Raw genomic sequence first — 115,343 nt, forward strand, 5'->3', positions numbered from 1 at the left:
GGACGATACGGCTTGTCGTCCAGGACGACTTGGTCCAGCGATGGTTCCAGGTGGCGCATGGCCGCGGCCACCCGGTCGATGACCTCAGCGGTGACGAGTGCGTGGTCTTCGGCCTGGACCTCAATCAGCACCACCTCCTCACGCAGCCGGCACCGGACGACATCGATGCCCGTCAACCTGCGCACTAGGTCTTCGCCGATTTCGATCGAGCGAAGCCGCGATGGCGTCACCGCGGTGCCCGTGTACAGGCGGCTGGCCAGGCATGGCGATGCGGGCAGCTCCGCAAAATCCAGTCCCAACTCGCGGGCGATGGACCGGATGTCTTCCTTGCCGAGACCTGCTTCGACGTACGGGTGCCGGACCTCGTTTTCCTCGGCTGCGATCAAGCCGGGCCGGTACTCGCCGAGATCGTCGACGTTGGCGCCGCTCAACATGGTTGCATCGTCGCGGGTCGGGAGTTCGCGGATCGCGGCATACAGGTTGCTCTTGCAGAAATAGCAGCGGTTACGCGGGATGGCAAGATAGCGCTCATCGTCGAACTCCTTGGAACGGACCAACTGCAGCGCCCAGTTCTCCGTCTCGGCGCTCGCGATTACCCGCGCCGTGGCCGCCGCGGGAACGGCTGGCGTGACGGCGTGGGCCACGACTGTGCTGTGCGGCGCCGCTCGGTGAGCGACGGTAGCGAGCAGCATGCTGTCCACACCGCCGCTGCACGCCACGATGCGGGTGGGCATCGCTTCGAGGACTTCGTGCAGTCGAGTCAACGTCATTGACCGGAGCTTCCGAAATACATTGCTTTCCTCAACAGTTGCGAAATCGCCGCGGCTTGAGCGCTGACCGCTGGTACAGCTGCCCGTGAACGGCGAACTGGCTCGCGTTCAGCGTCGATGCCGCCGCGGCGGGAACTACAGGGGTGGTCGGGACGACGGCGGCCGCATCTGAAATGTGCTTTTCAAATGTCTGCGGGAATCCGAGCACGTTACTCGACATCGATAGTATGCAGGAACACTATTGCTATAAGCAACTATTGCTTATATTTTCATTCGCTCCCTGCCGGCGCAATGAAACGGACGCGCTTCACCGCGACCGCTTATTGCGCATCGTTGGCCTCCCGTCACGCTGGCTCGCTTCTCCCGACGGCCTTCCAGTTACTGACACCGGACAGGCCGCAAAGTGGGCGCGAAATGCTCGGCAACTCGTTCGACCCGGAACGCACTGCGGAGAAACATGCAATGGGATTGGCGGAAACCGCCGCGGCACCGACATCTAGCGCTACTCTGTCGGCTTGTCACTATCTGTGACAGTTGTCAAGACAGCTGTCACAGACAACCGGCGGCATGGACGGGGACGTCTTTGCACCTGAGATAGGGGTTCGCGATGTCGTACTTGGTGGTCGGGCCTGACTTGATTGCTGCGGCAGGGCGGGATTTGGCGGGCATTGGTTCTGCGGTGAGTGCGGCAAACGCGGCGGCGGTATCAGCGACGACGGTAATGGCACCGGCGGCCGCCGACGAGGTGTCGGCGGCAATTACCGCGTTGTTCTCCGAGCACGGCCAGCAGTATCAGGCGATTAGCGCGCAAGCGGCAAATTTTCATCGGCACTTCGTGCACGTCCTGAATGCCGGCGCGGGCTCCTATCTGGCCGCCGAGGCGGCTAATGCCGAATCGAATCTGCTCGGGGCGATCAATGCGCCGGCTGTGGCTTTGTTTGGTCGTCCGATTATCGGTGACGGCGCCAACGCCACCACGCCAGGTGGGGCCGGTGGGGATGGTGGCCTCCTGATTGGAAATGGCGGCAACGGTGCCGCCGGGGCGGCGGGTCAGGCTGGCGGGGCCGGCGGTTCTGCGGGGTTGTGGGGCCGCGGCGGCGTCGGCGGCAGCGGGGGGGTCGGTGGCGGCACGGGCGGGGCCGGCGGGGCTGGTGGGCTGTTGTTCGGCAAAGGTGGCAATGGCGGGGCCGGCGGGGCCGGGGTGACTGGCGCGGTGGGCGGGACTGGCGGGGTTGGTGGGGCCGGTGGCTGGGTTTGGGGCGGCGGCGGTGACGGCGGCGCCGGCGGCTTCGGAGGCGGCACGGGCGGGGCCGGTGGTCGTGCAGAGCTGCTGTTCGGAGTGGGTGGGGCTGGCGGTGCTGGCGGAGTCGGTCATGGGGGCAGCATCGGCGGGCCCGGCGGTGATGGCGGGACTGGCGGGGCTGGCGGATTGTTGGCCGGAGGTGGGGCTGGTGGCGTCGGCGGCGCTGGTGGGGCCGGCAGCGCTGGAGCGCTCGGCGCTGGTGGCGGAGCCGGTGGTACCGGCGGCAATGGCGGCGCCGGAGGAGCGGCCGCGCTGCTACTGGGTGCCGGCGGCCACGGCGGCTTCGGCGGGGCAGGCGGGATCGGTGGCGCCGGTGGCAACGGTGCCGATGGCGCCATCGCAGGTCTCGGTGGGGCCGGCGGCTCCGGTGGAGACGGTGGCATCGGCGGGAGCGGCGGCCACGGCGGCGCCGGCGGCGCCGGACAACTGCTGAGTTCTGGAGGTGCCGGCGGTGCCGGAGGTCAAGGTGGCAACGGCGGGACTGCCGGTGAAGGCGGGGCCGGGGCAGCCGGCACGGCCGCGAACCCAGATGGCGGGGCCGGCGGCAACGGCGGTAATCCCGGCGCGGGCGGCACCGGCGGTCTGGGTGGGTCGGGTTCACGTGCGGGGGCGACCGGCGCTGATGGCAGCGCTGCCACCACGGGCGGTAACGGTGGCAATGGTGGGGACGGGTTTAGTCCTACCGCCACCGGTGCGAATGGGGGTAACGGTGGGGCGGGTGGCAATGGCGGGCGTTACGGCGATGGCGGTGCCGGCGGGAGTGGTGGCGCTGGCGCCGCCGGTGCGACCGGCATTGATGGTGTCAGTCCGGGTGAGTCCGGGGGCGACGGTACCGCCGGCGGGGCGGGTGGGGCCGGTGGCAATGGTGGCCTGGGTGGCTCCGTCGCTGGCAATGGCGGTAATGCCGGGGCTGGTGGTGCTGGTGGGGCTGGTGGTCATGGTGGCGATGGCATGGCTGGGGCTGGTGGTGTTGGTGGGGTTAATGCTGGTGCTGGTGGGGCCGGTGGCAGTGGCGGCTCCGCTGGTGATGGTGGGGCTGGCGGTAAGGGCGGTGTTGGCGGTAGCGCCGCTCACGGTATTGCGGGTGCCAACGGTGACGGGGGTGCCGGTGGGGCTGGTGGTGACGCCGGCCTTGCCGGCGACGGTGGCGCCGGAGCGGCCGGCACGGCCGCGAATCCTGATGGTGGGGCCGGCGGGGACGGCGGTGACCCGGGCGCGCGCGGCGGTACCGGTGGCAGTGGCGGGGCGGCCGGTGGCAGCGGCGCAAGTGCCGGCAAGACCGGTGCTGACGGTGCCACCGTCACCACGGGCGGCAATGGTGGAAACGGTGGCGACGGGTTTAGTCCCACCGCCACGGGTGCGAATGGGGGTAACGGTGGGGCGGGTGGCAATGGCGGGCGTTACGGCGATGGCGGTGCCGGCGGGAGTGGCGGCGCTGGTGCCGCCGGTGTGACCGGCGCTGATGGTGTCAATCCGGGTGAGTCCGGGGGCGACGGCACTGCCGGTGGGGCCGGTGGTGCTGGTGGCAATGGCGGCCTGGGCGGGTCCATCGCTGGCAATGGCGGTAATGCCGGGGCTGGTGGTGCTGGTGGTGCTGGTGGCGATGGCGGTGATGGTGTAGCTGGGGCTGGTGGTGTTGGTGGGGTTAATGCCGGAGCTGGCGGGGCCGGTGGCAGTGGCGGCTCCGCCGGTGATGGCGGGGCTGGCGGTAAGGGCGGTGTTGGCGGTAGCGCCGCTCACGGTATTGCGGGTGCCAACGGTGACGGTGGAGCGGGCGGGGCCGGCGGTGACGCCGGCAGCGCCGGTGACGGTGGGGCGGGAGCGGCCGGGACGGCCGCTAACCCTGATGGTGGGGCCGGCGGCAACGGCGGTGACCCAGGTACCCGCGGTGTCGGTGGTGATGGCGGGGCGGCCGGTGGTAGCGGCGCCAGTGCTGGGCAGGCCGGGACTGACGGCGCGGCCGTCGCCACGGGCGGCAACGGTGGGAATGGTGGGGATGGGTTTAGTCCCACGACCGCCGGTGGGAATGGGGGCAACGGCGGGGCCGGTGGGAACGGCGGGAGTTACGGCAACGGCGGTGCCGGCGGAGCTGGCGGCACTGGCGCCGCTGGCGCTAGCGGCGCTGACGGTGTCAATCCGGGTGAGTCCGGGGGCGACGGTACCGCCGGCGGGGCCGGTGGCGCGGGTGGCAATGGCGGCAAGGGTGGTTCGGTCGCTGGCAATGGCGGCCGGGCCGGTGCTGGTGGCGCTGGAGCGGATGGTGGCGATGGCGGCGACGGTGTGGCTGGGGCTAAGGGTCTTGGTGGGGTTAATGCCGGTGCTGGTGGGGCCGGCGGTAATGGCGGCAATGCTGGCAACGCTGGTGCTGGCGGTAAAGGCGGTGTTGGGGGTAGCGCCGCCCATGGGATTGCGGGCGCCAACGGCAACGGGGGTGCGGGCGGGGATGGCGGTAACGCCGGCGCCCCCGGTAGCGGCGGTGCAGGGGCGGCGGGCACGGCTGCCAACCCCGATGGTGGGGCTGGCGGCAACGGCGGTAACCCGGGCACTCGCGGCATCTTCGGCAAAGGCGGGGCGGCCGGTGGCAGCGGCGCCAGTGCGGGCAAGACCGGTGCTAACGGTAGCTCTGTCGTCGCCGGCGGCAACGGCGGAAACGGTGGGGCCGGGTTTGACGCCACCACCGCCGGCGCGAACGGGGGCAACGGCGGGGCTGGCGGTAATGGCGGCGCCGTTGGCCACGGCGGTGCCGGCGGGGCTGGCGGCGACGGGGCCGCCGGTGCGACCGGCGCTGATGGTGTGAATCCGGGTGAGTCCGGGGGCGACGGTAAAGCCGGTGGCGCCGGTGGTGCGGGTGGCAATGGCGGCAAGAGCGGCTCGCTCGGTGGTAGGGGCGGCAACGCCGGAGCCGGTGGTGTTGGTGGCGCTGGTGGTGATGGGGGAGACGGCGCGACGGGGGCTGGTGGTGTTGGTGGGGTTAATGCCGGCACTGGTGGGGCCGGTGGTAACGGCGGCTCCGCCGGTAACGGTGGCGCTGGCGGTAAGGGCGGCATCGGCGGTAGCGGCATCCTCAGTGCCGGCGTCAACGGTAACGGCGGAGCAGGCGGGACCGGAGGTGATGCAGGCGCCGCCGGTGACGGCGGGGCTGGGGCGGCCGGTGACGCAGCCAACCCGGATGGTGGGGCCGGCGGCAATGGCGGTGACCCGGGAACTCACGGTATTGGTGGCAGTGGCGGGGCGGCGGGCGGCAGCGGCGCCAAAGCTGGCCAGACCGGTGCTGACGGCACCGCCGTCACCAGCGGCGGCAACGGTGGAAACGGTGGAGCAGGGTTTAGCGCTACCAGCACCGGCGCCAACGGGGGCAACGGGGGAGCGGGTGGAAATGGCGGCAATTACGGCAACGGCGGCATCGGCGGGGCCGGCGGCAATGGCGCCGCCGGGGCCGCCGGTACCCCCGGCACCCCCGGCAGCCACGACGTCAGTGCCACCGCTGGCGGCAACGGCAAGATGGGCGGTGCCGGCGGTGCTGGCGGCCAGGGTGGCCTAGGCGGCTCAGCCGCCGGCAACGGCGGCGGCGGGGGGGCCGGCGGCACCGGCGGCGCTGGGGGCGTCGGCGGGGCAGGCGGGGACGGCTTCGATGCGCAGACACCTGGCGAGAACGGCACTCCAGGCGCAAGGGGTGGTGACGGCGGGCAGGGCGGCGCCGGCGGTGCCGGCGGCGCCGGCGGCGTCGCTCTGGCGGCGTCGGGCACCAATGGCACCGCAGGCATCGGCGGTACGGGTGGAGTTGGTGGTGCCGGCGGTGATGGGGGTGTCGGTGGCAAGGGTCTCGGCACGGGGAATGGTGCTGACGGTGGCGTCGGCGGTAACGGCGGCCACGGTGGGGCCGGCTACGACGCGAACTCCGGCGCGATCCATGGAGTCGGCGGCGGCGATGGCGGCGCTGGCGGTGCCGGGGGCAATGGCGGCGCCGGCGGTTCGTCTAGCGGGACAGGCAAAGGTGGCAGCGGGGGGCTTGCCGGCAGCGGCGGGGCGGGCGGCACTGGCGGTAACGGCGCCGACGGCGTGACGGCGCCCACGGCCGGTGGCGTCGGCGGAAACGGAGGCGCCGGAGGGGTCGGCGGTAACGGCGGCGGCGGCGGTGACTCCGCCGGGGGCATCAACGGAAGCGGCGGTAACGGCGGCGCCGGTGGTGACGCCGGGACGCCCGGCAATGGCGGCGCCGGCGGCGAAGGGAATGCCAGCGCCCCTAACGGCGCGGCCGGCGGCCATGGTGGCAATCCTGGCGCGGTCGGCATCGGCGGCGCCGGCGGCGCCGTAGGCAGCGGGGGCAGCGGTGGTAGCGCCGGCACTGATGGCGCGGACGGCATCAGGGTGACCAGCGGTGGCAACGGAGGCAATGGCGGGGCTGGCTTCAGCGTGAGCGGCCCGAGTGACCCGCAGACGCCGGGCAACGGTGGTGCCGGCGGTGCGGGCGGGTCGGTCGGCAACGGCGGTAACGGCGGTAACGGCGGGGCCGGCGGTTTCGGCCTCAACGGCGGCAACGGCGGGAATGGTGGCGACGCCGGGGCATCCGGCGACGGTGGCTCCGGCGGCAATGGAGGCGCGGGTGGCGCTGGCCTGGGCGGTACCACCGGTAGCGACCGCAACGGGACGGCCGGCGGGGCCGGCGGGGCAGGCGGCCGCGGTGGTGACGGCGGGGCCGGCGGCACAACATCCGGCAACGGTGGCAACGGCGGATTTGCTGGCACTGGCGGCCAGGGTGGCCAGGGCGGCGCTGGCGCGGACGGTCAACAACCCGGTAGCAACGGTGGCAACGGCGGTACCGGCGGCAATGGCGGTGCCGGAGGTGCCGGCGGCGCGGGCGGCACGGCCGCTCACGGCACTGCTGGCATAGACCGCGACGGTGGGTCCGGTGGCGCGGGAGGGGCTGGCGGCACTGCCGGCAACGGCGGTGCCGGCGCAGCGGGTACCTTCTCCGACTTCAACGGCGGACGCGGCGGCAACGGCGGCATCGGCGGCAGCGGCGGCAACGGCGGAGCCGGCGGTGCGGCCGTCGGGTCGGGCAACGGCGGGCAAGGCGGAGCCGGCGGCGTCGCGGGCAGCGGCGGGTCCGGCGGGGCCGGCGGTGTCCCCCTTAGCGGCATCGCGAAGCCCCCCACTGCAGCCTTTGGCGGGGCCGGCGGCAACGGCGGTGCGGGCGGCAGCGGCGGCAGTGGCGGCGCCGGCGGCGCGGCCCTGGGGTCAGGAAACGGTGGCCAGGGCGGAGCCGGCGGCCTCGCCGGCGACGGCGGCACTGGCGGCGACGGTGCCACCGGTGCCCAAGGCTTCGCCACCCTAAGCGTCAATGTCGCAGGTGGCACCGGTGGCAGCGGAGGCAACGGCGGCGCCGGAGGGACTGCCGGTGCAGGTGGGGGCGGCGGGGAAGCCAGCGGTTCGGGCAACGGCGGCATCGGCGGGGCCTCCGGCGACGGAGGTAACGGCGGGGCCGCCGGCGCTGGCGGCAATGGAGGCGACGGAGGCAACTCCGGATCTGGCCTCGGGAGCCCTGGCGGCATCGCCGGTAACGGCGGAACCGGCGGTGCCGGCGGCGGCGCCGGCATCGGCGGCACGGGCGGCGCAGCCTTGGGCTCAGGCACCGGTGGCGGTGGTGGCGCCGCCGGCGACGGCGGGGCCGGCGGCCGCGGCGGCGACGGCGGGTCCAGCGGCGTAGGCACAATAACGCCCAATGGCGGGAGCGGCGGAACCGGGGGCAAGGGCGGAGCGGCCGGGAGCGGCGGAGCCGGCGGTTCGGCCTTGACTTCGGGCGGCGGCGGGGACGGCGGTGACGCCGGGGCGGCCGGCAACGGTGGCGCTGGCGGTAACGGCGGAAGCGCCGGCAGTGGTTTCATCGTTACAGTCGGCGGCAACGGCGGCAGCGGCGGCATCGGCGGCGACGGTGGGGTCGCCGGCGCCGGAGGTGTCGGGGGCGAGGCACTGGGCTCAGGCACCGGCGGCAACGGCGGTGACGCCGGGGTCGCCGGCAGCGGCGGGGCAGGCGGTAACGGCGGCAATGGCGGTGGTGGCGAAACCGCCCTTGCCCCCGGCAAGGGCGGCGCTGGCGGCGCCGGCGGCAAGGGAGCCAACGGCGCCACCGGGGCCAGCGGTGGCAACTCCGCCGCCGGCAGCGGCGGCGACGGCGGCGACGGCGGTGACGGCGGCAGCGGCGGCGACGGCGGCACCGGTGGCAACGGCGGCACGGGCCACCACCCCGACGTCGGCGGGGATGGCGGCACCGGCGGCGGCGGTGGCGCCGCGGGTAGCCTGGGCGCCGGCGGCAGTGCCGGCGCCGGTCCCGGCGGCTTGGGCGTGGGCGGCGTTTCTGGAATTGGCGGGAACACTGGCCAGACCGGCGCTGACGGCAAATCCGGGCGCACCGCCTAGGATCGGCCGTACTGCGTGCCTATCTGTCTAAAGAGGGCCTGCTCCTTGTGTTTTCGATAAAGAGCGAGCTCGTCTTGGTCCCCTTGTGTCGGCGGCGGCTGACCAGATGCCAGATGCATTGCCGTTAGAGCTGTGCGGGAGCTATTGGCGCGCTAGAGCGATGCGGACCGCGTCCTCGGGCGTGACCATGTGCCCTTCGGCATCTGCTGCCTCGGCGATAGCCAGCTGCACGCCTTTGACCCGACCGTTGAACGCGTTCTTTCCCGGCAAGTAGTCGGGTGAGACGCACGAGCCCGAGTCCACACCGACATCGCAGCCGTCGTCGGCGGAGAAGACGATGGCAAGCGTGGCTGCCACATGTCCTGCGCCGACCTGCTGCCCGTCGACATACAGGGTCACCTCGCCGCCCTTGCCCAAACCGCCACCAGCGTAAGCGAATTCCATGCGCACCTGATGCGCGCCGGCTGGCACTGGCCCGGTGGACTCAACGTAGAAGTGCTCGATCCCACCCAGGTTATAGCAGTACTTGAGCTTGCCGTTCTTGACGTACAGACTCCAGCCGCCGATGTTGGCGCCTTGTGCGACGATCACGCCCTCGGCGCCGGTGTCGGGCACCTCGATCTCAGCGGTCACGGAGTGCGACTTGTTCTTGATGTTGAGCACACAGTTCTCCGACAACCGCCCCATGCCACCGAACAGCACCTGGGTGTTGCCCTGGATCAGGACCGGCCTGCCCGCCAGGTCAGAGTTGATGCGGCTGGCGGTGTCGTCGTCCAGCGGCAGCACGTTGTAGCGCGTCGCCTCGATCAGCCAAAGCCGCTGCAGCTCATGAAGTTTCTCCGGCATCTCCTTGGACAGGTCCCTGGCCTGGCTCCAGTCCGTGGTGGTGTCGTAGAGCTCCCACACGTCGTCGTCGAACGCCGGCGGCTGCTCGCCCACAAGGATCCACGGCGTCTTGTGTTTGGTCACCGCGGTCCAGCCCTTGTGGTAGATGCCGCGGTTTCCGAACATCTCGAAATACTGCGTCTCATGCCGGTCCGGCGCCTGCCCGTCGCCGAACGAATACAGCATGCTGACCCCTTCGATGGGGTGCTGCTGCACACCGTTGACGAACAACGGTTCCGGCAGCCCCGCTGCTTCCAGGATCGTCGGCGCCACGTCGATGACGTGGTGGAACTGCCAGCGCATCTCACCCTTCGCCGCAATTCCGTTGGGCCAGTGCACAATCGTGCCGTTGCGCGTGCCACCCCAGTGCGATGCCACCTGCTTTGTCCACTGGTAGGGCGTGTCCATCGCATGCGCCCAGCCGACCGAGTAATGGTTGTAGGACTCCGGCCCGCCGAACTTGTCGAGGCGCTCCATCATGAACTCCGGTGTCTCGATCGTCGCCATGCCGTTGAAATTCAACATCTCGTTGAACGTGCCGTTGATCGTGCCCTCGGCGGAGGCGCCGTTGTCCCCGATGATGTAGAACACCAGCGTGTCGTCGAGCAGGCCCAGCCTGTCCACGGCGTCGATGAGCCTGCCCACGTGGTGGTCGGTGTATTCCAGGAATCCCGCGTAAACCTCCATCTGCCTGCGCAGCACCGGCTTGAGGTCCTCCGGCATGTCATCCCACGCCGGGATCTCGGCGTGACGCGCGGTCAGCTGGCAGTCCGCCGGGATCACCCCGAGTTTCTTTTGCCGGGCAAAGGTTTGCTCCCGCAGTGCATCCCAGCCCGCGTCGAACTTGCCCTGGTACTTGTCGGCCCACTCCTGCGGCACGTGGTGCGGTGCGTGGGTCGCACCAGGGGCGAAGTACACAAAGAACGGCGTGTCGGGGGCCAGTGCCTTCTGCTGCCCGATCCAGCCGATGGCCTTGTCCGTCATGTCCTCCATGAAGTGGTAGCCCTCTTCAGGGGTACGGTCCACCTCGACCGGCGCAGTGCCCTCATACAGGCTCGGATACCACTGGTTGGCCTCGCCGCCGATGAAGCCGTAGAAGTATTCGAAACCACCACCGCCGGCGGGCCACGCGTCGAACGGCCCAACCGGGCTGGTCTGCCAGACCGGGACCTCGTGGCACTTGCCGAACTGGGCAGTGTTGTACCCATTGAGCTTCAGCGTCCGCGCGATCGGCGACATCGTGTTGGGCAGCACCGAACTGTATCCCGGTGCCCCGGTGGCGATTTCGGTAATCCCGCCCATGCCGGCAGAGTGGTGGTTGCGTCCGGTCAGTAACGCTTGTCGCGTCGGCGAGCACAACGCGGTGGTGTGAAACCGGTTGTACCGCAACCCGCCGCCGGCGAGCCGTTCCGCGGCTGGCGTCTGACACGGGCCGCCGAACGCGCTCGCCGCACCGAACCCGACATCGTCAAGCAGGATCAGCAACACATTCGGGGCACCCGCGGGTGGGCGTAGCTGCTCGATCGGCGGGTACGCGCTGTCCGGATCCTTCGCGTCATACGTGATCAGTCCCGTGCGGGGAGCACTGGGAATTGGCAGATGTGTTCTTGACCGGTGCATTCTTCCTCCCTCGACGTGCGTGCCAATAGACGCTACAGCCGCAGCGTTTCCTTCCTCGGTTGTCCTCACCAAAGAGGCAGGGAGCTGACGGTCGCCGCAGTCCACGTTCCAAGCGACTATGTCGTCAACTGTTGGGCCGAGAATGCGACCGCAGTCGACGGCCCGAACCAGGTGGTGAGTGCGTCGGCGAGCCCAAGGTGATGTCCGTTCCCCACCCAGGCAACATATCCGTCGGGCCGGATCAACACGGCGGTGGGCGCCGCGACCACGCCAAGCACCGGAAGTTCCCAGTCGCCAACATATTTCGCGTCGACGAGTTGAACCCGATCCGCCCAACCAGTGATGTCGATGTCGACGCCCCCCGGCTCACCAAGGTTGAGCAGCACTGGCCTGGCATGGTGCAGCAGGGTAAATACCCGCAGCGGGCCGTTGGCGGTGACCAGGTCGAGATCGGGCATGCGGCGCCCGAGCAGCGGATGTCCCTCGCCCAAATCGTAATGGATGTCCAGACCGGACATCATCCCGGCGAATCGCTTGCGTGGCTCGTCCATGCTCAGCAGCTCAGACACGGTGTCGCGCAACGCGTCGATACGCGCACCTGAGCTAAGGAGTGCGGTTTGCGCCATCGTGGTGTGCAGCACGCGGGCGGCGACGGGATGGCGCTCGGCGTGGTAGGTATCCAGCAGGCTGTCCGACGATGTCCGATTGACTACCTGGGCCAGCTTCCAGCCCAGATTCACCGCATCCTGCACACCGGTGTTGAGGCCCTGCCCCCCGGTCGGGAAATGCACGTGCGCGGCATCGCCGGCCAGCAGTACCCGTCTGTCGCGATAGGCCGCGGCCTGCCGCGCCATATCGGTAAACCTGGAAATCCAAGTGGGACTGTGGATCCCGAAATCCGTCCGGTATACGGCGATGAGCGCCTCGCTCAGATCGGACAAGGTGGGTTCGCTGGGGGCTCCGAGGTGCTGCTCGGTAACCATGACCCCCACCCGCTCCCCGACCTCCAACCTGCTCAGGGCGTGGATACCGAGGGCGTCGCGGCGCAGTCCCCATTCCGGCGCTTCGCCCCTCTCACCGGCCAGCTCGACCTCGGCTATCAGGCAGCTCGTCGTCGGATCCCACCCCGGAAAGTCGATGCCGGCCGCTTTCCGGACCAGACTGCGTCCCCCGTCGCACCCGACGAGATACTCGGCCCGCAGCGACTCGCCGTCGGACAGCTCGACGTCGACGCCGGCGTCGTCTTGGGCGATACCCGTCACCTCACGTCCGCGATAGATCGGCACCGCCAGCTCGCCGACCCAGCCCGCAAGAATGCGTTCGATGTGGTTCTGCCGCAGCGCGAGCCCATAGGGATGCCGGGTGGGAAAGTCACTGATATCCAACCGAATCCACGCGAACCCCGCGACTTGCGCTACCTGCCCCTGGGACAGGAATCGATCGACAATTCCGCGCTGATCGAGAACCTCGATGGTGCGTGAATGCAGACCACCCGCGCGCATGCCAATGAGGTCCTGGCTGGCGCGCCGCTCGACAATGGCAACGTCGACCTTCGCCAACGCCAACTCGCCAGCCAGCATCAGCCCTGTCGGACCGCCGCCGACAATGACCACCGCATGCTCGGATGTCGGTTCGACATCCCCGCTTGACCCATCCGGTGTCGATGATCGACGCAATTCGTAGCCCCCCATCCAATGAGCTGTGGTTCCGCCAGCACGCCGAGGGCGTTGAAACAAACGATACGGTTCTACATTTTCAGTATGAGTGTTCCGGGGCCACTCAATCGCATGCCCAGTCCGTGGGAGCCCAACCTGGTTCAGTCGCGGCAATGGCTCACTCGGCGCGATTTCTATCAGCGCCTGGCCAACCGGTACGGCCCGGTGTTCCGGATGAGATTCCTTTACTGCGGCGATATCGCGGTGTTCACAACGAGCAGCGCTGCGAAACAGATCCTTACGCCACCAAGAGCCGTCCCACGTAGCGGCATGGAGGCAATGCGCGAGGGCATGGGACCGCACGCCGTGATGTTGCTGAATGAAGACGAGCACCGGCATATGCGCCAACCGCTAAGCGGTGGGAGGCGTTCATCGAGCGCCTCACCCTGGCAGAGATCTCCCGGTATTTTGCCGGCAAGGATGCGCTGATCGAGGCCGTCGCGCTGCGGGAATTGCGCAATTTCCTGACCGACCTGGACCGTCTCATCGAGCCGCTGGAAGATCCGGAGGAAATGATCGTGGAGGGCTTCGTGTTCACCCAGCACGCCGCCCGGTCGCACCGGTTGCTACAGCGGATGATCGAGAGTGAGCCCGAATTGGCGCTGCCGTGGTTCACGGTGCAAGGCGCCCCGATCATCACCGAGGCCACCGAATTCCTCGCCGCCCGTGTGGCCCTCGATGCGGACGAAAGCCGCAGCACCCCAGAACTTCTGGCTACCGCCGAGATCGTGGTACGGCTCATCGTGTCGTTCTCGCTCACCTCGAAGGTAATCATCGATCTCGACGACGACGAGAGTACGCGCACCTTTGCACGGCGCTACTTCGTCCCAATGTTGGTCGTCCCCGAGAGCGCGGACACGCCAATGAAGGCGCGACATCCATTGCCGACATGACCGGCATGACGACGCCGACCAACCTGCACGCGCCACTAGAGCTGCCGTGCGGGGTCGTGTTGCCGAATCGCGTGGCCAAGGTGGCGATGAGCGAACAACTTGCCGACCGCCACGGCCGCCCACTGCCGGAGCTCGTGTCGCTGTACCGGCGTTGGGCCGCAAGCGGTGCCGGCTTGCTCATCACGGGCAATGTTGCGGTCCAACCAACGCAATTGGTCGAGCCATACAACGTGGTCGTCACCGCCAATGACGACCCAACCTCGCTAGGGGAGTGGGTCGATGCCGCCAAATGCCATGGCGCCCAACTGTTCATGCAGCTGAATCACCCTGGACGGCAAGCGCTTCGCGCTGTCGCGGGGCGGTCACTTGCACCGTCGGCGGTGTCGCCGCGTAAGCGGATGCTCCGTTCGGCACTCCCGCGGCCCATCGAGATGACGGTCGCCGATATCGGCCGCACCATCAAGGCATTCGCGGCAAGCACAGCCGTCGCCGAGCCAGCGGGCTTCGACGGTGTCGAGGTTCATGCTGCCCAGGCTACCTGCTGAGCCAGTTCCTCTCGCCGCTGACGAATCATCGGCACGACAGTTGGGGCGGCTCAATCGAACGGCGATCCCGGATCCTGATTGAGGTCGTGCGGGCGATACGCGGACGGGTTGGCCGGCGGTTTGCTGTCGCAGTCAAACTCAACGCAAGTGACTTCGAAGACGGAGGCTTCAGCGTGGGCGACGCGGTGCGCGTCGCAACCGCATTGCAAGCCGAAGGCATTGACCTGCTTGAGGTTTCGGGCGGATCGGGCAGCTACTGGCTCCACCTGCTCGGGGGAGCCACGCCGACCGCCGGCTATTTCACTACAAGCGTCGAACATGTCCGGCACGCGGTCGACGTGCCGGTGATGCTCACCGGTGGCCTGCGTGATGGAACGGTCGTCCGAGAGTTGGTCGAGCGCGGCGCGGTCGACGTGATCGGGCTGGCACGTCCTTTCGCAGTCGATCCCCACGCAGCCAGACAGTTGCTGGCCGGCGGAACACTCGATGACATTGCGAAGCCACGGCGGTCGGCGGTGCGGGCTGTCGGTGCAGCTCTCAGCAGCCCGTGGCATCAGCAACAGCTCCGCCGACTCGGCAGGGGCCTTGAGCCCGATCCCGGCCGGGGGAGGGTGCGTACGGCGGCCCGGTTGGCGGAGATGCAATTGCGGTGGCGCACCGGCGGAAACCCCGCGCTTTGAGGGTTGGCCAGTCAATCGTCCTGGGCGCTAGTTGTTTTCGGTCGTATCCCGCCCGCCGCTCGCCACGGCGCCGCCCGGCCTTGACAGGCAAGTGACAACTTGCATAACGTGATGGAGCGTGGGTGACGTCTTCAAGGCCTTGGCCGATCCCACGCGCCGCACCGTCCTCGACGAACTGACCAATCGGAACGGGCAGACGCTCTTTGAGATCTGCGCACGACTGGCGACCAAGCATCGGCTTGGCTCATCGCGACAAGCGATCTCACAGCACCTCGACGTTCTCGAGGCTGCGGGTTTGATCGAGACCCGCCGCGAGGGTCGCTACAAGTTCCACTACATCAACACAACCCCGCTCGAGTCGATCGTCGAGCGATGGCTCAAGAAGGCCGTGAACAACGCCGGCGGCCGTCGTGGCACCGGCTCCCATACCGGCAGAAGGGTTCACTATGAGAATCAACCTCAGCAGCGTGCTCGTTGACGACCAGGACAAGGCACTGCGGTTCTATACCAACGTCCTCGGGTTCCAGAAGAAGACCGATGTTCCGATGGGTGAGCATCGATGGATCACCCTGGTGTCCCCAGAAGATCCGGACGGCACCGAACTCGTCCTCGAACCCGATAGCCACCCAGCGGTTAAGCCGTTCAAGGCGGCGCTGATCGCCGACGGCATCCCATTTACCTCATTCGCCGTCAACGACGTACGGGCGGAGTTCGAGCGACTGTGTGGACTCGGCGTGCAGTTCACTCAGGAGCCGATGGATATGGGGCCGGTGACCACGGCGGTTCTCGACGACACATGCGGCAATCTCATCCAGATCGCCCACCAGGCCGATTAGAAGCCACTCACAACCGCCGGGGTGCACACGAAGAAGGAGGCCGTGAACCTGGCGATGCGCGATTACGTGGAGCGCTTCCGCCGCATCGAGGTGCGAGCGCTGTCCCGCGAGCGGGCTAAAGGCTGGGACTACGACGGCTGGCTCGCCGCACGCGCCGACGAGAAGGCGGTCGGGACTTGATCCACTTCCTGGTGGAATCCTCCGCTGTCTGGCGGATCCAACGACAACCGGAACTCAACGAAGCCTGGAAATCGTCGCTTCTCAGCGGGTCCGTCGGATCATGCGAACCACAACGAGCCGAATTCCGTAAAGCGGCGCGTAATGCTGAGGGGTCCGATCAAATGAGCCGGATGTTTCGTGACGTGTACCCCGATGTGCCGGTCCCGAAAATCCGTGTGGCGGTGGATTGGCGGTGGATTGATTCGGCGCAGCACCGCCTCGCGAGCGCGGGTGCTGCGCGTGCCCTGTCGGTCGTCGACCTGCTTATCTGTGGGACCGCGGCGGCTAAGAGCCTAGTAATCCTCCACGACGACGCCGACTATGAACTCGCAGGGCGCCACCTTCCCCACATCCGGGTGCGGCGAATCGTCCGCGCCGACCGGTAAAGGGTTGTGTCCCAAACTCTTTGGATTCAGACCGCGCAGCACACCACTTGAGGTGTTCGGGTCGGTCAGCGCGCGGCGGCTAGGCGGCGAGACGGTGGGCGCAGCGCCCACGAGGTACAGGTGAGGGCGAGGAAAAAGAGCGGGGCCACCACCATACGCACATGATCGTCGACCGCCAGGTGAGACACGATCGCGCCGGTGTAGACGAAGGTGGCACCGGCATACGCCCACTCCTTGAGCCGTGGGAAGCCCGGGGCGAGCAGCGCTATCCCGCCTAGCGTGTACCACACGCCGAGCAGCACAGGGAAGTAGTCCGGGTAACCCAGGTGCTGCATCATGTCGCGGGCATACGGAATCCGCAGGATCCCCCAAGTGCCTCCCAACAGCATTTCGGCGGCCAGCAGAACGGTGGTGACCCAGTACCCGATGATCCGACGGCGGGACGCGGCGGCGGCTCTCGCGTCAATCAGAGTTGCCATGTTGATGTCCTTGTCACATTGGTGGGACTTGGATTCGTCATCTATATGACGGATGGCGACCGGAGGATGTGACCATGGACGACACCGAGTGGTTGGCGGAGCGATTCGAGGAGCGGCGAGCACACCTACGCGGAGTCGCCTACAAGATGCTGGGGTCGCTGTCGGAGGCCGACGACGCCGTGCAGGAGACCTGGCTGCGTTTGAGCCGCGACCGCGTCAGCGGGGTAGACAACTTGACCGGATGGCTGACGACGGTAGTCGGGCGGGTGTGCCTGGATCTGCTTCGCTCGCGGAAAGTGCGGCGCGAGGAGCCGCTGGACACGCGGCTGCCCGATCCAATAGTTGGCCGCGCCGATGGTTCCGATCCCGAGGACGAGGCGCTGCTGGCGGACTCAATCGGTCTGGCCCTGCTGGTGGTGTTGGATACCCTTTCTCCCGCCGAGCGGGTCGCGTTCGTGCTGCACGACATGTTCGCAGTCCCGTTCGAGGAGATCGCCCAAATCGTGGACCGCTCACCTAGCGCCGCACGTCAGCTCGCCAGCCGGGCCCGCCGCCGGGTACGCGGAGCCCCGGTGCCCGACGCGGATCTGAAACTTCAGCGCGAGGTCGTCGACGCATTCCTCGCGGCGGCACGCGAAGGCGATTTCGAAGCACTCGTCGCGACGCTTGATCCGGATGTCGTTGTGCGCGCCGACGGTGGTGCGCTGGCTCCGGGACTCCCAAGGGAGGTCCGTGGCGCACGCGCCGCCGCCCAGCAGGCGCTGCTCTTCTCCCACCGCGCCGGGTTCGCCCGCCCCGCGTTGGTCAACGGCGCCGCCGGTGTTGTCGCGGTATCGCGCGGGCGACCGCTGTCTGTCATGGGATTCACGATCGTCGGCGGCAAGATCGTCGAGATCGACATCCTTGCCTCCGCCGCCCGTCTTCGCCGACTCGACCTGGCGGCCCTCGAAGACTGACGAGCAACAAGTCGCCATAGCGTGCGTTCGCCCGCAAGGGCTAGCCACCTGATGGTGTCCTTGCGCGACATTTCCGAGGCCTACCAGCCGGTCTTGCCGATGGTGCGGCTGATGATGAGTCCGCGAATCCGAGCTATCAGATTCACTTCAATTCGAACACCGCATCGTCCGAAACCTCCCAACCTCCACGTTGAGGCGCCTCGGTGCCGATTTCAACCCGTGTAACGTATCGGGCAGCTCGGTCATCGTGATACTTCGAAATTCCTTTGCTCGGCTCGGTGGGCGCTTAGCAGGAATCCGGGAAGCTTCATGTGCCCTTCGTCATCGCGTTCGACATTTGCGAACGGCATTGGGCCCTCGCTCATCTGAATCTCGTTGGCGTAGAGCGTGGCCGGCCGAATGTCATCGACGGCCCAGAACTGTGAGACGGTTTCGCGCAGTTCGGATTCGGTGAAGCCGTTGGGCCCTTGTGACTCTGCTGCGAATGCATGGGTGGCAAAGGCGAGAATGAACAGCCGTGCGCCGGGCGCGGCTGCGCGATGAATTGACTTCAGATAGTCGTGGCGCCGCTCTACGGGCAAGGAGTGGAATAGGCCACTGTCGAAGATGGTGGAGAAGCGACAGTCGTAACCGCTGAAGGACGTTACATCGGCGACCGCGAAACTGGCGGTTTTCAGTTCCTGTTTGGCGGCGGCAGCGGTAGCTGCGCTGATCGCAGCCGGGCTGGCGTCCAGACCGACGACCGCGTATCCGCGGGTCGCCAAGGCCAGCGACAGGGCTGCATGGCCACAGCCAGCGTCCAGGACGTCGCTACGCACCTTGCCTTGATCTATGAGGGCGGCCAGCTCGGGCTGGGGCGCACCGATGCTCCATGGCGGCGGCGCGTCCTGTCGATAGACCGCGTCCCAATCCATCCGATCCGGCCGTGTCACTTGTCGCACTCCTTGTCGTCACCGTTGAGATCGTCAGTGATCACCCTGCTGCGGATGATCACACATCTGCACGACGCCGACGTTGACCATGGCTGCGATCACTGATAGATCCACAGTCGCGCTGCGTGGTTGGGCTCGCAACTTCGATCCTCGCTCCTGAGTCGCTGCGGCTAGCGAGGTCCGTTTGTGTGGAGGTACACCGCGGGCCCGTCGGGTAGTCGGCCGGTGGCGGCGAGATCGAGGAGTGCTGCCATCGCTTTGGCGGTGTAGACAGGATCGAGGTCGAGGTGCTCGGTTTCGCGTGCGCGTTGCAAGGCGCTTGTGCCCTGGCGCGTCGGGTGGCCATAGCCCGTGCCGAGCCAGTCGCGCAGAAGAATCAGGCGGTCTGCCGGCAGCTGGGTCGGCGGCAAATGTGCGCCGCGGCTTTGGAGTAGGCGTGCTGCCCGGCGTGCCAGGGATGTGATCGATCGGTGATCCAGGCGCAGCGTGTCGTTGACGACGATGCCTATCACCTGGGTGTCGGTGAGACCGGCAAGCGCGAGGCCGAGGTGCAGGCCGGCGATCGTGCCGCCCGATCCGACCGCTGCGACGATGGATGATGGTCTCGGCATGACGCCGGCCTGTATCTGTGCGGCCAGTTCGAGCGCTGCCTCGACGTACCCGAGCGCTCCTAGTGGTGAAGACCCGCCAGCCGGCAGCAGGTAGGGCCGTCGGTAGCGCAGGTATAGGTAAGGTGCGGCCGCGATCGTGCGCGATTTGTTGCGAGTGCGATAAATGTCGGCGCCGGCTGCACGGAGGCGTCCGAGCTGGGCTGTCACGTGCTCGTCTACCGGCTGGTCGATGAGTGCGAGGGCGGTGTGGATGCCGAATTGGCGGGCGTACAGAGTCACCGCGAGGCCCCAGTTGGTGCCGAGTCCGCCGAAGGTCAGGATTGTGCTTCGGCGTTGCCCTTTGATCTCGGGCAGGAGCCATTCCAGCTTTCGGACTTTGTTGCCGCCCCAGCCGCCGTTGCCGTAGGCGCCGTCGTCTTTGATCCAGAAAGACGGCCGGGCGGTCATCAGGCGGGAGAGTGGACGCACCGGCGTCGGCGCGTTGCCGAGGGTGAAGTGTCCGAGTGTGTCGCACAACTCGGGGAAGCGCTGGTGCAGATAGGCGGTCATGTGGGTGCCGGGCCCAGAACGCGTGCGACGTACTTGTTGGTGAACAGTCCAGTCGGGTCGAGGCGGGATCGGTCTGCGGCGAAGGCGGCGAGACTTAGGGAGGCGTCGCCCGATGCGACGAATCGCACCTCGAGAGGGGTTGGTGCCTCCGAACCCGCGGCGACGTCGCGGACGAGGCGTACGGCGGTGCGTGCGTTTTCGCTGGGGATGGCGTACTCCATCTCGGCTCTCTTCGGTGCGAACTCCTCGCGAACCAATGCGAACCATACCGGCGAACCATTGAGCACAGACTGCTCGAGGTGATCGTCGTGCCTGACGTGCCCGCGCGTGTGGAATGCAGCCGGGCGGTTCGTCAATGTCCGTTGCCAATCCAATTGAGGCAGTTTCGCCGCCCTGACTTACAGTCAGTTCGTCAATCTGTCTGAGGCAAGCCCATCGGTTTGCTGTAGCCAGGGCGCGTCACGAGCGGCGGCGTGATGCAAGATGATGTCGGGTGAGGGCATCTGCTGTGGATGCTTCGCCCACGCCGGGTTTCGATGGACCACAGCACCACACCGACGATGCACCGATGGCGATCAATGCGAAAGCCGACAGGCTCGAACCATCGGGCTCCCACGAGGAGAACCCCGCTGCCTGCGATCGCCACTGCTGCAAGCGCTGGCATGAACAGACAGCGGGCTTAAGCGCAATACCGTTCAGTTAAGGCGGAGAGTCGTGACGTCTGGTGGGCGTTGGGGTTGGGGCCAGTGAGCGTGAGTTGCGCGTTTGACGTGCCATTTGGACATTTTGCGTTTGATCACCCGTGGTGCGGATCGTCGGCGCCTGGCGGGGTTGAGTCGGTCGAGCAGGCGGCGCAGGAAGGCCCACCAGTGCTGATCGGCGGCTTGGGGGTCCTCAGGGGGGAAATGCGCCCTGTTGGGCGACGGATTGGCGGGTGATGCGCAGCGCGGCGGTGAAACTGACCCGGTCGGGGTCCTCGCCGGCGTGTTCGGCGGCCTGGGCCATCAGGGTACGAATGGCGTAGTGACAGCACAGATGTCCCCAAATCTCTTGTAGGACAAGATCAGGGGACTTCGAGCGCAGTACCACCTGGGGTCCGCGTTGATGGGTTTTGAGTTCGTCGAAGGTGTTTTCGATTTCCCAGCGCTGGGCGTAGGCGGCGGCCAACTCGACGGCGGGGGCCTGTTCGGGATCGGTCAGCGTGGTGAATAGCCGGTAGCTGGTGGAGTTTTCGCGTCCGTCGTCGATGGTGTAGTCGATGACTCGTGCCAGCATCGGCTCGCTGCGACGGTCAGCGCTGGACTGCAGATGCGCTAGCCACGAGCCGTCAGCAAGATCCTGCACATGCACCGGTTGTGGCGCGTAGGCGTCGGTGCGTACTCGCCACAACAGGTCGGCTCCGGTCGCAAGGGCTTTGCGCCACAAGGCATACGAGAAGAACCCGCGATCAGCCAGCAGCAGCATGTCCGGCGTGAGAGCATCCAGCAGCTTTTCGGCGAGTTTGGCCTCCGAGTCACGGTAACCACCGATCGTTGCGGCGAAGACCGCATGCGTGGCACACTCGGCCAGCCCCAGGATCCGGGCCTGCGGAAATGCGGCCTTCTCACCCCTGCCGCCGGCCCCCGGACGACTGAAGTACTCGTCGTTGGCTGGGGTGTCGGCCACATCCAGACAGCTGCCGTCGATGGCCACCAGCCGCCGCTCGGCCAGCCAAGCCCCTGGGGTTTGCGGTCCGGCTAACGGGCGGGCTACCCGGGAAAACAAGCTGGCCAACGGGGCCGATCCCAGCCGCTCACGAGCCTGAAAGATCGCCGACTTACCCGGCAGTCGATACTCTTCACGCCACCCCGACGCCCACGCCAAACCATCAGTGAGCTGGGCCAACACATCCTCATACGAGCCCTCTGAATACAGGCCCATCGCGATCGCGAAATACGCCATCACCCGCGCCGGCAACGACCGATGCCGCTGCTGAGTGCGACCGGCCTGCTCGATCACCTCATCCACCACCGTTGCGGGAAACACCCGCGTCAGCACCCCCACCGACACCAAATCTGACAACCGGCGATCCGACTCAGGCTTCCGCCAACCCGCACGAGGCATAGGTCATAAACTACACCCATGTAACCTTAACTGAACGGTATTGGGCTTAAGCGGGCATTTGTGTCCGGCTCGTCTGAGTGATAGCCGCTCGCCGGTTCGTGTCCAGCTCGGAGACGGGAAGCTAATCATTCGGCCGCCCGACCCGTGAGCGAGGATTGTCCCCAGAACCTGTGCCAGATTAATGGTAGCTTACTGGTATGCGTACTACCATCGATAAGGCTGGACGCTTGGTGATCCCAAAGTCCCTACGCGAGCAGTCGGGGATTACCTCGGGTGAGGTGGAGATATCCCTCGATGGGGCTGCTATCCGCATCGAAGGCGTGGCAGCCGAGGAGCTCGTCGAAGAGGACGGGCTTCTCCTGCTGCCCGGTCGCGGTCCCGAGCTTGACGCCGACGCGGTCAGGGAGTTGCGGCTTGCCGACCAGCGCTGAGCACGTCCTGGTCGATACCAGCGCGGCACTCGCACTGGCGCAGCGAGAGAACCCATTTCACCTCGCCGCCAGAGCGAGGCTCCTCGAATGCCGCCGCGGGATGTCGGGGCATGCCGCGGTGGAGCTGCTCTCGGTACTGACGCGACTGCCGCCGCCACACCGCCTAAGTCCAGTTGCGGCCCTGCGCCTCGAGGAGACAAATTTTCCGGAGTCTCGCTTCCTGTCCGCAACGGATACCAAGGGTCTATTGCGGGAGTTGGCCGGAGCGGGCTTGACCGGCGGCGCGCTCTACGACGGTCTCGTCGGTGCGGCTGCTCGCAAACACAATCTGCCGCTTATCACGTGCGACCGGCGAGCCGAGCCCACATACCGCGTACTCGGCGTCAAGTACGAGCTGCTATCGCAGAGTTCGCGATGAAGCCCTCGCGCTGCACTCGCCACGAATCGACCCTGGATGCCTCGGCTTGAAGGCCCCGGGCCGCCATGTCGGGATTAGCGCGGCGACGGCGATTCGCCCTGTCGACGACGTAGAGGACTTTGCGGGACGTGGGGATGGATGATGCTCGATGTGCCCTCCACGGAACCAAATTCGACCCGCTCGTCGGCTTAGACTTCAGCAATGTTCTCGGAGACGCGCTATGCGATGAATGGGGATTTGCGTGTCGCGTATCGCGCTTCGGGTGAGGGCGAGCGCGACATCGTGGTGGTCCCGAACTGGTTCAACTGTTGCGAAGTTCTGCCCGAGCTACCGGCGATTCAGGCTTGGGTTGAGGCGATGACATCGCTGGGTCGGTTGATCATTTTCGACCAGCCGGGCACGGGCGCATCCGATCCGGTCTCGACGGGTGCGTTACCGACGTTGGAGCAATGGTCCGACAGCATCACCGCGGTGTTAGACGATCTTGGGAGTTGCGAAGCGGCTCTCGTCGCGTCGAGCGCTGCGTTCGCGCCCGCGGCGCTGTTCGCGGCCAGCCATCCGTCTCGCACCACGGCGCTCGTCGGGCTTGAGGTCTATGCGGATCCGACGGCTGAGCGCACCGATGAGCTCACTCCGGAGAAGTTCTTCGATGCCATGGTCGCCGTGTGGGGAACGGGGGAGTTCCAACATGTGCTCAATCCCGATATGCCGTGGAATGAGGAAATCCGGGCAACGTGGGCGCGATACGAACGTTTGTCGGCCAGCCCACGGACCGTTGCTCTCATGATGCCGGTGGTGTCCGAATTGGAGATACGGGCGCTGCTTCCGACCGTCCACGTGCCCACCCTCGTTGTCCAGTACACCAACGACTCATTCGTCCCACCCGCTTATGGCAAGTACGTCGCCGATCACATCCCGGGTGCGAAGTACGTTGAGCTGCCGGGGCGCAACCTCTACCACACCGTTGAGCCGTGGCGTGCGTCGTTTCGGGAGATCGCGGAGTTCCTCACTGGCGAGCAGGCTGACGTGGCCGATGATCGGGTGCTGGCGACGGTGTTGTTCACCGATATCGTGGATTCGACGCGCCGGGCTGCAGAGATGGGCGATCGTGACTGGCATGCGCTGCTCGATGCTCATGACGCCGTCGTGCGGTCGCAGCTGGCTCGGTTTCGGGGCCGCGAGGTGAACACTTCAGGAGACGGTTTCCTTGCGATGTTCGACGGCCCGCAGCGAGCGGTCCGCTGCGCCATGGCGATCCGTGATGCGGTGCAGGCGTTGGGAATAGAGGTGCGAGCTGGGTTGCACACCGGTGAGTGCGAGGTCCGCGGCGACGACATCGGCGGGATCGGCGTGCACATCGGCGCGCGGGTGAGCGCGCTGGCCGTGCCGAACGAGGTGCTGGTGTCCAGCACGCTGCGCGACCTCGTGATCGGGTCAGGGCTCGACTTCGAGGAGCGCGGCGCTTACCAACTCAAAGGCGTGCCCGGCGAGTGGCGGCTTTTCGCCGCCGCTTCTTCGTAAGCTTGAGCGTCGAAAATTGGTGTGCTGCAATGTGACTCGCTATCTTGACTGGTAGCGGTGCATGTTCAAGAGGTGCGACTTGGCTGGATACTGGCCAGGCGATTTCCGGAGCGGCTGCCTGTGGGTATTGCAGAATTCAAGCAGGCGACGAAACAGGGAACGTCACCGTTTCCGCTGGACGCGCAGGGAAGGAGGCGCGCTTGTCCGTTCTCACTGAACCTGGGGCAAGATTCTCATCGAATCTGGGGCACGCGTGCCGGACTCGGTGGGGGCACGGCGACATCCGCGACCCAGCCAGTATCAATCTTCACGGTACCTTAGGACGGTCTAATCGGCGGTCCCAGAAGGCACCACCCACTGGCAAGGTTGGCCGGTCACTGCAGAAATCAGGTCGAAATCTGTGTCGTAGTGCAAGACGGTCAGCCCATGTTCTTCGCCCGCGGCGGCGATGAGTAGGTCAGGGATCTTGCGGCCGCGCTGGCTTCGCTGAGCGAGGAGCCGTTGCACCTGAAGCGCACGACGATAGTGCGATTCGGTCGATTCGATAGGCTTGAATACATCCAACGCCGCTATTAAGCGGTCCCACCCGGCCTCATTCCGTGCCGAATAGCCGACCTCGAGATCGGTGATACGGGCACGCGCGAGTTCGCCCGAAGCCGCGAGGGGTTCCACCGCATGCCGCACGTTGGCCTGGCCAAGTCGCTTGATCACACTGGTGTCGATGAGAAACGTCAGCGCCATGCCTCAGCGCGATCGTCAGATGGTGCGGCGGCCAGTGCGTCCAGTGCGGCGGCCACATGCTGTAGTCGGTTCGACGTTGCGTTGCGCAGAGCCGCATTCACCGTCTCTTTGATCGTGGAAGTCCCCAGTTCTGCGCGAGCCATCTCCAATGCCTGCTCGTCAAGGTCGATCAGATGCTTCCCCATAAACCCAATATATACACGAAATCTCGCGATATATACGCATGATACGGTCTGGTCGAAGGTGACACGCCCAGGTTCGATGACGAGTGCCCAAGGTTCAGTGAGAACGGCCAGCGCTCTCGCGATCACCGAGTCCGCCGAATCGTGAGCATTCCACTTCGGGCAGGCGCTCGATCGGCTCGCTGTTGGGGTTGAATAGCCCCGGCGCCACAAACCACTTCGTCACAGTGACGTATTGGCAGCGGCGCGAGGGAGAGGGAGGGATCGCCGCCTTTAACTGGTAATGGTGCGTGTTCAACAGGCGCGAGTTAGTCGCTTGGAGTCAGTGGCTTTGGCTTGGTCGGCGCGGCATAACGCCTGAACGATCGCTTGCGTCTAGAACTTGATTGGCAGCGTCTTTGGACATGTGGGGCATGCGTCAACCATGCCGGCGGGCGCACGAAGCCTGGCCGACCATCAGCTCAGCGCGTCGCATCAATAGCCTCTGCGCCGCAAGGCAATTCGTCACAGTGACGTATTCCAGGTGGCATGGGGGGTCGGTGGTCGATGGCCCCACTACAGGGCCGGCCGACTGGGACATCCGCAAGGTTCCGCCTAACACCCGAATCATTCATTAGGTGATTGAAACCCTGCTGAATCTGTTCCGCGCAAGGTCAGCAGGGCCCTTACTGGCACCGGTCGGATGAGAAAGTCATCCGACGGCCAAGGCGTGCAAGTTTTTTCACTTAATGCAACTCGCTACCCTTAGCTGGTAATGGTGCGTGCTGCAGAGGTGCGAGTTGCCCGAGCTGGTCTGTCGTAGCGACCGCCCCACGTCAGCCCGCTCGGGTTATACCGGGTTATACTACCTGTATGAAAACAGCTATCTCTCTCCCTGATGAGACGTTCGATCGTGCCTCCCAGCGTGCGAGTGACCTTGGCATGAGTCGATCCGAGTTCTTCACCCGAGCTGTGCAGCGCTACCTGGACGAGTTGGATGCCCAATCGCTGACTGGACAGATCGACAGTGCTCTAGGGCGCTTCCATGGCACCGACGAGGCGGAGACCGCCGCCGTTGCCATCGGGCGTCGCGTGTTGGACGCCGTGCACGATGAGTGGTGATGAACCGCGCTGATATCTACTGGGCTGACCTTGGACCGCCGTCCGGAAGCCGCCCCGCCAAGCGCCGCCCGGTGCTGGTAGTCCAATCCGATCCGTACAACGCCAGTCGCCTTGCGACTGTGCTCGCCGCGGTAATCACCTCAAACACCACGCTGGCGACGATGCCTGGCAACGTGTTCTTGCCCGCAACCGCAACAGGGCTCCCACGCGATTCGGTTGTCAACGTCACGGCGCTTGTCACGCTGAACAAGACTGACCTCACCGATCGAGTTGGGGATGTACCGCCCAGCCTGATGCACGAGGTCGACCGCGGACTTCGTCGTGTGCTGGACCTCTGACCGCCCGCGTGATGCGACGAAGGCCGACAGGTCTCTCGACGGTTCAGATGACCCGTAGCGCTCGAGGGTTCGACTCGCAAATCTGTTGCAGCACAGTGCAACTCGCGCTAGTTAACTGGTAACGGTGCGTGTTCAGGAGGTGTGGCGGGCCAACTCACGCAGAACACACTGGACGTGGGGTTGACGAATCCACACCAGCAAGTGAGGTCGCAGGCCGGGACGGCGCGGGAACCGAGATAAGCATTGTGACGTGCTCATATCAGCCAATCGTCAAGAGGTGCGAGCACTTTCATCTAATACAACTCGCAGTATGCAACTCGCAGTGGTTGTTTGCCGATAAGCGACATTATGTCAAGTTAAGTATGCCATGTTCATCAGATGAATCGCGGACGTTTCAAGTTACGCTCGCGTCGCGCACCGGATCAATTTGACCAAAGCGCCTTGACGCCAACGGTTTATAGCGACCTCGCCGGGTTGGCGGGCGACAGCTCCGAGAACCACAGCGCCGTCGGTAATGCGCTCCTCGGGAGGCCTACCCGCCCACGACCCTGGCCCCCGTTGAGTCCAGGACACGACCGGGTTGAATCCTGGACTCACTTCAAGCTCGACCGAATTGTCTTGGAAGCGCAAGACACCGGTGCGCCGCGGCACATCGACTTGCTCGGTTCCGCCGTCGGTGGGCGAACGCGACACCACCTCGAACTGTCCGATTGTCTCGGCAATGCTGTCCGGGAAACGATCGGCCATCACCCGAATCTAGGCGAAATCTAGGCAAGGGTGGCCGCAGAATGAGGAGACACGACGTAGCAGCGATGAGCGTAGCCGAGCCCGGTTATTCGCTGAGCCGACTTCGACGATCTTGTTCAAAACACGGTCAGTTTCGGGCCAGACGATGTACGCCCCACTGGTGATCGTGCCCGACGCCGGTGTTACCAACGGACCGTTGGCTCAGTTCGACATCAATATCCGAAGTGTGAAGGCGTTTAAACATCTTCAGCCGCAGGTGTACGCCCCCGGCATCGTTCCGCTGTCAGACCTCCAACTGCTGGAGACGGCCAATTCCACCGACACGACGCGCGTCCTCGTGCGGTTACTCGGCGCCCCGGGTGTGGCCAACCATCCCCTGAATGGCGAGCTTGCCAGTCTCTCGGTGGAAGCCTCGCCGCCGATCCGCCGCTTCTACTCCTGACAGGGCGATTCGCTGAGGGCGCGGTCGCGGTTGCCCCGCCTAGGTGCATCATCTTCGACTAGGCTGTGTAGCGGTGTCTCCTGCCGGCGCGAACAGTCGGCGACATTCGCCCTGAGTTCGCGGCGCCGTGCCAGCAGGTTCGGTCCTATCGCGGGCAGCGGAACCATTGCGGCGGTTGGTGGCCCCTGGCGACGTCAAACCGTCACGTGAAGTTTGAATCATGGTGTGAGCGTGACCTTCTGATCGCGTTGGACTCCGACCCCGATGTCGCCGCGGTTGTCGCGCAGCCGGTCGTTCTGTCGTTCGAGGCCTCGGATGGTGGCCGGCGTGAGCATGTGTCGATATTTTTCGTCCGAACGACTTCTGGCGCCGCGGTCGTCAGTGGCGTTTGGCACCCCCCGCTTCTAAATGCCCGCCTGGCCGTAAACGTTTTTGTGGATCGTTTCGCAGATGTCCTCGATGGGGATGTCGTTCGCGTCATGCCCGAAGGGGCTTTCGATCTCGACGCCGATTTCCTCGATGCCGAAGAACGTGTAAGCGATGATCAGGATGTCGACAATGGTCGTCCAGCCGAAGGTCTCGACCATGGCGAAGGGGAGGGTGAAGCAATAGAGTACAAGCGACCGGCGCAGGTGAACGGCGTAGGCGAAGGGCATCGGCGTCTTGCGAATTCGTTCGCAGCCGCCGAGGTAGTCGATCAGGAGCCGGATGTTCTCGTCCATCGACGTGAGCATGATGTCAGAGATCAGGCCGCGCTCGCGCGCCTCCCGGAGGCAATCGGACATGTTGCCGGCCACAGCGAGAGCGGAATGCTGGGCGTCGATCGCCTCCTGCGCCTCGGCGGGCGGGAGTTCGGTGATTTGCGGCCCGAGGCCTTCGGTACCGCGCAGGCTGTGCATGGCCGCCCAGGGAAAGGCGGCTGTCCATCGGGTGAGTCGGGCGACCAGCGCCGGATCCCCCTTCATGTATACGGTGGCGCTCCGGACGAGGTTCCGTGTTTCATTCACGATCCCTCCCCATAGTTTGCGTCCCTCCCAGAAACGGTCATAGCTGGAGCTGGTGCGGAAAACCAGGAGGAGACCGAGGGCGAGGCCCATCAGTGTGTGCAGCTGGAACGGCATGCCGACCGGAGCGACATATTTGTGAAAGGCGACAACCGCCGCCGACCAAGCGACGCATAGGGAGACTCGACCGATGATCTCCCGGACCAGCGAGCCGCGGATGTCAAAGAAGTGGTCCAGCCATTTGTGCGAATCGTATTGGATCATAGTTAATTTCGCGTAGTTGGGATAGGCGGGCTCAGCAGGCGCCGACGCCGGGTTCTTCGTGAGGGCTTCCATGGCGACGGGCTATGGAGCGCTCCAACTGCGGATCATTCCCCTGCCGCACCGCCGCCGGATCGTCCCAGATTTCGATGTCTGGCGCAACATCTGTTATCCACGTCGAAGGCGCCGCAACTGGTGGCCAGTGGAAAGTCCCCACTGGTGGCCAGGTGGAAGTCACCACTTTCGCATGGCCTAGCCCAGACCGCGGCCGAGGCCAGCGAACCCCTTCGGCGCGCTATAGCGGATAGCAGTGCCTTGGAAGCCGTATTGGTCACGAGCACTCAGCGGATAACCTGGGATGCGGACACACTTAATCCCCTCCCCGATCCTCCTGGTGGCGTCCGGAATCCGGTGTAAATCGGGGGTGCAGGTTCTGGCTTCGGTAGTGAGGTTACGCCGTGGCGCTGATGGTTCCGGTGGTGCTGTTCGCGGGGTCCGGGGTCTGGTGGGGTCGTAGTTGTCGGGTGTAGCAGGTTGCAGCGTAGGTCTTGGAGCTGGCGCAGCCCGGCGGGGGCCATGGTCAGTCCGCGCCAGCCGCGCGATGCGCGGTCGAGCACGGCCCAGGCGATGCCGATACAACTAGTTTCAGCCGGGAAGTGGCCGATAACCTTTGCGCGGCGGCGGGTTTCGCCGAAGGTGCGTTCGATGAAGTTTGAGTGCCGGATACGGTGATGAAGTTCCGGCGGGAAATCGCAGATAGGCGGTCAGTCCCTGGCGATCGGTCAGGGCGATCTTCATCCTGACTTTTATCACCGTTGGCAGAGACAGTCCAGGTCCGGCCCCGCCTAGGTGTCGAGGAATTCGACGCATCTTGATACCACCGATATCCAGCGAACTACTGCATATTGCAACAGCTGAATCACCACTGGTGCTTGTCCTGGCCGCCGCTCATCCCCTCGTGTTCCCCTGTTGCCCAAGTCTTTCCGCCCGCCGGGGTTCAGAGCTCGAGGCCATGGTTGCGGTTGCGATCACGTTGGGCGATATTGATCAGTTCTGGTAAGGGCGTCGAGGTCCTTGGCCCGCGCGGCGGCAGCCTTGGATTTGATCACGTCATCCAGTCCGGCGACGGTAACGGAGATTCCGCCGATCGAACGCGCCTGTGCACCGGCCAGGAGGCTGTCGTAGCCGTCCGGGAACCCTGCCGGAAAGAAGGTGAGGTCCAGGTCGCCGGCGGCGGTGCGCAGGTTGAGCATCTGTATGCCGCGCAGGGACTCCCCCGTGCAGGCGAACGGCAGACCCTTCGCGCTGGTCATCGACGCGGATTCCGGCGTGCAGCTCGCGCAGGGCACCTGACAGCCGCTCGAGGTTTGTCCTGCGTTGTCGAAGGGGTGACATCGATGTCGTAAGTCGGCCGGCGCGAACCGTACGGCTGCCGCCATCGGCTTCTACGTACATGGCGATGCTGCCGCGCCAGCCCGTGATGTCGAGATCGTAGCCGGCAGCAGATCCCCCGGTGAACTCCACTCTCGGGAACCACAACGTGATGGTTTTCTGTTTTGCGATCTCACCGAGATTGGCGGCGAATAGTCGCCAAAAGGTTTCAACGCCCTCATCGAAATCGTCGTCGCCCAGCCGAGCCATGGTCTGATTCTGCACTGCAGACCGCACATCCATTGGCTATCGAGGCTGTCCGACGCTCATAGATCGAGGACGATGCGCAGTGCCGCATCAACGCGGCGCATGTCATCGAAGCTTAGGAACCCGACGGTCTTGCCGAGTCGGCCCGGGTCGACTGCGGCGGCCTGTTCGGCAAGCACGCGGGTGTTCACGCCGCCGATTTCAACTTCGGGACGAAAGCTCGCGGCTCGAGCCGACGTGGATGTTGGAGCAACCAGCCACGTCGACAGGGGCAGTTGATCTGACTGGACTACTACGGCGTAGCGGGAACCGGACTGCTCGTGACCGCGACTCCCCCGCGGGGCACGCAACTGAAAGACCTCACCACGCACGCAACGTCTCCATGTCGCGCAGCACCTGCATGGCCTCAGCGCGGTCGGACTCGTCTTCAGCAAGCCTTTCCGCCTCGGCACGAATCGCCGCGCCGGCCTTCCGTCGTGCGGCATCGATAAGAGCAGATCGAACGGCTACGGACACGGCGGTTCCATCTTTGGTCAAGACCTCCAGCGCCTTCGATGTGTCTTCGTCGGGCCTGAAGGTGATTGTGTCAGCCATTGCAACAGTGTACGACGTTTTGTAAGACGACCGCTGGATCCACATGAGCGTTTTTCACCCAGCAGCGGCAACTCCAGCAGCGCCTATCCACCGACAGCCGGTGTGGCCGGTAGCAAACAGAACGTGCGCGTCTGGATCGTCTCGGCCATTGCTCTCAGTGGCACCCGTGCCACCATAAAGACCAGGGGCTCCAGTCCTGCCCAGCGCTCGCGTCGGCGCTCGACTCAGGTGGAATACGACGGAATCGAATATGGCGGGTTGCCAGTAAAACACTGCATATTGCAACAGGTTGGTCGCGGCTGGGGCCCTTACACGCCGATTCCTGCTAGGTGGTCAGGTTGGACAGAGGGCCTCGCCCGCTAATTCGGGACTGGTCCGCGGTTATCGTCCAAGGGGGAATACGGCGAATTCGAATATGGCGGGTTACCGGTAGCAAGTTGGTTATTCGCATGTAATGCGAATACGTCTGCTTGTGGTACTGCCCGATTTCTCAGACCCATCCACATTCGTTGCAGCGACCGCCTGAATCCAAGCGAGTGAGACGCGAGCGATCGTCGCCGCTACCGGGTGTGCTCCAATGTGAGCAGCGGTTTTGGGCTGACATGGAGCTGCTTAACACGAGTTGAATGCGAGCAATGGCTGGTGTTAACCATTGTGCATGGAGCGCATTGGTGGGTAATGCCAGCATACCCACGACTCGGACTCGGCGAAGCTGGCTCGCGCTGTCCCTCGCGCGCTACTCGCCGCCGCAGGCCGCGACGGCGCGGCAAGCGTTGAGTCTCCTACCACGGCAGCAGCCACGGGTGACCGGATCGCCAACATCAGCGCGGGTGCCGCAAGAACAGGTCGCCGCAAGTGGTTTGTGCATGCACGGATATGAGCGTGCCGCGATGTTCGACAACCGCAGCGGGGGGCTGCGATGACTGACCATCTGATCAACGGGGCGGAGAAGCACACCGTCGACCACACGGCCGATTCCGGTATGACGTCCACGGTCGCGCTCGCCGGCTGGCGGCCTGGCCTGACACCTGCCGCGTTCGCCCCCGACGACATGCCGCGCATGCTGGCGTGCTTTCGCCACCCGATGCATATCGTGCGCCACGAGCCCACCGGCCATCTGGGGCTGGCCGTCGGCGGCGAGATGGTGCCCGCGGGCGCGTCAGCGGTATCGCTATTGGGCAGCTTGCCGCCGATATACCCGTATTGAGCAACCCAGCGATGCCAGGTCGACTCAGCGATCTCTAGATGCCGGCACACCTCGGCCAGTTCCTGACCCGACGCGAGGAGCTTGTTGCCCTCGGCCAGCTTGCGGATGATCTGATCCGGCGTATGCCGGCGGCGCTTGTTTGCAGCCATGTCGTTGCTCATTCTTCCCGCCCGAGCACCGGGCGACGAACTCGCATAACGACTGGTCCACTACAACGGGCTCACCTGACGACCACGAGCGACGCGGACAACGTCGTCACGGAACTCCCTCGGATACGGCTTTGCCATGGTGACATCCTTCCAGCCCGCCCATACCGGGCGCCCGATCTCAGGTGTCACCTATTCGTGCAGCAGACCCTCCCATGTCCAATCACCGAGGACAAGGCCCAGTTTTGCGAGCTCGCTGGGTTGTGTGAGCCATGATTGACACTCCGCTCCCGCGCCTACTCCTTGCTGTCGCGCAACTCGGGTAACGGATTGTTGGGTGTCGAGTAGCGTTGCGACTTCAGCGACCAGTCGATGTTGCCCCGCATCCACTGGTGCATGCCGTTGATGTAGGGGTCCAAGACGTCCTTGTGCGTGCCCCAGCCGGACAGGGCAGTCTCGATGCGCAGGAAATCTTGCAGATCCCTGTTGACGATGTCCACCGCCTGCGCTGCGGCCTCGTTGAACGAGAGGTGCTCGCTCGTCATGAGCAGATGCAGCAAGTTCGGTGGGTTGTCGTGTGCACGAATTTCTTTGTCGTAGGACATTATGTCGTTGACGAAGGCCACATGGCGTGCGCACAACCGGCGCAGCGCTTGGATGCGTTTGTCGTCGCGAAGCGGCTGCGGCAAGTCAACGCCGGCGGCGAGTTCGACGACGTCGATGCAGGTGTATACCCCGGAATCCATGTCGCGCATCGACATGTAGGAGTCCAAGCTGTGGTGGTTACCCCGGCGCCAGCGCCACGCACGCATGCCGTTAGCCACGCCACGCAGTAGATAGTCCTCGGTGGAGGCGAAAAGCTGCTCCATCCACGTCGGGCTGGCTAGGCGCGCAAACGAATCCCGCAGGTCGTGGGTGACGCGGGTGAGTACCGGATGATCTGGGATCGGCGTGCCGTCCTCGAGCAGATCAAGGATCGCGACGATCAGCCGACGGACGCGCGCCCTGTCGCGGCCGAGTTCGGGGTTCTCGTCAAACTGATCGTCAATCAAGAACAGGAAGTTGAGCCACGATGAGCTGGCCACTAGCCGATCGAGGCTCGCATAGGAGTACACGTATTTGGCTATGCCGTTGTAGGCGTCGAAGCGGCGCTGGCCGATCTGGTCGATGACACCGACCTCGCGGGCATAGCGACTCATCCACTCCTCGGCCTGCGACCCGTACGGACTTACCGCGAAGTCGCGAACTACGTCGATGTCCTTGACTGAGATTCTGCGTGAGGCAAGCTCGGGTTGGTAATCATTCTGGAGAACACCAGGTGTGCCGTTGGATGAGTCCGCAGACATTAGTGAACGTCGTGGGAAGATTCGGTGCGGCCGGGTTGTCATGCTCTCCGCACTTGCTTCGGTAGCGCAAACCGTGCCGTTTCGGTTGCAACGGAGCGTTCTTCGACGATGATCGGGCCGCGTTCGGACAAGGTCTCGACGACCCGGTCCACCATTAGCGGCGGGGCCGAGGCACCCGCAGTGACGCCGATGGTTTCGGCGCCGTCCAGCCAGTCCGGGTTGATGTCCTCCGGTCCGTCAATGAGATAGGCCGCCGAACCGCGGCGTTGGGCAATCTCTACCAATCTCTGCGAGTTTGACGAGTTCTGCGATCCAACAACCAGAAGAACGTCACAGTCCTTCAGTATGGATTGCACCGCACGTTGCCGATTCGTGGTGGCGTAACAGATGTCATCGGATGGCGGTTCGCCGAGTGTGGGAAATCGCAGCCGCAGCGCCGCGATGACTTCTGCGGTTTCATCGACCGCCAGCGTGGTTTGTGTCAGATAGGAGACCTGCGCGTCTGCCGGGAGGTTCAACGCGGCCACATCGGCTGCGGTTTCTACCAAAACCGTTGACTGCGGAGCGACTCCCAGGGTGCCCTCGGATTCTTCGTGGCCACGGTGGCCGATTAGCACCACCGTGTCACCGCGGGCGGCGAAGCGCGCAGCCTCAGCATGAACTTTCGTCACCAGTGGGCAGGTTGCATCGACCACCTGGAGCTCCCGCTGATCGGCAGCTGCGCGTACCGCCGGGGAGACACCGTGAGCTGAGAACACAACCACCGCTCCCGGTGGCGCCGGATCGGGGATGTCATCCAGTTCGTCGACGAAAATTGCTCCCCGAGATTGCAATTCAGCGACCACGAAAGTGTTGTGCACGATCTGTTTGCGCACGTATACCGGCCCCGCGGCCTGTTGCAGAATGCGCTCGACCGTCTCGATCGCACGCTGCACTCCGGCGCAAAACGATCGCGGCGAGGCCAATAACACTGTCGTATCTTCGCCCTCAGGTGCACCGCCGCCGGCGGCTGGTGTGGTCAATTCAATCGGTGCTAGCACCGGAAACATCACCTGTCTCGACTGATAACTAATTGCGCCAACGCGATCAGATCGGCGGAGCGCGCCGGATCGGGCAGCGCCGCCATCGCGGCTCGAATGTGGTCATCGGCATACCGCTGCGCAGCCCGACGGCCCCCGGCCGTCTCCACCAATTCCGTCGCACGTGCGACATCAGCGATGGTCATAGGCGCGGTGGACCGATAGAGCTCGGCCAGCTGGCTGGCCGAATCCGAACCCGAATTCAACGCGGCAATCACCGGCAGGGTTGCTTTGCGGCGGGTGAGGTCGTTGCCCACCGGCTTTCCCGTGACAGTGGGATCACCCCAGATACCGATGACGTCATCAATGATCTGGAATGCCAAGCCCAGCTGGTAGCCGAACCGCTCCATTGCTGAGACAGTCGCGGTGTTCGCACCGGCGCTCAACGCCCCCAGCGCGCTAGCACAACCCATCAGCCCCGCAGTCTTACCCGCGGCCATCTGCAGGTACTGATCCACGGTCACTGCCCGGCGCGTCTCGAATTCACAATCTTCCAACTGGCCAGCGCATAGTGCCGCGCACGCCGATTCCAACCGCGCAACCGCGCTCATCGCAACCGGCTGAGCCATCAGCTCAGCCAAAACCCGGCCAGATAGCGCATGTAGCGCGTCTCCCAGCAGGACCGCGTTGGTTTCCCCCCACACCGCCCACACCGTTGGTCTCCCCCGGCGGACCGTATCCCTGTCCATAACGTCGTCGTGCACCAGAGAAAAGTTGTGCATCAACTCCACAGCCGCTGCCGCGGGAGCGGCGTTACTGGTGTCCCCACATGCGGCTGCCGCGCCCAAAACCAGTGCCGCCCGAATCGACTTGCCCGACCCACTGCCTGACCCCTGTCCGTTGGTATCCCACCAACCCAAGTGATAGCCGGCCATTGTTGCTAGCGGCCCACTTATCCACCCCACAGCAGTACGCAGCACCGGTTCACACTCACGCTGGGCCCGCTTTAATAACAAGCGCCCAGCTTCGGGGGGAGCCTCACGGGCCCCGATCACTGTCGGAGGCACAAGGTAGTCCTAGCCTTCCGTAACCGCAAAGCTTGCGGAATGCTTTGTTGGGCAGCGAGCACAATACCATACTGTCTGGTATGGTATCGAGACCTCGTACCTGCGGAGGGTGAAGTAGCTATGCAAGACAAGAATGGTTTCGGGGGCAAGGTAGACACCGGAAAGACCTGGCTGTCGTCACAATCCATCGGTATCCAGCTGCTGATCTGGAACACGCTTGTCTCGTCGTTTTGCCTGGCACTGTTGATGGCGACCCGCCTCGAGCCGTTGGTGGCCACCATTGTCATCTCAATGGGTCTGCCCGCGGTTCTGATTGCCACCAAAAAGGTCCATTTCCGAAGAGTGCGCAGCATGCAACTCTTCCTCATCGAGTCGTATTTCATGTTTGTTGCGGTGCTGTCGATGCTCGCGATCCTCGCCGGAACAGACCAGATCAATCGCTATGTTGGCTACCTCTTCTTCATCTTCTTTGCATTGCAGACAGGCGGTTTCGTCGTCGACCAAGTTAAGAGGCGGTCGGCTTTGGGAATTGCTTCGACGATTGGCGGCGCCTCGGCGATCTTCCTTTGGGGCATCACCGTTGCCGGATCTTCCGCCGTCATCGACCATGCAGGCCGATTCCAAATGTGGGGCGAGAACGCACCGGCGCTTATTCAAGCGATCTACGTCGTTTGGGTAATTCGCGTTCTGCTTGAAGGACGACCGTTGCCGAAGGGCCAGTGTGAAGTGCCGCCGAAGCTTACAGACCTTGGCGCACACCTGAGCTCGACCGCAATTGCACTGCTTTCCGGGCAGTTCTTCTTCGCACGGCTGCTGACTGCCTCACAGTTATTCCTCTTTGATGGAGTGCTTCAATACACCAACCGAAATTTCATCTCTTCCGAATTCCTGATGCTCGACGAGTCCGCCCAAAAGCGGTTCCAGATGAGCTATCAGCGCCGCATTTCGCACGCCCTCTTCGCGATCATGGTCGTGCTTGTGGCCATGTCTTGGCGGGAGTCGCTAGCGCGCCTGGGGTTCATCTGATCTGGCCCGCCAGGAAGTGGGTAACACTCACTGGAAGATTGTGATGGATATCGTTGCGGCCTGGGACCATTCGTGTGGTAGCAACGTAGGGGTCGCATGCGGTCGTCTGCTACGGACTGGAACGTGGCATATTGCTCCCTTCGTCGAGGGCACCATGACACGTAACCGCACGAAGGTGCGCGACCAAATCATGTCATTGCAATTTTGTCAGCGACCACTGGGTCCTGCTGTGCCTGGCGGCGCCTGCCCTGCACGTAGGCGGTTGCTGTCTTGAGTCCGCGCCGGCGTCCCGTCGCCGGGTCGGTGTTCGCGAAGCTCTGGAGCTTGGCGAACATCCTCTCGCTGCGTGTCTCCGGCGCGTTGTCGGCGGTGTCGGTTAGGTAAGTAGTCCTAGCCTTCCGTAACCGCAAAGCTTGCGGAATGCTTTGTTGGGCAGCGAGAACAATACCATACTGTCTGGTATGGTATTGGGACCTCGTACCTGCGGATCGGATCCTTTCAGGCGCGACACGAGGCGTTGAAGTTTGCGTGGTGGACGTGCTTATCTCCTAGCCCGAAGTTACGGTGTCCCGCGAAATGGGTGATTGTTTGCGGATCTCTGTAGACAGAAACTACAGCGGGAAGCACGAGAGTCGAAACATGAACGCGGCCAAAGCAAACGCCTAGCAATACGGTACTTCAGCTTGACGACCCCGACACTGAAACCAGGGCGACGACACGCCGAGAAGGCCCGCCCAGGTTTCAGTTTCGAAGCCGGAAGGATGGCTGACCCGCGCCGCGCTGCGTACCTTCGACATTCGCCCGAAGACGTTCCCGTGGCGTGTTCAACCGGGCGCTTTCCTCATTCCGACACTCGATGAACAGCTAATTCATCCGTGGATTCAGGCTCAGGGTGTCGCCGCGGCGTCGCTGCGTAGCGTCGCGTGGCACTGCGGGCAGCGGCAGCGAATGTCTAGCCAGTCGCCGTAGCCGGGGTGATCGCGCCACGCGACGGGTAGGGCGTTCAAAGCGTCTTCGATCGCGGCCCAGATCGCGTGCGACGGCGCCAGATCGGGGGCGGCGGCATGTATCCGAGCTTCGGCGGCCGGATTCGGTTCGTGTGGTGCGTTGGAGATGGGTGCGAGGGTGTTGATGGCTTTGAGCACCCGGGTTCGGCGTGCGGCGTATGGAAGTGCGGTCAATTCGTCGGGCATGATCGGCGATCCGAAGATGTAGTCCTGCGCGGTGTGGCGGTACGGGACCTCGAGTTTGTGGTTCAGCGGCTGTTCAGGTAGACCACCGGCGAAATGCAGGGGCACGATCGGCAGTGACATCTGCACCGCCAAGTCCAGCAGCGTGGAGGTCAGTGTGCCGACCCGCTGCGTCGATGAGGTTTGGCGGGTGCCCGTGGTATGGACCATCAGCGAAGAACCGCGCTCGGCAATGTCGTGCCGCGCTTTTTCGAGAATGGTGAAGAAATCGTGGGGTTTGCTTTGATCGAAATAGTGAATGTTGCGCAAGCCGGTGGATTCTCCGCTGCCCAGCGCCCGGGTCAGTCTTCCGAGCCAGCGGTCTTGATGCTTGGCGTTCGATATGGTGGCCACGGTGACGTTCCAATGCCACGGGCGCAGCCCATCGGCCAATCGCGCCTCTGGTGGTAGTCCGAATCACGCTCACGCCAAGCAGATTGTCGAGCACGGTGCTGCCGTTCTCGGTGGGTATGCGCGAAAATAGCGTCAGTAGGGTCTGGTAGCTATCCGTGTAGATCCGCAAACTGTGCTCGGTCGGGTGATCGTCCGGGAGGCGAAGACTCTTAGCTTTGCCGCCGGCTTCGGGAGCGGCTTCGCACGTCGTGACCCGCAGTCCGGCTTCGGCCAGCATCATGGCGGCGGCCATCCCCGCGATTCCAGCACCGGCGATGACAACGTGAGCTTCGGCAGGCATCGAAGGTTTCATGTGGCCTCGTACTCGCTCCTCACCAAACCCGGAAAAGGTTGGAGCATCCCTGGCTTCGCGACGTGCGACGACAAACCCAACGTCCTCGACCTGCTTGGCGCTCACCGTCGCCGGTCGGCCCGGGCCGCGGGTCGTCGACCAGTCCATCCAAGCGGGCGTCAACGAACCCGCGCCGCCACTTGCCCACCGCGGACGGTGACACCCGCTCGCGCGCCGCGTTCGACAGGCCTTGGGCGCAACCCACACGATCCGCGACCGCAACGCCAGCGCTTGGGGAGGACTTGCGCCGCCGCGCCCACCGTGTCAACGTCTGGTGTTCCTCCTCGGTCAGACCCAGCCCCCCCGTCGGGCATCCGCGTGACGTGATACGCGAATCACCCCACCTGCCAACGTGGTTCACTGGCATACACCGCCGATCCGTATCGATTGCAATTTTCGTAACGAACTAATGGCGCGGGACACAAGTTAGAGCCATCAACTAGGGACCGCCTGTTGAGGTCAGCGAGCAAAATACCATACGTTTTGGTATGTAATCTAGGTCTCAGCGATTTCCGTCAGCCATAGCCGCATCCAACGGCTCGAGCAAACAATCATGCGATTGCAAAAAACTCTCTGTCACGTGTCCACCAAACCCGAGCTAGGCGGCGAGACCCCTCCCACGCGAACGGCAACCCGGAGTATTTCTCGACCGCCTTCCGCCTTGCGCTAGTCCGAAGTTGCGGGAGCTGAGCGGGTCGATTGCTTTGTTGAGCTGGGGAGAGCGTTCATGCAGGCCGGAATATGTAGTCAGAATAATAGGGCGTGTCGGCTAGGAATACCTCGATAGGGCCGTTAAACTGCTTGACATGTCGCGGGGAAGTGGCAAGGTTCACGTAGTCAAAGTTCGCAAGAAACACGTGGACAAGCACGGCAAGCCCCGCGAGTACTTCTCGGCGTATCTGCGGCGCACCTACCGCGAGGGCAAGCGGGTGCGCAACGAGACGGTGTCCAACCTATCGGCGCTGCCCGAGCACGTTGTGGACTGGATCGACGCAGGCCTCAAGGGCCAGCAGCTCGTGTCGGCCGGTAGCGAGTTCACCATCGCCCGATCGCTGCCGCACGGACACGTCGCTGCGGTGATGGCGATGGCCCACCAGCTGGGCTTTCCCGCCCTGCTGGGGTCGGCATGCCGGGCACGGGATTTGGTGCTGGCGTTGATCATCTCGCGGGTGGTACGCCCGGCGTCCAAGCTGGCCACCGCCGCCTGGTGGCCCGATGTCACCCTGGGACCCGATCTCGACGTCGCCGACGCCAGCACCGACGAAATCTACGCCGCGATGGACTGGCTGCTCGACCGCCAAGACACCATCGAAGCCAAGCTCGCCGCTAAACATCTTGGGCCAGATGTGAATCCGTCACGAATGGCGCTATTCGACCTGACCAGCTCCTGGGTGACCGGGCGGTGCTGCGAACTGGCCGCGCGCGGCTACTCCCGCGACGGCAAGAAAGGCTGCGAGCAGATCGAATACGGCATCCTCGCTGACCCACAGGGCCGGCCGGTGGCCGCACGAGTGTTTGCCGGCAATACCGCCGACCCGGCGGCCTTCACCGACATCGTCGCGGTCATCCGCACCCGGTTCGGGCTGACCCGACTAACGCTGGTGGGCGATCGTGGCATGATCACCTCGGCGCGCATCGCCGCGCTCCGCGAACTCAACGACGATCCCAACACCGCAACGGATTTCGGATGGATCACCGCGCTACGCGCCCCGCAGGTGGCCACCTTGGCCACCGACGACGGGCCACTGCAGATGAGTCTGTTCGACAGCCAGGACCTCGCCGAGATCACCCACCCCGACTTTCCCGGCGAACGACTAATCGCCTGCCGCAACCCACTACTGGCCGCCGAACGCACCCGCAAACGCAACGACCTGCTCGCCGCCACCGAGCACCTGCTGGAACCCATCACCACCCGCGTTGCGGCCGGCCGGCTGGCCGGCGCCGACAAGATCGGCGTCGCGGTCGGCAAAGTGATCAACAAACACAAGATGGGCAAGCACTTCCACTACCAGATCACCGACACCAGCCTGACCGTCGAACGCCGCCACGACCAGATCGCCGCCGAAGCCGCCCTCGACGGCATCTACGTGCTACGCACCCCCGTGCCCACCGACCAACTCGACGCCGCCGGGGTCATCACCAGCTACAAGAACCTGGCCCACATCGAACGCGACTTCCGCATCATCAAAGCCGACGACCTGGACCTACGGCCCATCCACCACCGCCTCGATGACCGAGTCCGCGCCCACGTGCTCATCTGCATGCTGGCCTGCTACCTCATCTGGCACCTGCGCAAAGCCTGGGCCCCAATGACATTCACCGACGAACACCCACCCCAACGCGACAACCCGGTCACCCCAGCGCAACGCTCCCCAAGCGCCCATGCCAAGGCCTCCACCCAACACGACGCCGCCGGCAACCCACTGCGCAGCTTCGCTGGCCTACTGGCTCACCTGGCCACCCTCACCCGCAACCAAATCCTCTTCACCGACACCGGCACCGAAATCCCCATGCTCACCGACCCCACCGATGATCAGCGCCGCGCCTTCACCCTCATCGGCACAACCATCCCCCTCCTGGCCGCGTAGTCAGACACCCCGGCCCCAGAAAGCAACAAATCCCCAGCTCAACGCCGAATACGCACTACTTCACCACAGCAACTTCGGGCTAGTACCGCAGCACATAGCGATGTGACAACTATTCGTCATGCTATTAACGAATAGTCAATATACTTGAGGGCGGAAGCGCGCACAACGGCGTACCTCACATAATTTGAGCGCGTGGCCGGTGGTGGTGGTGGTCGCGTCCTAAAGCCAATACCGTTCAGTTACGGTTACATGGGTGTAGTTTATGACCTATGCCTCGTGCGGGTTGGCGGAAGCCTGAGTCGGATCGCCGGTTGTCAGATTTGGTGTCGGTGGGGGTGCTGACGCGGGTGTTTCCCGCGACGGTGGTGGATGAGGTGATCGAGCAGGCCGGTCGCACTCAGCAGCGGCATCGGTCGTTGCCGGCGCGGGTGATGGCGTATTTCGCGATCGCGATGGGCCTGTATACAGAGGGCTCGTATGAGGATGTGTTGGCCCAGCTCACTGATGGTTTGGTGTGGGCGTCGGGGTGGCGTGAAGAGTATCGACTGCCGGGTAAGTCGGCGATCTTTCAGGCTCGTGAGCGGCTGGGATCGGCCCCGTTGGCCAGCTTGTTTTCCCGGGTAGCCCGCCCGTTAGCCGGACCGCAAACCCCAGGGGCTTGGCTGGCCGAGCGGCGGCTGGTGGCCATCGACGGCAGCTGTCTGGATGTGGCCGACACCCCAGCCAACGACGAGTACTTCAGTCGGCCGGGGGCCGGCGGCAGGGGTGAGAAGGCCGCATTTCCGCAGGCCCGGATCCTGGGGCTGGCCGAGTGTGCCACGCATGCGGTCTTCGCCGCAACGATCGGTGGTTACCGTGACTCGGAGGCCAAACTCGCCGAAAAGCTGCTGGATGCTCTCACGCCGGACATGCTGCTGCTGGCTGATCGCGGGTTCTTCTCGTATGCCTTGTGGCGCAAAGCCCTTGCGACCGGAGCCGACCTGTTGTGGCGAGTACGCACCGACGCCTACGCGCCACAACCGGTGCATGTGCAGGATCTTGCTGACGGCTCGTGGCTGGCGCATCTGCAGTCCAGCGCTGACCGTCGCAGCGAGCCGATGCTGGCACGAGTCATCGACTACACCATCGACGACGGACGCGAAAACTCCACCAGCTACCGGCTATTCACCACGCTGACCGATCCCGAACAGGCCCCCGCCGTCGAGTTGGCCGCCGCCTACGCCCAGCGCTGGGAGATCGAGAACACCTTCGACGAACTCAAAACCCATCAACGCGGACCCCAGGTGGTGCTGCGCTCGAAGTCCCCTGATCTTGTCCTACAAGAGATTTGGGGACATCTGTGCTGTCACTACGCCATTCGTACCCTGATGGCCCAGGCCGCCGAACACGCCGGCGAGGACCCCGACCGGGTCAGTTTCACCGCCGCGCTGCGCATCACCCGCTAATCCGTCGCCCAACAGGGCGCATTTCCCCCCTGAGGACCCCCAAGCCGCCGATCAGCACTGGTGGGCCTTCCTGCGCCGCCTGCTCGACCGACTCAACCCCGCCAGGCGCCGACGATCCGCACCACGGGTGATCAAACGCAAAATGTCCAAATGGCACGTCAAACGCGCAACTCACGCTCACTGGCCCCAACCCCAACGCCCACCAGACGTCACGACTCTCCGCCTTAACTGAACGGTATTGGTCCTAAAGCCGGTGTAAAAGGGGCCGGGCATAGGTTCTGCTTCGAGACCTACCAAGTCATCGAAGAAAGGACCTATGCCCGTGCCTGCACGAGTATCGCCGACCGATCGTGTTCGCGCCAAGATCGACGAGCTGTTCGCCTCGGATCGTGAGCTGCCCGAGATTCTCGAGGAGGTGGCTCGCCTTGGTGCGCAGTTGTTGATGCAGGCCTTGCGCTGCCGAGGCCATCGTGTCAACGTCTGGTGTTCCTCGGTCAGACCCAGCCCCGCCGTCGGGCGTCCGCGTGATGTCATACGCGAATCACCCAACCTGCCAACGCGATTCACTGCAAACACCGCCGATCCGCATCGATTACAACTTCCGTAGAGAACTAATTGTTACCATACTGTTTGGTATGTTGTATAGGTCGACTTGACTCGCGAATATTGCCCGCGAAACGGTGACTGTCACAGGGCCTGGAGAGTGGTCGCCAACAGGTATGCCAAGGGGCGTATGTGAAGGCTTCGACGAAGGACCGGGGTCGGATTCTGGATCAGGTTGTCGGGGTGACTGGCTGGTCGCGGGATAACGCTCGCCGGCGGTTGACGGCGGCAGCGAAAGTCGCGCCGGGTAGCGGCGCCGTGTGGCCAAACGGCCGCGTAAGCCGCGCTCGCGCCGGTATTCCTACGTCACGCTCAAAGTGTTGCTGAAGGTGTGGGCTGCCTCGGGTGGGCAATGCGGGAAGTATCTGTGGGCGCCGATGCGGCTGTAGCTCGACGGTTTGCAACGCCACGGCGAGTTGGTCTTTGATCGTGACCGCGACAGCCTGACGGTGCGCGCTGAGCTGCTGGGGATGAGTGCGGCGACGATCGACCGGTATCTGGCGCCGGCGAAGGCCAAGGACCAGATCGGTGGCGTTCGACGACGAAATCCGCACCGCTGCTGCGTAGTTCGGTCAAAGTCCGTAAGGCTGGTGATGAGGTGGAAACCGAACCCGGTTTCTTCGAGGGGGACACGATCGCCCATTGCGGCCGCAGCCGCAGCCCGTCGATGTAGAGGATCGGATACACCTCATCGATCCGGCATTCGGGCAGCGAGTACAGCGCCTTGGCGACCTCGGCGTGGAAGTCACGGTGCACCTTGACCGTCTTGAACACCGGCACGTCATAGACCAACGCAACCGGCAGCAGCTGGGGCTGTTCCTCGGCGGTGAACACCTCCAGTGGACGTGCGCAGGTGGTGCCGTGGATGCGGCTGCCCGCAGTGTCACGACACCGTCTCACAACGGCCTGTTGTGCCTGCTGCAGGCTGGTGAATGTTTCACCGTCCCAAAACTTTCCGCGTACCTACTGCACGGCGCGTTCCACTCGTGGCTTGTCTTTCGCGGACGCCACCTGGGCCGGGTCGGTCAGGAACCCGGCATGGCCGGCGTAGTCCAGCCAGCCCTGGGTGAACTGGGGGTTCACCGAATCCGCGGCGGTGATGACCGGCTTCAGGTTGTCGGGAATCAGCACGGCGAACACGCTACCGAAGAACGCCCACGCCGACTCACACCCGGAGATCACCGCGGCCAGGGTATGCGAATACGACAACCACACGAACATGTGCCGGGACTACACCGCGGTGAAGATCAACGCATACACCTTGCGGCGCCGTCCATCCTCGCCGTCGGTGAGCATCCCCAGATAGCCGCAATGCGCAGCGATCGTGCGATAGCCCGGCGCCGGCAATCCCGCCACTCCCAGCCACACCCGCAGCACTTCCTTGATCTCATTCACACCGACCTCCCGAAAAGCCATGTCCACCGACCTCCGCGACTTGAACCGTCACCGCGATCGAACGAACAAACGAAAGGACCACCGACGCGACGCGCCGGGGGTCCCATAGCTGGCAATCCAGGTGGTCCCATCACCCTGGCAAAAAATCAGGTCACACTGGCCCCAATCTCATGGCAAACGACATTTGCCAGCTGCTGGCATGACGGCCCCGTCAGCTGGGTATAGCGGGCCCGGCGTCGATGACGGGCGCGGGCGCAGGATTCTCAGTGGAGGGGGTGTCGACGGTCATGGTGAACTCCAGGTCTGCGGGGGGTTGATGTTGTCGGCGGCTCCAAAACCACCGATCCACACGCCGGAGAACCGCGAATGGTTCGGGATCCCGGAAGTCGATCTGCAGTCGAGGCGCGGCGTCGGCAGCGGCGCAGCGCATGATTTCGTGGGCGGCCAGATAGCCGGAGCTTGCGGCCTTCTCCATGGTAGGAACGAACAGGGTCAAGTCCGGTGAATAGATCGCTTCACCGGCGAGAAAAAGGTTGGGCACCTCCGTGCGAATGCTCGGGGACCGGTGGCGAGCGCCCGGCATCAATATGGCGAGCGGCGAGAAATTCACCATGCGTTTCCCGCGCGCGGGCGCCGAAGCAATGTGGGGAGGCAGCTCGCTTGCCAGCCTTTCATAATCGGCCTCGCCCAGGTGCTTCAGCTCCTGATCAATCTGCCAGCCCAGGATGTGCGACCGATCGAGGCCGCACTGCGCCAGGCACTCGGTCAAGATCTCATCTGGCGTACATTCACTCAACGGCCGACCCAAGACCGGACCGGGCGCGTACACATTAGTCCAGGCAATCGACAGAACGTACTTGGTTCCTTCCGGGAGGCGGACATCTCGCCAGAAGCCTTCCCCCTGGAGAACGGAAACCACGCCCCACTCGCTCTCCACATATGTGACGGTAACTCCGGGGCGGTGGAACGAAGGCCACGTCGCGGGAATGTCGCGCAGAAAGCACTGGATCCCGTTCGATGACTCGAGAGCAATGGCATGCTCCTGCGCGAGCTGAGGAAGACATTGCTTGACATGATCTGTTTTGGCCAGCTCGCGCAGCGTCACGTAGGGCACGGCGAGGAGGGCATAGTCGCAGTCAAACCTGCGGCCGTCAGCCGATATCAGTGCGCTGACACGGCCGTCCTCGAACTCGAGATCGCTGATACGCGTGTCGAAGTGTATATCGACGCCGAGATTTCGGAGATGACGAATCCAGGGATCGACCATGCGCTCGCTCGTCGGTCCATCCATCATCATGGTGACGGGCACCTTGGCGTCACCGAGGGCTGGTGGGCAATCGCTTTTCATGCGAAACAGCGCCTTGAGAAGGATGGAAGCAATCGACGCGGCTTCTGCGCTCGGGCGGGCCGCGACGAAAATGTGCGGCAGGGCGCCAAAGACCCTCTGCGCCACAGGAGACATGCGGCTTAGCCGCAGATAGTCCGCATACGAGATATCGCCCAATTCCGCGACGAGTCGCTCCCTGCACATCCACAGCAGGCGCAGATGGGCGTAAAGATAGGAGATCACGACGGTGGGTGCCACTCCTCTTTTGGCCAGACCGGCAATCATCAGTGTGCTCGCCGACGCGATCTTGCCAAGTTGCCGGAACGGTTCGACTACCTTGTCGACGATCCGCGCGAAGGCCGGCTGTCGGCGTTGGATAGGAACGGTTGCAACTGCTCGGCCCACCACGCGGTGTCTGTAAACGCGAACCGGACTCACTCCGACTAAGTTGTCGAGCACGGTGCTGCCGTTCTCGGCGGGTATGCGCGAAAACAGCGTCAGTAGGGTCTGGTAGCTATCCAGGTAGATCCGCAAACTGTGCTCGGTCGGGTGACCGTCCGGGAGGCGAAGACTCTTGGCTTTGCCGCCGGCTTCGGGAGCGGCTTCGCACATCGTGACCCGCAGTCCGGCTTCGGCCAGCATCATGGCGGCGGCCATCCCCGCGACTCCAGCACCGCCGATGACAACGTGCGGTTCGGCATGCATCGAAGGTTTCATGTGGCGTCGTACTCGCTACCACCAAACCCGGAAAAGGTTGGAGCATCCCTGGCTTCGCGACGTGTGACGACAAACCCAACGTTCTCGACCTGCTTGGTGCTCACCGTCGCCGGTCGGCCCGGCCGCGGGTTGTCGACCAGTCCATCCAAGCGGGCCTCAACGAACCGGCGCCGCCACTTGCCCACCGCGGACGGTGACACCCGCTCGCGCACCGCGACCTGCTTGTTCGCCAGGCCTTGGGCGCAACCCACACGATCCGCGACCGCAACGCCAGCGCATGGGGAGGACTTGCGGCGCCGAGGCCATCGTGTCAACGTCTGGTGTTCCTCCTTGGTCAGACCCAGCCCCGCCGTCGGGCGTCCGCGTGATGTCATACGCGAATCATCGCACCGGCCAACGTGATTCACTGGCAAACACCGCCGATCCGCATCGATTACAACTTTCGTAGAGAACTGATGGCGCGGGCCACTAGTTAGAGCCACCATCTAGGGACCGCCTATTGAGGTCGGCGAGCAACGTACCATACATTACGGTATGTTATCTAGGTCTCGGCGGCCGCAAGCACGGGCGCGTCACCTCGCTAATTCGTAACCCGGTGGCTGCCAACAATCCGATGATCGTGCGCATCGTCACCGCGACACGAAGATTGGGGAAAAACGACGCGCATGCGTCCAGAAGTTGGTCCACATCCGTCTGGGAGTAGATGAACGGGGTGCACCAGGTCGTCCTCGTCGGCCGCAACGCTTTAGGAATGATGGGCAGCTGGGTTCCCGCCGCATTGAGATAGGCGGCGAACGGGCGCGCGGCTGTCAACCGCTGTGACCACCACACCGGCGCAGCATCCCGAGGATCCAGCGCCCATTGCACAGCCTCGTCAATCGTGAACACGTCGGTGCGGCCATGCTCAGCGAGCCAATCGCAAAACTGCCGCAGCAGATACTCGACGGGTTTGAGCTGAAAACCTAACCGGCGCCGCGCATCCAGGTAGACCTCGAGGTCCTCGTGCAGGCTCATCGCGGCACCTGCCCAAATGCCACGTTCAGTGTCCGCAACGACGCGAGGTCTGTCCGGGCATAGACCCGCGTACTGGCAACGCTTCGGTGCCCGAGCAGCTCCTGGGCCTCGACCAGTGCGCCGCCGGTCGCGATGACGCTCATCGCCGCGGTGTGGCGCAGACGGTGCGCGTGCACGCCACCAAGCCCAGCGGCCTCGGCGCGGTGTTTGAGGATGTCAGAGATCCCAGCACTTGTCAGCCGCCGGATCGGCGGTCGCAGACGCACGAATAACGCCCGATCGACCGAGTCGTTCGGGCGCACGCGTAGCCAAGCGATCAGGGCCTGACCAGCATCAACCGGTAGCGGCAACGTCAGGCGCCGCTGATTCTTCGCCACGACGCTCAACCTGCCTGCCGCCCAGCCCAAGTCATCAAGCAGCAAGCCCGCGGTCTCCCCGGCACGCAGCCCGAGCCGCCGCATCACAGTGATCACAGCCCTGTCCCGGACAGTGACCACGGTCCTGGGGTTGCATGCCGCGAGCAACTGCTCCACCTGGATCAGCGACAGACCGCGAGGCATCGTCACCCGAGAAGCGCGGGCCCGCAGAATCCCGCCCGTCAGATCACGCTCCACCCGGCCGGTGACCATCGCCCACCTTTTTGTGCTGCTACATACAGAACAACGTCTTGGACCGTCGCCGATGGGATACCCGCGAGCAATTGCGCATCGCCATTGTCACCTGGATCGAACGCACCTACCACCGGCGACGCCGACAGGAAGGGCTCGGACGACTGACCCCGATCGAATTCGAAGCAATCATGGCCACACCGGCCCACCAGGCCGCGTAACCGAAACTGTCACCTATCAGTGCAGCAGACCCCGGCGGGTGTTGGCAGCCTTTCGGAGTTTGGACTCCCGCCGAGCGAACGTGGCGTACGCGAGCGTGGCAAGCAAGCCACATGCCAGCGTCGACATTGCGATAAGCGCGGTTGCTACACGAAACGACTGCATATCGGCAAGCCACCCCGCTAAGGGCGCGCCTGTCATGGTTCCTGCGCTAAAGCACAAATTGTATGCAGCGGCAGTCGTTCCCGGGCGTTGAGCACCAACCGCATCCATGGCATCTGCCAACGCCGGCATGACTGTCGCGTTCATAACTCCTAGGCCAGACCCGAGGAATATTAGAACGATTGCCTGCACGACCAGAGTCGATGGCACGCAGGAGAACGCCAAAGCGACGCCGAGGGTAACCCAGCCCGCCGCTAGGACCGGCACGCGACGCCCTCCATCTGACATCCGACCGGCAACCTGTGACGCCACGATGAAGGCCGCGGTTGTCAGCGCGAACATCAACCCGGTCGTGACGCCTGAAACGTGGAGCCGGGCAACACCGTCGATTGGCAGCGTCGCCTCGACGGCGCCGAGCGCGAGCCCCGCTGCCAGCCCAGCCAGCAGCCACGGCGCCGCCCTACCCGACGCCTCCCGAACTGGAAACGGCCCGCGGTTCGCCGTCGACCGCCGGTCGGGCGTCGAGCGCGGCAACACCGCGGCCAACACCACCACAGCCGCGCCAGCCAACACTGCACCCAACAGGAAGGGCGCGCGACGTCCCAACGTCTCAAGGAGTAGCCCACCTGCCGCGGGCCCCAAAAGTACGCCGAGAGCGGTACCAATATTCGCGGTGCCGACTACACGGCCCCGCTGGCTCTCCGGAAACATCTCGATCAGTGTCGCTTGGCCCGAAACCCAGGTTACGGCTGCTCCAGCGCCCTGCAGCATGCGACTCGTCACCAATCCCGCGGGACTGCTCGCGTAGCAAAAGAAAACCGTTGACAGCGTCAGGAGGATTGCGCCCGCCAAAAACACTGGCCTGGACCCACGCGAATCGACCAGCCAGCCGACGACGGGAGTCAGGATGAAATACGCCAACCCGTAGCACGCGAACAACAACCCCACACCCAAAAAGTCAAGCCCGGCGGATCTGGCCAAGCTCGGCAGTACCGGCACAACGATTCCGAGGGCAAGCATGTCGACGAAGAACACGAAGCCGACCACTCCGACCAGCAAACGCGCGTTAGCGCCGGTCTTCGTCATCGACCGGACGGGGTGCCGCGCTGTGGTGCGCAAAGTCGAGTCACCATGCCTTCGCGAACTGCAAGAACCGTGAGCCGCGGCACCGCTCATCGGGCACGAGCCTCAGCCCGTACCTCAATAGTTGGTCTAAGGCGTCCTGAAATGTGTATACGCGGTAGTCGGTGACCTGGTGCACCAAAGGCGTGCCGGCAGTGCCGTCCTGGGTGAGGAGGTACTCCTTACGGAAACCACCATCCAGGGGGGACAGGCGCTGCGTGTACGTCGTGCCGTTGCCCAGCCCGCGGGAAAAGTCGGAGTGCGGGTCCTGGATACCTAGCAGAAGGTAACCTCCGGGCGCCAGATGCATGGCGACCCGCTCTAGGCTGCGGGCGTTGTCCTGGTCGTCCCTGATGTGGCTGACCATGGCGAAAGACTTGCCGTCCGGTACGAAATACCAGGTCCCGCCGTACGAGAAGGCGAGGTCGTAATCACGGACGCGCAGGTCCAGGTGGACGATGTTTTGCTTATGCAGGTCGACCTGCGGTCGTAGCTGCAGGCGCTCCCGTGCGATAGCCAGCATGTCAGGGCTCATATCGACGCCAGTAACGATGTCGTAATCGGACCGGATCTTGAGTAAGTGCTCCAGCACCAGCCCGGTGCCTACGCCCAGCTCCAAGACTTTCCGTACGTCGCTCACCCCCGCGAGGTGTTCGGCCACAGCGCAGTAGTCGTAGTAGCTCCCGAGCAGCATGATGTCGTCATAGTGCGCTGCCATAGCACTGTAATCCGGCCCGGTCCCTGCTTTTGTTTCTATTGTTTCTGTGGTCTTTGGTTTTAGTGGTCCGTCCCTCCCAAGCCATTCCTCTAGGATTTGTGCCGTCGCTTGCGAATCTTCAATGACTACCGAAGCGTGGTCCGCGGCTACCGTCCGTACTGTGTGTAATGGCGACCACGGCTCGGCCAACGGATATTGGAGAGTTTTGGTGCCGTAAGAAACGCTCCGATGCCGGGCACATTGCATGAATAGCACATCCGTCTGAAGCGGTCCGCTGTACATGCTTGGGATCATGTCGAACCAGGTTGACGCTGCAGTCAACTTACTCATTTGGCGCTGATGCATATCAATTTCATATTTGTCTGCGTCAACGATAATGTCCATGATGCTCAGTTCAGTAAGCGCATCGATATCGCGATACGTATCAATTAGAACGACGCCATTCAGATTCGAATTGTTAGTATCCTCGAAATATTTTCCCAGAGCATAGGCAACATTGCCACCTAAACAGAACCCGACAAGCACAAAGGTCTCATCACCGACTAGTTCGACAATAACGTCTGCCAGGGACTTTACTGCGGATTCGGGGGAATCCGGTAGAGGTTGCCCGGGAGAGAATCCCGGTAACGATATTGCTGATACTGACCGTACCCCCTTGAACCTGGAAGCAACGCGCGTGAACTGATGGACATTGTTTGTCGCCGGTGTGGGAATATATATCAGATGAGGGGAGTGATGTCCGCTTGTTAATGTTACTGGAGCCGAATCTGGGCAGGTCCCCTTGTGCTCCGATTGAACCGTTCGTCGCAACTGCGCTGCTGCGCGGATCACGTGCAGCCCATCGATGGTTCTTCCTGCCTCAACCGCATCCTTAATTAAGTTTTCGAACGAGTCTTCAGTTGAACCAAAACCCGAAGCATCATTGCCGGCCCAATTGGGTTCCACAAGTGGCGTAGTAACGCTCTTCGTGTTAGAGGACAAATCAATCTGCCCTAAGATGTGGCGAGCCAAATGATTTGGAGTGCTGTAGCTAACGATATCGTTTATCGATAACTTGAGGCCTGTGACATCTTTGAGCCGGTTACGCAGCTCAACGAAACCTAGTGAGTCAAACCCTAAATCCTGAAACGCTTTTTCGGCGTCGATATCCGTGCTGTTGGGGTGGCCCAGCACGGCCGCGGCCTGACCGCACACCACCTCGACCATCACCTGCTGGCGCTGGTCCGCGTCGAGGCCGGCCAGGCGCTGCGCTAGCGCTGATACCGTGGCGGCGGTGTCGGTCTCGACCCGGCGCCGGGAGCGGCGGATCAGGTTGTCAAACAACCGGGGCAGCTCAACACCGCTGTCATCTAACGCTTTTGGATCCAACCGGGCGGCCACCACCGCGGGCCGATCCAGTACCAGCGCGGCATCAAAGAACTCCACCGCCTGCCCGGTGCTCATCGCCGCCATCCCACCACGAGTCATCCGCGCGACATCACGCCCACCTAGATGACCGGTCAACGCGCTGGTCTGTTCCCACAACCCCCACGCCACCGAGACCCCCGCCAACCCGCCAGCACGCCGATGCGCAGCCAACGCATCCAAAAACGCGTTGCCCGCCGCGTAATTACCCTGCCCCGCACTACCGGCCACACCCGCGAACGAGGAACACAACACAAACATCGACAACCCCAAACCCCGGGTCGCCTCGTGCAGATTCCAGGCGCCATCGACCTTGGCCGCCAACACGGTATCGATGCGTTCTGGGGTCAACGAGGTAACCACCCCATCATCGAGTGTCCCCGCGGCATGAATCACCCCACTTAACGGCGGGAACCCCTGCGGCAACCCGCCCACCAACCCCGCTACCGCATCGGCATCGGCCACATCACAGCCCGCCACCGACACCCGCGCCCCCAAAGCTTCCAACTCGGCCACCACCTCCGCGACACCTGGCGCGGTGTCCCCGCCCCGGCTGGCCAACACCACATGACCCACCCCATAGGCGGCCACCACATGACGGGCCAACACACCACCGGCCATCCCCGTGCCCCCGGTCACCAACACCGTGCCCCCCACCAACCCCTCAACACCGCCCCGCGCCGCAACCACACCCCCATCCCCATCCGCATCCGGTAAAACCGCCACCGGCGCCACCGCCGCTAACCGCCCCCCATAGGCCACCCCGGCGCGCACCACCAGCTGCGGCTCGCCTAACCCCGCTAACCCAATCCAGTCAATCGACGCATCCGGGCCGCCATCAAGATCAACGTCACTATCGGTGTCGAGCAACACGATCCGGCCCGGATGCTCGGCCTGTGCTGAGCGCACCAACCCCCACACCGCCGCCCCCGCCAGATCGGTGACGTCCTGACCGGCCAACCCCACCGCACCACGAGTCACCACCACTAACACCGCGGTCTGATCGCGACCCAGCCACGACTGCAACACCGCCAACACCGCATGGGTGACCGCGTGCACCGACCCCACCACATCCCCACCCCCACCACCACTACCGCCGCACTGCCACACCACCACACCCCCACCACCAGCGGTGGCGGTGTCGGCATCAGCGCCACCACCACCACCAGCGGTGTTGGTGGCGTGAAAGTCGTTCCACGACATCACCGGTATCGGGTCTGAATCCCGACCGGTACTGTCGTCGAGCACCAGCGGTGACCACACCAACTCCAACAACCCCTGACCCCCACCCGCTGCGGCGGCCGCGGCCTGCAACTGCTCCGTGGTGACCGGGCGGGTCAGCAACGCTCCTACCGATAACACCGGCACCCCGGTGTTATCGGCCACCTCGATCGAGACCGCCTGTCCCGCACCCTCATCCCCGGTGTCCAGCAACGCGATCCGGGCACGCAGGTGGGTTGCGCCGGTGGCATGCAACGTGACGTCCTGCCAGGAAAACGGCAACACCATCGCCCCGGTATTGGTGTCCAGTGTCAGCGCGGCGTGTAGCACCGCATCCAACAGTGCTGGATGTATCCCGAATCCCTGGACTTGCAGCCCGGCATCGGTGGGCACGATGACCTCAGCGAAAACCTCCCGTCCCCGCCGCCACACCGCCTCAAGTCCTTGAAACGCCCGACCATACTCATAACCACGCCCGGCCAACCCCGGATACACATCGGAAACATCCACCCCCACCGCACCGAGGGGGGGCCACACCGACAAATCCGCCCCTACCGCACCACCACCGGTGGGCCCCAACATCCCCTCGGCGTGCAGCATCCACCCTGCCCCGGCGCGGCTGCTGCGTGAATACACCGACACCGCCCGCGACCCGTCGTCGTGCGCGCCATCGACCACGACTTGCACCGACACCGCCTCACCCGGGGCTAGCACCAGCGGCGCGGCCAACACCAACTCCTGCACCCGCTCACAGCCCACCTCATCGCCGGCACGCACCACCAACTCCACAAACCCTGCCCCCGGGAGCACTACCACCCCACCCACCGCATGATCAGCCAGCCACGGCTGTGCGGCCAGCGACAACCGCCCGGTCAACACCACCCCACCGGTATCCGGACGCGCGATCACCGCACCCAACAACCCATGGCCGGCCCCACCCAGACCCACACCACCCACATCACCACCACCCACCGACACCCCGTCCAGCCAATACCGTTGCCGCACAAACGCATACGTCGGCAACCCCACCCGCTTGGCCCCACAACCGGCGAACACCGCCGCCCAATTGACCCCCACCCCGGCCACAAAAGCCTGACCCACCGACAACCAAAACCGATCCAACCCACCCTGATCACGACCCAACGTCGCCACCACCACACCCGCAACACCCTGGGCGGTCAGGGTGTCCTCAATCGCAGCGGCCAACACCGGATGCGGATCGGCCTCCACAAACACCTGATACCCGCGCCCCACCGCACAGCGCAGCGCCTCCTCCAACTGCACCGTCTGACGCAGGTTGCGATACCAATACCCGCCATCCAAGCCCGCGGTATCGACCAACCCACCCGTAACCGTGGAGAAAAACTCCACCCCACACGAACGCGGCGTGATACCCGCCAACGCCTGGACCAACCGCTGCTCAATCACCTCAACCTGCACCGAATGCGACGCATAATCGACCGCCAACCGCCGCGCCCGTACCCCCACCGCCTGCGCCGCGGCCATCACCTGCTCCACCGCGTCGAGCTCACCAGAAACCACCACCGCCGCAGGCCCGTTCACGGCCGCCACAGCAACCCGATCACCCACCCCGGCCACCAACTCCTGAGCGCGCCCCGCCGAACACGCCAACGACACCATCGCCCCCGCCCCGGCCAACGACGCCAACAACGCGCTACGCAGCGCCACCACCGCCGCCGCATCGGTCAACGACAACGCCCCGGCCACATACGCCGCGGCGATCTCCCCCTGCGAATGGCCCAACACCGCATCCGGTACCACTCCCACCGACTCCCACAACCGCGCCAGCGACACCATCACCGCCCACAACACCGGCTGCACCACATCCACCCGCTCCAACCCCGGCGCCCCCGCCGCCCCACGCACCACATCCAGCAACGACCACGACACAAACCCCGCCAACGCCTGCTCACAGCGGCGCATCTGCTCGGCAAAAACCGCAGACACCTCCAACAACTGCCGGCCCATCCCCACCCATTGCGAGCCCTGGCCGCCAAACACCAGCACCGTCTTACCCACCGACCCCGCCCGACCCAGCACCACACCAACGCCTGGCTCACCGCCAGCCACCCCCGCCAACCCCGCCGCCAACTGCTCTCGATCAGCCCCCACCACCACCGCTCGATGTTCAAACACCGACCGCGACGTCAACGACCACCCCACATCCAGCACACCCAACCCCTCATCGGCAGCCACCAACCCCGCCAACCGTTCCGCCTGAGCCGCCAAAGCCGCGCCGACTTAGCCGAGATCACCCAAGGCACCACACCCAAAACCGTGGATTTATCGCCACTTTCAGCATTGACCACCCCGACAGGGGGTTCTTCGACAATCACATGCGCGTTGGTGCCACTGATCCCGAACGAGGAAATCCCGGCTCGGCGCGGTCGACCCGCCGCCGCCGGCCATGGCCGCGCCTGGGTCAACAACGACACCGCCCCGGACTCCCAATCCACCTGGGAAGACGGCGTATCCACATGCAATGTTTTCGGCATCACCGCATGGCGCATCGCCTCGATCATCTTGATCAGCCCGGCCACCCCCGCCGCGGCCTGCGCGTGACCCATGTTCGACTTGATCGACCCCAACCACAACGGCTCACCGCCATGGCGGTCTTGCCCATAGGTGGCCAACAACGCCTGAGCCTCAATCGGATCGCCCAACACCGTGCCCGTCCCATGGGCCTCGACCACATCCACATCCGCGGGCGTTAACCCCGCATTGGCCAACGCCGCGGCAATCACCCGCTGCTGGGAGGGCCCATTGGGCGCGGTCAACCCATTAGAAGCCCCATCCTGATTCACCGCAGAACCCCGCACCAGCGCCAACACCGGATACCCCAACCGCCGCGCATCCGAGAGCCGCGCTAACACCACCACCCCCACACCCTCAGAAAACCCCGTCCCATCCGCAGCACCGGCGAACGACTTACACCGCCCATCGGCGGCCAGCCCCCGCTGCCGGGAAAACTCCACAAACACCGTCGGGGTGGCCATCACCGTCACCCCACCGGCCAACGCCAACTCACACTCCCCCAACCGCAACGACGCAACAGCCTGATGAATGGCCACCAACGACGACGAACACGCCGTATCCACCGACACCGCCGGACCCTCCAACCCCAACACATAGGCCACCCGCCCCGACGCCACACTCCCGGCGCTGCCGTTGCCCAAATACCCCTCCAACTCCTGGGCATCACCCCTAGCACCGCCACTGCCACCACTGAACAGCCGCGCCGCGTAGTCGGCGTACATCACCCCGGTGAACACCCCCGTCGGGCTGCCCCTCAACGACTTCGGGTCAATCCCGGCGTGTTCCAACGCTTCCCACGAACACTCCAACAACAACCGCTGCTGGGGATCTATCGCCAACGCCTCACGCGGAGCGATCCCGAAAAACCCGGCATCAAACTCCGCGGCCCCAGCCACAAACCCGCCCTGGCGGCAATAGGTCTTACCCACCGCATCCGGGTCAGGATCAAACAACCCCTCCACATCCCAACCCCGATCCAGCGGGAACTCACCCACCACATCACGACCCTGGGCCACCACCTCCCACAACGCCCCCGCACCATCCACCCCACCCGGGAACCGACACCCCACCCCCACCACCGCGACCGGCTCATCAACCCCCATGCCCACCCGCGCCACCACCGGTACCGGCACCGGCACCGACCCACTGACCCGCTGCCCCAAATGCCGCGCCAACCCCGCAGGGGTGGGGTAGTCAAAGACCACAGTGGGCGATAACGTCAGCCCGGTCAGGGTTTTGAGCCGGTTGCGCAGCTCCACGGCGGTCAGTGAGTCAAACCCTAAATCCTGAAACGCCTGTTCGGCGTCGATATCCGTGCTGTTGGGATGGCCCAGCACGGCCGCCACCTGACCGCACACCACCTCGACCATCACCTGCTGGCGCTGCTCAGCGTCGAGGCCGGCCAGGCGCTGCGCTAGCGCTGAGACCGTGGCGGCGGTGTCGGTCTCGACCCGGCGCCGGGATCGGCGGATCAGATTGTCAAACAACCGGGGCAGCTCAACACCACTGTCATCCAACGCTTTTAGATCCAACCGGGCCGCCACCACCGCGGGCCGATCCAGCATTAGCGCGGCATCAAAGAACTCCACCGCCTGCCCGGTGCTCATCGCCGCTACCCCACCACGAGTCATCCGCGCCACATCACGACCACCCAGATGCCCGGTCAACGCGCTGGTCTGTTCCCACAACCCCCACGCCACCGAGACCCCCGCCAACCCGCCAGCACGCCGATGCGCAGCCAGCGCATCCAAAAACGCGTTGCCCGCCGCGTAATTACCCTGCCCCGCACTACCGGCCACACCCGCCACCGAGGAACACAACACAAACATCGACAACCCCAAACCCCGGGTCGCCTCATGCAGATTCCACGCGCCATCGACCTTGGCCGCCAACACCGCATCGATGCGTTCTGGGGTCAACGAGGTAACCACCCCATCATCGAGTGTCCCCGCGGCATGAATCACCCCACTTAACGGCGGAAACCCCTGCGGCAACCCGCCCACCAACCCCGCTACCGCATCGGCATCGGCCACATCACAGCCCGCCACCGACACCCGCGCGCCGGCCGCTTCCAACTCGGCCACCACCTGCGCGACGCCTTGTGCGGTGTCTCCGCCCCGGCTGGCCAACACCACATGACCCACCCCATAGGCGGCCACCACATGCCGGGCCAACACACCACCGGCCATCCCGGTGCCCCCGGTCACCAACACCGTGCCCCCCACCAACCCCTCAACACCGCCCCGCGCCGCAACCACACCCCCATCCCCATCCGCATCCGGTAAAACCGCCACCGGCGCCACCGCCGCTAACCGCCCCCCATAGGCCACCCCGGCGCGCACCACCAGCTGCGGCTCGCCCAACCCCGCTAACCCAATCCAGTCAATCGACGCATCCGGGCCGCCATCAAGATCAATATCAATGTCGGTGTCGAGCAACATGATCCGGCCCGGATGCTCGGCCTGTGCTGAGCGCACCAGCCCCCATACCGCCGCCCCTGCCAGATCGGTGACGTCCTGACCGGCCAGCCCCACCGCACCACGAGTCACCACCACTAACACCGCGGTCTGATCGCGACCCAGCCACGACTGCAACACCGCCAACACCGCATGGGTGACCGCGTGCACCGACCCCACCACATCCCCACCCCCACCACCACTACCGCCGCACTGCCACACCACCACACCCCCACCACCAGCACTACCAGCGGTGTTGGTGTTGGTGTCGGTGTCGGTGTCGGTGTCGGTGTTGGTGGTGTGAAAGTCGTTCCACGACATCACCGGTATCGGGTCTGAATCCCGACCGGTACTGTCGTCGAGCACCAGCGGTGACCACACCAACTCCAACAACCCCTGACCCACCCCCCCGCCAGCGGCCGCGGCTGCGGCCGCCAACTGCTCTGTGGTGACCGGGCGGGTCAGCAACGCCCCTACCGATAACACCGGCATTCCGGTGTTATCGGCCACCTCGATCGAGACCGCCTGTCCCGCACCCTCATCCCCGGTGTCCAGCGGGGCGATCCGGGCACGCAGGTGGGTTGCGCCGGTGGCATGCAATGTGACGTCCTGCCAGGAAAACGGCAACACCATCGCCCCGGTATTGGTGTCCAGTGTCAGCGCGGCGTGTAGCACCGCATCCAACAGTGCTGGATGTATCCCGAATCCCTGGACTTGCAGCCCGGCATCGGTGGGCACGATGACCTCAGCGAAAACCTCCCGTCCCCGCCGCCATACCGCCTCAAGTCCTTGAAACGCCCGACCATACTCATAACCACGCCCGGCCAACCCCGGATAAACATCGGAAACATCCACCCCCACCGCGTCGTGGGGGGGCCACACCGACAAATCCGCGCCTACCGCACCACCACCGGTGGGCCCCAACACTCCCTCGGCGTGCAGCATCCACCCTGCCCCGGCCCGGCTGCTGCGTGAATACACCGACACCGCCCGCGACCCGTCGTCGTGCGCGCCATCGACCACGACTTGCACCGACACCGCCTCACCCGGGGCTAGCACCAGCGGCGCGGCCAACACCAACTCCTGCACCCGCTCACAGCCCACCTCATCGCCGGCACGCACCACCAACTCCACAAACCCTGCCCCCGGGAGCACCACCACCCCACCCACCGCATGATCAGCCAGCCACGGCTGTGCCGCCAGCGACAACCGCCCGGTCAACACCACCCCACCGGTATCCGGACGCGCCACCACCGCACCCAACAACCCATGGCCGGCCCCACCCAGACCCACACCACCCACATCACCACCACCCACCGACACCCCGTCCAGCCAATACCGTTGCCGCACAAACGCATACGTCGGCAACCCCACCCGCTTGGCCCCACAACCGGCAAACACCGCCGCCCAATTAACCCCCACCCCGGCCACAAAAGCCTGACCCGCCGACAACCAAAACCGATCCAACCCACCCTGATCACGACCCAACGTCGCCACCACCACACCCGCAACACCCTGGGCGGTCAGGGTGTCCTCAATCGCAGCGGCCAACACCGGATGCGGATCGGCCTCCACAAACACCTGATACCCGCGCCCCACCGCACAGCGCAGCGCCGCCTCCAACTGCACCGTCTGACGCAGGTTGCGATACCAATACCCGCCATCCAAGCCCGCGGTATCGACCAACCCACCCGTGACCGTGGAGAAAAACTCCACCCCACACGAACGCGGCGTGATACCCGCCAACGCCTGGACCAACCGCTGCTCAATCACCTCAACCTGCACCGAATGCGACGCATAATCGACCGCCAACCGCCGCGCCCGTACCCCCACCGCCTGCGCCGCGGCCATCACCTGCTCCACCGCGTCGAGCTCACCAGAAACCACCACCGCCGCAGGCCCGTTCACGGCCGCCACAGCAACCCGATCACCCACCCCGGCCACCAACTCCTGAGCGCGCCCCGCCGAACACGCCAACGACACCATCGCCCCCGCCCCGGCCAACGACGCCAACAACGCGCTACGCAGCGCCACCACCGCCGCCGCATCGGTCAACGACAACGCCCCGGCCACATACGCCGCGGCGATCTCCCCCTGCGAATGGCCCAACACCGCATCCGGTACCACTCCCACCGACTCCCACAACCGCGCCAGCGACACCATCACCGCCCACAACACCGGCTGCACCACATCCACCCGCTCCAACCCCGGCGCCCCCGCCGCCCCACGCACCACATCCAGCAACGACCACGACACAAACCCCGCCAACGCCTGCTCACAGCGGCGCATCTGCTCGGCAAAAACCGCAGACACCTCCAACAACTGCCGGCCCATCCCCACCCATTGCGAGCCCTGGCCGCCAAACACCAGCACCGTCTTCCCCACCGACCCCGCCCGACCCAGCACCACACCAACGCCTGGCTCACCGCCAGCCACCCCCGCCAACCCCGCCGCCAACTGCTCTCGATCAGCCCCCACCACCACCGCTCGATGTTCAAACACCGACCGCGACGTCAACGACCACCCCACATCCAGCACACCCAACCCCTCATCGGCAGCCACCAACCCCGCCAACCGTTCCGCCTGAGCCGCTAACGCCTGCGCCGATCGCCCCGAGATCACCCACGGCAGCACCGACAACCCCACCCCCGACCCCGACCCAGACGCCTCACCCACCGCCACCGGCTCGGGTGGGGCCTGTTCGACAATCACGTGCGCGTTGGTGCCACTGATCCCGAACGAGGAAATCCCGGCTCGGCGCGGTCGACCCGCCGCCGCCGGCCATGGCCGCGCCTGGGTCAACAACGACACCGCCCCGGACTCCCAATCCACCTGGGAAGACGGCGTATCCACATGCAATGTTTTCGGCATCACCGCATGGCGCATCGCCTCGATCATCTTGATCAGCCCGGCCACCCCCGCCGCGGCCTGCGCGTGACCCATGTTCGACTTGATCGACCCCAACCACAACGGCTCACCGCCATGGCGGTCTTGCCCATAGGTGGCCAACAACGCCTGAGCCTCAATCGGATCCCCCAATCGGGTCCCGTCCCGTGGGCCTCGACCACATCCACATCCCTTGGCGTTAACCCCGCATTGGCCAACGCCGCGGCAATCACCCGCTGCTGGGAGGGCCCATTGGGCGCGGTCAACCCATTAGAAGCCCCATCCTGATTCACCGCAGAACCCCGCACCAGCGCCAACACCGGATACCCCAACCGCCGCGCATCCGAGAGCCGCGCTAACACCACCACCCCCACACCCTCAGAAAACCCCGTCCCATCCGCGCCCCCGGCGAACGACTTACACCGCCCATCGGCGGCCAGCCCCCGCTGCCGGGAAAACTCCACAAACACCGTCGGGGTGGCCATCACCGTCACCCCACCGGCCAACGCCAACTCACACTCCCCCAACCGCAACGACTGCACAGCCTGATGAATGGCCACCAACGACGACGAACACGCCGTATCCACCGACACCGCCGGACCCTCCAACCCCAACACATAAGCCACCCGCCCCGACGCCACACTCCCGGCGCTGCCGTTGCCCAAATACCCCTCCAACTCCTGGGCATCACCCCTAGCACCGCCACTGCCACCACTGAACAGCCGCGCCGCGTAGTCGGCGTACATCACCCCGGTGAACACCCCCGTCGGGCTGCCCCTCAACGACTTCGGGTCAATCCCGGCGTTCTCCAACGCTTCCCACGAACACTCCAACAACAACCGCTGCTGGGGATCTATCGCCAACGCCTCACGCGGAGCGATCCCGAAAAACCCGGCATCAAACTCCGCGGCCCCAGCCACAAACCCGCCCTGGCGGCAATAGGTCTTACCCACCGCATCCGGGTCAGGATCAAACAACCCCTCCACATCCCAACCCCGATCCAGCGGGAACTCACCCACCACATCACGACCCTGGGCCACCACCTCCCACAACGCCCCCGCACCATCCACCCCACCCGGGAACCGACACCCCACCCCCACCACCGCGACCGGCTCATCAATCCCCATGCCCACCCGCGCCACCACCGGTACCGGCACCGGCACCGACCCACTGACCCGCTGCCCCAAATGCCGCGCCAACCCCGCGGGGGTGGGGTAGTCAAAGACCAGAGTGGGCGATAACGTCAGCCCGGTCAGGGTTTTGAGCCGGTTGCGCAGCTCCACAGCGGTCAGTGAGTCAAACCCTAAATCCTGAAACGCCTGTTCGGCGTCGATATCCGTGCTGTTGGGATGGCCCAGCACGGCCGCCACCTGACCGCACACCACCTCGACCATCACCTGCTGGCGCTGCTCAGCGTCGAGGCCGGCCAGGCGCTGCGCTAGCGCTGAGACCGTGGCGGCGGTGTCGGTCTCGACCCGGCGCCGGGATCGGCGGATCAGATTGTCAAACAACCGGGGCAGCTCAACACCACTGTCATCCAACGCTTTTAGATCCAACCGGGCCGCCACCACCGCGGGCCGATCCAGCATTAGCGCGGCATCAAAGAACTCCACCGCCTGCCCGGTGCTCATCGCCGCTACCCCACCACGAGTCATCCGCGCCACATCACGACCACCCAGATGCCCGGTCAACGCGCTGGTCTGTTCCCACAACCCCCACGCCACCGAGACCCCCGCCAACCCGCCAGCACGCCGATGCGCAGCCAGCGCATCCAAAAACGCGTTGCCCGCCGCGTAATTACCCTGCCCCGCACTACCGGCCACACCCGCCACCGAGGAACACAACACAAACATCGACAACCCCAAACCCCGGGTCGCCTCATGCAGATTCCACGCGCCATCGACCTTGGCCGCCAACACCGCATCGATGCGTTCTGGGGTCAACGAGGTAACCACCCCATCATCGAGCACCCCTGCGGCATGAATCACCCCACACCACGGCCGGAACCCCTGCGGCAACCCGCCCACCAACCCCGCTACCGCATCGGCATCGGCCACATCACAGCCCGCCACCGACACCCGCGCCCCCAAAGCCTCCAACCCGGCCACCACCTCCGCCACACCTGGCGCGGTGTCCCCGCCCCGGCTGGCCAACACCACATGACCCACCCCATAGGCGGCCACCACATGCCGGGCCAACACACCACCGGCCATCCCGGTACCCCCGGTCACCAACACCGTGCCCCCCACCAACCCCTCAACACCGCCCCGCGCCGCAACCACACCCCCATCCCCATCCGCATCCGGTAAAACCGCCACCGGCGCCACCGCCGCTAACCGCCCCCCATAGGCCACCCCGGCGCGCACCACCAGCTGCGGCTCGCCTAACCCCGCTAACCCAATCCAGTCAATCGACGCATCCGGGCCGCCATCAAGATCAATATCAATGTCGGTGTCGAGCAACACGATCCGGCCCGGATGCTCGGCCTGTGCTGAGCGCACCAGCCCCCATACCGCCGCCCCTGCCAGATCGGTGACGTCCTGACCGGCCAACCCCACCGCACCACGAGTCACCACCACTAACACCGCGGTCTGATCGCGACCCAGCCACGACTGCAACACCGCCAACACCGCATGGGTGACCGCGTGCACCGACCCCACCACATCCCCACCCCCACCACCACTACCGCCGCACTGCCACACCACCACACCCCCACCACCAGCACTACCAGCGGTGTTGGTGTTGGTGTCGGTGTCGTCGTCGGCGGTGTTGGTGGTGTGAAAGTCGTTCCACGACATCACCGGCACCGGGTCTGAATCCCGACCGGTACTGTTGTTGCGCGTCTCTTTCGATGACGACGATGGCGTCGTCGGGGTTGACGACGATCGGGTTATGAGAACGGCCCCGCTCGGTGTGGTGAGCGGGGCCGTGGTGGGCGTGGTGACGGGGTGCCGGTCGAGTTGATGCGGTCCTGGTCGGTTTGACGCGAATTAGATTCAGTCCGCCGCGGTTTCGGCGATAGCGATACGGGCTGCCTTCTCGTCGACGATGGAGTGATCGGCAGCGAACGCGGCGGTTAGCGCGTGTAGGGCCAGGTTGTTGACCGCACGCGGGTGACCGCGGGAGGCGTTGTGGATCAGCCCGATCGCGTCCTGGGAGAACAGGGTGTCGGAACGCCCGGCGATTTTGCAGTGATGGCCGATGTAGTCGGCGGTGTCGGTGCCACTCATTCCGGCGATGGTGTAGCGCACCGCGATGCGCTGATCCAACGCGGCGAGCACGCCTAGCCGAAGTCGGTGGCGCAGGCTGGGCTGGCCGATGAGCACGACCGCGAACGGGGATCCGGAGTCCATGTCGTGGTTGGTGAGCAGCCGGATCGATTCGAGCTGTTGATTATCGAGCAGGTGTGCCTCGTCGATCACAAGCACCGGTGAGCGTCCACGTTCGGCGTGCTCGGTGGCCAATGCCTCAGAGGCTTGCGGGGCCAGGGTGGACTTATGGAAGGCCGGGGTGTGCCCGAGGGTGGCCACGATGTGGGTGAGCATGCCGCGCACCCCGACGGTCGGGTTGGCCAGGTAGATGAACACATGCCGGGAGGGATCCAGCGCGGTGGTGGCCGCCCGCACGGCCACGGTTTTGCCCGCTCCGACCTCGCCGGTGATCACCCCGATCGCGCGCTGGTCCACACACCAGCTGATGCGGGCGACCGCCTCGCCGTGCCCGGCATGGCGATGCAGCATGGCCGGGGCCAGGTCACGCCCGAACGGCATCCGGGTGAAACCCCAATGTGATTGCAGCCGTTGAATACTCACGCTGATATCCCGCCCTTGTCATCGATATCGTCGAGGGACAGCTGGCCGGGGATCTGGTCATTGTCACCGTAGAGGGCGTGATAGCCGATGCGTTCATCGTGGCGCAGCTGCTCATGGTGGGCGGTGGCGGTCAACTCCAGATAGTCGATACCGGTTGCCGGCGGCGGCTCGGGTTCGAGGGTCTCCGGTTTGGCCTTGGGATGGGCGTGGCGGGAAATGGTGTGCGGCAGGGCTTTTCCGTAGCTCTTGTCGTGGTAGCGGACTTGCACGGTTTCCAGATCGAACGGGCAAAACACCAGCTCCACCTTGCGCCCGACCAGCGCCGAGTCGACTTGGTAGGTGTTGGCGTGCAGCGATACGGTGGCGGTCTTGGTGACCACGCGGTATTCCGACCACAAGAACGCCTCGGTCAAATCATCGGCGCTCGGCATGGCCGGGGTACGCCCCAGCCGGTCGAAGCCGGCGTCCCAGCGGGCCAGCGGAGGCTGCCCGGTCTCGGTATGGGTACGGCGGTGGTATTCGGTTTCGGTCCAGGCCACAAACAGCCGGTTGAGCTCCAAGAGCGCGGTGGCGTGATCCACCCCGGCAGCAGCGAGGTCCTCGCTGGTGGTGTCGGTGACCTCAACCAGGAACTGTTCGCGCACGGTGCGGAAAAACCGTTCGATCTTGCCCCGTCCTTGGGGTCGACCGGGTTGTGAATGGACCAGGCGCACACCGAGTTTCGCGCATGCCCGCAACAACCAGGCATCGACGAAAGCGCTGCCGTTATCCACGTAGATCCCGGCTGGGACCCCGCGGGCCGCCAGCGCGGGGCGCAGCGCGGCGGCCAGCCGCACGGTGTCTTCAGAAAAGCCGAACCGGTAGCCGACCGCTAATCGAGAATGATCGTCAAGAAAGGCAAAAAGGTAGGTTTTGCGGTCCCCGACCCGCGGCCCGTGTAGCGCGTCTCCGACCCACAGCTCGTTGGGGTTGGCGGCCTCGAACCGGCCGAACACCGCCGGCGCCTCGCCGGCACCGCGTCCCATCAGCTCTAGCCGGTGGAAAAGGCGCAGCAGGGTGGACTCCGAGGGCGCCCACCCGGTGGCGGTGCGCAGGATGCGAGCCACCTGGGTGGCGGTGCGGGTCGGGTTTTCCCGTTTGAGGGAGGCCGCCAGCTCCAGCACCTGCGCATCCGTGCGGGCGGCCAGCCGCCGCGGCTCGGGTAGCAGCGCTTCGAACCCACCACCGCGGTAGCGGCGAATCCAGCGGTCCAGCGTCTCCCGCGAGACCCGCACCTGGTTGCCGAACGGATCGGTATGGGTACCCGCGGCGATTTGGCGCACCAACTTGCCGCGCTGCTTGGTGGACAGCCCCGCATCGAGGGCCGGGCAGATCAGCTGATAGCGGAACAACCCGATCGCCTGCGCCCGCTCACGGCGCTTGTGCTCCTCCAACGACATCTTCTCGGTTCTCCTTCTCCAGTCGAAGGCCTGCCCGAAACGGTTTGCCGGGCAGGCGCCTTGGTGAGGATCACCGATCACCCGATGCCAGCGTCAGGGGCGATTCGTGTTGCAGCGGCCCAGCCACGTGGCGGCGGCCAGCCCGGCGCCAGCAGCCGACCGCCACTGGCCGCCACAGCCACCCGGCCCGCCGTCACCGCGCCGAGCAACCCGAGCGCGCCGAAACGCAACCGGATCGCCGTCGCGGCGGTTTCAACCGCGGCCAGCACATCGCGCCATGGGCACCCCGCCCCGTCGGGGATCACCACGTCCACCCCTGCGGTCACTGCGATGCCCAAGAACCAGTTCCTGATCGCCTCTAGCCGATCCGCCGCCCGGCGCAACCAACCCCGCACAGTGGCTGCCGGCACCCGGATCACCGCCGCGATCCGGCGATGCCCCAACCCATCAGTGCGGGCGCTCCATGCAGACCAAATCTGTTCCGCTGCATAGGCTCTGCGCAGCAACACACTCACCGGCAACAACACATGCGTCACCGCGCACGCCCGGCAACGGGCTCGCCGCGGCCGAACCAGATCGGCCAACCCGGCGATCCTTCGAGCACGGGCATGACCCCAGCCACCCAGCACACCGCCGCAACCGGGACACCCAATCTCCCCAGCAGCCAACCTGGACTGTTGCGCGTCTCTTTCGATGACGACGATGGCGTCGTCGGGGTTGACGACGATCGGGTTATGAGAACGGCCCCGCTCGGTGTGGTGAGCGGGGCCGTGGTGGGCGTGGTGACGGGGTGCCGGTCGAGTTGATGCGGTCCTGGTCGGTTTGACGCGAATTAGATTCAGTCCGCCGCGGTTTCGGCGATAGCGATACGGGCTGCCTTCTCGTCGACGATGGAGTGATCGGCAGCGAACGCGGCGGTTAGCGCGTGTAGGGCCAGGTTGTTGACCGCACGCGGGTGACCGCGGGAGGCGTTGTGGATCAGCCCGATCGCGTCCTGGGAGAACAGGGTGTCGGAACGCCCGGCGATTTTGCAGTGATGGCCGATGTAGTCGGCGGTGTCGGTGCCACTCATTCCGGCGATGGTGTAGCGCACCGCGATGCGCTGATCCAACGCGGCGAGCACGCCTAGCCGAAGTCGGTGGCGCAGGCTGGGCTGGCCGATGAGCACGACCGCGAACGGGGATCCGGAGTCCATGTCGTGGTTGGTGAGCAGCCGGATCGATTCGAGCTGTTGATTATCGAGCAGGTGTGCCTCGTCGATCACAAGCACCGGTGAGCGTCCACGTTCGGCGTGCTCGGTGGCCAATGCCTCAGAGGCTTGCGGGGCCAGGGTGGACTTATGGAAGGCCGGGGTGTGCCCGAGGGTGGCCACGATGTGGGTGAGCATGCCGCGCACCCCGACGGTCGGGTTGGCCAGGTAGATGAACACATGCCGGGAGGGATCCAGCGCGGTGGTGGCCGCCCGCACGGCCACGGTTTTGCCCGCTCCGACCTCGCCGGTGATCACCCCGATCGCGCGCTGGTCCACACACCAGCTGATGCGGGCGACCGCCTCGCCGTGCCCGGCATGGCGATGCAGCATGGCCGGGGCCAGGTCACGCCCGAACGGCATCCGGGTGAAACCCCAATGTGATTGCAGCCGTTGAATACTCACGCTGATATCCCGCCCTTGTCATCGATATCGTCGAGGGACAGCTGGCCGGGGATCTGGTCATTGTCACCGTAGAGGGCGTGATAGCCGATGCGTTCATCGTGGCGCAGCTGCTCATGGTGGGCGGTGGCGGTCAACTCCAGATAGTCGATACCGGTTGCCGGCGGCGGCTCGGGTTCGAGGGTCTCCGGTTTGGCCTTGGGATGGGCGTGGCGGGAAATGGTGTGCGGCAGGGCTTTTCCGTAGCTCTTGTCGTGGTAGCGGACTTGCACGGTTTCCAGATCGAACGGGCAAAACACCAGCTCCACCTTGCGCCCGACCAGCGCCGAGTCGACTTGGTAGGTGTTGGCGTGCAGCGATACGGTGGCGGTCTTGGTGACCACGCGGTATTCCGACCACAAGAACGCCTCGGTCAAATCATCGGCGCTCGGCATGGCCGGGGTACGCCCCAGCCGGTCGAAGCCGGCGTCCCAGCGGGCCAGCGGAGGCTGCCCGGTCTCGGTATGGGTACGGCGGTGGTATTCGGTTTCGGTCCAGGCCACAAACAGCCGGTTGAGCTCCAAGAGCGCGGTGGCGTGATCCACCCCGGCAGCAGCGAGGTCCTCGCTGGTGGTGTCGGTGACCTCAACCAGGAACTGTTCGCGCACGGTGCGGAAAAACCGTTCGATCTTGCCCCGTCCTTGGGGTCGACCGGGTTGTGAATGGACCAGGCGCACACCGAGTTTCGCGCATGCCCGCAACAACCAGGCATCGACGAAAGCGCTGCCGTTATCCACGTAGATCCCGGCTGGGACCCCGCGGGCCGCCAGCGCGGGGCGCAGCGCGGCGGCCAGCCGCACGGTGTCTTCAGAAAAGCCGAACCGGTAGCCGACCGCTAATCGAGAATGATCGTCAAGAAAGGCAAAAAGGTAGGTTTTGCGGTCCCCGACCCGCGGCCCGTGTAGCGCGTCTCCGACCCACAGCTCGTTGGGGTTGGCGGCCTCGAACCGGCCGAACACCGCCGGCGCCTCGCCGGCACCGCGTCCCATCAGCTCTAGCCGGTGGAAAAGGCGCAGCAGGGTGGACTCCGAGGGCGCCCACCCGGTGGCGGTGCGCAGGATGCGAGCCACCTGGGTGGCGGTGCGGGTCGGGTTTTCCCGTTTGAGGGAGGCCGCCAGCTCCAGCACCTGCGCATCCGTGCGGGCGGCCAGCCGCCGCGGCTCGGGTAGCAGCGCTTCGAACCCACCACCGCGGTAGCGGCGAATCCAGCGGTCCAGCGTCTCCCGCGAGACCCGCACCTGGTTGCCGAACGGATCGGTATGGGTACCCGCGGCGATTTGGCGCACCAACTTGCCGCGCTGCTTGGTGGACAGCCCCGCATCGAGGGCCGGGCAGATCAGCTGATAGCGGAACAACCCGATCGCCTGCGCCCGCTCACGGCGCTTGTGCTCCTCCAACGACATCTTCTCGGTTCTCCTTCTCCAGTCGAAGGCCTGCCCGAAACGGTTTGCCGGGCAGGCGCCTTGGTGAGGATCACCGATCACCCGATGCCAGCGTCAGGGGCGATTCGTGTTGCAGCGGCCCAGCCACGTGGCGGCGGCCAGCCCGGCGCCAGCAGCCGACCGCCACTGGCCGCCACAGCCACCCGGCCCGCCGTCACCGCGCCGAGCAACCCGAGCGCGCCGAAACGCAACCGGATCGCCGTCGCGGCGGTTTCAACCGCGGCCAGCACATCGCGCCATGGGCACCCCGCCCCGTCGGGGATCACCACGTCCACCCCTGCGGTCACTGCGATGCCCAAGAACCAGTTCCTGATCGCCTCTAGCCGATCCGCCGCCCGGCGCAACCAACCCCGCACAGTGGCTGCCGGCACCCGGATCACCGCCGCGATCCGGCGATGCCCCAACCCATCAGTGCGGGCGCTCCATGCAGACCAAATCTGTTCCGCTGCATAGGCTCTGCGCAGCAACACACTCACCGGCAACAACACATGCGTCACCGCGCACGCCCGGCAACGGGCTCGCCGCGGCCGAACCAGATCGGCCAACCCGGCGATCCTTCGAGCACGGGCATGACCCCAGCCACCCAGCACACCGCCGCAACCGGGACACCCAATCTCCCCAGCAGCCAACCTGGACTCGACGCGGACAGGATCGACCTCTACCGTCACCATCGGTGCCTCCGAGCACTACAGCGCGGCACCCCGCAGTCCCGCCAAAGACTCAGCGGGGTGTCGCGCACCCATCAGTTCCTCGCCACACTGACGGTGCACACGAACAAGATCAACCCAGCGCTGAAGCCCAGAACCACATCGGCAAACTCAATGACGAACAGCAACCCCGTGGTCGTCATCCAATGAGACGGTCAACAACCTGGACTCGACGCGGACAGGATCGACCTCTACCGTCACCATCGGTGCCTCCGAGCACTACAGCGCGGCACCCCGCAGTCCCGCCAAAGACTCAGCGGGGTGTCGCGCACCCATCAGTTCCTCGCCACACTGACGGTGCACACGAACAAGATCAACCCAGCGCTGAAGCCCAGAACCACATCGGCAAACTCAATGACGAACAGCAACCCCGTGGTCGTCATCCAATGAGACGGTCAACAACTGTCGTCGAGCACCAGCGGTGACCACACCAACTCCAACAACCCCTGCCGATCCCCCCCACCCGCCGCGGCTGCGGCCGCCAACTGCTCTGTGGTGACCGGGCGGGTCAGCAACGCCCCTACCGATAACACCGGCATTCCGGTGTTATCGGCCACCTCGATCGAGACCGCCTGTCCCGCACCCTCAACCCCGGTGTCCAGCAACGCGATCCGGGCACGCAGGTGGGTTGCGCCCGCGGCATGCAACGTGACCTCACGCCAGGAAAACGGCAACACCATCGCCCCGGTATTGGTGTCCAGTGTCAGCGCGGCGTGTAGCACCGCATCCAACAGTGCTGGATGTATCCCGAATCCCTGGACTTGCAGCCCGGCATCGGTGGGCACGATGACCTCAGCGAAAACCTCCCGTCCCCGCCGCCACACCGCCTCAAGTCCTTGAAACGCCCGACCATACTCATAACCACGCCCGGCCAACCCCGGATACACATCGGAAACATCCACCCCCACCGCACCGAGGGGGGGCCACACCGACAAATCCGCGCCCACCGCACCACCACCGGTGGGCCCCAATACCCCCTCGGCGTGCAGCATCCACCCTGCCCCGGCCCGGCTGCTGCGTGAATACACCGACACCGCCCGCGACCCGTCGTCGTGCGCGCCATCGACCACCACTTGCACCGACACCGCCTCACCCGGGGCTAGCACCAGCGGCGCGGCCAACACCAACTCCTGCACCCGCTCACAGCCCACCTCATCGCCGGCACGCACCACCAACTCCACAAACCCTGCCCCCGGGAGCACCACCACCCCACCCACCGCATGATCAGCCAGCCACGGCTGTGCCGCCAGCGACAACCGCCCGGTCAACACCACCCCACCGGTATCCGGACGCGCCACCACCGCACCCAACAACCCATGGCCGGCCCCACCCAGACCCACACCACCCACATCACCACCACCCACCGACCCCCCGTCCAGCCAATACCGTTGCCGCACAAACGCATACGTCGGCAACCCCACCCGCTTGGCCCCGCAACCGGCGAACACCGCCGCCCAATTGACCCCCACCCCGGCCACAAAAGCCTGACCCACCGACAACCAAAACCGATCCAACCCACCCTGATCACGACCCAACGTCGCCACCACCACACCCGCAACACCCTGGGCGGTCAGGGTGTCCTCAATCGCAGCGGCCAACACCGGATGCGGATCGGCCTCCACAAACACCTGATACCCGCGCCCCACCGCACAGCGCAGCGCCGCCTCCAACTGCACCGTCTGACGCAGGTTGCGATACCAATACCCGCCATCCAAGCCCGCGGTATCGACCAACCCACCCGTGACCGTGGAGAAAAACTCCACCCCACACGAACGCGGCGTGATACCCGCCAACGCCTGGACCAACCGCTGCTCAATCACCTCAACCTGCACCGAATGCGACGCATAATCGACCGCCAACCGCCGCGCCCGTACCCCCACCGCCTGCGCCGCGGCCATCACCTGCTCCACCGCGTCGAGCTCACCAGAAACCACCACCGCCGCAGGCCCGTTGACCGCCGCCACAGCAACCCGATCACCCACCCCGGCCATCAACTCCTGAGCGCGCCCCGCCGAACACGCCAACGACACCATCGCCCCCGCCCCGGCCAACGACGCCAACAACGCGCTACGCAGCGCCACCACCGCCGCCGCATCGGTCAACGACAACGCCCCGGCCACATACGCCGCGGCGATCTCCCCCTGCGAATGGCCCAACACCGCATCCGGTACCACTCCCACCGACTCCCACAACCGCGCCAACGACACCATCACCGCCCACAACACCGGCTGCACCACATCCACCCGCTCCAACCCCGGCGCCCCCGCCGCCCCACGCACCACATCCAGCAACGACCACGACACAAACCCCGCCAACGCCTGCTCACAGCGGCGCATCTCTCTCGAAAATGAAGGTGACCCGAAGCGGGTGAGTGGCTGCCCCCGGGCGTTATGCGGCTTCGGTGAGTGGTTCGAGAGTCACTTTGTATCCCAGGCGTTCTAGTTGCTTGATGGCTTTGGTCTTGGTTCGCGCGGGCTGGTGTCGGGTGTAGTAGTCAGCACCGGGGTCACGGTAGAAAGCACCGTTTACCAGCATGTTCCATGCATCGGTGAGCATCTTGTGTTCGAGGCTGACCAGGGCGATCAGGGCGGGTAAGGAGTTGCGTCGTGGTTTCTTCCTGCGCGTTTGAACGGGCCGCCTGCCGGCGATGCGTCGATAGCGGACGCTGTAGTAGGTGTCTTTACTACGCGCGGCCGATAGGGCAGCTATGCCCAGGGCGGCCTTGAGGTGATGGTTGCCGGGGCGGGTGGCGGCTGATTTGACCCGGCCCGCTGATTCGTTGCAGCCGGGCACCACCCCGGCCCACGACGCCAGGTGTGCGGCGGTGGGGAACACGCTCATATCGGCGCCGGTTTCGGCGATGAACACATCGGCGACGATTCGCGACCAGCCCGGGATGCTCATCAGCAGTTCCCGGACGGCCTGAAAGGGTTTGATCGCCTCCTCAATGCGCGCATCGAGGCGAGCGATGTCGGCAGCATGGGCATCGATGCGATCCAGGTAGAGCCGCGCCATAAACGCGTGATGGTCGTTAAACCGTCCGCGCAACGCCTCGGTGAGCGCGGGAATCTTCTGGCGCATCTGCCCTTTGGCCAGATCGGCGATCACCGCCGGGTCGCGCTGCCCGGCGATGAGTGCTTCAAGCATCGCCCGCCCCGACACCCCGACGATGTCGGAGATCACCGCCGAGAGTTTGATCCCGGTGTCTTCGAGCAGCTTTTCCAGCCGCTGGATCTCTTTAGTGCGCGCTCGAGTGATGGTGGTGCGCGCCCTAGTCAGATCCCGCAACACCCGAATCGGCTCCGGTGGCACAAACGAGGCCCGCAGCAGCCCATGTGCGCCCAGATCGGCCAGCCACGCCGCATCGGAGACATCGGTCTTACGACCGGGCACATTGCGCGCCGCTTTAGCGTTGACCAGCATCACGTTCAGCTGGCCTTCGAGCAGGTAATAAAACGGTTTCCAGTAATCCGACGTGGATTCGATCACCACACAACTGACCCGTTCGGCGATCAGGTGCTCCCGCAACGCCAGGATCTCGCCGGTGGTCGACCCCCACGTGCTCACCGTCGTCGACGTGCCCCGCCGACCCTGACCCTGCACCCGGACACATACCTTGGCGTCCTTCTTGGAGACATCAATGCCCGAACACCGCGGATGAACCACCTCCATGACCATCACCTTCCATCCAGAACTATTGTCGTGGAGCGTGTTTCGGGGAGAGCCAAACAAAGACAGGAGTCTCTCTCGCGTGCTCACAGGCAACAATCCACGGCCCCCGCACAACCACAGGGGTGCTCTCCGCCACCAAGCTGCTCGCCGTACTCACCGGCAACACAGACGCAACGGGGTCCGCCGAAACACCCCACAAGCGTCGACCCAACCCGCTCCGAGAAGCAACCCGCCACCACGGCTACCAAGCCGAACGCCCCGGACTAATTTTCATCCCCCACGCCGGGGTGCAGCCCCCTTGGCAGCTGCTCGGCAAAAACCGCAGACACCTCCAACAACTGCCGGCCCATCCCGACCCATTGCGAGCCCTGGCCGCCAAAGACCACCACCGTCTTCCCCACCGATCCCGCCCGACCCATCACCACACCAACCCCCGGCTCACCGCCGGCGACCCCGGCCAACCCCGCCGCCAACTGCTCTCGATCAGCCCCCACCACCACCGCTCGATGTTCAAACACCGACCGCGACGTCAACGACCACCCCACATCCACCGGATCCAAGCCATGCTCAGCGTGCACAAAGTCCAGCAGCCGCTGCGCTTGCCCAGTCAACGCCGATTCCGACCTCGCCGACACTACCCACGGCACCACCGACAACCCGACATCGCTGAAGTTCGTTATTACGGTGGTGGTTTCACCTAGCGACGGCTCCTCCAAAATCACGTGTGCATTCGTGCCGCTGATCCCAAACGACGACACCCCCGCCCGACGTGGATGATGATCAGCTGGCCAGGGTTGAGCCTGCGTTAGCAACTGCACGTGGCCGCTTGACCAATCCGCATGCGGGGATGGTTGATCGATGTGCAGGCTGGCCGGTAGCACCCCATGGCGCATCGCTTGGACCATTTTGATCACTCCGGCTACCCCGGCCGCGGCCTGAGTGTGCCCCATGTTGGATTTGACCGATCCCAACCACAACGGTCGTTGCGGGTCGCGGTCTTGGCCGTAAGTCGCCAGGATTGCTTGGGCCTCAATGGGATCGCCTAACACCGTGCCGGTGCCATGAGCCTCTACCACATCTACCTCGGCTGGGGTTAACCCGGCGTTGGCTAATGCCGCCCGGATCACCCCTTGCTGTGAGGGGCCGTTAGGCGCGGTCAACCCATTGCTGGCGCCATCTTGATTGACCGCACTACCCCGAACTATCGCCAACACTTCATGACCCAGCCGGCGAGCGTCGGAAAGCCGCTCTACCACCAAGACCCCGACGCCCTCGGAAAACCCGGTCCCGTCAGCGGCGTCGGCGAACGCTTTGCAGCGCCCATCCGGTGATATTGCCCGCTGGCGCGCAAATCCCACGAAGCCCGCCGGAGACGCCATCACCGCCACCCCACCGGCTAATGCCAAATCGCACTCCCCCGAGAGCAACGACTGTATTGCCCAATGCAGTGTCACCAATGATGACGAGCACGCCGTGTCCACCGATATCGCCGGGCCTTCCAGGCCCAAAACGTAGGCGACCCGTCCCGATGCCACACTCAGGACCTGCCCGGTCACGCCGTAGATATCCACCTCCTCGGGGGCCCCACTCCAGCTTTGTGCATAACCAGAGCCTGTGAGCCCAGTGAATACTCCGGTTGCTGATCCCCGCAGCGAGCCGGGGTCAATCCCGGCGCGTTCCAACGCTTCCCAGGAGCACTCCAGCAACAACCTCTGTTGGGGATCCATCACCAACGCCTCGCGCGCAGTGATACCGAAGAACGCGGCGTCGAAATCGCCAGCGTCATGTAAGAACCCGCCCCAGCGGGTGTAGGTCTTACCCACCGCGTCTGGGTCAGGGTCATACAACCCATCCACATCCCAGCCCCGATCAGCGGGGAACTCCGAGATCACATCCCGGCCGTCGGCCACCATCTCCCATAGGCCCGCAGGCGAATCCACCCCACCCGGAAACCGACACCCCATCCCCACAATCGCCACCGGTTCATCCAGACCCACCCGTGCCCGCGCCACCGACGCGCGCACCGGCAACGCCAAACCCATGAGCTGCTCGCCCAGATACGTCGCCAACGCATTGGGAGTGGGGTAGTCGAAGATTAAGGTGGGTGAAAGGGTAAGCCCGGTAGCGGTTTTCAGTCGATTACGCAGGTCAACTGCGCTTAAGGAGTTAAATCCCAAGTCTTGAAATGTGGTGTCAGGATTGATGGCAGCTGCGTCATGCCCCAACACGACCCCGGCCTCACTGCGCGCCAGATCGACGAGTATCTGTTTTTGTTCAGACTCGGATAGTCCTTGCAACCGCCTGCGCAGCCTCCCTTGTGCTGGACCTTGGCCGGCTGGTAAGCGCATCCCAGCCACCAACCCTCGCAACATCGGCTGAAGTTGTCCGGCCCCGGCCTCCCTTCGCAACGCGGAGAGGTCCAGCCGTGCCGCGACCACAGAGATGTGATCTGACGCGGTTATTTCGTCAAACCATTGCAGCCACAGCTTCGTTGATATTGGGGCCAGCCCGGTCCGGTCGAGACGGGCCAGCTCGACCCCGTCGATGAACTGTCTGCTTTGCGCCCATATGCCCCACGCGATCGCTTGCCCGACTAGTCCACGCGACCGCCGATACGCGGCGAGGCCGTCGAGAAAACAGTTGGCGGCCGCATAGTTGCCTTGTCCTGCGCCTCCGAGGACACCGGCTTCCGACGAATACATGGCGAAAACCGAGAGGTCGAGATTCTCGGTCGCTTCATGCAGATACCACGCCGCGTCGGCCTTGGCGGCCAGCACTGTGTCGATCCGGTCCGCTGTCAACGATGGGACTAACCCATTATCGATCACCGCCGCGGTATGTATGACCCCGGTCAATCCGGGAATGGAGGCCACCAACTCGTGCACGGCGGCTCGGTCGGAGACGTCGCAGGCCGCGATCCGCACGTCCGCACCTAACTCCGACAGCTCGGCTTGCAGGTGAGCCGCACCGGGCGCATCTGGCCCACGCCGACTGGCCAGTACCAGCCGTTGCACACCCCGTTTGGTCACCAGGTGTCGCGCGAGCTCCGCACCCAAACCGCCTGTGCCCCCGGTAACTAGAACCACATCAGGGAACGACCTCGAGCGATCTCGCTCGGCTTGCGTCTCGACTTGACTCCGGGCCAGACGTGCGGCATGCACGACCCCACCCCGCACCACGACCTGCGGCTCCTGCGCTGCCACCACCGCCGTGACGTCGAAGTCCGATTGGTCAGCATCGACGATGATTACGCGGCCGGGATCTTCTGATTGCGACGACCGCACCAACCCCCACACCGCCGAGCCGCCCGGATCCGAGACCGTGTCACCAGGCAGCATGACGGCGCCCCGCGTAACGATCAGCAATGTTCCCGAGTCGAACCGTTGTTGGCCCAGCCAGGTCTGCAATACCCCCAGCACCTGATGCGTCAACTGATGGGTTCGCTGGACCGTATCGGTGTCGCCGATGGACGGGCCGCAGTCCAGGAGCACTACGTCTGCGATGAGAGGCTCGTCGTCAGAGGCCACGTCTTCCCACGAGGCTACCGAGAGCGCCGGTAGCTGATGCGGTGGTGTTACCGGTGACCACACCACCTCCAACAACCCATCTGACACCGCAGAACCACCAGCATCTGCTAGTTGCTGCGCCGACGCCGGTCGAGTCTGCAACGATGCCACCGAGAACACGGGCCGTCCGTCCGGCTCAGCCGCCAATAACGACACCCGGTCGTCCCCACACGGAGCGATATGCACCCGCAAGGCCGACGCTCCCGTCGCCCACAAACAAACCCCTTCCCACGAGAACGGCAAGGGCGTCGTATCTGCACCATCTGTCAGAGTCCCTGGTTGCAACGCAGCATCAAGGAGGGCCGGGTGGATCCCGAAGTGGCCAAGTTCCTTGGATACCTCCTCTGGCGCGGCGATCTCAGCGAATACTTCCTGACCCCGCTGCCAGACACTGGTCACGCCCTGAAACGCCGGCCCGTAGTAATAGCCGCGCTCCGCCAGCGCCTCGTACGCACCTGCACTATCGACCAGTTCAGCACCTATCGGTGGCCACTGCCCAGCGATTTCACTCGCACTCGGGCTCGTGGACTGCGGTGCTACGACTCCTCTTGCGTGCAGGATCCACGACTGGTCCGTGCCGAGTTCGGCACGCGAATGAATGGAAAAGTCCCGCCTTTCGTCCTCACCCGCCGCATGCAGCACCACCTCAATCTGTCGTGCCCCCTCAAGGGCGAAGACCAACGGCGCCTCCATCGTGAGCTCCCGCACCATCGGACATGCGACCTCATTACCGGCGCGAAGTGCAAGTTCGACGAATCCGGTGCCGGGGAACAGCACCACTCCCGACACGACATGATCGATCAGCCAGGGCTGGGTTGATTGGGATAGTCGCCCGGTCAAGATCACGTCGCCGGTCTCAGGGTGGTGGATTACCGCGCCCAACAAACCATGCCCGGCCCCACCCAGGCCCAGCCCGGCCGGATCAAAAGCCCCCACCGCGTTGGGTTGTAACCAATAACGACGCCGCTCAAAAGCATAGGTAGGCAACTGCACCCGATGTCCACCGGCAAGCGCTAAACGCCAGTTGACTGCTACCCCGGCGACAAAGGCCTGGCTTGTTGCGGTGAGCAATGACGTTAGTTCGGGGCGGTCTTTGCCTAGCCCTGTGGTTATTACCGCTTGTGTTGGCGCCACTGACTGCTCTATTGCCGCGGTTAATCCACTTCCTGGGCCGGCCTCTAAGAAGTGTGTCACTCCTTGGCTTTGCAGGTATTTGACGCTTTGACTGAAGCGGACCGGCTGACAGATGTGCTGCACCCAGTACTGCGCTGAGGCGAACTCCGGTCCGGCCGGCTGTGCAGTGACATTCGAAATCACCGCGATTTGTGGCGGGTTCACTGTGGTGCGGGCGGCTATCCGCTCGAACTCCTCGAGCATCGGTTCCATCAACGGAGAATGAAACGCATGTGAAACCGCCAGTCGACGTGTCCGCCGACCCTGAGCCGCTAACCCTTCAGCGATGCCTTCTACCGCCGCTTGCTCACCGGAAATCACCACCGAATCGGGGCCATTAATCGCCGCGATCCCTACCCCGGCCACCAACAAGGGCTCGATCTCTTCGGCGGTGGCGTTGATCGCGATCATCGCCCCACCGGCGGGCAAGGCTTGCATCAACCGGCCCCGCGCAGCCACCAACATCGCGGCATCCTCAAGCGATAACACCCCGGCGGCATAGGCCGCGCTGAACTCCCCCACCGAATGACCCATCACGAAATCAGCAACCACACCCCAGTGCTGCAACACCGCAAACAAGGCTGCCTCCACCGCAAACAACGCCGGCTGGGAAAACTCGGTGCTATCCAACAACCCCGCATCGGCACCCCACACCACCTCACGCAACGGCAACCGCAAATGCGTATCGAGGGCCTTAGCGATCTCATCAAAAGCCCGCGCGAACACCGGCAACTCGTCATAGAGCTGCACACCCATGCCCAGCCATTGCGAGCCTTGACCGGGAAAGACCATCACGGTTTTGCCCGCCGACAAGCCATGTCCCACAGCCAGATTAGTGACGGGTTGATCGTTGGCTAGCCCGCTCAACCCGGCCAGTAAGCTCTGCTGGTCTGGGCCAAAGATCACAGCGCGATGATCAAACACCGACCGCTGGGTCAGCGACCAACCCACATCACGGGGACGAAGTCCGGGGTTGGACGTCACAAAGTCCAATAACCGTCGAGCTTGACTGGTTAACGCTGCCGCTGATTTCGCCGAAAGTACCCACGCCAACACAGATGACCCATCGGGCACAGAATCTTCGGCCGCCTCCCCAACTTCGGCCTTCGCGGGCTCTTCTAAGATCACATGTGCATTGGTGCCGCTAATCCCAAACGAAGACACCGCCGCTCGGCGGGGACGCGCATCGACCTGCCAAGGCCGAGACTCGGTCAACAACTGCACGTGACCGCTTGACCAATCCACATGCGGGGACGGCTGATCAATATGCAAGCTGGCCGGTAACACCCCATGACGCATCGCCTGGACCATTTTGATCACCCCGGCCACCCCGGCCGCGGCCTGAGTGTGCCCCATATTGGACTTAACCGATCCCAACCACAACGGACATTGCGGATCACGGTCCTGGCCATAAGTCACCAAGATCGCCTGAGCCTCAATAGGATCGCCCAACACCGTGCCAGTACCATGCGCCTCCACCACATCCACCTCGGCCGCACTCAACCCAGCATTAGTCAACGCCGCCCGGATCACCCGCTGCTGAGAAGGACCATTAGGCGCAGTCAACCCATTACTAGCCCCGTCTTGATTGACCGCACTACCCCGCACCACCGCCAACACCTCATGACCCAACCGCCGCGCATCCGATAACCGCTCCAACACCACCACCCCAGCGCCCTCGGAAAAACCCGTCCCATCAGCACCCGAAGCAAACGCTTTGCACCGCCCATCGGCGGATAGTCCGCGCTGCCGGGAAAACCCCACAAACACTGCCGGGGTGGCCATCACCGTCACCCCGCCGGCCAGCGCCAGATCACACTCCCCCGAACGCAACGACTGGACCGCCCAATGCAGCGCCACCAACGACGACGAACACGCCGTATCCACCGACACCGCAGGGCCTTCCAACCCCAACACATACGCCACCCGCCCCGAGGCCGCACTCGGCAGTGAACCGGTCAACACGTAGGCGTTTGCCTCGGTGGCCCCACTTCCGTAGACCTGTCCGATAATTCCAGCGAATACACCGGTGGGTGAGCCTCGCAGAGTCGTGGGGTCGATTCCGGTGTTTTCTAGGGCTTCCCAGGAGCACTCCAATAACAGTCGTTGTTGGGGATCCATTGCTAATGCTTCGCCGGGGGCGATCCCGAAGAATCCGGCGTCGAACTCGCCGGCGTCATGCAAGAACCCGCCGTAGCGGGTGTAGGTTTTACCCACCGCGTCTGGGTCAGGGTCAAACAACCCATCCACATCCCAGCCCCGATCAGTGGGAAACTCCGACACCACGTCACGGGTCCCGGCCACCACATTCCAGAACCGTTCCGGCGAGTCTGCCCCACCCGGAAACCGGCACCCCATCCCCACAATCGCCACCGGCTCAGAGGAACGGGCAATTAGTGCACGATTCTGCTGTGTTAGGCGCTCGACTTGCTTTACGGCCTTCTGAAGGGCGTCGGTGGCCTTGGCAAGTTGCGTGTCCATCTGGGATATACCTATCAATTCTCGTATGTCGCGGTTATGTTCACGAGGTCATCAAGTGTCATGGCTGAACTGGTTGGTTCGGCGTCTTGTTGGGGTTGGTCCTGATCACCAACCATTCCAAGAAGGATCTCGAGGACACCCTCTGCTCTTAATCGTCTGACCGGAATGGATGCAATGAGGCGCTGGATCTCGTTATCCCGCGCGTTCTCGTCTGGGCTAGCGTTTGAACTACTACCTTCAAAGTGCTGGTCCAGGTATTCGGCCAGTACGGTCGGGGTGGGGTAATCGAAGATCGTGGTGGGTGAAAGAGTTAGCCCGGTAGTGGTTTTGAGGCGGTTACGGAGCTCGACTGCGGTCAGCGAGTCGAACCCTAAGTCTTGAAACGCTAGTTCGGGTGCGATGTCTTGGGGTCCGGGACGGCCTAACACCGCCGCTACTTGTGAACACACCAACTCCACCAACACCTCACGGCGCTCATGAACGCCCAGCCCATGCAGACGCTGCGCTAACGCTGAGGTAGCGGTGGTGGTGGTGTCGTGGTCGATCAGGCGCCGTCGGGGGTAGTTGAGTAGGTTGGCGAACAATGGTGGTAGCCCTTGGCTGGTGGCCGGGTTGGCCAGCGCGGCCCGGTCCAGCCGGGCGGCCACCACCACGGGGTGGTCCAATACCAGTGCGGTATCGAAGAGTTCGACGGCCTGCTGGGCGGTCATCGCGGCTATCCCGCCGCGAGTGATTCGTAAGACCTCACGCCCACCCAAATGCGCGGTCATCGCGCTGGCTTGTTCCCAGAGCCCCCACGCCAGCGATATAGCGGGGAGTCCGGCCGCGCGTCGGCAGGTGGCTAACGCATCCAGAAACGTGTTAGCTGCTGCATAGTTGGCTTGTCCTGGGTTACCCAGTATTCCAGCCATCGAGGAACACAGCACAAACATCGACAACCCTAGATCACGGGTTGCTTGATGCAGATTCCACGCCGCATCCACCTTGGCGGCTAACACCGTGTTCACCCGTTGCGGTGTCAACGAGGTAACCACCGCATCATCGAGAGCACCCGCGGCATGAATGATCCCAGTCAACGGCGGCCAGTGCTGCTCTAACTGAGTCATCAACTGATCCAGCGCATCGGAATCAGCCACATCACAAGCCAACACCTCGACCCGGGTAGCCCCCGCCTCGTGCAACGACGCCACCAACGCGGCCGCTCCCGGGGCCGCATCCCCCGACCGGCTGACCAACACCACATGACCCACCCCATAAACGGTGATGACATGACGAGCCAACACCGCACCCACCATCCCAGTCCCCCCGGTCACCAACACCGTGCCTTGCGCCAGGGTGTCGGTCAACGTCGCGGGCATGGTCAACACCACCTTGCCGACATGACGCGCCTGGCTCACAAACCGGTAAGCCTCTACCGCATGGCGCACATCCCAGCTACGCATCGGCAACAGCTGCAGCACCCCGGCCCCAAACAACCCCATCACCTCGACCAACATCTGGCGGATGCGCGCCGGATGGACCTCGGGCAGATCAATCACGTGGTAGACCACGCCGGGGTACTCGGCGGCGATCAGTTGTGGATCACGGATATCGGTCCTGCCCATCTCGATAAACCGTCCCCCACTGGCCAGTAGCCGCAGCGAGGCATCGTTGAACTCCCCGGCCAGCGCGTTGAGCACCACGTCCACCCCGCGCCCGCCGGTGGTTTCCATGAACTTTTGCTCGAACTCCAGGGTGCGGGAATCACCGATGTGGTCATCGTCAAACCCCATGGCGCGCAGCGTGTCCCACTTACCGCGGCTCGCGGTCACAAACACCTCTGCACCCCACAACCGGGCCAACTGGACCGCGGCCATCCCCACCCCGCCGGTAGCGGCATGCACCAACACCGATTCCCCCGCACCCAGGCCCGCTAAATCCGCCAACCCGTACCACGCCGTCAAAAACACCACCGGCACCCCCGCCGCCTCAGCAAACGACCACCCCGCCGGCACCCGAGCCAGCATCCGCGCATCAACCACCGCCACCGCACCCACCCCACCCATCAACCCCAATACCGCATCGCCTACCTCCACACCGGTCACCCCCGCACCCACCTCCAACACCACCCCGGCACCCTCAGCGCCTAACACCGGATCGGGACCCGGATACATTCCCAACGCCACCAACACATCCCGGAAATTCACCCCCACCGCGCGCACATCCACCCGCACCTGCCCGGCCTGCAACGGCGCCAGCGCCTGCGGACACGGCGCCACCACCACATCCTCAAAAGTCCCTCCACCACCCACGGCCAACCGCCACCCCACACCCGGCTGCGGCAACTCCAACACCGGCGCCACCGCCGCTAACCGCCCCCCATAGGCCACCCCGGCGCGCACCACCAGCTGCGGCTCGCCTAACCCCGCTAACCCAATCCAGTCAATCGAGGCATCCGGGCCGCCATCAAGATCAACGTCACTATCGGTGTCGAGCAACACGATCCGGCCCGGATGCTCGGCCTGTGCTGAGCGCACCAGCCCCCACACCGCCGCCCCTGCCAGATCGGTGACGTCCTGACCGGCCAGCCCCACCGCACCACGAGTCACCACCACTAACACCGCGGTCTGATCGCGACCCAGCCACGACTGCAACACCGCCAACACCGCATGGGTGACCGCGTGCACCGACCCCACCACATCCCCACCCCCACCACCACTACCGCCGCACTGCCACACCACCACACCCCCACCACCAGCACTACCAGCGGTGTTGGTGTTGGTGTCGGTGTCGTCGTCGGCGGTGTTGGTGGTGTGAAAGTCGTTCCACGACATCACCGGTATCGGGTCTGAATCCCGACCGGTACTGTCGTCGAGCACCAGCGGTGACCACACCAACTCCAACAACCCCTGACCCACCCCCCCGCCAGCGGCCGCGGCGGCCGCGGCCTGCAACTGCTCAGTGGTGACCGGGCGGGTCAGCAACGCTCCTACCGATAACACCGGCATTCCGGTGTTATCGGCCACCTCGATCGAGACCGCCTGTCCCGCACCCTCATCCCCGGTGTCCAGCAACGCGATCCGGGCACGCAGGTGGGTTGCGCCGGTGGCATGCAATGTGACGTCCTGCCAGGAAAACGGCAACACCATCGCCCCGGTATTGGTGTCCAGTGTCAGCGCGGCGTGTAGCACCGCGTCCAACAGTGCTGGATGTATCCCGAATCCCTGGACTTGCAGCCCGGCATCGGTGGGCACGATGACCTCAGCGAAAACCTCCCGTTCCCGCCGCCATACCGCCTCAAGTCCTTGAAACGCCCGACCATACTCATAACCACGCCCGGCCAACCCCGGATACACATCGGAAACATCCACCCCCACCGCACCGTGGGGGGGCCACACCGACAAATCCGCGCCCACCGCACCACCACCGGTGGGCCCCAACACCCCCTCGGCGTGCAGCATCCACCCTGCCCCGGCCCGGCTGCTGCGTGAATACACCGACACCGCCCGCGACCCGTCGTCGTGCGCGCCATCGACCACGACTTGCACCGACACCGCCTCACCCGGGGCTAGCACCAGCGGCGCGGCCAACACCAACTCCTGCACCCGCTCACAGCCCACCTCATCGCCGGCACGCACCACCAACTCCACAAACCCTGCCCCCGGGAGCACTACCACCCCACCCACCGCATGATCAGCCAGCCACGGCTGTGCCGCCAGCGACAACCGCCCGGTCAACACCACCCCACCGGTATCCGGACGCGCGATCACCGCACCCAACAACCCATGGCCGGCCCCACCCAGACCCACACCACCCACATCACCACCACCCACCGACACCCCGTCCAGCCAATACCGTTGCCGCACAAACGCATACGTCGGCAACCCCACCCGCTTGGCCCCACAACCGGCGAACACCGCCGCCCAATTGACCCCCACCCCGGCCACAAAAGCCTGACCCACCGACAACCAAAACCGATCCAACCCACCCTGATCACGACCCAACGTCGCCACCACCACACCCGCAACACCCTGGGCGGTCAGGGTGTCCTCAATCGCAGCGGCCAACACCGGATGCGGATCGGCCTCCACAAACACCTGATACCCGCGCCCCACCGCACAGCGCAGCGCCGCCTCCAACTGCACCGTCTGACGCAGGTTGCGATACCAATACCCGCCATCCAAGCCCGCGGTATCGACCAACCCACCCGTGACCGTGGAGAAAAACTCCACCCCACACGAACGCGGCGTGATACCCGCCAACGCCTGGACCAACCGCTGCTCAATCACCTCAACCTGCACCGAATGCGACGCATAATCGACCGCCAACCGCCGCGCCCGTACCCCCACCGCCTGCGCCGCGGCCATCACCTGTTCCACCGCGTCGAGCTCACCAGAAACCACCACCGCCGCAGGCCCGTTCACGGCCGCCACAGCAACCCGATCACCCACCCCGGCCACCAACTCCTGAGCGCGCCCCGCCGAACACGCCAACGACACCATCGCCCCCGCCCCGGCCAACGACGCCAACAACGCGCTACGCAGCGCCACCACCGCCGCCGCATCGGTCAACGACAACGCCCCGGCCACATACGCCGCGGCGATCTCCCCCTGCGAATGGCCCAACACCGCATCCGGTACCACTCCCACCGACTCCCACAACCGCGCCAGCGACACCATCACCGCCCACAACACCGGCTGCACCACATCCACCCGCTCCAACCCCGGCGCCCCCGCCGCCCCACGCACCACATCCAGCAACGACCACGACACAAACCCCGCCAACGCCTGCTCACAGCGGCGCATCTGCTCGGCAAAAACCGCAGACACCTCCAACAACTGCCGGCCCATCCCCACCCATTGCGAGCCCTGGCCGCCAAACACCAGCACCGTCTTCCCCACCGACCCCGCCCGACCCAGCACCACACCAACGCCTGGCTCACCGCCAGCCACCCCCGCCAACCCGGCCAGCAACTGCTCTCGATCAGCCCCCACCACCACCGCTCGATGTTCAAACACCGACCGCGACGTCAACGACCACCCCACATCCAGCACACCCAACCCCTCATCGGCAGCCACCAACCCCGCCAACCGTTCCGCCTGAGCCGCTAACGCCTGCGCCGATCGCCCCGAGATCACCCACGGCAGCACCGACAACCCCACCCCCGACCCCGGCCCCGAGTCTTCGGAATCCGCCGGTTCGGGTGGGGCCGCCTCGACAATCACGTGCGCGTTGGTGCCACTGATCCCGAACGAGGACACCCCGGCTCGGCGCGGTCGACCCGCCGCCGCCGGCCATGGCCGCGCCTGGGTCAACAACGACACCGCCCCGGACTCCCAATCCACCTGGGAAGACGGCGTATCCACATGCAATGTTTTCGGCATCACCGCATGGCGCATCGCCTCGATCATCTTGATCAGCCCGGCCACCCCGGCCGCGGCCTGCGCGTGACCCATGTTCGACTTGATCGACCCCAACCACAACGGCTCACCGCCATGGCGGTCTTGCCCATAGGTGGCCAACAACGCCTGAGCCTCAATGGGATCGCCCAATACGGTGCCCGTCCCGTGGGCCTCGACCACATCCACATCTCTTGGCGTTAACCCCGCATTGGCCAACGCCGCGGCAATCACCCGCTGCTGGGAGGGCCCATTGGGCGCGGTCAACCCATTAGAAGCCCCATCCTGATTCACCGCAGAACCCCGCACCAGCGCCAACACCGGATACCCCAACCGGCGCGCTTCCGAGAGCCGCGCTAACACCACCACCCCGACACCCTCAGAAAACCCCGTCCCATCCGCGGCAGCGGCGAACGACTTACACCGCCCATCGGCGGCCAGCCCCCGCTGCCGGGAAAACTCCACAAACCCCGCCGGGGTGGCCATCACCGTCACCCCACCGGCCAACGCCAACTCACACTCCCCCAACCGCAACGACGCAACAGCCTGATGAATGGCCACCAACGACGACGAACACGCCGTATCCACCGACACCGCCGGACCCTCCAACCCCAACACATAAGCCACCCGCCCCGAGGCCACACTGGTCGTCGACCCGGTCAACCCATACCCCCCCATATCGCGGCCCGCCCCGACCCCATACCCCTGCGCGATGATCCCGGTGAACACCCCCGTCGGGCTGCCCCTCAACGATTTCGGGTCAATCCCGGCGTGCTCCAACGCCTCCCACGAACACTCCAACAACAACCGCTGCTGGGGATCCATCGCCCGCGCCTCACGCGGGCTGATCCCGAAAAACTCCGCATCAAAGTCGGCGGCCTCGTCGAGGAACCCGCCGTAGCGGGTGTAGGTTTTACCCACCGCATCGGGATCAGGATCAAACAACCCCCCAGATTCCAGCCCCGATCCGACGGGAACTCACCCATCGCATCCACCCCGCCACTCACCAGATCCCACAACGCCTCCGGGGAATCCACCCCGCCGGGAAACCGGCACGCCATCCCCACCACCGCGACCGGCTCATCAACTGCCATGCCTACCCGCGCCGCCGCCGCCGGTATCGGCACCGCCACTGGCACCGACCCACTGACTCGCTGCCCCAAATGCCGCGCCAACCCGGCGGGGGTGGGGTAGTCGAAGACCAGGGTGGGCGATAACGTCAGCCCGGTCAGGGTTTTGAGCCGGTTGCGCAGCTCCACGGCGGTCAGTGAGTCAAACCCTAAATCCTGAAACGCTTTTTCGGCGTCGATATCCGTGCTGTTGGGATGGCCCAGCACGGCCGCGGCCTGACCGCATACCACCTCGACCATCACCTGCTGGCGCTGGTCCGCGTCGAGGCCGGCCAGGCGCTGCGCTAGCGCTGATAGCGACGCGCTGGTGTCGGTTTCGATCCGGCGCCGGGATCGGCGGATCAGGTTGTCAAACAACCGTGGCAGCGCAATATTGCTGTCATCCAACGCTTTTGGATCCAACCGGGCCGCCACCACTGCGGGGCGATCCGACACCAGCGCGGCATCAAAGAATTCCACCGCCTGCCCGGTGCTCATCGCCGCTATCCCACTACGATTCATCCGCGCCACATCACGACCACCCAGATGCCCGGTCAACGCGCTGGTCTGTTCCCATAACCCCCACGCCAGTGAGGTCCCCGCTAATCCGCTGGCTCGCCGATGCGCCGCCAGTGCATCCAAAAACGCGTTGCCCGCCGCGTAATTGCCCTGCCCTGGGGCACCGGTCACACCCGCGAACGAGGAACACAACACAAACATCGACAACCCCAAACCCTGGGTCGCCTCGTGCAGATTCCAGGCGCCATCGACCTTGGCCGCCAAGACGGTATCGATGCGTTCCGGGGTCAACGAGGTAACCACCCCGTCATCGAGTGTCCCCGCGGCATGAATCACCCCACACCACGGCGGAACCCCTGCGGCAACCCGGCCACCAACCCCGCTACCGCATCGGCATCGGCCACATCACAGCCCGCCACCGACACCCGCGCCCCCAATGCTTCCAACTCGGCCACCACCTGCGTGACGCCTGGTGCGGTGTCTCCGCCCCGGCTGGCCAACACCACATGACCCACCCCGTAGGCGGCCACCACATGCCGGGCCAACACCGCACCGGCCATCCCGGTGCCCCCGGTCACCAACACCGTGCCTTGCGCCAGGGTGTCGGTCAACGTCGCGGGCATGGTCAACACCACCTTGCCGACATGACGCGCCTGGCTCACAAACCGGTAAGCCTCTACCGCATGGCGCACATCCCAGCTACGCATCGGCAACAGCTGCAGCACCCCGGCCCCAAACAACCCCATCACCTCGACCAACATCTGGCGGATGCGCGCCGGATGGACCTCGGGCAGATCAATCACGTGGTAGACCACGCCGGGGTACTCGGCGGCGATCAGTTGTGGATCACGGATATCGGTCTTACCCATCTCGATAAGCCGCCCACCACCGGCCAACAACCGCAACGAGGCATCGACGAACTCCCCGGCCAACGAGTTGAGCACCACATCGACCCCACGGCCCCCGGTGACGGCCAAAAACTTCTCCTCGAACTCCAGGGTGCGGGAATCACCGATGTGGTCATCGTCAAACCCCATGGCGCGCAGCGTGTCCCACTTACCGCGGCTCGCGGTCACAAACACCTGCGCACCCCACAACCGGGCCAACTGGACCGCGGCCATCCCCACCCCGCCGGTAGCGGCATGCACCAACACCGATTCCCCCGCACCCAGGCCCGCTAAATCCGCCAACCCGTACCACGCCGTCAAAAACACCACCGGCACCCCCGCCGCCTCAGCAAACGACCACCCCGAGGGCACCCGAGCCAGCATCCGCGCATCAACCACCGCCACCGCACCCACCCCACCCAACAACCCCAACACCGCATCGCCTACCCCCACACCGGTCACCCCCGCACCCACCTCCAACACCACCCCGGCACCCTCCCCACCCAACACCGGATCCTGACCCGGAACCATTCCCAACGCCACCAACACATCCCGGAAATTCACCCCCACCGCGCGCACATCCACCCGGACCTGTCCGGCCTGTAACGGTGCCAGCGCCTGCGGACACGGCGCCACCACCACATCCTCAAAAGTCCCTCCACCACCCGCGGCCAACCGCCACCCCACACCCGGCTGCGGCAACTCCAACACCGGCGCCACCGCCGCTAACCGCCCCCCATAGGCCACCCCGGCGCGCACCACCAGCTGCGGCTCGCCTAACCCCGCTAACCCAATCCAGTCAATCGAGGCATCCGGGCCGCCATCAAGATCAATATCAATGTCGGTGTCGAGCAACACGATCCGGCCCGGATGCTCGGCCTGTGCTGAGCGCACCAACCCCCACACCGCCGCCCCCGCCAGATCGGTGACGTCCTGACCGGCCAACCCCACCGCACCACGAGTCACCACCACTAACACCGCGGTCTGATCGCGACCCAGCCACGACTGCAACACCGCCAACACCGCATGGGTGACCGCGTGCACCGACCCCACCACATCCCCACCCCCACCACCACTACCGCCGCACTGCCACACCACCACACCCCCACCACCAGCGGCCTCAGTGTCGGTGGCGGTGTCGGTGGTGTCGGTGTCGGTGTTGGTGTTGGTGGCGTGAAAGTCGTTCCACGACATCACCGGTATCGGGTCTGAATCCCGACCGGTACTGTCGTCGAGCACCAGCGGTGACCACACCAACTCCAACAACCCCTGACCCCCACCCGCTGCGGCGGCCGCGGCCTGCAACTGCTCCGTGGTGACCGGGCGGGTCAGCAACGCCCCTACCGATAACACCGGCACCCCGGTGTTATCGGCCACCTCGATCGAGACCGCCTGTCCCGCACCCTCATCCCCGGTGTCCAGCAACGCGATCCGGGCACGCAGGTGGGTTGCGCCGGTGGCATGCAACGTGACGTCCTGCCAGGAAAACGGCAACACCATCGCCCCGGTATTGGTGTCCAGTGTCAGCGCGGCGTGTAGCACCGCATCCAACAGTGCTGGATGTATCCCGAATCCCTGGACTTGCAGCCCGGCATCGGTGGGCACGATGACCTCAGCGAAAACCTCCCGTCCCCGCCGCCATACCGCCTCAAGTCCTTGAAACGCCCGACCATACTCATAACCACGCCCGGCCAACCCCGGATACACATCGGAAACATCCACCCCCACCGCACCGAGGGGGGGCCACACCGACAAATCCGCCCTACCGCACCACCACCGGTGGGCCCCAACATCCCCTCGGCGTGCAGCATCCACCCTGCCCCGGCCCGGCTGCTGCGTGAATACACCGACACCGCCCGCGACCCGTCGTCGTGCGCGCCATCGACCACGACTTGCACCGACACCGCCTCACCCGGGGCTAGCACCAGCGGCGCGGCCAACACCAACTCCTGCACCCGCTCACAGCCCACCTCATCGCCGGCACGCACCACCAACTCCACAAACCCTGCCCCCGGGAGCACCACCACCCCACCCACCGCATGATCAGCCAGCCACGGCTGTGCCGCCAGCGACAACCGCCCGGTCAACACCACCCCACCGGTATCCGGACGCGCCACCACCGCACCCAACAACCCATGGCCGGCCCCACCCAGACCCACACCACCCACATCACCACCACCCACCGACACCCCGTCCAGCCAATACCGTTGCCGCACAAACGCATACGTCGGCAACCCCACCCGCTTGGCCCCACAACCGGCGAACACCGCCGCCCAATTAACCCCCACCCCGGCCACAAAAGCCTGACCCGCCGACAACCAAAACCGATCCAACCCACCCTGATCACGACCCAACGTCGCCACCACCACACCCGCAACACCCTGGGCGGTCAGGGTGTCCTCAATCGCAGCGGCCAACACCGGATGCGGATCGGCCTCCACAAACACCTGATACCCGCGCCCCACCGCACAGCGCAGCGCCTCCTCCAACTGCACCGTCTGACGCAGGTTGCGATACCAATACCCGCCATCCAAGCCCGCGGTATCGACCAACCCACCCGTACCGTGGAGAAAAACTCCACCCCACACGAACGCGGCGTGATACCCGCCAACGCCTGGACCAACCGCTGCTCAATCACCTCAACCTGCACCGAATGCGACGCATAATCGACCGCCAACCGCCGCGCCCGTACCCCCACCGCCTGCGCCGCGGCCATCACCTGTTCCACCGCGTCGAGCTCACCAGAAACCACCACCGCCGCAGGCCCGTTCACGGCCGCCACAGCAACCCGATCACCCACCCCGGCCATCAACTCCTGAGCGCGCCCCGCCGAACACGCCAACGACACCATCGCCCCCGCCCCGGCCAACGACGCCAACAACGCGCTACGCAGCGCCACCACCGCCGCCGCATCGGTCAACGACAACGCCCCGGCCACATACGCCGCGGCGATCTCCCCCTGCGAATGGCCCAACACCGCATCCGGTACCACTCCCACCGACTCCCACAACCGCGCCAGCGACACCATCACCGCCCACAACACCGGCTGCACCACATCCACCCGCTCCAACCCCGGCGCCCCCGCCGCCCCACGCACCACATCCAGCAACGACCACGACACAAACCCCGCCAACGCCTGCTCACAGCGGCGCATCTGCTCGGCAAAAACCGCAGACACCTCCAACAACTGCCGGCCCATCCCCACCCATTGCGAGCCCTGGCCGCCAAACACCAGCACCGTCTTCCCCGCCGACCCCGCCCGACCCAGCACCACACCAACGCCTGGCTCACCGCCAGCCACCCCCGCCAACCCGGCCAGCAACTGCTCTCGATCAGCCCCCACCACCACCGCTCGATGTTCAAACACCGACCGCGACGTCAACGACCACCCCACATCCAGCACACCCAACCCCTCATCGGCAGCCACCAACCCCGCCAACCGTTCCGCCTGGGCGGCCAAAGCCGACTCCGACTTAGCCGAGATCACCCAAGGCACCACACCCAAAACCGTGGATTTATCGCCACTTTCAGCATTGACCACCCCGACAGGGGGTTCTTCCACGATCACATGCGCGTTGGTGCCACTGATCCCGAACGAGGAAATCCCGGCTCGGCGCGGTCGACCCGCCGCCGCCGGCCATGGCCGCGCCTGGGTCAACAACGACACCGCCCCGGACTCCCAATCCACCTGGGAAGACGGCGTATCCACATGCAATGTTTTCGGCATCACCGCATGGCGCATCGCCTCGATCATCTTGATCAGCCCGGCCACCCCCGCCGCGGCCTGCGCGTGACCCATGTTCGACTTGATCGACCCCAACCACAACGGCTCACCGCCATGGCGGTCTTGCCCATAGGTGGCCAACAACGCCTGAGCCTCAATCGGATCGCCCAACACCGTGCCCGTCCCATGGGCCTCGACCACATCCACATCTCTTGGCGTTAACCCCGCATTGGCCAACGCCGCGGCAATCACCCGCTGCTGGGAGGGCCCATTGGGCGCGGTCAACCCATTAGAAGCCCCATCCTGATTCACCGCAGAACCCCGCACCAGCGCTAATACCGGATACCCCAACCGGCGCGCTTCTGAGAGCCGCGCTAACACCACCACCCCGACACCCTCGGCCCACCCCGTTCCATCGGCGGCACCGGCGAACGACTTACACCGCCCATCGGCGGCCAGCCCCCGCTGCCGGGAAAACTCCACAAACATCGTCGGGGTGGCCATCACCGTCACCCCACCGGCCAACGCCAACTCACACTCCCCCGACCGCAACGACTGCACAGCCTGATGAATGGCCACCAACGACGACGAACACGCCGTATCCACCGACACCGCCGGGCCCTCCAACCCCAACACATAGGCCACCCGCCCCGAGGCCACACTGGTCGTCGACCCGGTCAACCCATACCCCCCCACATCGCGGCCCGCCCCGACCCCATACCCCTGCGCGATGATCCCGGTGAACACCCCCGTCGGGCTGCCCCTCAACGATTTCGGGTCAATCCCGGCGTGCTCCAACGCCTCCCACGAACACTCCAACAACAACCGCTGCTGAGGATCCATCGCCAACGCCTCACCCGGACCGATCCCGAAAAACCCGGCATCAAAGTCGGCGGCCTCCGCCACAAACCCGCCCTGGCGGCAATAGGTCTTACCCACCGCATCCGGGTCAGGATCAAACAACCCCTCCACGTCCCAGCCCCGATCCAGCGGGAACCCACCCACCACATCACGACCCTGGGCCACTACCTCCCACAACGCCTCCGCACCATCTACCCCACCCGGGAACCGACACCCCAACCCCACCACCGCCACCGGCTCATCAATCCCCATGCCTACCCGCGCCACCGCCACCGGCACCGCCACCGGCACCGACCCACTGACCCGATCCCCCAAATGCCGCGCCAACACCACAGCAGTGGGATAGTCAAAGACCACAGTGGGCGACAACGCCAGCCCCGTCACAGTTTGAAGCCGGTCGCGCAACTCCACCGCGGTAAACGAGTCAAACCCCAAATCCTGAAACGCCCGCTCAGCATCGATATCCCCCCCGCCGGCATGGCCCAGCACAGCCGCGGCCTGCGCACACACCAACTCGACCAACACCTCAAGCCGCTGCTCAGCGCCCAAACCCTGCAAGCGCTGCGCCAGCACCGACACCGACCCGCCGCTGTCGGTCTCGTCCCGGCGCCGGAATCGGCGGATCACGTTGTCAAACAACCGTGGCAGCTCAACACCACTGTCATCCAACGCTTTCCGATCCAGCCGGGCCGCCGCACCACCCGCATCCGCATCAGCATCCGCCTCAGCTGAGCTGTCCAGCCAATACCGTTGCCGCGCAAACGCATACGTCGGCAACCCCACCCGCTTGGCTCCTGAGCCGGCAAACACCGCCGCCCAATTGACCCCCACCCCGGTGGTGAACAATTCCCCGACCGCACCCAACACCGAGGCCAACTCGGGGCGGTTCTTACCCAACACCGCCACCACCGTGGCCGCTTCAGCCGTGGCCGCCGGATCCAACGACAGCGACGCCTCGATCGCCGCCCGCAAACCACCACCGGGACCGACCTCCACGAAATGCGTGGCCCCCTGGGCGTGCGCCTGGCGCACACCGTCAGCAAAACGCACCGGCCGGCGCACATGCTCCACCCAATAGTCCGCAGAACCGTACTCCGGGCCGGCCAGCTCACCGGTCAGGTTCGACACCAACCCAATCTGGGCCTGCCCCACCGTGATCGAGCCTGCAACCTCGGCGAACTCCGCGAGCATCGGCTCCATCAACGCCGAATGAAACGCATGCGAGACCGCTAACCGATGTACCCGCACCCCGCGATGGGCCAACTGATCAGCCACACCGGCCACCGCGGCCTGCTCCCCAGAGATCACCACCGCCGCGGGCCCGTTGATCGCCGCGATCTGTACCCCTTCACCCAGCAACCCCGCTACCTCGTCCTCACCAGCGCCCACCGCCACCATCACCCCACCAGCCGGCAACGCCTGCATCAACCGGCCCCGCGCGGCCACCAACCTGCCCGCATCGGTCAACGACAACACTCCCGCCACATGCGCCGCGCTTAACTCCCCCACCGAATGACCCATCACAGCATCGACACCCACACCCCAACTGCGCAGCACCTCAAACAACGCCACCTGCACCGCGAACAACGCTGGCTGCGCGAACTCCGTTGAATCCAACAAGCTTTCCTCATCACCCCACACCACCTGCCGCAACGGCAACCGCAGATACCGATCCAACTCATCGGCCACCCCATCAAAAGCCTTGGCGAACACCGCCAACCCGGCATACAACTGCCGGCCCATCCCGACCCATTGCGAGCCCTGGCCGCCAAAGACCACCACCGTCTTGCCCACCGACCCCGCCCGGCCCAGCACCACACCAACCCCTGGCTCACCGCCGGCCACCCCGGCCAACCCGGCCAGCAACTGCTCTCGATCAGCCCCGACCACCACCGCTCGATGTTCAAACACCGACCGCGACGTCAACGACCACCCCACATCCACCACACCCAACCCCTCATCCGCCCCCACAAACTCCGCCAACCGTTCCGCTTGGACGGCCAACGCTGCTTCGGATTTCGCCGACACCACCCACGGCACCACCGACAACCCCACCCCCGACCCCGACTCTTCAGAATCCGCCGGTGCGGGCGGGGCCTGCTCGACAATCACATGCGCATTAGTGCCACCCATTCCAAACGACGACACCCCCGCCCGCCGCACACCAGCCCCGTCCGGCCACGATGTGAGCGCATCGTTAACCCTCAAGCCGAGCGCCTCGAGATCAACTCGAGGACTGCTGTAATTGAGGCTTGCTGGGATCTCTCCGTGCTCGATAGCCAGAACAGTCTTCAGCAGCCCCGCGATCCCCGCTGCCCCCCCGAGGTGGCCAATGTTTGTCTTCACTGATCCCACGTGGAGGGGACGGTCGCCACGCCCGGCGAATAACTGACCCAGTGCCGTTGCTTCGATCGGGTCGCCAACCTTGGTGCCAGTCCCGTGCAATTCCACATAGTCGACCTGCGTGCTATCGAGTCCAGCGCGGGAATAGGCCTGCTGCAAGACATCTACCTGCGCAGGAACCGACGGCACAGTCAAGCCAGCGGGACTACGACCGGCGTTACCCACTGCGCTTCCACGGATCACTCCATGGATTCGATTTCCGTCAGCCATAGCCGCATCCAACGGCTTGAGCAAAACCATGGCCCCGCCCTCGCCGCGGACGTAGCCATCAGAGCGTTCATCAAACGTATAGGTGTGCCCTGATTCCGACAGGCCACCGAACATGGCCTCCAGCGCGGCGGTTTCGGTTGCCAAGTTCAGGTGCACCCCACCCGCTATCGCTAGCGATGAGTCACCGGTCCGCAGGCTCTCACACGCAAGGTGCACTGCCACCAGCGACGACGATTGACCGCAATCGATCGTGAAGCTAGGGCCGCTCATGCCGAACGCGAATGAGATCCGATTGGCAATCAGGCCTCGGCTGACTCCGGCGAATGAGTGATGGTCCAAGTCGTCCGCATCGAAGGTCAGGAATGCATAGTCATCGTTCATCGCTCCGATACACACCGCGACACGATCACCGTGGACGCTTTCAGGGACCACATAGGAAAGTTCGAGCAGTTCCCACGTCAGTTCCAGGGCCAGCCGTTGGCGGGGATCCATCGCGCGAGCCTCGCGGGGCGAAATGTTGAAAAACTCTGCGTCGAAGTCAGCGACGTTGTCGATAAGTCCTTCGCGTCTTTCGCTAGCCTCAACATTGCGCGCGCAATGACGTCCCGAATCGCGATACGACGAGCGAAGTGACGCCGGACTGGTAGCGTCCCGTCCGTTTCGCAAGAGATGCCAGAATTCGCCGGGATTAGATGCGCCCGGAAACCGGCAGGCCAACCCAATTATCGCGATGTCATGCGATTGCAAAAAACGCTCTGTCACGCGTCCGCCAACCTTGCGTCTTCGGACCACGCTGATCCAGCGCGTTCACACCGCACGAGACCCGCTAATCGTGCAGTCGCTGAACTGATTGGACACAGCATCCATGGAACGATCACCGGCATTAGTGCTCGCAGATTGATACGTCTTGGCCTTCATGACCACCTCGCTATTGGTAACTGAGCTGGCGCTCAGAGTGGATACCGTGATCCCCCCGGACCGTAGCGCCGTCAGCCGCCGCCTGCGCCGCCGTCGCCACCGTCGCCGCCGAAGCCGCCCTCTAGACGGATCCTGGGGGAGCCTGGCGTGCCCGGCTGGCCTGGGGCGCCCAGCTCGCCAGCGCCACTCGTGCCGCCCTTGCCGCCGGCGCCACCATTGGAGCCGCCGGCAGCGAGGCCGGGGTCGGTGTCGCCGAAACCGCCGAGGCCGGCGTCGCCGCCGCTGCCGCCGATGCCACCTCGGCCGCCGTCACCGCCTACCCCAGTGCCGGCGCCGTTGCCGCCGGCCCCGCCGAGGCCACCCGCAGCGGCGCTGCCGCCGTTGCCGCCGTGGGAACCGAAGCCGCCGGTCCCACCGTTGCCCCCGTCGCCACCTCGGCCGCCCGTGCCGCCGTTGCCGCCATTTCCGCTGGTGCCCAGGGCGTGCCCGCCTGCACCACCATTCTTGCCAACGGCGCCGCTGCCGCCAGTTCCGCCTTTATTGGCATCGCCGAGGCCACCGGGGCCGCCGTCACCACCTAGCCCGCCTCGGCCGCCTCTGCCGCCGTCGCCGCCATCGCCGCCGTTACCGGTACCGGTGTTGTTGCCGCCGGCACCCGCGGCTCCGCTGGCACCACCGTCGCCACCGTCTCCGCCTCTGCCGTTGACGGTGGTGCCGCCAGTGCCGCCATTGCCGCCGCTACCGCCGGTGCCGCCGGTACCGCCGTGGCCACCGGTACCGCTGCCGGTGGCGACACCGCCGGCGCCGCCAGCGCCGGCCGCCCCACCCGCACCGCCCTTACCACCAACGACCGAACCCAGGCTGGCGCCGCCGTTGCCGCCGTTGCCGCCTTGGCCGCCTTTGCCGCCTGCCCCGGCGTCAGCGCTGCCATGGCCGATGCCGCCGGCACCGGCGGCACCGCCCGCGCCACCGGCACCGCCCTTGCCGCCGGACCAACCGGCGAAGCTGGCATTGCCGCCGTCACCGCCCCTGCCGCCAATACCCGCGCTGCCACCGGCGCCGCCGGCACCGCCACCGACACCGCCGTTGCCGCCGGCGCCCGCCTTTCCGGTGGCGCCGCCTGCGCCGCCGGCGCCACCATCGCCTCCGGTGCTGCCCAAGCCGCCGCCGGCGCCGCCGTTACCGCCGGCACCGCCGAACAAGGAATTCCCGCCATTCCCGCCGTTACCGCCACCGGCACCGCCAGCGCCGCCGTTGCCTGCGTTTCCGCTGTTGCCGCCGGCGCCGCCGGCGCCTCCGTGTTGGGTAAATGCGCCAACGCCGTTGCCGCCGTCGCCACCGTCGCCGCCGGCGCCGGAAGTCCCGCCGTTCCCGCCGTTACCGCCACCAACACCGTCGATGCCGTCGCCCCCCTGTCCGCCGTTACCAGCGTTTCCGCCGTTTCCGCCGTTGCCGCCGGGTGTGCTGTTGCCACCGTTGGCGCCATCGGCGCCATTCCCGCCGTCACCGCCGTTACCGCCGTTGCCGCCGGTGCCGCCGTGGCCGGCGGCACCACCGTCGGTGCCCGCTCCGCCGGCTCCGGCGCTGCCGCCTTTACCGCCGTCAGCCCCGTGGCCGCCGTTGCCGCCGGTGGTGCCGGTGTTGTTGCCGCCCCTGCCACCGTTGCCTCCGGCGCCGCCTTTGCCGCCGTCACCGCCGTCACCGCCGTTGGTCACGCCGTCGCCCGCTCCGCCGGTACCACCCACGCCGCCGGCACCACCCTGGCCACCGGCCTTCCCGGAACCTGGCCCCGGGGTGGCGGCACCGGATGCGCCGTTGAAGCCATTTCCACCCGTGCCCCCGGTACCTCCCTTACCGCCGGTGCCGATGGCACCCGCGTCACCACCGTCGGTTCCGACGCCGGCCGCTCCGGCAGCACCGCCGGTGCCGCCCTGGCCGCCGGTGCCACCCAAGCCACTGGTACCGGTGTTCGTACCGCCGGTGCCGCCGGTACCGCCCTGGCCGCCGACACCGCCGACACCGCCCTGGCCGCCGTTAACCCCGCCGATACCGGCGCCGCCGTCACCGCCCGTACCGCCCGCACCGCCCGTCCCACCCTGTTGGCCGGCACCCGGGGTGCTCGAATTAGAACCGTTGAAACCCCGTGAGCCGATGCCGCCCGTGCCGCCGTCACCGCCGCGACCACCGGTACCGCTGTCGCCACTGGCACCGCCGTCGGTTCCCGTCCCGCCCGCTCCGGCGGCACCGCCGGTACCGCCCTGGCCGCCCTTACCTCCCAACAGGCCAAATTCGAGCGTGCTGTGACCACCGGTGCCGCCGGTACCGCCCTGGCCGCCGACACCGCCAGTGCCGCCCTTGCCGCCGTTGACCCCGCCGATACCGGCGCCGCCGTCACCGCCAACACCGCCGGCGCCGCCCGCACCGCCCTGGTCACCAGGGGTAATAAAAAAGGTTTGCCCGCTAAATCCTGCGGCACCGATGTCGCCCTGGCCGCCACGCCCGCCGGTGCCACCTTGACCACCGGTCCCGATCTCGCCGCTGGCACCGCCGTCGGTTCCCCTACCGGCCACTCCGGCGGCACCACCGGTGCCGCCCTTACCGCCAGTGGCTCCCGCGCCTCCGGGGGTGCCGATGTTATTGCCTCCGACACCCCCGTCGCCGCCCTGGCCACCGACACCGCCGGTACCGCCCTGGCCGCCGTTAACCCCGCCGATACCGGCGCCGCCGTCACCGCCCTTACCGCCCGCACCGCCCAGACCACCCTGGTTGCCCACCGTCGGCGCGTTCGAATCGGTACCAGCAAGGCCGGCCCCGCCCTGTCCACCGGTCCCGCCGGTCCCCCCGGCACCCCCGGTGCCGTTGCTTCCCCCGGTGCCACCCGCGAGACCAGCCCGTCCCCCGGTACCACCCTGTCCGCCTGCGCCGCCATTACCTGTGGCGAGACCGCCGGCGCCGTCTCCGCCGGCCCCGCCGGCCCCGCCGGCCCCGCCGTCGCCGCCGTTGCCGCCCACGCCGCCGCCGCTTCCGCCGGCCCCGCCGGTACCCCCCTGGTAGCCCTTGGCACCCGTGAGCCCGCTGCCCGGCGCGGCGTCGGGAGCCGCGCTGGCCGCACCGCCCTGTCCGCCGGTTCCACCGTCTCCGCCGAGACCGGAGTTGCCCGCGTGACCGCCGAAGCCACCGGCCAGGCCGCCCTCGCCCGGCGCGCCGCCGGTGCCGCCTCGACCGCCGGTGCCGCCGGTGCTCCCGCCGATCAGGCCACTGCCTCCGGTACCACCGGTGCCGCCGGTACCACCATTTCCGCCGTTGCCGCCATTTCCGCCGATACCGCCGGGCAGCGCAGCCCCGCCGGTACCGCCCTGGCCGCCCTGGCCGCCGGTGACACCCAGGCCCCCGGTTGCTGCGGTACCCGCACCGCCGGAGATACCCTGGGCGCCGTTGCCGCCGTTGCCGCCGGTCCCGCCGCTACCACCGGTGCCCTCACCACCTGCCTGGCCGCCGGCGGTGAACATCTGTCCGGCGCCCCCGGCGCCGCCGTGGCCGGCGGCCCCCCCGGTGCCGCCGGTTCCGCCGATGCCCGGAGTCGCTCCGTCGCCGCCGTTTCCGCCGAGGCCGCCGGCACCACCGACCCCGCCCTGACCACCAGCCCCACCGCGGCCCAAAAGCAGCGGCGCTTGACCACCGGCGCCGCCTGCGCCGCCGGCGCCTCCCGTACCGCCCATGCCGCCTTGCTGGTTGGCCAGGCCGTTCACGCCGACCCCGCCCTGTCCGCCCATGCCGCCGGCCCCACCGGCCCCCCCGTTGGTGAACCACCCTCCGGCCCCGCCGGCCCCACCGACGCCGCCGGCCCCACCGACACCGGTGGCGCTGTTGGCGCCCATTCCGCCGCTGCCGCCCGACCCGCCGTGCCCCATCAGCAGACCGGCGGCTCCACCGGCACCACCGGCGGCGCCAGCGGCTCCCGGGGCGGCGCCGGCGCCGCCCGCGCCACCGGCTCCGCCCACCCCGATCAGCCCCGCGGCCCCACCGGCGCCACCGGCCTGACCCACTGCGCCGTCGGCGCCGTTACCGCCGTTGCCGATCAGCAGCCCGCCGGCCCCGCCAACGCCGCCGGGGGTGGTCGCGTCGGCGCCATTGCCGATCAGCGGACGCCCCAGCACTGCCATAGTCTGCGCATTAGCCACCGCGAGCAGGTCTTCTCCGAAAGCCTGCAGCGACGGTGCGGCGGCAGCCTCCGCGACCGCGTACGCGGCCCCCGCACCGGTCAAGTTCCGCATGAATTGGTCGCCAACCACTGCGACTTGCCTGGCCACCGCCTGGTACTCGTCCGCGTGCTGGGCGAACAGGGCCGCGATGGCCACCGACACCTCGTCCTGGGCCGCCGCGACGATGCCCGTCGTCGCCGGTAGTGCCGCAGCGGTACCCGCATTCAACGCGGAGCTGATGGCACTGAGATCAGCTGCAGCCGCCGCCAGTGCTTCCGGTGCTGCGAAGACGAACGACATCGATGTCCCAATCTCACGGTGCGGAATCGGCGATTACGGAAGCCTATACCAAAAAGTATGTTATCGTCCGCCCAAACAGATGGTCTCTAGTTGGCCAAAATGTTGGAAGCCAGTCCGCCGTTGGTTCTCGCTGCGACAGCGGAGAAGCCCGCCGCGACCCGGAGGAGCGTTGTGCGATGAACTTTCAACTCCTACCGCCTGAGATAACGTCGATGCGGATGTTCAGCGGTTTGGGCCCGGAGCCGCTGTTGGCGGCCGCGGGGGGGTGGAGCGATCTGGCCGGCGAGTTGAATTCGGCGGCAGTTTCTTTCGAGTCGGTGACGTCCGGGCTGGTGACCGATGCCTGGCAGGGTGCGGCGGCCAGTGCGATGACGGCCGCCGCCGCTCCCTACCGGGCGTGGTTGAGCGCGGCCAGCACGCATGCCGATACGGCGGCGAACTTGGCCCGCGCGGCGGCGGCGGCGTTCGAGGCTGCCCAGGCGGCCACGGTGTTGCCGGCCGCTATCAGCGCCAACCGCAACCGGCTGGTATCGCTGGTGATGTCGAACCTATTCGGGTTCAACGCCCCGGCCATCGCGGCCGCCGAGGCCGAATACGAGTTGATGTGGGCCCAGGACATCGCCGCGATGTTGGGCTATCACGGCGAGGCTTCGGCGATCGTCGGGGCATTGACGCCGATTGTCCAGCCGTTAGCGAACATCGCCAACGCGCCGGCCCAGGCGGTCGGCGCACTGGTTTCGGCGGTGGCCCCGCAGCCGTCCGGGCCGCAGCCCGCGGTTGCGGTGAGCCTGCCCGAACTGACCATACCGCCGATCCAGATCTCTAATTTCGAGCTGCCGTCATTCAATCTTTTGAATTTGAATTTCGCCGGCTTTACGTTGCCGGGGATTAACATTCCGCAGGTAAGTGTGACTGGTTTTTCCTTGCCCCCGGTGTCGCTAAACATATCGGCAAGTTCGTTGACAATACCGTCATTCACCTTCCCCGGATTCACGTCGCCGGGGATAACTCTCGGTGGATTCAGTACGCCCCAGCTGGCCACGGCCCCACTCGTGCTGCCCTCGGTCGCCATACCCGCCGGCGGATTTTGGATCCCGTCGGGCGGCGCGAACATACCCGCCAATATGGGCCAGCTGACGAGTCATAATCCCTCGCTCAACTACATGAGCGTGGTAATACATAACGTGCCGCAGATCGCGTTCAATGCGCCAGTACTCGGAAATGTCTACATGGACTTACCGAACCCCATCTATATCAACTTCGCCGTCCAGGTATTGGGACCGACGGCGACACCCGGCATCTATATCGGCGACTTCAACCTGAGCACCGGACAATTCACCGGAAATACCGGCTTCGTCCTGCCCCCGATCCAGGTTTCCGGGTTCAGCCTCCCGGAGATATCCATTCCCGCATTCCAAACCCCAGAGATCACCCTGACGAATCCCGGTCTGACGATCGACATCGGATCGATCGGCATCTCGGAGAGCACGCTGGGACCGATTATCGTTCCCCCGATCAGCATCGGGCAATTCCAGGTGCCCCAGATCTCCGTCCCCGGCATCGGCACCGGCGCGTTCACCACCCCGGGTCCGATCGTCGGCACCGGCTCGCTGGACATCGGCCTGTTCGACCTGATCCCACGTATCGGCATCGACTGGACGAATCCGTTCGAGGGGATCATCAATCCTCCCCCCAGCGGCCCCTACCTAGTGGTGTGTCCCGCAAATAATTGACAGTTGTCGGCTATGATTTCGGGTATGAGCAAACCCGTGCCCGCTTTGGTGGTGACTGATGGACAGCGCAAGATGTTGGAATCGTTGGCTCGGTCGCAGTCGGGGGCGCATCGAGAAGTGGTGCGGGCCAAGGCTTTGTTGATGGCTGCCGACGGTGTGGCCAACGCGGCGATTGCTGCCAGGGTGTCGGTGTCGCCGGCCACGGTGGCGAACTGGCGTACTCGGTTCAGCGAGGATGGTCTGGTCAAGTTTGGGCAAGTCCGGCAGGGTCGTGGTCGTAAGCCCTCCATCCCGGATGCCACGATCGAAAAGATCGTGGCGCTCACCAAGGGATCCCACCCACCAGGCCAGACGCATTGGAGCACACGAACGATGGCCCGCGCGGCTGGGGTGTCGAAGAGCACCGTGGCGCTGGTGTGGAAAGAGTTGGGTCTCAAGCCGCACCGCATCGATACGTTCAAGGTATCCAATGACCCCAAGTTCGACGAGAAGCTCGTCGATGTCGTGGGTTTATATCTGAACCCGCCGGACAACGCGATCGTGCTGTGCGCCGATGAGAAGTCCTCAGTGCAGGCCCTCGACCGCACCCAGGCATCGCTACCGATGACCAAGGGCCGTGGGCAGACGATGACTCATGACTACAAGCGCAACGGCACCACCACCTTGTTCGCCGCGCTTAACGTGTTGACCGGCATGGTGATCGGCCAATGCCTACCGCGACACCGCCACCAAGAGTTCCTCAAATTCCTGCGCACGATTGATCGAGAGGTTCCCAAGGGCCTACAGATCCACATGATCCTGGACAACTACGCCACCCACAAGCACGCAAACGTCAAACAGTGGCTGGACAACCATCCCCGCTTCCACCTGCATTTCACGCCGACCTCGTCGTCGTGGCTCAACCAGGTCGAACGCTGGTTTCGCGAGATCACCGACAAAGCGCTGCGACGCGGCGTCTTTGGTTCAGTGCCTGACCTCATCGCCGCGATCCAGGACTACATCGACACCCACAACCAAGATCCCAAGCCCTACGTATGGACCGCCACCGCCGAATCGATCCTGGCCAAAGTCGCTCGAGCCCGGACCACCCTAAACACCATCAACTAATTCCGGGACACACCACTAGGGCCACTGGAGACGCCGGAAATCAGCGTCGGTATCGACGTGCCCCAAATAACCATTCCGCCGATCGCGATACCGCCGATGAACCTCGGGGCGCTATCGGTACCTCCGATAAACCTGTCACCGTTCAACTTGGGTCAGATTTCGATACCCAACATGCAGGTGAACGGTGTCACTATCGGTGCGATCAGCGTGCCCAATGTCACCGTCACCCCAACCCTGCCCAGCATCTCGGTTGGCCCCTTCACGGTACCCTCGGTCTCTGTGAGCAACTTCAGTCTGCCCACGATCAGCTTCCCGAAATTGACGACGCCCGCGATATCGATCTACAACCCGTCCAATCCGGTGAACACCTTCGGAATCGACATTAGGACCTATGCATTCATCGACCTATCCGGATCAAGGCTTTCGTTTGACCCCAATCCTTTCGTCTCAGAGATACATTTCGGGGTTCCCCCAACCCAAATCCCGCCTCTGACAATAGTGAACCCGGTCAATGCCGCCAACCCGGTCAGCTTTGTGATCGATGGAGCGGTCAATGCCATGACCCTGGGGCAGATCGCGGTGGACGGTTTCAACCTGGCACTCGACGGCCCGGCCATACAGTTAGCAGACATCCTCATCAGCCCCATCAATTTGGATGCCTTCAACACTCCGCCGATAACCGTGCCACCCATTGCGGTCGGACCGGGCACCGGCTTCAATCTGCCGCAAATCGGCATTGACGGTATTCAGCTCGGCGGCTTCACCACCCCGGGCATTGTCATTCCGCCCATCAACGTGGCCCAGACAATCCTGCCGAGCTTCACCTTGATTCCGGCCATACCTCTGTAGCCCGCCGCGACCCGCAGGAGCGTTGTGCGATGAACTTTCAACTTCTACCGCCTGAGATAACGTCGATGCAGATGTTCAGCGGTTTGGGCCCGGAGCCGCTGTTGGCGGCCGCGGGGGGGTGGAGCGATCTGGCCGGCGAGTTGAATTCGGCGGCAGTTTCTTTCGAGTCGGTGACGTCCGGGCTGGTGACCGATGCCTGGCAGGGTGCGGCGGCCAGTGCGATGACGGCCGCCGCCGCTCCCTACCGGGCGTGGTTGAGCGCGGCCAGCACGCATGCCGATACGGCGGCGAACTTGGCCCGCGCGGCGGCGGCGGCGTTCGAGGCTGCCCAGGCGGCCACGGTGTTGCCGGCCGCTATCAGCGCCAACCGCAACCGGCTGGTATCGCTGGTGATGTCGAACCTATTCGGGTTCAACGCCCCGGCCATCGCGGCCGCCGAGGCCGAATACGAGTTGATGTGGGCCCAGGACATCGCCGCGATGTTGGGCTATCACGGCGAGGCTTCGGCGATCGTCGGGGCATTGACGCCGATTGTCCAGCCGTTAGCGAACATCGCCAACGCGCCGGCCCAGGCGGTCGGCGCACTGGTTTCGGCGGTGGCCCCGCAGCCGTCCGGGCCGCAGCCCGCGGTTGCGGTGAGCCTGCCCGAACTGACCATACCGCCGATCCAGATCTCTAATTTCGAGCTGCCGTCATTCAATCTTTTGAATTTGAATTTCGCCGGCTTTACGTTGCCGGGGATTAACATTCCGCAGGTAAGTGTGACTGGTTTTTCCTTGCCGCCGCTGTCGCTAAACATATCGGCAAGTTCGTTGACAATACCGTCATTCACCTTCCCCGGATTCACGTCGCCGGGGATAACTCTCGGTGGATTCAGTACGCCCCAGCTGGCCACGGCCCCACTCGTGCTGCCCTCGGTCGCCATACCCGCCGGCGGATTTTGGATCCCGTCGGGCGGCGCGAACATACCCGCCAATATGGGCCAGCTGATGAGCCATAATCCCTCGCTCAACTACATCAGCGTGGTAATAAATGGCGTGCCGCAGCTCTGGTTCGATGTGCCAATAATCTTCGAAATACCAATCAGCCTGCAACTGCCGTCCACCATCTATATCAACTTCGCCCTTCGGGTATTGGGACCGACGGCGACGCCCGGCATCTATATCGGCGACTTCAACCTGAGCACCGGACAATTCACCGGAGATACCGGCTTCGTCCTGCCCCCGATCCAGGTTTCCGGGTTGAGCATCCCGGAGATATCCATTCCCGCATTCCAAACCCCAGAGATCACCCTGACGAATCCCGGTCTGACGATCGACATCGGATCGATCGGCATCTCGGAGAGCACGCTGGGACCGATTATCGTTCCCCCGATCAGCATCGGGCAATTCCAGGTGCCCCAGATCTCCGTCCCCGGCATCGGCACCGGCGCGTTCACCACCCCGGGTCCGATCGTCGGCACCGGCTCGCTGGACATCGGCCTGTTCGACCTGATCCCACGTATCGGCATCGACTGGACGAATCCGTTCGAGGGGATCATCAATCCTCCCCCCAGCGGCCCCTACCTAGGGCCACTGGAGACGCCGGAAATCAGCGTCGGTATCGACGTGCCCCAAATAACCATTCCGCCGATCGCGATACCGCCGATGAACCTCGGGGCGCTATCGGTACCTCCGATAAACCTGTCACCGTTCAACTTGGGTCAGATTTCGATACCCAACATGCAGGTGAACGGTGTCACTATCGGTGCGATCAGCGTGCCCAATGTCACCGTCACCCCAACCCTGCCCAGCATCTCGGTTGGCCCCTTCACGGTACCCTCGGTCTCTGTGAGCAACTTCAGTCTGCCCACGATCAGCTTCCCGAAATTGACGACGCCCGCGATATCGTTCTACAACCCGGCCGATCCAGTGAAGACCTTCGGATTCACCGTCGAGTCCTATGCATTTGTCGACCTAACCGGGTCATTGATTTCGATTGACCCCAATCCTTTCGTCACAGTGATACAGTTCGGGGTTCCCGCAACCCAAATCCCGCCTCTGGAAATAGTGAACCCGGTCAATGCCGCCAACCCGGTCAGCTTTGTGATCGACGGCGCGGTCAATGCCATGACCCTGGGGCAGATCGCGGTGGACGGTTTCAACCTGGCACTCGACGCCCCAGCCATACAGTTGGCAGACATCCTCACCAGCCCCATCAATTTGGATGCTTTCAACGGTCCGCCGATAACCGTGTCGCCCATTGAGGTTGGACCGGGCACCGGCTTCAATCTGCCGCAAATCGGCCTCAGCGGTATTCAGCTCGGCGGCTTCACCACCCCCGGCATTGTCATTCCACCCATCAACGTGGCCCAGACGATCCTGCCGAGCTTCACCTTGATTCCGGCCATACCTCTGTAACCAGTCAGCACCGGTCGACTTCTGCGCGAACGTTTCGCGCAGCGGGCTGATGCTCGCGATGGGGCCCGGATTCTGCGCCGAGCTCGTGCTACTGCGCTGGCACCGAATCGCGGACTTCGACCGTCAGGCCTGGCCGCGGGCTGAGCGCGGCGAAGTTGGCGGCCCGGATACGTTGAGCCGGCAGCCTTAATGTGGTTCGCGCGACCAGCCGGGCCAGCATCACCGTCATTTCGGTGATGACCATCGCCGAGCCGACGCACCGATGCAAGCCGCCGCTGAACGGAATGAATTCATGAGGTGCGGGTTTGCGGTAGTCCGGCGCCGCTGGGTCCCATCGCTGCGGGCGGAATTCGGTTGGCTCCGGCCATAACTCGGGAATCCGGTGGGTGACGTAGGCGCTGAAGACGATCATGCGCCCCGCGCGGATCCGGTGCCCGTTGAACCGAAGATCGCGCATCACCCGGCGGGCCGAGAAGACCCCGGGTGGGTAAAGCCGAAGTGTCTCGTGCACAACGCCGTTCAGATAAGTCAGGGCGGGGAGGTCTGCGGCGGTCGGAGTTCGACCGCCGAGCACCCGTGCCACCTCGGCGGCCGCGGTGTCCCAAGCGCCGGGCAACGTCAACAGCGCGTAGACGGCCCAGGCCAGTGCGCCGCTGGTGGTGTCATAGCCCGCCTTGATCAGCGAAACGATTTGGTCGCGAATCTCGTTGTCGCTCAGAGCTTGTCCTTCGTCGGACCGCCCTTGGATCAGCGTCGTCACCATTCGGTCGTCGGGTCTGGGCCGGGCGCGGGCATCGGCGATCTCGGCATCCACCAACTCGTCGATGCGGGAGCGGGCGTTGATCGCCCGCTGCCAGCCGGGGGAGTTCAGCCGCCGTTGCAGCCTCACCACCTGAGGTGGGCGCGGGGTCAGGGCCAGCACGAGCTGCAGTTGCTCGCCGAGGAAATCCGAATGCGCGGCCATGCGGGAGCCGAACAGGCTCTCGGCTGTGCTGCGCCGCACCGCCGAACGGAAGTCCTGGTAGATGTCCAGACGTTGCCCGGGGCGCCAGTCGTCGATCATGGTGTCGACCGATTGCACCATGATCTGCACGTACTCCTGAACCTGGCGGTGGCGAAGTCCCGGCGCCACCACGCTGCGCCGCCGGCGGTGATCCTCGCCGTCGCTGACGATCAACGAGGTCGGTCCGTCCACCGTCACCAGAGTCTCGAATGTCTCCCGCCAGCTGAACGCGTCGGCGTTGGCGAAGACGAACCTATTCGCTTCGGCCCCAAGTAGATAAACGAAACCGCGCCGTCCGATGCCGGCGTTGAGCAACGGGCCGCGGCGGCGGTAGGCCGCCAGTAGCGCCTCACCGGGCAGGTAGGACACCGGCTTCATTCCAGTTCCTCCGACAATTCCAGCCGCGGTGCCTCGACCGTGGCGACCTCGCCCGCAAGGGCATGCAGTTCCCGGGTCAGGCGGGTGATGCCGACGTGGTCGGATTGGTCGTATTCGGCGAGTTCGGTGTGCTTGGCCTGCCACCGGGTCTGGTTACGCAGCATCAGAGCAACCCGAGCAGTTGCAGGTCCGTCACGTACTTGAGGATGATTGACGCTGATACGTGTGGGATGTCCGGATCGTTTTTGTCCCGTCCAATTTTCGCTTCGTGCACAGCAGCGCGGAAATGGTCCGTCGGCCCGTAGGATCCGCGAGGCGGTTCAAGAGGCTGCGGACTCTTGGTGTCACGAAACAGCAGCATTGGAAGTACGGAGTGTCGGCGCTGTCGCTCCGGCAGGGAACGCACGCCGGCGTCAAACCGCTGCAACCAGGTGTCGAAGTCATCGATGCGCTCGATCGGATAACCGGCCTCGATCAGCCAGTCGACGTACTCATCGAGCCCGACGCCGTCGTCGTGGGGGTTCATCACGTGGTAAGTCTGAAATCCGTAGCCCAATTGGGCACCGAGTGTAGAGATTGCCTCAGCGACGAATTCGACTGGCAGCCCGTCGAAGTGCGCGCGTTGTCGGTCGCCGTCGGGACCCAGGTGGTAGAACGAACGGGGGGCCAGGCCCGTCGCCATCACGCTCAACACCATGCGGGTGACCGTGTCGGAAACGTTGAGCTGGCCAGCGTAGGTGGTGTCGGCCAAAATCATGCCGCAGCGAAACACCGCGACCGGTAGCCCACAACCGTCGTTGGCTTCGCGCAGCAGCACCTCGCCGGCCCACTTGCTGTTGCCGTAGCCGTTGGCTGCGCTGGTGTCGATGGTACGGGCGGGGCTGATGACCCGGATGTCAGCATCCTCGGTGAATGCCGAAGGCTCGATCTGATCGCCCACATTGACCGTGGATACGTATGTGTAAGGCTTGAGCTTTGCCGTGAGCGCGAGCCGGATCAGCTCGGCGGTCCCCACGACGTTCGGCAAGAACAGAGCAGGGTAGGACAGGATGCCATTGACAACCGCTGCGGCGTCGACAATCAGATCGACGGTGGAGGCCAGCCGTTCCCAGGTTGCCTGGTCCAGGCCCAGTTGGGGTTCACCCTTGTCGCCGGCGATCACTTCAAGGTGATTGACGGCCAATTCCCCGAAGCACCGCGCCAATGCGGGGTCGCTGTCGAAGATATGGTCCAGGCGGCGTCGCGCCTCCTCGCCAGAGCTGGCCCGCACCAGGCAGATCAACTTGCCGTCGACCAGCTCCATCTGTTGCATCAATTGCAGGACCAGGTAACGCCCGAGGAAACCTGTCGCCCCGGTCAACAGCACCGTCCGCACCTCGGCACTGGGGCCTGGCAGCGTCGGCGCGGCGGCCAGCGTCGGGGCGTCGATGAACTTATCCAACGTAAGGTCGCGGGCGTGCACCTTGGCAGCACCGCGTCCATGCACCGATTCGAAGTGCATCTCGCTGGAAGGGTCGCCCATTTGCTGACTCAGGCTTCGAACGGAGGGGGCGAGAAATAAGGAGCCCACGTTGAGGTCCATGTCCAGGGCGGTGTTGATTGCGGCGATGACTCGCATTGCGGATAGGGAGTCTCCGCCGAGGTCGAAGAAGGAGTCGTCGACACCGACGCGCTCGAGCCCAAGGACCTGGGCATAGATGCCGGCCAGGATTTCCTCGGTGGCGGTGGCTGGAGCGCGGTAGCGGTCGGTGTCGGTGTAGTCGGGGGCCGGTAGGGCGCGGGTGTCGAGTTTGCCGTTGAGCGTCAACGGCAAAGCCTCCAGCGCCACTACCGCCGCGGGCACCATGTAGGCCGGCAACCGCTGCGCCAGTCCAGCACGCACGGTGGCCGGGTCCGCGGTCCCGGTCACATATCCGACGAGGCGTTTAGCACCCGCGGGGTCCTCGCGGGTGATTACTACCGCTTGCTCGACTCCGTCGAGTTCGGTGAGCGCTGCCTGGATTTCGCCCAGCTCGATGCGATAGCCACGGATTTTGACCTGCTCATCAGCGCGTCCGAGATACCGCAACTGCCCATCGGCATCCCAACACACCAAATCCCCGCTGCGATACATCCGCGTTCCAGGCTCGCCGAACGGGCACGCCACAAACCGCGACCCGGTCAACCCGGGACGGCGCCAATACCCACAGCCCACCCCGGCACCGGCCACATACAACTCACCGACCACCCCGGACGGGACCGGGCGCAACCACCCATCCAGCACAAACAACCCTGCCCCGGCCACCGGCGACCCGATGGGGACCCCTCTCGAAGACCCCGCGTGTAGTGGTGCGCTGATCGCCACCCACATCGTGGTCTCGGTGGGGCCGTACTCGTTGAGCATCACCCGCCCCGGCGCCCACCGATCCACCAGCTCGGGCGGGCAGATCTCCCCGCCAACCAGCAACGCTACCGGCCCCAATTCCTGCGGTGAGAGCATCGCCGCCGCCGTGGGCGTTAGACATAACACGCTGACATGTTCAGCGATCAACAGGCTATGGAAGTCTTGCGGGGAATTCGCGACCTCTTCGGGGATCACCACCAGCCGCCCGCCGTGCAGCAGCGCACCCCAAATCTCCCACCCCGAAATGTCGAAACTGTAGGAATGCCACTGGCTCCACACCCCCCCGCCCGGCACACCCACCTCGGGCAATGCGGCCATCAGCTGGGTCACGTTGTGGTGGGTGATCGCCACGCCCTTGGGCACCCCGGTGGTCCCCGAGGTGTAGATCAGATACGCCAGATCATCAGCGGCCGGGTCTGGCAATGCCGTGCTGGGTTGGGCATCGATGGCGGGATCATCGATATCGATGACCGCCATATCACGGCCCCCCAGCCGCCCGGTCAACTCGGTGGTGGTCAGCGCCACGGTCGGGGTGGTGTCTTCAAGGAGGAACTCGATGCGCGCCGCGGGCAATGCGGGATCGATAGGTAGGTAAGCCGCCCCGGCCTTCAACACCCCCAGAATCGCCACAACGGCCTGCGCACACCGCGGAAATAACAACCCCACACACTCACCCCGGCCAACACCACGACTGGCGAGCAAATGCGCGAGCCGATTCGCCGCTTGATCAAGCTCGCGATAGGTCATCGACACACCCTGAAAGCTCACCGCCACCGCCTGCGGCGTGCGAGCGGCCTGGGCGGCAAACAACCCCGGAATCGACACCGCCGGCAGAGCCGGCCGGGTCAACACCGCCGTGTGAGCCCACTGATCCAACCGGGCATGCTCGGCGGTAGTCAGCACATCCAACGACGACACCAACTGGGTGGGGTCGGTGGTCAAGGTGGTGAGCGTTTGTTGCAGTCGTGTCAGGAGTGTGTCGATGCTGGCCGCGTCAAACACGTCGGTGCGAAACTCCACCCATCCGCTGATCCCGGCGGGCGCACCAGCATCGTTCCAGCGTTCGGTAAGGAAAAAGGTTAGGTCCATCCGGGCGGTGTGGGTGTCGATCGGCAACGCATCGACCTGCAGATCTTCCAGGGTCAGCCCCCCAGTGGGGTCAGTGCTGGATCCGGGCAGATTTTGCCAGGCCAACACCACCTGCACCAGCGGGTGATGGGTACGAGACCGGGTCGAGTTAACCCGCTCCACCAGTAATTCAAAAGGCACGTCCTGGTGCTGGTAGGCGGCCAGGCTACGCGCACGCACCTGAGCCAGCAGGTCACTGAAACGGGCATCACCAGCCACCTCGACACGCAGCACCAGCGTGTTGACGAACATGCCCACCAACTCATCGAGCGCGGGATCACTTCGCCCGGCGATCGGGAACCCGATCGCCACATCAGGGCTTGCGCTGAGTTTGGACAGCAGCACGGCCAGGGCAGCCTGGACCACCATGAAATTGGTCGCGTTGTGTGCGCGGGCCACCTCAATGATCTGCTGCTGCAATTGTGCTGGCCAGTCGACCGCCACGCTGGCACCGCGGTAATCAGCAACCGGCGGGTAGGGCCGATCGGTGGGCAACACTATCCGCTCGGGCAGTCCGGCTAGGGCCTGTTCCCAGTAGGCCAGCTGCGCGGCGATGCGGCTGCCCTGATCGGTCAGCTCTCCGAACTGCTCACGCTGCCACAGCGTGTAATCGATATATTGCGCCGCCAACGGCGTCCAGCCGGGGGCTTTCCCGCCACGCCGGCTGGCATAAGCCATTCCCAAATCACGCACCAACGGGCGAATCGACCAGCCATCGGCAGCGATATGGTGCACCACGATCACCAACACGTGCTCGGCCTGGCCGACCCGGAAAACCTGCGCCCGCAACGGGATCTGGGTAGCCAGGTCAAAACGGTGGCCACCCACGACGCCGAAAGCCTCGGCTAGCCGGCTTTCCGGCCAGCCGCTGGCATCAACGACACCCCAACCAAAGTCGGCGCCCTCGACATCAACCACCAGCTGCCGCGGTATCCCCTCGACCGCGGGGAACACCGTACGCAGGCTCTCATGACGGCCCACCACATCGGCCAACGCCGCACCCAACGCGGCGACATCAAGCCCACCACTTATCCGCAGCGCCACCGCCATGTTGAAAACCGGTGAGGACTGCTGCAACTGGTCAATAAACCACAACCGAGACTGGGCAAACGACAACGGCACCACCGCCGGACGCGGGCCCGCTACCAACCGCGCCACCCCCCCGCCGCTACCGGCACCGATGCGGGCCGCCAGTTGGGTCACGGTGGCCGCCTGGAAAACCGTCTCCACTTTCAGGTCAGCATCAAGGCTGGTGTTGATGGCGGCGATGACTCGCATTGCGGATAGGGAGTCTCCGCCGAGGTCGAAGAAGGAGTCGTCGACACCGACGCGCTCGAGCCCAAGGACCTGGGCATAGATGCCGGCCAGGATTTCCTCGGTGGCGGTGGCTGGAGCGCGGTAGCGGTCGGTGTCGGTGTAGTCGGGGGCCGGTAGGGCGCGGGTGTCGAGTTTGCCGTTGAGCGTCAACGGCAAAGCCTCCAGCGCCACTACCGCCGCGGGCACCATGTAGGCCGGCAACCGCTGCGCCAGTCCAGCACGCACGGTGGCCGGGTCCGCGGTCCCGGTCACATATCCGACGAGGCGTTTAGCACCCGCGGGGTCCTCGCGGGCGATCACCACCGCTTGCTCGACTCCGTCGAGTTCGGTGAGCGCTGCCTGGATTTCGCCCAGCTCGATGCGATAGCCACGGATTTTGACCTGCTCATCAGCGCGTCCGAGATACCGCAACTGCCCATCGGCATCCCAACACACCAAATCCCCGCTGCGATACATCCGCGTTCCAGGCTCGCCGAACGGGCACGCCACAAACCGCGACCCGGTCAACCCGGGACGGCGCCAATACCCACAGCCCACCCCGGCACCGGCCACATACAACTCACCGACCACCCCGGACGGGACCGGGCGCAACCACCCATCCAGCACAAAAAAAGCAACATTGGCCAACGGCGCCCCGATGGGACTAGCACCGCCAACGGTGTCACTGAGGACGATCTCGCGAAACGAAGCATGCACCGTCGTCTCGGTGATGCCATACATGTTGATCAGACGCGGTAATCCCGGATGCTCGCCCATCCACATCCCGAGGCGATCGGGATGCAGCGCCTCGCCGCCAAAAACCACAGCCTGCAAAGCCAGCCGCTGCCCCTGCTTGGCTGCTACCGCGTCCGCCGCAGCCAACGCATAAAACGCCGACGGAGTCTGGCTTAACACACTGACCCCTTCAGCGACCAGCAAAGCGCGGAACTCTTCCGCAGAGCGGGTCACCTCTTCGGGGATCACCACCAGCCGCCCACCATGCAGCAACGCACCCCAAATCTCCCACACCG

Annotated in this window: 58 protein-coding genes and 19 pseudogenes (2 of these 77 running past the window's edge); 23 read left to right on the forward strand and 54 right to left on the reverse strand. The window is 65.1% G+C overall.

The window, feature by feature from the left end:
• Both AADZ78_RS15235 and AADZ78_RS15240 read right to left on the reverse strand, forming a co-directional pair.
• Window positions 1–770 carry the 5' portion of an ATPase gene (locus AADZ78_RS15235; RefSeq protein WP_085250173.1) on the reverse strand. The gene continues 28 nt to the left of window position 1, outside the view, so the window shows 770 of its 798 coding nt (coding positions 1–770); the start codon lies at window positions 768–770; the stop codon falls past the left edge of the window.
• A 31-nt stretch (window positions 771–801) separates the two neighbouring features.
• On the reverse strand, window positions 802–990 hold the full coding sequence (locus AADZ78_RS15240) for a PE family protein (RefSeq protein WP_372510504.1): 189 nt from the start codon (window positions 988–990) through the stop codon (window positions 802–804).
• Between the two features lie 387 nt (window positions 991–1,377).
• Between AADZ78_RS15240 and AADZ78_RS15245 the strand changes: the two genes are divergently transcribed.
• Window positions 1,378–8,490 (forward strand): PE family protein, encoded by a 7,113-nt coding sequence (locus tag AADZ78_RS15245; protein ID WP_204903391.1) that lies wholly within the window; start codon window positions 1,378–1,380, stop codon window positions 8,488–8,490.
• A gap of 141 nt (window positions 8,491–8,631) precedes the next feature.
• Here the strand turns inward: AADZ78_RS15245 and AADZ78_RS15250 are convergent, their stop codons facing one another.
• Together AADZ78_RS15250 and AADZ78_RS15255 are read right to left on the reverse strand one after the other, a co-directional pair.
• On the reverse strand, window positions 8,632–10,995 hold the full coding sequence (locus tag AADZ78_RS15250; RefSeq protein ID WP_085251501.1) for an arylsulfatase: 2,364 nt from the start codon (window positions 10,993–10,995) through the stop codon (window positions 8,632–8,634).
• Between the two features lie 116 nt (window positions 10,996–11,111).
• On the reverse strand, window positions 11,112–12,686 hold the full coding sequence (locus tag AADZ78_RS15255) for an FAD-dependent monooxygenase (RefSeq protein ID WP_085251502.1): 1,575 nt from the start codon (window positions 12,684–12,686) through the stop codon (window positions 11,112–11,114).
• Between the two features lie 476 nt (window positions 12,687–13,162).
• Between AADZ78_RS15255 and AADZ78_RS15260 the strand changes: the two genes are divergently transcribed.
• From AADZ78_RS15260 to AADZ78_RS15285, 6 genes and pseudogenes are all read left to right on the forward strand, one after another.
• Window positions 13,163–13,603, forward strand: a complete 441-nt coding sequence (locus AADZ78_RS15260) for a TetR/AcrR family transcriptional regulator (protein ID WP_139828831.1) — start codon at window positions 13,163–13,165, stop codon at window positions 13,601–13,603.
• Window positions 13,604–13,608: 5 nt separating this feature from the next.
• Window positions 13,609–14,828: pseudogene (locus AADZ78_RS15265) on the forward strand (NADH:flavin oxidoreductase).
• Between the two features lie 118 nt (window positions 14,829–14,946).
• Window positions 14,947–15,306, forward strand: a complete 360-nt coding sequence (locus tag AADZ78_RS15270; protein ID WP_085251505.1) for an ArsR/SmtB family transcription factor — start codon at window positions 14,947–14,949, stop codon at window positions 15,304–15,306.
• Window positions 15,275–15,664: a VOC family protein gene (locus tag AADZ78_RS15275; protein ID WP_085251506.1), complete on the forward strand. Its 390-nt coding sequence runs from the start codon at window positions 15,275–15,277 to the stop codon at window positions 15,662–15,664. The genes AADZ78_RS15270 and AADZ78_RS15275 overlap by 32 nt, the downstream gene beginning before the upstream one ends.
• Before the next feature lie 15 nt (window positions 15,665–15,679).
• Window positions 15,680–15,775 (forward strand): annotated as a pseudogene (locus AADZ78_RS15280) (type II toxin-antitoxin system VapB family antitoxin); the annotation flags it as partial.
• 97 nt (window positions 15,776–15,872) lie between these two features.
• Window positions 15,873–16,269: pseudogene (locus tag AADZ78_RS15285) on the forward strand (VapC toxin family PIN domain ribonuclease).
• A gap of 65 nt (window positions 16,270–16,334) precedes the next feature.
• On the opposite strand, the gene AADZ78_RS15290 reads toward AADZ78_RS15285, so the two are convergent.
• The gene (locus AADZ78_RS15290; protein ID WP_085251507.1) at window positions 16,335–16,748 is read right to left on the reverse strand and encodes a DoxX family protein; all 414 of its coding nucleotides are present in this window, start codon (window positions 16,746–16,748) and stop codon (window positions 16,335–16,337) included.
• 74 nt (window positions 16,749–16,822) lie between these two features.
• Between AADZ78_RS15290 and AADZ78_RS15295 the strand changes: the two genes are divergently transcribed.
• Window positions 16,823–17,704, forward strand: coding sequence for a sigma-70 family RNA polymerase sigma factor (locus AADZ78_RS15295; RefSeq protein ID WP_085251512.1), 882 nt, complete (start codon window positions 16,823–16,825; stop codon window positions 17,702–17,704).
• Window positions 17,705–17,946: 242 nt separating this feature from the next.
• On the opposite strand, the gene AADZ78_RS15300 is transcribed toward AADZ78_RS15295, so the two are convergent.
• The 4 genes from AADZ78_RS15300 to AADZ78_RS15315 form a co-directional block, all read right to left on the reverse strand.
• Entirely contained in the window at window positions 17,947–18,636 is a 690-nt protein-coding gene (locus AADZ78_RS15300; RefSeq protein WP_085251508.1) for a class I SAM-dependent methyltransferase, read from the reverse strand.
• 170 nt (window positions 18,637–18,806) lie between these two features.
• The gene (locus AADZ78_RS15305) at window positions 18,807–19,796 is read right to left on the reverse strand and encodes a 1-aminocyclopropane-1-carboxylate deaminase/D-cysteine desulfhydrase (protein WP_085251509.1); all 990 of its coding nucleotides are present in this window, start codon (window positions 19,794–19,796) and stop codon (window positions 18,807–18,809) included.
• Window positions 19,793–20,017: a hypothetical protein gene (locus AADZ78_RS15310; protein ID WP_139828834.1), complete on the reverse strand. Its 225-nt coding sequence runs from the start codon at window positions 20,015–20,017 to the stop codon at window positions 19,793–19,795. The genes AADZ78_RS15305 and AADZ78_RS15310 overlap by 4 nt, the downstream gene beginning before the upstream one ends.
• A gap of 673 nt (window positions 20,018–20,690) precedes the next feature.
• Window positions 20,691–21,899 carry an IS4 family transposase gene (locus tag AADZ78_RS15315; protein WP_204080107.1) on the reverse strand — a complete coding sequence of 403 codons (1,209 nt, stop codon included), beginning with the start codon at window positions 21,897–21,899 and terminating at the stop codon, window positions 20,691–20,693.
• A gap of 197 nt (window positions 21,900–22,096) precedes the next feature.
• Here AADZ78_RS15315 and AADZ78_RS15320 point away from each other — a divergent pair, with 197 nt between their 5' ends.
• The 3 genes from AADZ78_RS15320 to AADZ78_RS15330 all read left to right on the forward strand — a co-directional run bounded on the left by AADZ78_RS15320 (window position 22,097) and on the right by AADZ78_RS15330 (window position 24,269).
• Window positions 22,097–22,330 carry an AbrB/MazE/SpoVT family DNA-binding domain-containing protein gene (locus AADZ78_RS15320; RefSeq protein ID WP_139828776.1) on the forward strand — a complete coding sequence of 78 codons (234 nt, stop codon included), beginning with the start codon at window positions 22,097–22,099 and terminating at the stop codon, window positions 22,328–22,330.
• Entirely contained in the window at window positions 22,314–22,748 is a 435-nt protein-coding gene (locus tag AADZ78_RS15325) for a type II toxin-antitoxin system VapC family toxin (RefSeq protein WP_085251101.1), read from the forward strand. The genes AADZ78_RS15320 and AADZ78_RS15325 overlap by 17 nt, the downstream gene beginning before the upstream one ends.
• 201 nt (window positions 22,749–22,949) lie before the next feature.
• Window positions 22,950–24,269, forward strand: coding sequence for an adenylate/guanylate cyclase domain-containing protein (locus AADZ78_RS15330; protein ID WP_085251100.1), 1,320 nt, complete (start codon window positions 22,950–22,952; stop codon window positions 24,267–24,269).
• A 327-nt stretch (window positions 24,270–24,596) separates the two neighbouring features.
• Here AADZ78_RS15330 and AADZ78_RS15335 read toward each other — a convergent pair whose 3' ends face one another.
• Both AADZ78_RS15335 and AADZ78_RS15340 read right to left on the reverse strand, forming a co-directional pair.
• Entirely contained in the window at window positions 24,597–25,010 is a 414-nt protein-coding gene (locus AADZ78_RS15335; protein WP_085251099.1) for a PIN domain nuclease, read from the reverse strand.
• Entirely contained in the window at window positions 25,001–25,195 is a 195-nt protein-coding gene (locus AADZ78_RS15340; RefSeq protein ID WP_085251098.1) for a hypothetical protein, read from the reverse strand. Before AADZ78_RS15340 ends, AADZ78_RS15335 begins: the two co-directional genes overlap by 10 nt.
• Before the next feature lie 849 nt (window positions 25,196–26,044).
• Here AADZ78_RS15340 and AADZ78_RS15345 point away from each other — a divergent pair.
• Window positions 26,045–26,293 (forward strand): ribbon-helix-helix protein, CopG family, encoded by a 249-nt coding sequence (locus tag AADZ78_RS15345; protein ID WP_085251097.1) that lies wholly within the window; start codon window positions 26,045–26,047, stop codon window positions 26,291–26,293.
• Window positions 26,287–26,631 carry a type II toxin-antitoxin system PemK/MazF family toxin gene (locus AADZ78_RS15350; protein ID WP_083113206.1) on the forward strand — a complete coding sequence of 115 codons (345 nt, stop codon included), beginning with the start codon at window positions 26,287–26,289 and terminating at the stop codon, window positions 26,629–26,631. Before AADZ78_RS15345 ends, AADZ78_RS15350 begins: the two co-directional genes overlap by 7 nt.
• A gap of 399 nt (window positions 26,632–27,030) precedes the next feature.
• Here AADZ78_RS15350 and AADZ78_RS15355 read toward each other — a convergent pair whose 3' ends face one another.
• Window positions 27,031–27,378, reverse strand: coding sequence for a hypothetical protein (locus tag AADZ78_RS15355; protein ID WP_085251096.1), 348 nt, complete (start codon window positions 27,376–27,378; stop codon window positions 27,031–27,033).
• A 160-nt stretch (window positions 27,379–27,538) separates the two neighbouring features.
• On the opposite strand from AADZ78_RS15355, the gene AADZ78_RS15360 reads away from it, so the two are divergent.
• Window positions 27,539–27,820: a hypothetical protein gene (locus AADZ78_RS15360; protein ID WP_169726330.1), complete on the forward strand. Its 282-nt coding sequence runs from the start codon at window positions 27,539–27,541 to the stop codon at window positions 27,818–27,820.
• A 404-nt stretch (window positions 27,821–28,224) separates the two neighbouring features.
• Here the strand turns inward: AADZ78_RS15360 and AADZ78_RS15365 are convergent, their stop codons facing one another.
• From AADZ78_RS15365 to AADZ78_RS15385, 5 genes and pseudogenes are all read right to left on the reverse strand, one after another.
• Complete coding sequence (locus AADZ78_RS15365; protein ID WP_239655137.1) at window positions 28,225–29,160, reverse strand: bestrophin family protein; 936 nt, start codon at window positions 29,158–29,160, stop codon at window positions 28,225–28,227.
• Between the two features lie 376 nt (window positions 29,161–29,536).
• Window positions 29,537–29,883 (reverse strand): annotated as a pseudogene (locus tag AADZ78_RS15370) (transposase); the annotation flags it as partial.
• A gap of 230 nt (window positions 29,884–30,113) precedes the next feature.
• A complete protein-coding gene (locus tag AADZ78_RS15375; protein ID WP_139828775.1) occupies window positions 30,114–30,398 on the reverse strand; it encodes a hypothetical protein in 285 nt (94 codons plus the stop codon).
• 384 nt (window positions 30,399–30,782) lie between these two features.
• On the reverse strand, window positions 30,783–31,094 hold the full coding sequence (locus AADZ78_RS15380; protein WP_085251092.1) for a type II toxin-antitoxin system PemK/MazF family toxin: 312 nt from the start codon (window positions 31,092–31,094) through the stop codon (window positions 30,783–30,785).
• The gene (locus AADZ78_RS15385) at window positions 31,084–31,317 is read right to left on the reverse strand and encodes a hypothetical protein (protein WP_019971094.1); all 234 of its coding nucleotides are present in this window, start codon (window positions 31,315–31,317) and stop codon (window positions 31,084–31,086) included. The genes AADZ78_RS15380 and AADZ78_RS15385 overlap by 11 nt, the downstream gene beginning before the upstream one ends.
• Before the next feature lie 919 nt (window positions 31,318–32,236).
• Here AADZ78_RS15385 and AADZ78_RS15390 point away from each other — a divergent pair.
• Complete coding sequence (locus AADZ78_RS15390; protein ID WP_169726329.1) at window positions 32,237–32,524, forward strand: hypothetical protein; 288 nt, start codon at window positions 32,237–32,239, stop codon at window positions 32,522–32,524.
• On the opposite strand, the pseudogene AADZ78_RS15395 reads toward AADZ78_RS15390, so the two are convergent.
• The 4 genes and pseudogenes from AADZ78_RS15395 to idsB all read right to left on the reverse strand — a co-directional run.
• Window positions 32,515–32,673 (reverse strand): annotated as a pseudogene (locus AADZ78_RS15395) (transposase); the annotation flags it as partial. The gene AADZ78_RS15390 and the pseudogene AADZ78_RS15395 overlap by 10 nt on opposite strands.
• Window positions 32,674–32,966: 293 nt before the next feature.
• Window positions 32,967–33,869, reverse strand: a complete 903-nt coding sequence (locus tag AADZ78_RS15400; protein WP_139828774.1) for a terpene synthase family protein — start codon at window positions 33,867–33,869, stop codon at window positions 32,967–32,969.
• A gap of 185 nt (window positions 33,870–34,054) precedes the next feature.
• Window positions 34,055–35,065, reverse strand: coding sequence for a 4-hydroxy-3-methylbut-2-enyl diphosphate reductase (gene ispH, locus AADZ78_RS15405; protein WP_085251090.1), 1,011 nt, complete (start codon window positions 35,063–35,065; stop codon window positions 34,055–34,057).
• Entirely contained in the window at window positions 35,065–36,102 is a 1,038-nt protein-coding gene (gene idsB, locus AADZ78_RS15410) for a geranylgeranyl diphosphate synthase IdsB (RefSeq protein ID WP_139828773.1), read from the reverse strand. Before idsB ends, ispH begins: the two co-directional genes overlap by 1 nt.
• A 120-nt stretch (window positions 36,103–36,222) precedes the next feature.
• Between idsB and AADZ78_RS15415 the strand changes: the two genes are divergently transcribed.
• Complete coding sequence (locus AADZ78_RS15415; RefSeq protein ID WP_085251088.1) at window positions 36,223–37,128, forward strand: hypothetical protein; 906 nt, start codon at window positions 36,223–36,225, stop codon at window positions 37,126–37,128.
• A 188-nt stretch (window positions 37,129–37,316) separates the two neighbouring features.
• On the opposite strand, the pseudogene AADZ78_RS15420 reads toward AADZ78_RS15415, so the two are convergent.
• The 3 genes and pseudogenes from AADZ78_RS15420 to AADZ78_RS15430 form a co-directional block, all read right to left on the reverse strand.
• Window positions 37,317–37,511, reverse strand: a pseudogene (locus AADZ78_RS15420) (fatty acid desaturase); the annotation flags it as partial.
• Between the two features lie 504 nt (window positions 37,512–38,015).
• Complete coding sequence (locus AADZ78_RS15425) at window positions 38,016–38,711, reverse strand: hypothetical protein (protein ID WP_169726328.1); 696 nt, start codon at window positions 38,709–38,711, stop codon at window positions 38,016–38,018.
• A pseudogene (locus AADZ78_RS15430) lies at window positions 38,710–39,063 on the reverse strand (FAD-dependent oxidoreductase); the annotation flags it as partial. The gene AADZ78_RS15425 and the pseudogene AADZ78_RS15430, both read right to left, overlap by 2 nt.
• An 845-nt stretch (window positions 39,064–39,908) precedes the next feature.
• Here AADZ78_RS15430 and AADZ78_RS15435 point away from each other — a divergent pair.
• A complete protein-coding gene (locus AADZ78_RS15435) occupies window positions 39,909–41,690 on the forward strand; it encodes an IS1634 family transposase (protein WP_239656878.1) in 1,782 nt (593 codons plus the stop codon).
• 269 nt (window positions 41,691–41,959) lie between these two features.
• A complete protein-coding gene (locus AADZ78_RS15440) occupies window positions 41,960–43,135 on the forward strand; it encodes an IS4 family transposase (RefSeq protein ID WP_341343611.1) in 1,176 nt (391 codons plus the stop codon).
• A 1,566-nt stretch (window positions 43,136–44,701) separates the two neighbouring features.
• Here the strand turns inward: AADZ78_RS15440 and AADZ78_RS15445 are convergent.
• The 6 genes from AADZ78_RS15445 to AADZ78_RS15470 all read right to left on the reverse strand — a co-directional run bounded on the left by AADZ78_RS15445 (window position 44,702) and on the right by AADZ78_RS15470 (window position 48,820).
• A complete protein-coding gene (locus AADZ78_RS15445; RefSeq protein WP_211286257.1) occupies window positions 44,702–44,947 on the reverse strand; it encodes a hypothetical protein in 246 nt (81 codons plus the stop codon).
• A gap of 21 nt (window positions 44,948–44,968) precedes the next feature.
• Window positions 44,969–45,154, reverse strand: a complete 186-nt coding sequence (locus tag AADZ78_RS15450) for a hypothetical protein (RefSeq protein ID WP_204903535.1) — start codon at window positions 45,152–45,154, stop codon at window positions 44,969–44,971.
• Between the two features lie 190 nt (window positions 45,155–45,344).
• The gene (locus tag AADZ78_RS15455; RefSeq protein WP_085252771.1) at window positions 45,345–47,177 is read right to left on the reverse strand and encodes an FAD-dependent oxidoreductase; all 1,833 of its coding nucleotides are present in this window, start codon (window positions 47,175–47,177) and stop codon (window positions 45,345–45,347) included.
• Window positions 47,174–47,551, reverse strand: a complete 378-nt coding sequence (locus tag AADZ78_RS15460) for a helix-turn-helix domain-containing protein (RefSeq protein ID WP_169726396.1) — start codon at window positions 47,549–47,551, stop codon at window positions 47,174–47,176. Before AADZ78_RS15460 ends, AADZ78_RS15455 begins: the two co-directional genes overlap by 4 nt.
• 163 nt (window positions 47,552–47,714) lie before the next feature.
• Window positions 47,715–48,191: a hypothetical protein gene (locus AADZ78_RS15465; protein WP_085252769.1), complete on the reverse strand. Its 477-nt coding sequence runs from the start codon at window positions 48,189–48,191 to the stop codon at window positions 47,715–47,717.
• Complete coding sequence (locus tag AADZ78_RS15470) at window positions 48,188–48,820, reverse strand: tyrosine-type recombinase/integrase (RefSeq protein WP_085252768.1); 633 nt, start codon at window positions 48,818–48,820, stop codon at window positions 48,188–48,190. Before AADZ78_RS15470 ends, AADZ78_RS15465 begins: the two co-directional genes overlap by 4 nt.
• Window positions 48,821–48,843: 23 nt before the next feature.
• Here AADZ78_RS15470 and AADZ78_RS15475 point away from each other — a divergent pair.
• A pseudogene (locus AADZ78_RS15475) lies at window positions 48,844–49,020 on the forward strand (IS3 family transposase); the annotation flags it as partial.
• 16 nt (window positions 49,021–49,036) lie between these two features.
• Here AADZ78_RS15475 and AADZ78_RS15480 read toward each other — a convergent pair.
• The 20 genes and pseudogenes from AADZ78_RS15480 to AADZ78_RS15565 form a co-directional block, all read right to left on the reverse strand.
• Window positions 49,037–50,266: an MFS transporter gene (locus AADZ78_RS15480; protein ID WP_085252766.1), complete on the reverse strand. Its 1,230-nt coding sequence runs from the start codon at window positions 50,264–50,266 to the stop codon at window positions 49,037–49,039.
• A 40-nt stretch (window positions 50,267–50,306) separates the two neighbouring features.
• Window positions 50,307–53,045 carry an SDR family NAD(P)-dependent oxidoreductase gene (locus tag AADZ78_RS29075; protein WP_423752185.1) on the reverse strand — a complete coding sequence of 913 codons (2,739 nt, stop codon included), beginning with the start codon at window positions 53,043–53,045 and terminating at the stop codon, window positions 50,307–50,309.
• Between the two features lie 231 nt (window positions 53,046–53,276).
• Window positions 53,277–62,985, reverse strand: a pseudogene (locus AADZ78_RS29080) (SDR family NAD(P)-dependent oxidoreductase); the annotation flags it as partial.
• 273 nt (window positions 62,986–63,258) lie between these two features.
• Window positions 63,259–64,341, reverse strand: a pseudogene (locus AADZ78_RS15505) (beta-ketoacyl reductase); the annotation flags it as partial.
• Between the two features lie 198 nt (window positions 64,342–64,539).
• Window positions 64,540–65,313, reverse strand: coding sequence for an ExeA family protein (locus AADZ78_RS15510; protein ID WP_239655017.1), 774 nt, complete (start codon window positions 65,311–65,313; stop codon window positions 64,540–64,542).
• Window positions 65,314–65,351: 38 nt separating this feature from the next.
• Window positions 65,352–66,794 (reverse strand): DDE-type integrase/transposase/recombinase, encoded by a 1,443-nt coding sequence (locus AADZ78_RS15515; protein WP_085250922.1) that lies wholly within the window; start codon window positions 66,792–66,794, stop codon window positions 65,352–65,354.
• A gap of 77 nt (window positions 66,795–66,871) precedes the next feature.
• A complete protein-coding gene (locus AADZ78_RS15520; RefSeq protein ID WP_085250921.1) occupies window positions 66,872–67,498 on the reverse strand; it encodes a hypothetical protein in 627 nt (208 codons plus the stop codon).
• Window positions 67,499–67,632: 134 nt separating this feature from the next.
• The gene (locus tag AADZ78_RS15525; RefSeq protein WP_239655017.1) at window positions 67,633–68,406 is read right to left on the reverse strand and encodes an ExeA family protein; all 774 of its coding nucleotides are present in this window, start codon (window positions 68,404–68,406) and stop codon (window positions 67,633–67,635) included.
• Window positions 68,407–68,444: 38 nt separating this feature from the next.
• Window positions 68,445–69,887: a DDE-type integrase/transposase/recombinase gene (locus tag AADZ78_RS15530; RefSeq protein WP_085250922.1), complete on the reverse strand. Its 1,443-nt coding sequence runs from the start codon at window positions 69,885–69,887 to the stop codon at window positions 68,445–68,447.
• Window positions 69,888–69,964: 77 nt separating this feature from the next.
• Window positions 69,965–70,597, reverse strand: a complete 633-nt coding sequence (locus tag AADZ78_RS15535) for a hypothetical protein (RefSeq protein ID WP_085250923.1) — start codon at window positions 70,595–70,597, stop codon at window positions 69,965–69,967.
• Between the two features lie 431 nt (window positions 70,598–71,028).
• A pseudogene (locus AADZ78_RS15540) lies at window positions 71,029–72,990 on the reverse strand (acyltransferase domain-containing protein); the annotation flags it as partial.
• A gap of 31 nt (window positions 72,991–73,021) precedes the next feature.
• On the reverse strand, window positions 73,022–74,305 hold the full coding sequence (locus tag AADZ78_RS15545; RefSeq protein WP_085253334.1) for an IS110 family transposase: 1,284 nt from the start codon (window positions 74,303–74,305) through the stop codon (window positions 73,022–73,024).
• 308 nt (window positions 74,306–74,613) lie between these two features.
• Window positions 74,614–81,525: pseudogene (locus AADZ78_RS15550) on the reverse strand (SDR family NAD(P)-dependent oxidoreductase); the annotation flags it as partial.
• 14 nt (window positions 81,526–81,539) lie between these two features.
• A pseudogene (locus AADZ78_RS29085) lies at window positions 81,540–88,543 on the reverse strand (SDR family NAD(P)-dependent oxidoreductase).
• A 99-nt stretch (window positions 88,544–88,642) separates the two neighbouring features.
• Window positions 88,643–88,867: pseudogene (locus AADZ78_RS29090) on the reverse strand (KR domain-containing protein); the annotation flags it as partial.
• Window positions 88,864–89,802 carry an MDR/SDR family oxidoreductase gene (locus AADZ78_RS29095; protein WP_423752186.1) on the reverse strand — a complete coding sequence of 313 codons (939 nt, stop codon included), beginning with the start codon at window positions 89,800–89,802 and terminating at the stop codon, window positions 88,864–88,866. The gene AADZ78_RS29095 and the pseudogene AADZ78_RS29090, both read right to left, overlap by 4 nt.
• Window positions 89,803–89,844: 42 nt before the next feature.
• Window positions 89,845–91,233 (reverse strand): annotated as a pseudogene (locus AADZ78_RS29100) (polyketide synthase dehydratase domain-containing protein); the annotation flags it as partial.
• Window positions 91,234–91,313: 80 nt separating this feature from the next.
• Window positions 91,314–92,617 (reverse strand): annotated as a pseudogene (locus tag AADZ78_RS29105) (acyltransferase domain-containing protein); the annotation flags it as partial.
• Between the two features lie 144 nt (window positions 92,618–92,761).
• Window positions 92,762–97,363, reverse strand: a pseudogene (locus tag AADZ78_RS15560) (beta-ketoacyl synthase N-terminal-like domain-containing protein); the annotation flags it as partial.
• Between the two features lie 242 nt (window positions 97,364–97,605).
• Complete coding sequence (locus tag AADZ78_RS15565; RefSeq protein WP_204903388.1) at window positions 97,606–102,036, reverse strand: PE family protein; 4,431 nt, start codon at window positions 102,034–102,036, stop codon at window positions 97,606–97,608.
• A gap of 176 nt (window positions 102,037–102,212) precedes the next feature.
• Between AADZ78_RS15565 and AADZ78_RS15570 the strand changes: the two genes are divergently transcribed.
• Together AADZ78_RS15570 and AADZ78_RS15575 are read left to right on the forward strand one after the other, a co-directional pair.
• On the forward strand, window positions 102,213–103,769 hold the full coding sequence (locus tag AADZ78_RS15570) for a PPE family protein (RefSeq protein WP_204903387.1): 1,557 nt from the start codon (window positions 102,213–102,215) through the stop codon (window positions 103,767–103,769).
• 24 nt (window positions 103,770–103,793) lie between these two features.
• Window positions 103,794–104,876, forward strand: coding sequence for an IS630 family transposase (locus tag AADZ78_RS15575; RefSeq protein ID WP_085251828.1), 1,083 nt, complete (start codon window positions 103,794–103,796; stop codon window positions 104,874–104,876).
• Window positions 104,877–105,028: 152 nt separating this feature from the next.
• Here the strand turns inward: AADZ78_RS15575 and AADZ78_RS15580 are convergent, their stop codons facing one another.
• Window positions 105,029–105,178, reverse strand: coding sequence for a hypothetical protein (locus AADZ78_RS15580; protein ID WP_341343612.1), 150 nt, complete (start codon window positions 105,176–105,178; stop codon window positions 105,029–105,031).
• Between the two features lie 16 nt (window positions 105,179–105,194).
• Here AADZ78_RS15580 and AADZ78_RS15585 point away from each other — a divergent pair, with 16 nt between their 5' ends.
• Together AADZ78_RS15585 and AADZ78_RS15590 are read left to right on the forward strand one after the other, a co-directional pair.
• Complete coding sequence (locus AADZ78_RS15585) at window positions 105,195–105,725, forward strand: hypothetical protein (RefSeq protein WP_341343613.1); 531 nt, start codon at window positions 105,195–105,197, stop codon at window positions 105,723–105,725.
• Between the two features lie 29 nt (window positions 105,726–105,754).
• A complete protein-coding gene (locus AADZ78_RS15590; protein WP_204903385.1) occupies window positions 105,755–108,124 on the forward strand; it encodes a PPE family protein in 2,370 nt (789 codons plus the stop codon).
• 88 nt (window positions 108,125–108,212) lie between these two features.
• On the opposite strand, the gene AADZ78_RS15595 is transcribed toward AADZ78_RS15590, so the two are convergent.
• The 3 genes and pseudogenes from AADZ78_RS15595 to AADZ78_RS29110 form a co-directional block, all read right to left on the reverse strand.
• Window positions 108,213–109,496 carry a cytochrome P450 gene (locus AADZ78_RS15595; protein ID WP_139828950.1) on the reverse strand — a complete coding sequence of 428 codons (1,284 nt, stop codon included), beginning with the start codon at window positions 109,494–109,496 and terminating at the stop codon, window positions 108,213–108,215.
• Between the two features lie 5 nt (window positions 109,497–109,501).
• Window positions 109,502–109,669 (reverse strand): annotated as a pseudogene (locus AADZ78_RS15600) (ABC transporter ATP-binding protein); the annotation flags it as partial.
• Window positions 109,669–115,343: pseudogene (locus AADZ78_RS29110) on the reverse strand (amino acid adenylation domain-containing protein) (its annotated part continues 18,927 nt past the right edge of the window); the annotation flags it as partial. The pseudogenes AADZ78_RS15600 and AADZ78_RS29110, both read right to left, overlap by 1 nt.

Origin of the sequence: Mycobacterium riyadhense (assembly GCF_963853645.1) — a bacterium.
In the GTDB taxonomy this organism is placed as follows: domain Bacteria; phylum Actinomycetota; class Actinomycetes; order Mycobacteriales; family Mycobacteriaceae; genus Mycobacterium; species Mycobacterium riyadhense.

What these genes read in the sequence shown, in the direction of transcription:
- AADZ78_RS15240 (WP_372510504.1), bottom strand. Translation starts at nt 990, where the DNA reads ATGTCGAGTAACGTGCTCGGATTCCCGCAGACATTTGAAAAGCACATT.
- AADZ78_RS15245 (WP_204903391.1), top strand. Translation starts at nt 1,378, where the DNA reads ATGTCGTACTTGGTGGTCGGGCCTGACTTGATTGCTGCGGCAGGGCGG.
- AADZ78_RS15250 (WP_085251501.1), bottom strand. Translation starts at nt 10,995, where the DNA reads ATGCACCGGTCAAGAACACATCTGCCAATTCCCAGTGCTCCCCGCACG.
- AADZ78_RS15255 (WP_085251502.1), bottom strand. Translation starts at nt 12,686, where the DNA reads ATGGGGGGCTACGAATTGCGTCGATCATCGACACCGGATGGGTCAAGC.
- AADZ78_RS15275 (WP_085251506.1), top strand. Translation starts at nt 15,275, where the DNA reads ATGAGAATCAACCTCAGCAGCGTGCTCGTTGACGACCAGGACAAGGCA.
- AADZ78_RS15290 (WP_085251507.1), bottom strand. Translation starts at nt 16,748, where the DNA reads ATGGCAACTCTGATTGACGCGAGAGCCGCCGCCGCGTCCCGCCGTCGG.
- AADZ78_RS15295 (WP_085251512.1), top strand. Translation starts at nt 16,823, where the DNA reads ATGGACGACACCGAGTGGTTGGCGGAGCGATTCGAGGAGCGGCGAGCA.
- AADZ78_RS15305 (WP_085251509.1), bottom strand. Translation starts at nt 19,796, where the DNA reads ATGACCGCCTATCTGCACCAGCGCTTCCCCGAGTTGTGCGACACACTC.
- AADZ78_RS15310 (WP_139828834.1), bottom strand. Translation starts at nt 20,017, where the DNA reads ATGGAGTACGCCATCCCCAGCGAAAACGCACGCACCGCCGTACGCCTC.
- AADZ78_RS15315 (WP_204080107.1), bottom strand. Translation starts at nt 21,899, where the DNA reads ATGCCTCGTGCGGGTTGGCGGAAGCCTGAGTCGGATCGCCGGTTGTCA.
- AADZ78_RS15320 (WP_139828776.1), top strand. Translation starts at nt 22,097, where the DNA reads ATGCGTACTACCATCGATAAGGCTGGACGCTTGGTGATCCCAAAGTCC.
- AADZ78_RS15330 (WP_085251100.1), top strand. Translation starts at nt 22,950, where the DNA reads ATGTTCTCGGAGACGCGCTATGCGATGAATGGGGATTTGCGTGTCGCG.
- AADZ78_RS15335 (WP_085251099.1), bottom strand. Translation starts at nt 25,010, where the DNA reads ATGGCGCTGACGTTTCTCATCGACACCAGTGTGATCAAGCGACTTGGC.
- AADZ78_RS15340 (WP_085251098.1), bottom strand. Translation starts at nt 25,195, where the DNA reads ATGGGGAAGCATCTGATCGACCTTGACGAGCAGGCATTGGAGATGGCT.
- AADZ78_RS15345 (WP_085251097.1), top strand. Translation starts at nt 26,045, where the DNA reads ATGAAAACAGCTATCTCTCTCCCTGATGAGACGTTCGATCGTGCCTCC.
- AADZ78_RS15355 (WP_085251096.1), bottom strand. Translation starts at nt 27,378, where the DNA reads ATGGCCGATCGTTTCCCGGACAGCATTGCCGAGACAATCGGACAGTTC.
- AADZ78_RS15365 (WP_239655137.1), bottom strand. Translation starts at nt 29,160, where the DNA reads ATGGAAGCCCTCACGAAGAACCCGGCGTCGGCGCCTGCTGAGCCCGCC.
- AADZ78_RS15375 (WP_139828775.1), bottom strand. Translation starts at nt 30,398, where the DNA reads ATGACCAGCGCGAAGGGTCTGCCGTTCGCCTGCACGGGGGAGTCCCTG.
- AADZ78_RS15385 (WP_019971094.1), bottom strand. Translation starts at nt 31,317, where the DNA reads ATGGCTGACACAATCACCTTCAGGCCCGACGAAGACACATCGAAGGCG.
- AADZ78_RS15390 (WP_169726329.1), top strand. Translation starts at nt 32,237, where the DNA reads ATGACTGACCATCTGATCAACGGGGCGGAGAAGCACACCGTCGACCAC.
- AADZ78_RS15400 (WP_139828774.1), bottom strand. Translation starts at nt 33,869, where the DNA reads ATGAGTCGCTATGCCCGCGAGGTCGGTGTCATCGACCAGATCGGCCAG.
- ispH (WP_085251090.1), bottom strand. Translation starts at nt 35,065, where the DNA reads ATGTTTCCGGTGCTAGCACCGATTGAATTGACCACACCAGCCGCCGGC.
- AADZ78_RS15415 (WP_085251088.1), top strand. Translation starts at nt 36,223, where the DNA reads ATGCAAGACAAGAATGGTTTCGGGGGCAAGGTAGACACCGGAAAGACC.
- AADZ78_RS15435 (WP_239656878.1), top strand. Translation starts at nt 39,909, where the DNA reads ATGTCGCGGGGAAGTGGCAAGGTTCACGTAGTCAAAGTTCGCAAGAAA.
- AADZ78_RS15440 (WP_341343611.1), top strand. Translation starts at nt 41,960, where the DNA reads ATGCCTCGTGCGGGTTGGCGGAAGCCTGAGTCGGATCGCCGGTTGTCA.
- AADZ78_RS15450 (WP_204903535.1), bottom strand. Translation starts at nt 45,154, where the DNA reads ATGGCTTTTCGGGAGGTCGGTGTGAATGAGATCAAGGAAGTGCTGCGG.
- AADZ78_RS15455 (WP_085252771.1), bottom strand. Translation starts at nt 47,177, where the DNA reads ATGAAACCTTCGATGCATGCCGAACCGCACGTTGTCATCGGCGGTGCT.
- AADZ78_RS15460 (WP_169726396.1), bottom strand. Translation starts at nt 47,551, where the DNA reads ATGACATCACGCGGACGCCCGACGGCGGGGCTGGGTCTGACCAAGGAG.
- AADZ78_RS15465 (WP_085252769.1), bottom strand. Translation starts at nt 48,191, where the DNA reads ATGAGCCTGCACGAGGACCTCGAGGTCTACCTGGATGCGCGGCGCCGG.
- AADZ78_RS15470 (WP_085252768.1), bottom strand. Translation starts at nt 48,820, where the DNA reads ATGGTCACCGGCCGGGTGGAGCGTGATCTGACGGGCGGGATTCTGCGG.
- AADZ78_RS15480 (WP_085252766.1), bottom strand. Translation starts at nt 50,266, where the DNA reads ATGACGAAGACCGGCGCTAACGCGCGTTTGCTGGTCGGAGTGGTCGGC.
- AADZ78_RS29075 (WP_423752185.1), bottom strand. Translation starts at nt 53,045, where the DNA reads ATGGCCGGTGGTGTGTTGGCCCGTCATGTGGTGGCCGCCTATGGGGTG.
- AADZ78_RS15510 (WP_239655017.1), bottom strand. Translation starts at nt 65,313, where the DNA reads ATGCCGTTCGGGCGTGACCTGGCCCCGGCCATGCTGCATCGCCATGCC.
- AADZ78_RS15515 (WP_085250922.1), bottom strand. Translation starts at nt 66,794, where the DNA reads ATGTCGTTGGAGGAGCACAAGCGCCGTGAGCGGGCGCAGGCGATCGGG.
- AADZ78_RS15525 (WP_239655017.1), bottom strand. Translation starts at nt 68,406, where the DNA reads ATGCCGTTCGGGCGTGACCTGGCCCCGGCCATGCTGCATCGCCATGCC.
- AADZ78_RS15530 (WP_085250922.1), bottom strand. Translation starts at nt 69,887, where the DNA reads ATGTCGTTGGAGGAGCACAAGCGCCGTGAGCGGGCGCAGGCGATCGGG.
- AADZ78_RS15535 (WP_085250923.1), bottom strand. Translation starts at nt 70,597, where the DNA reads ATGGTGACGGTAGAGGTCGATCCTGTCCGCGTCGAGTCCAGGTTGGCT.
- AADZ78_RS15545 (WP_085253334.1), bottom strand. Translation starts at nt 74,305, where the DNA reads ATGGAGGTGGTTCATCCGCGGTGTTCGGGCATTGATGTCTCCAAGAAG.
- AADZ78_RS29095 (WP_423752186.1), bottom strand. Translation starts at nt 89,802, where the DNA reads ATGCTGGCTCGGGTGCCCTCGGGGTGGTCGTTTGCTGAGGCGGCGGGG.
- AADZ78_RS15565 (WP_204903388.1), bottom strand. Translation starts at nt 102,036, where the DNA reads ATGTCGTTCGTCTTCGCAGCACCGGAAGCACTGGCGGCGGCTGCAGCT.
- AADZ78_RS15570 (WP_204903387.1), top strand. Translation starts at nt 102,213, where the DNA reads ATGAACTTTCAACTCCTACCGCCTGAGATAACGTCGATGCGGATGTTC.
- AADZ78_RS15575 (WP_085251828.1), top strand. Translation starts at nt 103,794, where the DNA reads ATGAGCAAACCCGTGCCCGCTTTGGTGGTGACTGATGGACAGCGCAAG.
- AADZ78_RS15590 (WP_204903385.1), top strand. Translation starts at nt 105,755, where the DNA reads ATGAACTTTCAACTTCTACCGCCTGAGATAACGTCGATGCAGATGTTC.